The sequence below is a fragment of the Vibrio sp. ES.051 genome, from assembly GCF_002563795.1.
In the GTDB taxonomy this organism is placed as follows: Bacteria; Pseudomonadota; Gammaproteobacteria; order Enterobacterales; family Vibrionaceae; genus Vibrio.
This window is the reverse complement of the sequence record NZ_PDJL01000004.1, coordinates 519043-634385: the sequence shown is the minus strand read 5'-3', so window position 1 is coordinate 634385 and position 115343 is coordinate 519043. Positions and strand designations below refer to the sequence as shown.

Annotated in this window: 103 protein-coding genes (2 of these 103 only partly in view); 47 read left to right on the top strand and 56 right to left on the bottom strand. The window is 45.0% G+C overall.

The window, feature by feature from the left end; translation table 11 throughout:
• On the bottom strand, positions 1-673 hold the 5' portion of the coding sequence (locus tag ATG66_RS09285) for an AbgT family transporter (protein ID WP_098415024.1). Its footprint begins 914 nt before the window's first position; the window shows 673 of its 1587 coding nt (coding positions 1-673); its start codon is at positions 671-673; the stop codon falls past the left edge of the window.
• A gap of 453 nt (positions 674-1126) precedes the next feature.
• On the opposite strand from ATG66_RS09285, the gene tsaA reads away from it, so the two are divergent.
• The 5 genes from tsaA (at position 1127) to ATG66_RS09260 (ending at position 5004) form a co-directional block, all read left to right on the top strand.
• The gene (gene tsaA, locus ATG66_RS09280) at positions 1127-1822 is read left to right on the top strand and encodes a tRNA (N6-threonylcarbamoyladenosine(37)-N6)-methyltransferase TrmO (protein ID WP_098415883.1); all 696 of its coding nucleotides are present in this window, start codon (positions 1127-1129) and stop codon (positions 1820-1822) included.
• A 111-nt stretch (positions 1823-1933) separates the two neighbouring features.
• On the top strand, positions 1934-3649 hold the full coding sequence (locus ATG66_RS09275; RefSeq protein ID WP_098415023.1) for a proline--tRNA ligase: 1716 nt from the start codon (positions 1934-1936) through the stop codon (positions 3647-3649).
• Between the two features lie 177 nt (positions 3650-3826).
• Entirely contained in the window at positions 3827-4495 is a 669-nt protein-coding gene (locus ATG66_RS09270; RefSeq protein ID WP_098415022.1) for a tellurite resistance TerB family protein, read from the top strand.
• 111 nt (positions 4496-4606) lie between these two features.
• Entirely contained in the window at positions 4607-4813 is a 207-nt protein-coding gene (locus ATG66_RS09265; protein ID WP_005391765.1) for a YaeP family protein, read from the top strand.
• Positions 4813-5004: a DUF4250 domain-containing protein gene (locus tag ATG66_RS09260; protein ID WP_098415021.1), complete on the top strand. Its 192-nt coding sequence runs from the start codon at positions 4813-4815 to the stop codon at positions 5002-5004. The genes ATG66_RS09265 and ATG66_RS09260 overlap by 1 nt, the downstream gene beginning before the upstream one ends.
• Before the next feature lie 104 nt (positions 5005-5108).
• Here the strand turns inward: ATG66_RS09260 and ATG66_RS09255 are convergent, their stop codons facing one another.
• A complete protein-coding gene (locus ATG66_RS09255) occupies positions 5109-6473 on the bottom strand; it encodes a sodium-dependent transporter (protein ID WP_098415020.1) in 1365 nt (454 codons plus the stop codon).
• A 376-nt stretch (positions 6474-6849) separates the two neighbouring features.
• On the opposite strand from ATG66_RS09255, the gene ATG66_RS09250 reads away from it, so the two are divergent.
• Positions 6850-9396, top strand: a complete 2547-nt coding sequence (locus ATG66_RS09250) for an Ig-like domain-containing protein (protein ID WP_098415019.1) — start codon at positions 6850-6852, stop codon at positions 9394-9396.
• Positions 9397-9522: 126 nt separating this feature from the next.
• Here the strand turns inward: ATG66_RS09250 and ATG66_RS09245 are convergent, their stop codons facing one another.
• Positions 9523-10266: a YggN family protein gene (locus ATG66_RS09245; RefSeq protein WP_005385316.1), complete on the bottom strand. Its 744-nt coding sequence runs from the start codon at positions 10264-10266 to the stop codon at positions 9523-9525.
• A gap of 61 nt (positions 10267-10327) precedes the next feature.
• Positions 10328-10807, bottom strand: a complete 480-nt coding sequence (locus tag ATG66_RS09240) for a GreA/GreB family elongation factor (RefSeq protein WP_098415882.1) — start codon at positions 10805-10807, stop codon at positions 10328-10330.
• A 76-nt stretch (positions 10808-10883) separates the two neighbouring features.
• Here ATG66_RS09240 and ATG66_RS09235 point away from each other — a divergent pair, with 76 nt between their 5' ends.
• Positions 10884-12809 (top strand): RecQ family ATP-dependent DNA helicase, encoded by a 1926-nt coding sequence (locus ATG66_RS09235; RefSeq protein ID WP_179885677.1) that lies wholly within the window; start codon positions 10884-10886, stop codon positions 12807-12809.
• On the opposite strand, the gene dinB (ATG66_RS09230) is transcribed toward ATG66_RS09235, so the two are convergent.
• Together dinB (ATG66_RS09230) and dinB (ATG66_RS09225) are read right to left on the bottom strand one after the other, a co-directional pair.
• Positions 12806-13828, bottom strand: coding sequence for a DNA polymerase IV (gene dinB, locus ATG66_RS09230; protein ID WP_098415017.1), 1023 nt, complete (start codon positions 13826-13828; stop codon positions 12806-12808). The genes ATG66_RS09235 and dinB (ATG66_RS09230) overlap by 4 nt on opposite strands.
• A gap of 159 nt (positions 13829-13987) precedes the next feature.
• Complete coding sequence (dinB, locus tag ATG66_RS09225) at positions 13988-15037, bottom strand: DNA polymerase IV (protein ID WP_098415016.1); 1050 nt, start codon at positions 15035-15037, stop codon at positions 13988-13990.
• Positions 15038-15652: 615 nt separating this feature from the next.
• On the opposite strand from dinB (ATG66_RS09225), the gene ATG66_RS09220 reads away from it, so the two are divergent.
• Positions 15653-16198 (top strand): hypothetical protein, encoded by a 546-nt coding sequence (locus ATG66_RS09220; protein WP_098415015.1) that lies wholly within the window; start codon positions 15653-15655, stop codon positions 16196-16198.
• A gap of 663 nt (positions 16199-16861) precedes the next feature.
• On the opposite strand, the gene ATG66_RS09215 is transcribed toward ATG66_RS09220, so the two are convergent.
• The 3 genes from ATG66_RS09215 to istA form a co-directional block, all read right to left on the bottom strand.
• Positions 16862-17113 carry a hypothetical protein gene (locus ATG66_RS09215; protein ID WP_054390489.1) on the bottom strand — a complete coding sequence of 84 codons (252 nt, stop codon included), beginning with the start codon at positions 17111-17113 and terminating at the stop codon, positions 16862-16864.
• 926 nt (positions 17114-18039) lie between these two features.
• Positions 18040-18795, bottom strand: coding sequence for an IS21-like element helper ATPase IstB (istB, locus tag ATG66_RS09210; protein ID WP_098413846.1), 756 nt, complete (start codon positions 18793-18795; stop codon positions 18040-18042).
• On the bottom strand, positions 18785-20299 hold the full coding sequence (istA, locus tag ATG66_RS09205) for an IS21 family transposase (RefSeq protein WP_143699666.1): 1515 nt from the start codon (positions 20297-20299) through the stop codon (positions 18785-18787). The genes istB and istA overlap by 11 nt, the downstream gene beginning before the upstream one ends.
• A 79-nt stretch (positions 20300-20378) precedes the next feature.
• Between istA and ATG66_RS09200 the strand changes: the two genes are divergently transcribed.
• The 5 genes from ATG66_RS09200 (at position 20379) to ATG66_RS21190 (ending at position 25492) form a co-directional block, all read left to right on the top strand.
• Positions 20379-21143, top strand: a complete 765-nt coding sequence (locus ATG66_RS09200) for a nuclease domain-containing protein (protein ID WP_179885629.1) — start codon at positions 20379-20381, stop codon at positions 21141-21143.
• Between the two features lie 662 nt (positions 21144-21805).
• Positions 21806-24259, top strand: a complete 2454-nt coding sequence (locus ATG66_RS09195; protein WP_179885676.1) for an S-type pyocin domain-containing protein — start codon at positions 21806-21808, stop codon at positions 24257-24259.
• Entirely contained in the window at positions 24259-24504 is a 246-nt protein-coding gene (locus ATG66_RS09190) for a DUF7683 domain-containing protein (protein ID WP_098415012.1), read from the top strand. Before ATG66_RS09195 ends, ATG66_RS09190 begins: the two co-directional genes overlap by 1 nt.
• A gap of 343 nt (positions 24505-24847) precedes the next feature.
• Entirely contained in the window at positions 24848-25132 is a 285-nt protein-coding gene (locus ATG66_RS09180; protein ID WP_098415010.1) for a bacteriocin immunity protein, read from the top strand.
• Between the two features lie 237 nt (positions 25133-25369).
• Positions 25370-25492 carry a hypothetical protein gene (locus tag ATG66_RS21190; protein ID WP_373560829.1) on the top strand — a complete coding sequence of 41 codons (123 nt, stop codon included), beginning with the start codon at positions 25370-25372 and terminating at the stop codon, positions 25490-25492.
• Between the two features lie 142 nt (positions 25493-25634).
• Here ATG66_RS21190 and ATG66_RS09175 read toward each other — a convergent pair whose 3' ends face one another.
• From ATG66_RS09175 to ATG66_RS21040, 3 genes are all read right to left on the bottom strand, one after another.
• Positions 25635-25886: a hypothetical protein gene (locus tag ATG66_RS09175; protein ID WP_098415009.1), complete on the bottom strand. Its 252-nt coding sequence runs from the start codon at positions 25884-25886 to the stop codon at positions 25635-25637.
• 299 nt (positions 25887-26185) lie between these two features.
• Positions 26186-27271, bottom strand: a complete 1086-nt coding sequence (locus tag ATG66_RS21045; RefSeq protein WP_257145749.1) for an ATP-dependent DNA helicase — start codon at positions 27269-27271, stop codon at positions 26186-26188.
• A complete protein-coding gene (locus tag ATG66_RS21040) occupies positions 27154-27828 on the bottom strand; it encodes a helix-hairpin-helix domain-containing protein (protein WP_257145730.1) in 675 nt (224 codons plus the stop codon). Before ATG66_RS21040 ends, ATG66_RS21045 begins: the two co-directional genes overlap by 118 nt.
• A gap of 103 nt (positions 27829-27931) precedes the next feature.
• On the opposite strand from ATG66_RS21040, the gene ATG66_RS21035 reads away from it, so the two are divergent.
• On the top strand, positions 27932-28090 hold the full coding sequence (locus ATG66_RS21035) for a hypothetical protein (RefSeq protein ID WP_257145729.1): 159 nt from the start codon (positions 27932-27934) through the stop codon (positions 28088-28090).
• Positions 28091-28118: 28 nt separating this feature from the next.
• Here the strand turns inward: ATG66_RS21035 and ATG66_RS21030 are convergent, their stop codons facing one another.
• From ATG66_RS21030 to bolA, 19 genes are all read right to left on the bottom strand, one after another.
• Entirely contained in the window at positions 28119-28346 is a 228-nt protein-coding gene (locus ATG66_RS21030) for a hypothetical protein (RefSeq protein ID WP_257145728.1), read from the bottom strand.
• A 12-nt stretch (positions 28347-28358) separates the two neighbouring features.
• Positions 28359-28796 (bottom strand): VPA1267 family protein, encoded by a 438-nt coding sequence (locus ATG66_RS09165; protein WP_098415008.1) that lies wholly within the window; start codon positions 28794-28796, stop codon positions 28359-28361.
• Between the two features lie 12 nt (positions 28797-28808).
• A complete protein-coding gene (locus ATG66_RS09160; protein WP_098415007.1) occupies positions 28809-29366 on the bottom strand; it encodes a recombinase family protein in 558 nt (185 codons plus the stop codon).
• A 151-nt stretch (positions 29367-29517) separates the two neighbouring features.
• Positions 29518-30069, bottom strand: a complete 552-nt coding sequence (locus tag ATG66_RS09155; RefSeq protein WP_098415006.1) for a hypothetical protein — start codon at positions 30067-30069, stop codon at positions 29518-29520.
• Positions 30062-32839: a hypothetical protein gene (locus ATG66_RS09150; protein WP_098415005.1), complete on the bottom strand. Its 2778-nt coding sequence runs from the start codon at positions 32837-32839 to the stop codon at positions 30062-30064. The genes ATG66_RS09155 and ATG66_RS09150 overlap by 8 nt, the downstream gene beginning before the upstream one ends.
• A 9-nt stretch (positions 32840-32848) precedes the next feature.
• Positions 32849-35113, bottom strand: coding sequence for a hypothetical protein (locus ATG66_RS09145; protein ID WP_098415004.1), 2265 nt, complete (start codon positions 35111-35113; stop codon positions 32849-32851).
• A complete protein-coding gene (locus ATG66_RS09140; RefSeq protein ID WP_098415003.1) occupies positions 35106-36338 on the bottom strand; it encodes a site-specific integrase in 1233 nt (410 codons plus the stop codon). The genes ATG66_RS09145 and ATG66_RS09140 overlap by 8 nt, the downstream gene beginning before the upstream one ends.
• Before the next feature lie 519 nt (positions 36339-36857).
• Positions 36858-38177 carry a purine-cytosine permease family protein gene (locus ATG66_RS09135; RefSeq protein WP_098415002.1) on the bottom strand — a complete coding sequence of 440 codons (1320 nt, stop codon included), beginning with the start codon at positions 38175-38177 and terminating at the stop codon, positions 36858-36860.
• Between the two features lie 291 nt (positions 38178-38468).
• The gene (locus ATG66_RS09130; RefSeq protein ID WP_098415001.1) at positions 38469-39386 is read right to left on the bottom strand and encodes a succinylglutamate desuccinylase/aspartoacylase family protein; all 918 of its coding nucleotides are present in this window, start codon (positions 39384-39386) and stop codon (positions 38469-38471) included.
• A gap of 1060 nt (positions 39387-40446) precedes the next feature.
• Entirely contained in the window at positions 40447-40680 is a 234-nt protein-coding gene (locus ATG66_RS09125) for a DUF2789 domain-containing protein (protein ID WP_098415000.1), read from the bottom strand.
• A 164-nt stretch (positions 40681-40844) separates the two neighbouring features.
• Positions 40845-41078: a (Na+)-NQR maturation NqrM gene (nqrM, locus tag ATG66_RS09120; protein ID WP_005436655.1), complete on the bottom strand. Its 234-nt coding sequence runs from the start codon at positions 41076-41078 to the stop codon at positions 40845-40847.
• 22 nt (positions 41079-41100) lie between these two features.
• Positions 41101-42105: an FAD:protein FMN transferase gene (locus ATG66_RS09115; protein WP_098414999.1), complete on the bottom strand. Its 1005-nt coding sequence runs from the start codon at positions 42103-42105 to the stop codon at positions 41101-41103.
• A gap of 155 nt (positions 42106-42260) precedes the next feature.
• Positions 42261-43484 carry an NADH:ubiquinone reductase (Na(+)-transporting) subunit F gene (gene nqrF, locus ATG66_RS09110; protein WP_098414998.1) on the bottom strand — a complete coding sequence of 408 codons (1224 nt, stop codon included), beginning with the start codon at positions 43482-43484 and terminating at the stop codon, positions 42261-42263.
• A gap of 33 nt (positions 43485-43517) precedes the next feature.
• A complete protein-coding gene (nqrE, locus tag ATG66_RS09105; RefSeq protein ID WP_098414997.1) occupies positions 43518-44114 on the bottom strand; it encodes an NADH:ubiquinone reductase (Na(+)-transporting) subunit E in 597 nt (198 codons plus the stop codon).
• Between the two features lie 7 nt (positions 44115-44121).
• Positions 44122-44754 (bottom strand): NADH:ubiquinone reductase (Na(+)-transporting) subunit D, encoded by a 633-nt coding sequence (locus ATG66_RS09100; RefSeq protein WP_098414996.1) that lies wholly within the window; start codon positions 44752-44754, stop codon positions 44122-44124.
• The gene (locus ATG66_RS09095; RefSeq protein ID WP_098414995.1) at positions 44754-45539 is read right to left on the bottom strand and encodes a Na(+)-translocating NADH-quinone reductase subunit C; all 786 of its coding nucleotides are present in this window, start codon (positions 45537-45539) and stop codon (positions 44754-44756) included. Before ATG66_RS09095 ends, ATG66_RS09100 begins: the two co-directional genes overlap by 1 nt.
• The gene (locus ATG66_RS09090) at positions 45529-46770 is read right to left on the bottom strand and encodes an NADH:ubiquinone reductase (Na(+)-transporting) subunit B (protein ID WP_098414994.1); all 1242 of its coding nucleotides are present in this window, start codon (positions 46768-46770) and stop codon (positions 45529-45531) included. Before ATG66_RS09090 ends, ATG66_RS09095 begins: the two co-directional genes overlap by 11 nt.
• A gap of 3 nt (positions 46771-46773) precedes the next feature.
• Positions 46774-48114, bottom strand: coding sequence for a Na(+)-translocating NADH-quinone reductase subunit A (locus ATG66_RS09085; protein ID WP_098414993.1), 1341 nt, complete (start codon positions 48112-48114; stop codon positions 46774-46776).
• A gap of 487 nt (positions 48115-48601) precedes the next feature.
• Positions 48602-48910, bottom strand: coding sequence for a transcriptional regulator BolA (gene bolA / locus ATG66_RS09080; protein WP_098414992.1), 309 nt, complete (start codon positions 48908-48910; stop codon positions 48602-48604).
• Between the two features lie 194 nt (positions 48911-49104).
• On the opposite strand from bolA, the gene ATG66_RS09075 reads away from it, so the two are divergent.
• From ATG66_RS09075 to ATG66_RS09060, 4 genes are all read left to right on the top strand, one after another.
• Positions 49105-50259, top strand: coding sequence for a methyltransferase (locus tag ATG66_RS09075; RefSeq protein ID WP_098414991.1), 1155 nt, complete (start codon positions 49105-49107; stop codon positions 50257-50259).
• Positions 50260-50293: 34 nt separating this feature from the next.
• Complete coding sequence (locus ATG66_RS09070) at positions 50294-50863, top strand: YajG family lipoprotein (protein WP_098414990.1); 570 nt, start codon at positions 50294-50296, stop codon at positions 50861-50863.
• Entirely contained in the window at positions 50863-51408 is a 546-nt protein-coding gene (locus tag ATG66_RS09065) for a peptidylprolyl isomerase (protein WP_098414989.1), read from the top strand. The genes ATG66_RS09070 and ATG66_RS09065 overlap by 1 nt, the downstream gene beginning before the upstream one ends.
• Positions 51409-51484: 76 nt before the next feature.
• Positions 51485-52837, top strand: coding sequence for an AmpG family muropeptide MFS transporter (locus ATG66_RS09060; RefSeq protein WP_098414988.1), 1353 nt, complete (start codon positions 51485-51487; stop codon positions 52835-52837).
• A 75-nt stretch (positions 52838-52912) separates the two neighbouring features.
• Here ATG66_RS09060 and ATG66_RS09055 read toward each other — a convergent pair whose 3' ends face one another.
• The 4 genes from ATG66_RS09055 to ATG66_RS09040 are packed head-to-tail and all read right to left on the bottom strand — an operon-like array spanning position 52913 to position 56152.
• On the bottom strand, positions 52913-53572 hold the full coding sequence (locus tag ATG66_RS09055; RefSeq protein WP_098414987.1) for a ChrR family anti-sigma-E factor: 660 nt from the start codon (positions 53570-53572) through the stop codon (positions 52913-52915).
• Positions 53569-54153: an RNA polymerase sigma factor gene (locus ATG66_RS09050; RefSeq protein WP_098414986.1), complete on the bottom strand. Its 585-nt coding sequence runs from the start codon at positions 54151-54153 to the stop codon at positions 53569-53571. Before ATG66_RS09050 ends, ATG66_RS09055 begins: the two co-directional genes overlap by 4 nt.
• Before the next feature lie 44 nt (positions 54154-54197).
• Positions 54198-55556, bottom strand: coding sequence for a DUF4397 domain-containing protein (locus tag ATG66_RS09045; RefSeq protein ID WP_098414985.1), 1359 nt, complete (start codon positions 55554-55556; stop codon positions 54198-54200).
• Positions 55553-56152: an LON peptidase substrate-binding domain-containing protein gene (locus ATG66_RS09040; RefSeq protein ID WP_098414984.1), complete on the bottom strand. Its 600-nt coding sequence runs from the start codon at positions 56150-56152 to the stop codon at positions 55553-55555. Before ATG66_RS09040 ends, ATG66_RS09045 begins: the two co-directional genes overlap by 4 nt.
• 323 nt (positions 56153-56475) lie before the next feature.
• Here ATG66_RS09040 and ATG66_RS09030 point away from each other — a divergent pair, with 323 nt between their 5' ends.
• The 4 genes from ATG66_RS09030 (at position 56476) to csdA (ending at position 60097) form a co-directional block, all read left to right on the top strand.
• Positions 56476-57291 (top strand): nucleoside-specific channel-forming Tsx family protein, encoded by an 816-nt coding sequence (locus tag ATG66_RS09030; protein WP_098414982.1) that lies wholly within the window; start codon positions 56476-56478, stop codon positions 57289-57291.
• A 108-nt stretch (positions 57292-57399) separates the two neighbouring features.
• Positions 57400-58290, top strand: a complete 891-nt coding sequence (gene panE, locus ATG66_RS09025) for a 2-dehydropantoate 2-reductase (protein WP_098414981.1) — start codon at positions 57400-57402, stop codon at positions 58288-58290.
• A complete protein-coding gene (locus ATG66_RS09020) occupies positions 58287-58886 on the top strand; it encodes a DJ-1 family glyoxalase III (protein WP_098414980.1) in 600 nt (199 codons plus the stop codon). Before panE ends, ATG66_RS09020 begins: the two co-directional genes overlap by 4 nt.
• Positions 58886-60097 (top strand): cysteine desulfurase CsdA, encoded by a 1212-nt coding sequence (gene csdA / locus ATG66_RS09015; protein WP_098414979.1) that lies wholly within the window; start codon positions 58886-58888, stop codon positions 60095-60097. Before ATG66_RS09020 ends, csdA begins: the two co-directional genes overlap by 1 nt.
• Positions 60098-60179: 82 nt before the next feature.
• Here csdA and csdE read toward each other — a convergent pair whose 3' ends face one another.
• The 4 genes from csdE to ATG66_RS08995 form a co-directional block, all read right to left on the bottom strand.
• The gene (csdE, locus tag ATG66_RS09010; protein ID WP_098414978.1) at positions 60180-60608 is read right to left on the bottom strand and encodes a cysteine desulfurase sulfur acceptor subunit CsdE; all 429 of its coding nucleotides are present in this window, start codon (positions 60606-60608) and stop codon (positions 60180-60182) included.
• A 33-nt stretch (positions 60609-60641) separates the two neighbouring features.
• On the bottom strand, positions 60642-61451 hold the full coding sequence (gene tcdA / locus ATG66_RS09005) for a tRNA cyclic N6-threonylcarbamoyladenosine(37) synthase TcdA (protein WP_098414977.1): 810 nt from the start codon (positions 61449-61451) through the stop codon (positions 60642-60644).
• 107 nt (positions 61452-61558) lie between these two features.
• A complete protein-coding gene (gene mltA / locus ATG66_RS09000) occupies positions 61559-62659 on the bottom strand; it encodes a murein transglycosylase A (protein ID WP_098414976.1) in 1101 nt (366 codons plus the stop codon).
• 237 nt (positions 62660-62896) lie between these two features.
• The gene (locus ATG66_RS08995) at positions 62897-63352 is read right to left on the bottom strand and encodes a DUF2850 domain-containing protein (protein WP_098414975.1); all 456 of its coding nucleotides are present in this window, start codon (positions 63350-63352) and stop codon (positions 62897-62899) included.
• A gap of 162 nt (positions 63353-63514) precedes the next feature.
• Between ATG66_RS08995 and argA the strand changes: the two genes are divergently transcribed.
• Together argA and ATG66_RS08985 are read left to right on the top strand one after the other, a co-directional pair.
• Positions 63515-64852 (top strand): amino-acid N-acetyltransferase, encoded by a 1338-nt coding sequence (gene argA, locus ATG66_RS08990; protein ID WP_098415881.1) that lies wholly within the window; start codon positions 63515-63517, stop codon positions 64850-64852.
• Between the two features lie 329 nt (positions 64853-65181).
• Positions 65182-65409, top strand: coding sequence for a hypothetical protein (locus ATG66_RS08985; protein WP_098414974.1), 228 nt, complete (start codon positions 65182-65184; stop codon positions 65407-65409).
• Between the two features lie 160 nt (positions 65410-65569).
• Here the strand turns inward: ATG66_RS08985 and recD are convergent, their stop codons facing one another.
• The 4 genes from recD to ATG66_RS08965 form a co-directional block, all read right to left on the bottom strand.
• Positions 65570-67711: an exodeoxyribonuclease V subunit alpha gene (gene recD, locus ATG66_RS08980; protein ID WP_098414973.1), complete on the bottom strand. Its 2142-nt coding sequence runs from the start codon at positions 67709-67711 to the stop codon at positions 65570-65572.
• Positions 67712-67713: 2 nt separating this feature from the next.
• Positions 67714-71382, bottom strand: coding sequence for an exodeoxyribonuclease V subunit beta (gene recB, locus ATG66_RS08975; protein WP_098414972.1), 3669 nt, complete (start codon positions 71380-71382; stop codon positions 67714-67716).
• A gap of 299 nt (positions 71383-71681) precedes the next feature.
• Positions 71682-75173: an exodeoxyribonuclease V subunit gamma gene (recC, locus tag ATG66_RS08970; protein ID WP_098414971.1), complete on the bottom strand. Its 3492-nt coding sequence runs from the start codon at positions 75171-75173 to the stop codon at positions 71682-71684.
• A gap of 336 nt (positions 75174-75509) precedes the next feature.
• Complete coding sequence (locus ATG66_RS08965) at positions 75510-76484, bottom strand: TDT family transporter (protein WP_098415880.1); 975 nt, start codon at positions 76482-76484, stop codon at positions 75510-75512.
• A 109-nt stretch (positions 76485-76593) separates the two neighbouring features.
• On the opposite strand from ATG66_RS08965, the gene ATG66_RS08960 reads away from it, so the two are divergent.
• Both ATG66_RS08960 and ATG66_RS08955 read left to right on the top strand, forming a co-directional pair.
• Complete coding sequence (locus tag ATG66_RS08960; RefSeq protein ID WP_098414970.1) at positions 76594-77481, top strand: LysR family transcriptional regulator; 888 nt, start codon at positions 76594-76596, stop codon at positions 77479-77481.
• Positions 77482-77646: 165 nt separating this feature from the next.
• Positions 77647-77943: a YebG family protein gene (locus tag ATG66_RS08955; protein ID WP_098414969.1), complete on the top strand. Its 297-nt coding sequence runs from the start codon at positions 77647-77649 to the stop codon at positions 77941-77943.
• A 149-nt stretch (positions 77944-78092) separates the two neighbouring features.
• Here ATG66_RS08955 and ATG66_RS08950 read toward each other — a convergent pair whose 3' ends face one another.
• Entirely contained in the window at positions 78093-78563 is a 471-nt protein-coding gene (locus ATG66_RS08950; protein ID WP_098414968.1) for a zinc ribbon-containing protein, read from the bottom strand.
• 154 nt (positions 78564-78717) lie between these two features.
• Between ATG66_RS08950 and leuS the strand changes: the two genes are divergently transcribed.
• The 12 genes from leuS to lipA all read left to right on the top strand — a co-directional run bounded on the left by leuS (position 78718) and on the right by lipA (position 91259).
• Complete coding sequence (gene leuS, locus ATG66_RS08945) at positions 78718-81291, top strand: leucine--tRNA ligase (protein ID WP_098414967.1); 2574 nt, start codon at positions 78718-78720, stop codon at positions 81289-81291.
• A 152-nt stretch (positions 81292-81443) separates the two neighbouring features.
• Entirely contained in the window at positions 81444-81983 is a 540-nt protein-coding gene (locus ATG66_RS08940) for an LPS-assembly lipoprotein LptE (RefSeq protein ID WP_098414966.1), read from the top strand.
• 5 nt (positions 81984-81988) lie between these two features.
• On the top strand, positions 81989-83008 hold the full coding sequence (gene holA, locus ATG66_RS08935; protein ID WP_098414965.1) for a DNA polymerase III subunit delta: 1020 nt from the start codon (positions 81989-81991) through the stop codon (positions 83006-83008).
• An 88-nt stretch (positions 83009-83096) separates the two neighbouring features.
• Positions 83097-83414, top strand: a complete 318-nt coding sequence (rsfS, locus tag ATG66_RS08930) for a ribosome silencing factor (RefSeq protein ID WP_098414964.1) — start codon at positions 83097-83099, stop codon at positions 83412-83414.
• A gap of 4 nt (positions 83415-83418) precedes the next feature.
• Positions 83419-83889, top strand: a complete 471-nt coding sequence (rlmH, locus tag ATG66_RS08925) for a 23S rRNA (pseudouridine(1915)-N(3))-methyltransferase RlmH (RefSeq protein ID WP_098414963.1) — start codon at positions 83419-83421, stop codon at positions 83887-83889.
• A gap of 29 nt (positions 83890-83918) precedes the next feature.
• On the top strand, positions 83919-85838 hold the full coding sequence (gene mrdA, locus ATG66_RS08920) for a penicillin-binding protein 2 (RefSeq protein WP_098414962.1): 1920 nt from the start codon (positions 83919-83921) through the stop codon (positions 85836-85838).
• Positions 85838-86959 (top strand): rod shape-determining protein RodA, encoded by a 1122-nt coding sequence (rodA, locus tag ATG66_RS08915; RefSeq protein ID WP_098414961.1) that lies wholly within the window; start codon positions 85838-85840, stop codon positions 86957-86959. The genes mrdA and rodA overlap by 1 nt, the downstream gene beginning before the upstream one ends.
• 2 nt (positions 86960-86961) lie before the next feature.
• Complete coding sequence (locus ATG66_RS08910; protein WP_098414960.1) at positions 86962-87765, top strand: septal ring lytic transglycosylase RlpA family protein; 804 nt, start codon at positions 86962-86964, stop codon at positions 87763-87765.
• A gap of 91 nt (positions 87766-87856) precedes the next feature.
• Positions 87857-89038, top strand: coding sequence for a serine hydrolase (locus tag ATG66_RS08905; protein WP_098414959.1), 1182 nt, complete (start codon positions 87857-87859; stop codon positions 89036-89038).
• Positions 89039-89177: 139 nt separating this feature from the next.
• Complete coding sequence (gene ybeD / locus ATG66_RS08900; RefSeq protein ID WP_098414958.1) at positions 89178-89456, top strand: DUF493 family protein YbeD; 279 nt, start codon at positions 89178-89180, stop codon at positions 89454-89456.
• Positions 89457-89634: 178 nt separating this feature from the next.
• Positions 89635-90297 carry a lipoyl(octanoyl) transferase LipB gene (gene lipB / locus ATG66_RS08895; RefSeq protein ID WP_098414957.1) on the top strand — a complete coding sequence of 221 codons (663 nt, stop codon included), beginning with the start codon at positions 89635-89637 and terminating at the stop codon, positions 90295-90297.
• Positions 90294-91259: a lipoyl synthase gene (lipA, locus tag ATG66_RS08890; protein WP_098414956.1), complete on the top strand. Its 966-nt coding sequence runs from the start codon at positions 90294-90296 to the stop codon at positions 91257-91259. Before lipB ends, lipA begins: the two co-directional genes overlap by 4 nt.
• 374 nt (positions 91260-91633) lie before the next feature.
• Here the strand turns inward: lipA and glyA are convergent, their stop codons facing one another.
• The gene (gene glyA / locus ATG66_RS08885) at positions 91634-92884 is read right to left on the bottom strand and encodes a serine hydroxymethyltransferase (RefSeq protein WP_098414955.1); all 1251 of its coding nucleotides are present in this window, start codon (positions 92882-92884) and stop codon (positions 91634-91636) included.
• 346 nt (positions 92885-93230) lie between these two features.
• On the opposite strand from glyA, the gene ATG66_RS08880 reads away from it, so the two are divergent.
• Entirely contained in the window at positions 93231-93833 is a 603-nt protein-coding gene (locus tag ATG66_RS08880; RefSeq protein ID WP_098414954.1) for a YitT family protein, read from the top strand.
• A 72-nt stretch (positions 93834-93905) separates the two neighbouring features.
• Here the strand turns inward: ATG66_RS08880 and treC are convergent, their stop codons facing one another.
• The 4 genes from treC to gmhB all read right to left on the bottom strand — a co-directional run bounded on the left by treC (position 93906) and on the right by gmhB (position 98887).
• Positions 93906-95591, bottom strand: coding sequence for an alpha,alpha-phosphotrehalase (gene treC, locus ATG66_RS08875; RefSeq protein ID WP_098414953.1), 1686 nt, complete (start codon positions 95589-95591; stop codon positions 93906-93908).
• Positions 95592-95682: 91 nt separating this feature from the next.
• Entirely contained in the window at positions 95683-97107 is a 1425-nt protein-coding gene (gene treB, locus ATG66_RS08870) for a PTS trehalose transporter subunit IIBC (RefSeq protein WP_098414952.1), read from the bottom strand.
• 179 nt (positions 97108-97286) lie between these two features.
• The gene (gene treR, locus ATG66_RS08865; RefSeq protein ID WP_098414951.1) at positions 97287-98231 is read right to left on the bottom strand and encodes a trehalose operon repressor TreR; all 945 of its coding nucleotides are present in this window, start codon (positions 98229-98231) and stop codon (positions 97287-97289) included.
• A gap of 104 nt (positions 98232-98335) precedes the next feature.
• On the bottom strand, positions 98336-98887 hold the full coding sequence (gene gmhB, locus ATG66_RS08860; RefSeq protein ID WP_098414950.1) for a D-glycero-beta-D-manno-heptose 1,7-bisphosphate 7-phosphatase: 552 nt from the start codon (positions 98885-98887) through the stop codon (positions 98336-98338).
• Between the two features lie 340 nt (positions 98888-99227).
• Between gmhB and metN the strand changes: the two genes are divergently transcribed.
• The 3 genes from metN to ATG66_RS08845 are packed head-to-tail and all read left to right on the top strand — an operon-like array spanning position 99228 to position 101771.
• The gene (metN, locus tag ATG66_RS08855; protein ID WP_098414949.1) at positions 99228-100262 is read left to right on the top strand and encodes a methionine ABC transporter ATP-binding protein MetN; all 1035 of its coding nucleotides are present in this window, start codon (positions 99228-99230) and stop codon (positions 100260-100262) included.
• Complete coding sequence (locus ATG66_RS08850; RefSeq protein WP_098414948.1) at positions 100252-100929, top strand: methionine ABC transporter permease; 678 nt, start codon at positions 100252-100254, stop codon at positions 100927-100929. Before metN ends, ATG66_RS08850 begins: the two co-directional genes overlap by 11 nt.
• 32 nt (positions 100930-100961) lie before the next feature.
• A complete protein-coding gene (locus ATG66_RS08845; protein WP_098414947.1) occupies positions 100962-101771 on the top strand; it encodes a MetQ/NlpA family lipoprotein in 810 nt (269 codons plus the stop codon).
• A 123-nt stretch (positions 101772-101894) separates the two neighbouring features.
• Here ATG66_RS08845 and ATG66_RS08840 read toward each other — a convergent pair whose 3' ends face one another.
• Both ATG66_RS08840 and syd read right to left on the bottom strand, forming a co-directional pair.
• Positions 101895-102671, bottom strand: coding sequence for a Zn-ribbon-containing protein (locus ATG66_RS08840; protein WP_098414946.1), 777 nt, complete (start codon positions 102669-102671; stop codon positions 101895-101897).
• Positions 102672-102673: 2 nt separating this feature from the next.
• Positions 102674-103219, bottom strand: coding sequence for a SecY-interacting protein (gene syd, locus ATG66_RS08835; RefSeq protein ID WP_098414945.1), 546 nt, complete (start codon positions 103217-103219; stop codon positions 102674-102676).
• 108 nt (positions 103220-103327) lie between these two features.
• Between syd and queF the strand changes: the two genes are divergently transcribed.
• The 5 genes from queF (at position 103328) to xni (ending at position 110837) form a co-directional block, all read left to right on the top strand.
• Positions 103328-104173 carry an NADPH-dependent 7-cyano-7-deazaguanine reductase QueF gene (gene queF / locus ATG66_RS08830; RefSeq protein ID WP_098414944.1) on the top strand — a complete coding sequence of 282 codons (846 nt, stop codon included), beginning with the start codon at positions 103328-103330 and terminating at the stop codon, positions 104171-104173.
• Positions 104174-104393: 220 nt separating this feature from the next.
• Positions 104394-106676, top strand: a complete 2283-nt coding sequence (locus tag ATG66_RS08825; protein WP_098414943.1) for a tetratricopeptide repeat protein — start codon at positions 104394-104396, stop codon at positions 106674-106676.
• Between the two features lie 98 nt (positions 106677-106774).
• A complete protein-coding gene (locus ATG66_RS08820) occupies positions 106775-108340 on the top strand; it encodes a GGDEF domain-containing protein (protein WP_098414942.1) in 1566 nt (521 codons plus the stop codon).
• Positions 108341-108619: 279 nt separating this feature from the next.
• Positions 108620-109996 carry a nucleotide 5'-monophosphate nucleosidase PpnN gene (gene ppnN / locus ATG66_RS08815; RefSeq protein ID WP_098414941.1) on the top strand — a complete coding sequence of 459 codons (1377 nt, stop codon included), beginning with the start codon at positions 108620-108622 and terminating at the stop codon, positions 109994-109996.
• A 58-nt stretch (positions 109997-110054) separates the two neighbouring features.
• The gene (xni, locus tag ATG66_RS08810; RefSeq protein WP_098414940.1) at positions 110055-110837 is read left to right on the top strand and encodes a flap endonuclease Xni; all 783 of its coding nucleotides are present in this window, start codon (positions 110055-110057) and stop codon (positions 110835-110837) included.
• A gap of 91 nt (positions 110838-110928) precedes the next feature.
• Here the strand turns inward: xni and rlmM are convergent, their stop codons facing one another.
• The 5 genes from rlmM to thiI all read right to left on the bottom strand — a co-directional run.
• Positions 110929-112020: a 23S rRNA (cytidine(2498)-2'-O)-methyltransferase RlmM gene (rlmM, locus tag ATG66_RS08805; RefSeq protein ID WP_098414939.1), complete on the bottom strand. Its 1092-nt coding sequence runs from the start codon at positions 112018-112020 to the stop codon at positions 110929-110931.
• The gene (locus ATG66_RS08800) at positions 112017-112415 is read right to left on the bottom strand and encodes a DUF423 domain-containing protein (protein WP_098414938.1); all 399 of its coding nucleotides are present in this window, start codon (positions 112413-112415) and stop codon (positions 112017-112019) included. The genes rlmM and ATG66_RS08800 overlap by 4 nt, the downstream gene beginning before the upstream one ends.
• Positions 112405-113028 carry an alpha/beta fold hydrolase gene (locus tag ATG66_RS08795; RefSeq protein WP_098414937.1) on the bottom strand — a complete coding sequence of 208 codons (624 nt, stop codon included), beginning with the start codon at positions 113026-113028 and terminating at the stop codon, positions 112405-112407. The genes ATG66_RS08800 and ATG66_RS08795 overlap by 11 nt, the downstream gene beginning before the upstream one ends.
• Positions 113009-113929: a transcriptional regulator GcvA gene (locus ATG66_RS08790; RefSeq protein WP_098414936.1), complete on the bottom strand. Its 921-nt coding sequence runs from the start codon at positions 113927-113929 to the stop codon at positions 113009-113011. Before ATG66_RS08790 ends, ATG66_RS08795 begins: the two co-directional genes overlap by 20 nt.
• Positions 113930-114437: 508 nt before the next feature.
• Positions 114438-115343, bottom strand: partial view of a tRNA uracil 4-sulfurtransferase ThiI gene (thiI, locus tag ATG66_RS08785; RefSeq protein ID WP_098414935.1) — the 3' portion only. The gene runs 543 nt beyond the window's last position; only the last 906 of its 1449 coding nucleotides appear in the window; its start codon lies beyond the right edge, outside the window; the stop codon is at positions 114438-114440.

Below are 115343 nucleotides of genomic sequence, written 5' to 3'. Positions count from 1 at the left end.
CCTCTGGGCCAACCGTGTAAGTAGGGTCAATCATTTGCGCTGCTGTTTCAGTAATGCCTGAAAGGAGCGGATCAACCGTGCCGATAAGTAGGTTCGCAGAGTAACCACCGGATACACCAGCAAACGCCGCAGCAAGACCTGCAAGTGGGTGACGACCTAGAGAATGGAACAACATCGCAGCCAGTGGAATAAGTACCACATAGCCAAGCTCTGATGCTGTATTTGAAATGATACCGGCGAAAACGACCGTTACGGTCACCATCCGCTGAGAAGCCCCCATAACTAAGCCGCGCATTGCCGCAGATAAAAGACCCGAATGTTCAGCAATAGCTACCCCTAACATCGCAACCAGTACCGTGCCTAGCGGAGCGAAGCCGACAAAGTTTTTCACTAGATTGGTAACGATCAATTCGAGTCCATCAGCATTAAATAAGCTGACAACATGAATCATACCATCTGCGGCACGACCTTTTGCACCCTCAGGACGAGGGTCGACAACCGAAACGTCGAAGTATCCTGCAATGCCCGACATCACCAAAATGGCTAAACAGAAAATGGCAAATAGAGTGATCGGGTGGGGCAATAAGTTCCCCAAATATTCGACAGTATCCAAAAAGCGCGTAAACAACGGCTTCTTAGGCGAGTTTTGTTTAATTGAATCAGATGAACTCATCTGTTCCCTCCTTGTTTTTATTCCTGTGCAAATGTGACAAAAATGTCAAAAGCGAACGAAGGGTACTCGAGCAAGGGGGTGAAATAAAAGCCTTAAATGTTACAAACCGTAACCAAAGAAGCAATTAAACCTACTTTTTAGACAAGCATGCAGACACTTAATCCGTAAAATGCAAACCAAGCGACATTATCAATCACTAGAAGATGCAGGCACACTCTTTTTTCGACGGTTTTAAATCTTCAAATAACGTATAACCACTCTTTTCGTTTACCAAATGGCAATCAGAGTGGTAATTTTTCGCTAGTAAACGGACCAAAACAGGAGGTGACATTCACAATACGCCCTTCAATCTGAGCCACTAACTATGACGTTGTAAAATTCATGACCAAAAAGAAAAACCAGACAAATGTATGATACTTTGCCACGTAAAATGAATTCTTGAAGATGTTCACTATGTATTCTGTTGAGCCAATTGGCATCATTGAAACCCCTTACCAAGAGAAATTCGCTGTTCCGCGCCAGCCCCGCCTAGTACCTGCCGCAAAAGCAAGAGTAAAACTGTTAGGCGAAGCAAATAGCCCAGAGGCTATTCGAGGGATAGAGCAATTCTCTCACGTATGGTTACTGTTTTTGTTTGACCAAAATTTAGCTGCGGGATGGAAACCAACCGTCCGCCCGCCTCGGCTAGGCGGAAACGAACGTATTGGTGTCTTTGCCTCGCGCTCAACTTTCCGACCAAACGGCATCGGAATGTCAGCGGTTGAAGTCAAAGGGGTGACTAAACAAGGCGATCAAGTCTACCTGGATCTAGGCAGTGTCGATTTAGTTCATGGCACCCCCATTGTAGATATCAAACCTTATATCCCCTACTCGGATGCCATCCCTGACGCACAAGGTGGATACGCGGCTCAAGAGCCAGAAAAGTCACACGTCAACTTTTCTCCTAATGCATTGGCGACGATAGAAAAGCGATCCGATACTGATTATGTACAATCGGTGATTGAACAAGTTCTGGCACAAGATCCTCGCCCTGCATACAAAAAAGGCAAACCGGACAATAAAGAATATGCGGTAAGTTTGTTCGACTTGAATGTAAAGTTCACGGTAATGGGTAACTTAATAACGGTTACCGCGATTGAAAGCTTTTGACAAAAGCAATTGGCTGATATTATAAACGGCTAACAAATTTCCCTTTAGGGGAATCCCTTACTCCCGCCTAACTAGGCTTGAGTATCAAACTTAAATAAACGGATAAATTTAATGCGTACCAGTAATTATCTTCTTTCTACTCTGAAGGAGACTCCAAACGACGCAGAAGTAGTGAGCCACCAACTCATGCTACGTGCAGGTATGATCCGTAAGCTGGCTTCAGGTTTATACACCTGGCTACCTACTGGTCTACGTGTACTGCGTAAAGTCGAAAACATCGTTCGTCAAGAAATCGACAATGCAGGTGCAGTCGAAACTTTGATGCCCGTTGTTCAGCCGTTTGAACTATGGGAAGAGACAGGCCGCAGCGAAAAGATGGGTCCTGAGCTACTTCGCTTTACTGACCGTCATGTTCGTCCGTTTGTACTTAGCCCAACCGCTGAAGAAGTGATCACTAGCCTTGTTCGCAATGAAGTGAGCTCTTACAAACAGCTTCCGCTAAACCTGTACCAAATCCAAACCAAATTCCGTGACGAACGTCGTCCACGCTTCGGTGTAATGCGTTCACGTGAATTCTCAATGATGGATGCGTACAGCTTTGACATTGATAAAGACGGTCTACAAAAGTCATACGACGCAATGCACGATGCTTACTGCAAAGCATTCGATCGCATGGGTCTGGATTACCGTCCTGTACTAGCAGATAGCGGTGCTATCGGTGGTAGCGGCTCTCAAGAGTTCCACGTACTGGCTGAAAGTGGCGAAGACATCATCGCATTCTCTACCGAGTCAGATTACGCGGCAAACATCGAAAAAGCAGAAGCGCTAGCTCCAGCCTCTGAAGCCGCTGCACCAACGCAAGAAATGACGTTGGTAGATACGCCAAACGCAAAAACAATCGCTGAATTGGTTGAACAGTTCGAGCTGCCAATTGAAAAAACAGTGAAAACGTTGTTTGTGAAAGCGTCTGACGAAGTTGATGCACCAATCATCGCGCTTATCATTCGTGGCGATCATGAACTGAACGAAGTGAAAGCAGAGAACCTTCCTCAAGTTGCAGCTCCACTAGAGATGGCATCTGAAGAAGAGATTCGTGAGCTGATCGGTGCTGGCCCTGGTTCTCTAGGCCCTGTTGGTCTTAAACTGCCGTTCATCGTTGACCGCAGCGTAGCGGTAATGAGTGATTTCGGTGCGGGTGCGAACATCGATGGCAAACACTACTTCGGCATTAACTGGGGTCGTGACGCAGAGCTTGGTCAAGTTGAAGACCTACGCAACGTGGTTGAAGGCGATCCAAGCCCATGTGGTAAAGGCACTATCCAGCTTAAACGTGGTATCGAAGTTGGCCATATCTTCCAACTTGGCAACGCTTACTCGGCAGCGATGAACTGTGGTGTACTTGGTCCTGATGGTAAGAACGTCATCCTAGAAATGGGCTGTTACGGCATCGGTATCACTCGCGTCGTAGCGGCTGCTATTGAGCAAAACCATGACAAATACGGCATCATCTGGCCAGATGCAATCGCACCATTCCAGGTTGCGATCGTTCCAATGAACATGCACAAGTCAGAAGAAGTAAAAGAAGCGGCTGAGAAACTGTACGCAGAGCTAACGGCAATGGGTATCGAAGTGCTGTTTGATGACCGTAAAGAACGCCCAGGCGTCATGTTCTCTGACATGGAGCTTATTGGTGTACCGCATACAATTATTATCGGTGACCGCTCAATGAAAGAAGGCAACTTCGAATACAAGAACCGTGCTACTGGTGAGAAAACGCCAATCGCGATGGCTGATATCGTTGAGCACGTAAAGGCTCAACTAAAGTAAGCGCTCGACGGTTCTCACTTGAGGTAATGTCAAAATAATTAGAAAGGGTTGGCTTCGGTCAGCCCTTTTTTATTACTGGGCAATCTTACTACTCCCTTTTTAGATCTATTCACTTTGTTAATCTTTGGTTCAGCTTCTTGCTATTAAACTGATTTTATCATCTAAAGGAGGTCAGTTATGGATTTAAAAACTCTGCTAAACCAAGCACTCAAATCAGACTTACTCAAGCAAGGGGCTGATGCGTTAGGTAAACAAACTAACAATATCAAATCCTCATCAAACTCAAGTAGCCTGAAAACGCTAGGAGCAGGTGCCGTTGGCGGAGGCCTTATCGGCATGCTGATGGGCTCGAAGAAAAGTAAAAAAATGACCAAGAAAATAGGCTCGGGCGCATTAAAAGTCGGTGGAGCGGCGGCGCTTGGAGCATTAGCGTATAAGGTTTATAACGACTGGCAAGCCAAGCAGGACGGCCAAGACATTCACGAGACTTTCGACCCCGATGACAGCAAACACAGCGTATTAATTTTAAAAGCAATGATTGGTGCCGCAAAAGCCGATGGCCATGTCGATGAAGAGGAAATGACCCGCATCGAACAGGCCCTGACGGATATGAGCGCAGATGAGCACGTTCGTCAGCTCGTTCAGCAAGAACTAAACAAACCGCTTGATCCTGCTGAAATTGCTAATCAGGCGACCTCTCCTCAACAAGCGTCAGAAATTTATCTCGCGTCTTTGATTGTTGCTGATGAGCAAAACTTCATGGAAAAAGCATACTTACAAGAACTGGCAAAACAGCTACAGCTTTCACCTGAAGTCACTCAACAGTTAGAAGCACAAATGCAGTGATTAAATCTCGCTCAAGCGACTCCTCAACTTGAGCCAAAACAACTCTGTGCTTTGAGTTTCAAATCCGCTGTGTGTATATTGAGATAAATTATCATTTAGTGGAAAGAAAACATGCAAGTATATGGCTGTTGTGAATTGGTTCGTGAGCTTTATGCTCAAATTGGTAGTGGCGATCAAGCTTACATTCCTCAAGCAATTTCATGTGCAGTAAAAGCGCTGAACGATGTTGCGGCGGATGAGTCTCTGCCTAAAGAAGTGCGTGAAAAAGCGGCATTTGCTGCAGCAAACCTACTGATTTCAGATTTTGAGGACAAGTAATGAATCTAGCGAACTTTGAATCCATGGAGCCTGTCATGCTCATGAGCATTGTAAATATGAAGCTACGCGACGACTTCGGTGGTGACTTAGATAAACTGGTGGCTTTCTTCGATATCGATCGCACGGCACTAGAAGCAAAACTGGCGTCTGCTGGTTTTGACTTTCTTCCAGAAGCAGGACAATTCCGTTAACCCGCAGCAATCACCGCGGGTAACTGAAACGGGAATAACCAACATGAAAAAGGGCTTGATGATCACTCATCAAGCCCTTTTCTTTTGTCCAATAGACGTTTCGATTAGCCGAATGAAGCCCATATGACCGTAGCCACAAGAATTGGACATACAAACTTCACATACGCAGGCCATAACTTACCAAACCAACCTTGCGTAAACTCCGGGCAACCTTGCTCAAGCTCTTTGATTTTTGAGTTGCGATTCCATACCCAACCACCAAATAAGCAGAATAAGAGCGCAGCGGTTGGTTGTAGATACTGAGTAGCAACCGTCGCGACCATACCAAACAGAGCGCCAAAGTTATAAACAATCACCACACTGAGCAAGGCGATGAGACCACCTAAAACCCAGCTCGTTGCGCTACGCTTAGTGTTGAAACGCTCACTCACTAACGCCACTGGACACTCTAACATTGAAATTGAAGACGTTAGCGCCGCAATCGTCAGCAATAAAAAGAACACAATAGAGAACAATTGACCAAGCAAACCTAAGCTATCAAACATCAACGGCAATACGGTAAATACCAACGTATCAGAGCTTAATAGAGAGCCATCTTCAGCATAGATTTGAACGCCTTTTTGCATCGCAACAAACATCGCTGGCATCACCACTAACCCTGCAATGAAAGCAACGGCAGTATCTACCATGGTCACGTTCATCGCCATCTTTGGTAGGTTCTCTTTCTTACTCAAGTAAGAGCCATAAATCAGCATTGAACAGCCACCGATCGTAAGCGAGAAGAAGCCCTGCCCCATTGCAGCAAGAATCAACTTGCGGTCCCATACCTTTTCGAAATCCGGTACCAAGTAATGCTTTAGCCCTTCCATCGCACCGTTTTGCGTCATGATGTAAGCAAACAGCAGGGCAAACAGAACAAACAATGCTGGCATCAAGCGTGTTGACCACTTCTCAATACCTTGTTTTACGCCACCTTGTACGATAAGAATTGTTAGCACATAAAAAGTAATAGTTCCGAACAAGTTACGTTCAACGCTAAAGCCCTTTAGCCATTGAGTTGCAGCTTCTAACCCCATTAGATCTGTGATTGCACCCAGTAAAAAGCAGATCAACCAACCACCGACAATAGAGTAAAACGCTAAAACAGCGCTTGGTACGCTTAAACCAATCCAGCCCACAATACCGCCGAGCTTTTTACCTACCGGATGATTGGTAAGCGAGCGCATACTATCCACCGGGTTGGCTTGACCATGACGACCAATCGCCATTTCAACCACCAGCATAGGAAATGCGACGATAAGAATCATCACCAAATAAACCAACAGGAAAGCACCGCCGCCATTACTGGCAGCTTGGGTTGGAAAGCCCCAAATATTGCCAAGGCCAACTGCGGCACCTGCGGCTGCTAAGATGAATCCGAGACGAGAGCCAAAATGCTCACGAGGCTGAGAAGAGGTTTGCTGTGTCATACTACTCACACAAAATATCATTGAACTAGCTAACTAGTACACTATAGCAATATTCACTATTCAACAAGAGCACTCCGGTTAAATACTCGACAGTTGAAACAATTCACAGTCATTCAGCTTGTAAATTCTAACGTACACCTCACATTCATCATTCTAAGACCTGGCGACTTTTGTCTTTTTCACACGCCTAGAATTTGTGATTCTCCCATCGTGAAGTGAGCCGAAAAATAATGAGCTTTGGTGTAAGGAACGAATAGTTCCTCGTGATACTGTGTCGAAAAGCAGAATATTGTGCTTCGCTTTTTCCCCCTTATGTCTATTTATCAGCTAGTTATTACTCTGTTCTCATTTATATCCATGACTCAAGGAGAGGAAAATGAAGGTCACTCTACTTCACGGAGCGATGGTTGCAGCACTCAGCGTCAGCTACCAAGCTCAAGCCTATAACTGCCAAAGCCTACCCGACTGGGACAGCACTGCGACTTATACATCGGGCACTTTAGTAAAAACGCAAGGAGCCGCTTACGAGGCCGCGTATTGGACGCAAGGCAATGACCCTGTTACCAATTCAGGGGCTTGGGAGGCATGGAAAGCGTTAGGGCAATGTGATGGTGGAAGCAACAACCTAGAGCCAACAGTGTCATTCTCCTCTCCAACAAACAACGCACAAATTCCCGAAGGCAGTGCGATCACCTTGCTAGCCAACGCAGCCGACGAAGATGGCCAAATCACACAAGTTGAGTTTGTTGCAGGCAACCAAACGGTTGCTGTGGTAACTCAAGCACCATTCGAAGCATCTTGGACCGCTATTGAAGGTGTCTCGCAATTGACCGCAATTGCGACCGATAATGAGGGAGCCGTTACCACCACGACGATTTCTATCCAAGTTCAACCACAAGTCGAATTACCGCCACCAAGCATTTCATTGACAAGCCCAGTAGGCACAGAAGTGCTTAATGTAGGCGATAACCTAACCGTAGCCGCTCAAGCTGATGATATTGATGGTGTGGTCACACAAGTTGAGTTCTTCGTGAACAATCAATCCGTTGCGATTGATACCAGCGTACCTTACGAATATCAATGGACTGCGAATGCTGGTACACATTCGTTTAAAGCACAAGCGACTGATGACACATACCTCGCAACCATGAGCCAAGAAGTAACGCTTGTTGTTAGTAATTCAGAAACAGGGACGGGCGGATGTTCAGATGCAATGCCTTACGCGGCAGGAACGAGTTATCAAGTTGGCGACCTAGTTTCTCACTTCAACCAAAAATATCGTTGTGATGTTGCTGGTTGGTGTTCCTCGGATGCGACATGGGCTTACGAGCCTGGTGAAGGGCTATATTGGCGAGATGCTTGGAGTGGTCTAGGTGCTTGTTCGACGCCACCGCAAGTTACCATTACGGCACCAACGGATGGACAAGTCGTGCTCGCTGGCAGCAATAACGAAATCACGGCTAACGCAAGCGATGCTGATGGCACAGTCACGCAAGTTGAGTTTTTTGCGAACAACACCAGCTTAGGGGTCATCACTCAAGCACCATATTCCGTTACTTGGAACGCCACACTTATTGGCGCTAACCAGCTTAAAGCCGTCGCAACCGATAATGATAACAACACGTCAGAGTCCTTGGTTGGTGTGGAAGTCAGCGATAAAGATTTGGTCGTCTCACTGACTTCACCAAGTAGCGGTCAAACCGTCGGCTTAGGCAAAAACCTCGCATTAAGTGCCGATGCAACGTCTTTAACCTCAGGCATTAAACAAGTTGATTTCATGGTCAATGGTTCAGTTGTCGCCACAGATACGACTGCGCCTTATTCTGCGAACTGGACACCACCCGCAATCGGACAGTTTACCGTAAGCGCTCAAGCCATTGATCTTGCTGGAAGCGCGACGTTATCTGACGCAGCAGCAATAACGGTGGTTGAGCAAGCAGAGAAACGTCATAAACTCATCGGTTACTGGCACAATTTTGTAAATGGGGCTGGCTGTCCAATTCGCCTAGCGGATATGGCTGATGCGTGGGATGTGATTGATATTGCCTTTGCCGAAAATGACCGCAACAGTGATGGTACCGTGCACTTTAATCTATATTCAGGCGATATTTACAGCGATTGTCCAGCGCTCGACCCAGCACAGTTCAAACAAGACATGGCAGCGCTTCAAGCTAAAGGTAAGAAGTTTGTTCTCTCTCTTGGCGGCGCAGAAGGCACGATTACGCTGAATACCGATCAAGACGAAGCCAACTTTGTCTCTAGCCTAACAGGTCTTATCGCTGAGTGGGGCTTTGATGGTCTTGATGTGGATTTAGAGAGTGGTTCTAACTTGGTTCATGGCTCGCAAATTCAAGCTCGCCTTGGTCGTGCTTTGCTTCAAATAGAGCAAAACATGGGTGGCGATATGTACCTAACCATGGCACCTGAGCATCCTTATGTTCAAGGCGGCTATGTGGCTTACAGCGGTATTTGGGGAGCTTACCTTCCTGTGATTAATGAGACACGCAGCACGCTCGACCTGCTTCACGTCCAGCTATATAACAACGGTGGTTTGCCAAACCCATATCTGCCAGGCAGTGCACCAGAAGGCTCTGTGGATATGATGGTAGCGCAATCTAAAATGCTGATCGAAGGCTTTGAATTGGCCGACGGCACTCAGTTTGCACCACTACGTGATGATCAAGTCGCAATCGGCTTACCTTCAGGTCCTAGCTCGGCAAATTCAGGTCAGGCTCCGACACAGAATATTATCAGCGCACTAGATTGTTTAACCAAAGGCACTTCATGTGGCACCGTTAAGCCAGCGTTCAATTACCCGAATTATGCAGGGGTAATGACGTGGTCTATCAACTGGGATCAGCATGATGGTTTTAATTTCTCAAAACCTGTCGGCGATAAACTCACTCAGATGAACTCGCAGTAAGTTGTTAATGAGCAAACGAATAACATCGTCTTGCTTTCATTACTTGTTCAAGTATGTAAAAACGAAAAGAGAGCACAATTGTGCTCTCTTTCTTTATACCATTGAGTTCTACTTTTTGAAGGGTAATTAAATCGTAAATACTCGGTAATCTTTTAGCTCAGGGATTTTCTTCAACAAATCGTCTTCTTGCCCTGCCATGTCATCCAACGAGTCACACAAGTCTTCTGCTTGTTGCTCTACCTCTTTCGAATGCTCAGCTAAACGCTCTTCTACTTTCGCGCTGAGTTCAGCCATACTCTCCGATAATGCAGTGAGGTTTATTCCCCCCTCTTCCTTCATTTTTTTCGATAAAGCATCCAACGAACTCGCTAAAAACTCTTTATTGAAGATCTCTTGTGCTTTTGCAAAGTCTTCAGTCCACCCTTGTGTCATGGACTCAAAACTTTCCGCTGGTAGAATGAAATCGCCATCTTTGTAGTAACGTGATTCAACATCAGCGAAAAAGTCCTGTACTGCGACTTTGACGTTATCAAACGCGCCAGGTGCGTCTAGGCTTTCCGCAACATCATCGATGATGTCATTTGCAAGCGCTAAACCATCACTCGCCAACTGCTTTGCTTGTGGAATATACGCGTTCATTTTTTCGCGATAGTCTTCAATTGCCGCTTTTTGGTCGGCATTGAGTTCAATTAGCTCACCTTTGATGAATAGGTTGTTATCCTCATCCACGACAGCTTTATCACCTGTCGTTTGGCGAATTTCCAAGCTTTGCCCATCCATACGGACTTCATTATTGATGTCCACACGACACTGCGCTGCATAACCAGTAGCACTGACCATCAGCAATGAGAGTGTAAAAAGCTTTTTCATGTCATTCTCTTTTATTTAACATTACTCGTGTTAAACATAACACTGAGTGATACATGAGATGTCAGCAAATCGTCACGACTTCGTAACAAGTTGTTTTTTCTCCTATTTTCACATCAATCTCATCGCCTTCTTCTTTCCCGAATAACGCTCGACCAAGAGGAGATTTTGCTGTTAAGACAAAGACTTCCTGAGCCTGATATTTAACAGTCAGACCACCAGAACAAGGGCCTACAAAGAAGTGCTTTTCAAGCAAATTCTCATCTGCGAGAACGACGTAAGCACCTACACCAACAGGTGCGCCTTTAAAGTCGCGAGTCACTAGAGCGCGATATTGACGCAGCTCGTCTTCACTCTCTTGGATTCGCATGGCTTGTCCATGAGCAAGATACGCGGCTTCAAGTGCTAACGTATCGTACTTATGCTCGGGAACAGTTTCTTCATCTGTCGCGGCATCAATGGCTCGCTGAGCAGATGCATGGGCCACTTGAAGTTTTTCTTCCAGATGTTGGATGATAATTTGGACTAAGTCAGCTTTGTTCATACTTTTAGGACGCGCGTTTGGCACTCAGGGTGTGTTAATGTACCTAAGTTTACCATCAAAGAAAGGTTTCCCTATTATGCAAAGTGACTCGCTGCATCAAACACTTCAATCCGTATTTGGTTTTGACTCATTACGCCAAGGTCAACAACCTGTTATTGAAGCGGTTATGAATGGTTACTCTGCTGCGGCCATCTTTCCTACGGGTTCGGGTAAGTCTCTCTGTTACCAATTGCCAGCAACCGTATTGCCCAATCTTACGTTGGTGATCTCGCCGTTGTTGGCGCTAATGAAAGATCAGCTGAACTTTTTGCAAAGTAAAGGGATCCCAGCCGCTTCTATCGATAGCAGTCAAAGCAAAGAAGAGTCACAACGCGTCATGGCAGGGGTAAAAAATGGACAGATCAAAATATTGATGATTTCTGTTGAGCGCCTAAAAAACGAGCGTTTTCGTGAGTTCATTCGCCAAGTACCGATCTCTTTGATGGTGGTTGATGAAGCGCACTGTATTTCCGAATGGGGACATAACTTCCGCCCTGATTATCTCAAGCTACCGCAATATCAACGTGAGCTGAACATTCCACAATCTTTGCTTCTCACTGCAACAGCAACGCCCGCAGTCATTGAAGACATGCAACAAAAGTTCGATATTGCCAGTAAGCATATTACCGTTACAGGATTCTACCGCCCCAATCTGGATATCTCGGTGCTCCCGTGCGAGGAAGCAACGAAACAAGAAAAGCTAAGTGAGATCATCGCCTCTTCTCCTAAGCTTCCGACTATCGTGTACGTGACACAACAGCAGACAGCAGAGCAAGTAGCAAAGTCACTAATCCATATTGGCATTAATGCTCACGCGTACCATGCTGGTATGAAAAGCGACATCCGTGAACAAATCCAACAGCAGTTCATGGATAGCCAAATTGACTGTATTGTTGCAACGATTGCATTTGGTATGGGGGTCGATAAATCTGATATTCGCCGCGTCATTCACTTCGACTTACCCAAATCAATCGAGAACTACGCACAAGAGATTGGACGTGCCGGAAGGGATGGACAACGTTCTGAGTGCATTCTGCTAGGCAATACGTCCGGCTTAACGGTGTTGGAAAACTTTGTCTATGGTGACACACCTGAACTAACTTCGATTAACTATGTAGTCGAGCAAGCGAAAGAACATGCTCCACAATGGGAGGTAGTGCCACTGCGTTTATCACGTGAAAGTAATATCCGCCAATTACCACTCAAAACCTTGTTGGTTTATTTGGAGCTACATAAACTCATTGAAGCAAAATACAGTTACTTTGCGGAATATCGCTTTAAGTTTTTGCACGATCAGCAATTTATTGTGAATCAATTTCAAGGCGAGCGACGTCAATTCGTGGAGGCTATTTTCTCCTGCTCGCAAAAAGCCAAAGTGTGGTGCCAAGTTGACCTAGAAGCGTTATGGATGAACTATCAATCGGAACGCAGCCGAGTTGTCGCAGCCCTCGACTATTTTCACCAGAATGGTTGGATAGAGCTAGAGAGCAAACAACTGACCGACGTGTACTCTGTTTTGCCAACCACACAGAGTTCTGATGTTTTAATCCAACAACTGTATGAACTGTTCCAATCCAAAGAAAGCAAAGATATCGAAAGAATTCACACCATGCTACGCTTGTTCCAGTCAGAGCACTGTTTGAGCTCACAATTGGCGAACTACTTTGCTGATCACAATGCACCAGAGCAATGTGGTCACTGCTCCGTGTGTCGTGGTCAAGTAGCTTCGTTCCCAACACCACAAGGTGAGGATATTGAGCCACCTCAAGTAGCAATGTGGGTGCAGGAATTTATTCAGCTTTCCCCTTCAGCTATCAGCAATGATGCTGTCGCCCGCTTCTTGTGTGGAATTAGTACCCCTTTAATTAGCCAGCTAAAAGCTTCAAAACTGGCGGGTTATGGTGCGATGGCCAATACAAGCTTTGAACAAGTATTAGCTCAGGTAGAAGCAGTAAGAGCCTAGAAAAAGCTCAATTGACGCGCTTGGTTCTCGGGCTTGAGCATCACGTTCAAGCCTAAAAGGCGTATTTCCCGTCCGTTTTGGCGCTTAAGAATATCTCTTAGCAAGATCTTGAAGTCCTCAAGCTCTAATTGCGGATGGATATGCTCAATTGTTGTCAGTTGAAAGTCGGCAAATTTGACTTTAATACCTTGTTTAATAATCGATTTATCTGGGCTTGCACGCTCTAAGCGTTTCTCGAGTTCAGGATAAAGTTTATCCTCGATCACTTGCCAACATTCATCATAGCTCGAGATATTCTGGCTGAATGTCCGTTCCACACCGACGGATTTTCTCTCTCGCTCAACGACGACCTCTCGATTATCAATTCCATGGCTACGCTGCCATAAAGATGCTCCCTGACGACCAAACTGTCTCAGCAATTCACGATAGTCGCTGTTTTTAATATCCTCACATCGATAAAAGCCCGCTTGATGTAGCTTCTCAAGACTCACCTTCCCAACACCAGGAATGTTTTCCAGCGGAAGTGTATCGATAACTTCCTGGACCTTATCTGGTGGAATAACACACTGACCGTTGGGTTTATTCATATCAGAGGCCACTTTGGCGAGGAATTTAATTGGCGCAATACCAGCCGATGCGGTCAGTCCAAGCTCGTTCCAAATATCTCGTCGAATAGACTCAGCAATAAGCGTTGCAGAACCACGACAAACTGTCGCCTCGGTCACGTCGAGATAAGCTTCGTCCAACGAAAGAGGTTCAATGAGCGACGTGTAGCGCTCAAAAATAGCTCGGATCTGCTGCGAGACTTGTTTGTACACATGCATTCTGCCAGGTACAACGCATAAATTGGGGCAGAGTTGTAATGCGCGAGCCGTCGACATCGCACTACGAACACCATATTTACGCGCCTCGTAATTACAGGTGCTGATCACCCCACGCTGCTTTTCATGGCCACCAACGGCAAGTGCCATGTCGCGATAGTTAGGGTTATCTCTCATCTCAACGGCAGCGTGACTCAACTCGCGGGTAAAATTTGTAAGTGGAAGTGAGTGAGTGAGTGGAAATGCTTTTATATAAGGGTGTTAGGATAAAAAAGTTACTTACAAAACCCCTTACAAAAAAAATCCGAGAAATTCATGCAAAAAATGGACATTTCGTTAAAAATTCACTTACAAAAATCACAAAGGGAGTTGTAATTGATCGGTTGATTTCTTGGGTTCAATACCAACACTTAATCCGACTAAACGTATACTACGTCCATGACTTCTAGCAACGGCTTCTTCACATAACTTGATAAAAAACTGCATATCCATCTCATCATACTTATGTTCAACCGTTGTTTGTTGAAAATCGTTGAACTTTAACTTTACACCGAGTTTCGTAATCACTTTATCTACAAGCGCTTTTTCTAACCTTTGCTCTAATTCGACATACAAAGTCTTTATTGCAAGTATGCATTCATCCAAACTATGGATATCATTTAAATATGTCCGTTCAACCCCTACTGACTTTCTTACCCTCTCAACAACAACAGGTCTATCATCTATTCCGTGACACCTATCCCATAGAGTGTTACCGAATTTACCAAATTGACTAATCAGGATATTCCTATCGGCTTCTTTGACGTCTCGACCTTTAAACAAACCAAGCTTATTAAGTTTTTCTAAAGTAACTTTGCCCACACCATTGATCTTACCTAAGTCCAAATTATCAATAAATGATTGAATTTCATCAGGCGTAACAACGCAGATACCATTTGGTTTATTCACATCCGATGCAACTTTTGAAACGAACTTTAACGGAGAAACACCTGCCGAAGCAGTAAGATGTAACTCAGTTTCAATGGACTTCCTAATATCTTGAGCTATTAAAGTTGCAGAACCTTTAAATAACGGGGAATCAGTCACATCCAGGTAAGCTTCATCTAAAGATAGTAGCTCTATTATGTCGGTATAGCGACTAAAAATCTCATGAATTTGTTTGGAAACTGAGCGATATTTTTCCATATTTCCAGAGACAACCGTTAGCTGAGGGCAAAGCTGCAAGGCTTTTGCGGTAGACATGGCGGAACGAACACCAAAAGCTCTCGCTTCATAACTACACGTTGAAATCACCCCACGTCCATTTGTCCCCCCAACAGCAAGAGGTATTCCTCGCAATTCAGGATTGTCTCTGACTTCAACAGAAGCATAGTAACTGTCAAGATCTATATGGATTATCTTTTTCATTAACGAAAGTTCACTATATCCCTGAAATGCTTAGTAAGGCGATGTCATCACTGCGTGAAAACATCACCTCACTACAAGGGTATTTAAAAGAACGATGGTCAAGAATAATAATAAAGCCACTCGTTACGCTCGCACCGCTCACTACTCACTAGGCATTTATGATTTTTCTTGACCATCACTGACAGATTTAGTTGCTCAAAAAGCCACTGCCGGACATGTGTATTCATACAGTATACTATCATAGCTTACCCATCACAAAGGGGGATTTGTATGCAAGAAAAATTGTTCTAGCTAATCAATGCGAAGGCCTAACCAATCTCTCTAGGAAGCTTTTGGACAGAAATGTGCCAGTCCCTTGTCTAAATTAGCAGTCCATGCATAACTTCATATAAGGCAACCTTGTACTGAGAAGTCCCCTAATGATATTGATAAAGATCATTAGGAGATTCCTCAGCACATAACTACCGTAAACGATTTCCTAAGAGTAGCTCTTTGGCTACCTCTGTTACTTTCTTCGGGCTATGAACTGTTCACATAATGAGCATGACGCGTAGCAAAAAATTATGGGGCGAGGTAAAGTGAGATTGAACCGCTTAATTGCAAAGGAGTGTAATAATGAATGTAAAACCAAGGTCTCCATTAAGGCATGAATATCTCTGGTATCAATCGCTTTATGAGCAAGGATATTCCGTCGAGAAAATCTTAGAAACAGCGATAAATCGAGTAAGTCAACGATCAGGAGGAGAGATTCAGCCTCCTGTAGTTGATGAAGATGAAAAGAAAGTCTGGAGGCTATTTATAGAACACTCGTTAGGCATGGTTAACGATGAACAAATTAGATCTCATTGTCCCCCTGCTATCCCTCAAAGAATCGAATATATAAAACAGGTTAATGAGGGCTATCTAGCTAGGGCCGTTGATGCTCAATCTAATGATTTTCTTGTGCTATTTAATACTCAAAACCTTAGTGCTGACACTGGCCCAAGTGAAGATGTGATTAAAAACTTGATATCTACCCACAATGAACAGTTAAGTCTCTTAGCTTATAAGAATGCACATGAAGGTAACCCTTACGGCTACTCTGGTGACAAAAAGGGAGCGGTGGCTCAGTCAGGGATATCTTTCAATGAGATAAGGGATTTATTACCAAGCAATCTGTAGTATTAATTAATAACGATAATATTAGATCTATGCATCATAAATGAAGGTCCGCCAGTGACAGACCTTCTTCGATGCTCTTCCGAGAAATCAACATTAGAAAAAATATAGTTAATCATCATTAACAGACTGTAAATGAGCTTAAGCACTAACCCGCAATGGGGCAAAGAAGATTTACGAAAGACGATGCATGTATCCTACTGCATCAACAACTTTCACGCTGAATTAGCAAAAAATCCAATTGCCGAACCTAAACTTAAGTGATGTAGATGAGTTTTGACAAAAAATGGTATGTCACGGACTTTAAACTAATGGAGACGCTTCCTATTGAACCTGTTTAGATGAGTGTAGACACGTAACAATGTCAAAGCTATATTTACTTATCATCTTCACCGGATGAAATCCGCGGCTCGCCATCTCTAAGATATATGACATGACACAAGAAACTAAAAGAATTCACCTTTCCGACCAACAGCGTCGTGAAGCAGTTACTCGCTTGATGAGTGGAGTTATTGTTAGTGAGCATCGAGCCCACAAGATCAAGAAAGTCCGCCGTAATGTTATACAACAGATGTGCGTAGCATTTACTAAGGCAGTTCACGCTGAGTAGCAACCACTAGTAATTCTTTCACAGCCTTCAAAGGTGTTTTGTTATCTAGCCAAAAGCTAGCGCTGTTGTTGCGTTAGCTTCCTCTCTAGAAATTGAATGAAAATGTCATCTTCTATGTAAAACAGATCATAACCAACATGCTGAATACCCTCTTGCGAGATTTCCGTGATTTGCCCTTTACCATCGTTCTCGAGTGAAAACTCTCGTTGAAGGTTATACATCAACTGATTGAACCGAAGGTCAGTATTGTTGCTCCAAAGTTCCTTCAAAAGTGAAAGCGTAGTTTCTATTCTGTTAGGGTCACGCATTGATGTGCTCCTTGTGGTCTAACGTCAAATTACATATTTGAATTAATTTTTATGGTGTTAATTATCAGCGCCAAGGGGCAACACGTCTAGCGGACATACATCTTAATTGAGGTGTTCCCCAACGTATTACTGTTTAAAACCAATACCAAAATTTAACTCTAGTTTTGGTATTTCACACTTTTCTGGTCGTGTATTTGAGCGCAAATACCAAAAGTAACGTTGAATTTAGTATATATACCAAAAATATGCATAAATTTGGGTATCGCATGTAGAAAATGCAGGATGCAATATCCCTTCAACCAATTTGTATCCATTTTGTGCAGGACCTGTTAACACCTAAAGCGTTGGAGGCGCCTTAGTCTAGAGGACGCACCTCATAGAGAAAAAGACAATATAAACCTGATTGATTGGAACGATATCTTTACTTAGTTATTACTTGGTCTTTTCCCCAAATAAAAGCAAACTCATCACGCAAGTTGCGTCACGCAACCTGCGCGATACGTTTTTTAGCTCGTAGAAGGAATCAAGAAAGGTTTGCCATTAATGCACAGCACACTCTTGGACAGAAGTTTGTTGGTAACTTTTCTAATTTAGCAAATTACGGATAACTACAGGTATGGAAAGTCGCTTAGCTTTGTTCCGGTCATTGTAGTGCCGATAACAAACTTTTTGACCACCTCGTTTTAACTACACTCCAAAGCTCTTTGTGAAACTCACGATAAACACGCGAATTGAGGCTCGCAAAAATTTGAGCGGGCGAACATCACTTTGATCTCAGGATTTCCGCTAGCAATAATAATTACTTTCTACTCAGCATCTTAAATACGTCTAGGGTGTTAATTTGCACTTAAATCTGATCCACCATTTGCACTGAAAAGTGATCCACCTAAGTAAGTCTATTCTAGACTACATTTTTACGTTAGTTTCTATTTGGTTTTCTCCTTCGACTTCTTTTTTGATTCCTTAAAACGATAGCTGTCGTTACCCGTTTCAATGATGTGACAATGATGAGTCAGCCTATCCAGCAATGCCGTTGTCATCTTTGCATCACCAAACACTTTCGACCATTCCGTGAAGTTGAGATTGGTGGTAATGACGATACTCGTACGCTCGTAGAGTTTACTGAGTAAATGGAACAGCAATGTCCCACCCGCTTGGCTAAAAGGGACATACCCAAGTTCATCTAGTATGACTAAGTCGCAGCTCACTAATCGATTAGCGAGGCGGCCCACATGACCCGCTTGCTTCTCCTGCTCTAGCGTATTGACGAGTTCTATGGTCGATAGGAACCTGACCCGCATTTGATGGTGTTGTATGGCTTGTACGCCCAACGCCGTCGCTAAGTGCGTTTTCCCTGTGCCTGGACCACCAACAAGCACGATGTTTTGGCTGTCTTTGATAAACTCACAGCGATGCAGACCTCGTATTAGATACTCATCGACTGTACTCTCGCTAAAGTCAAAACCGTATAGGTCTCGATAGACTGGGAACTTTGCCGCTTTCATTTGGTAAGCGATACTGCGCACTTCACGGTCTGCTATCTCTGCTTTTAACAAGGTTTCAAGGATGGGTTGAGCTTGTTGATAAGCAGGAGAGTTTTGAGAGGCAAGTTCAACAATACTGCTAACCATGCCGTGAAGCTTGAGTGCCTTTAATGTGCTTAATAACGCTTCATTGTGCATGACGTTTTCCTCTTAATTCGTCATATCGCGACGTATCACTGGTTGGCTCGGTAACCAGTCGCAACCCTTGAGAGACGGGGACGGGTACAACTGGAGAAGGATTGAGTAAGCGGCTTAAACAGTTTATGACGTGTTGTTTTGATGGTGTGCCTGCTTCCAGTGCCATATTAATGGCTTGCTCTACCAGCTTTTCATCGTGATGAATAACCAATGACAAGATTTCGACCATTTCCTTATCGCCGCCAAGACGCTGTAATAATATTGATTGCAGGTGCTTAAAGCTCTCAGGGAGCAAGTGAAACGGTGCGCCATTACGCAGAGAGCCTGGTTTACGTTGCGCAACCAACAGGTAATGTCGCCAGTTATAAACAATGTGTGGCGGCTCATGTTTAGGATTAAAGACTCTTTGGTGCTCTGCTATGGGCTGACCTTCTGCCACCAAAACAATACTATCGGGGTAGGCGTGCAGACTCACTCGTCGGTTTGCGTAACTTGCAGGCACGGAGTATTTATTTCTGTCGAAGTTCACCAAACAGGTAGAGGAGACTCGCTTGCTTTGCTCGATAAAACCATCAAACGGCGCTGTGACTTTCATTAATTGGGAGCGCTCACTTAGCCACGTTTGCTCTATGGTCATATCACGATATTGAGGGTGTCTACGTGACTGCCAGTCCCGTAAACATTGGGCTTCAAGCCATTGATTAAGCTCTTCTAAGGTTTTCACCTTAGGAGCGCGCTGCCAGATGATAGAACGCACATCCCGCACGTTCTTCTCGATCTGCCCCTTTTCCCAACCTGCGGCTGGGTTGCAGAAGTCGGCTTCAAACAAGTAGTGACTAACCATTGTTAAAAAGCGACGATTCACTACTCGATCTTTGCCATTTTTGACCGCATCAACCGCAGTTTTCATATTATCGTAGATCCCCCGTTCTGGAACGCCTTGGAACACGCGAAAGGCATGGTTATGGGCATCAAATAACATTTCATGACTTTGAGAATAATAGGCTCGAAGGAGGAATGCGCGGCTATGACTGAGTTTGAAGTGAGCGACCTGTAGCTTGGTTTTATGGCCATTGATATAGGCCCAATTTTCGCCCCAATCAAACTGAAAGGCTTCACCAGGGGCAAACTCTAGCGGCATATACGTTCGTTTAGACGCATCGAGTTTTTGTTCTTCGCGCCATTTACGTGCAAATGAAGCGACTCTGTCATACGAGCCGCTATAGCCTAGCGGAACGAGGTCTTGAAAAAGGTTTTTGACCGTTTTGCGCTGCTTTCTCGGTCGCTTCATTTCTCGTTTTAGCCAAGAAGTCAGTAATTCTTTAAACTCGTCTAGTTTACTCAATGAATGCCGCTTTGGATAAACAGGTTCGATAGTTTGATCTTTCAAATAACGTTTAACGGTATTTCGGGATAGTCCAGTACGTCTGGCTATTTCTCTTTGCGACATTCCTTCGCGGAAATGCCAACGACGAATAACACTTAATAATGACACGTCAATCACTCCATATTCTCCTGCTAAGACTCAGCAGGATTTAGGTTAGATGATGTGGATCAGTTTTCGGTGCAAATCAGGGGGTGAAGTGGATCAGTTCTGGATGCAATTTAACACTCCTGCACCGACATTTGAAGGCGCTAGTTTACTATTGGGACTAAGAAACCTGTCGATAGTATACGAAACAGCTTCTCTTCTGATTGTCCATGAAACCATCAAAACCTGTTTTGATGTTCAGCTCAGTAATCAATGCTACAAAGAGCATGGTGAGCAGCACCCCTTCGGAGGTATAGAACGCCAAAGGCCCCAAGGAGCAACCAATAATCACTTTAGCTATGAGAGTGAAACCTTTGATATTGAACTTTTATATGAACCAAAGATATATCCGTTCTCATCAAGTAGCACTCCTGGAGATCTGGTTGATACAAGTCTATCAAGACGGAATGAGTATGGGGCTCACCACTACTGCCCTGACTTTGTGTTAAAGATCGAATCAAAACACTGGCAAAAACCTGTTACCATTGTTCTAGATTCTAAATACAAAGATGCTGCGACTATTAGACGCTTTGATATTGACTGCTTAACACGAAAGTACTTACTAAACATACATCAAGTAACTAATCAGGGCAGGTTAGGTGTATCTCCTGTCAATTTATTACTGCTAATGTTTCCTCATGACAAGAGTGGGACAATAGTTCGAACAGTGTCTCCACAGCATTGTTTGAACGGCAAATACCCAGTGCTTCCGCAAGCTACGGCTATATTAGTGAAGCCAACAGAGCACACACTCTTAAAAGAGCACCTGCTATCAATATTAGAGATTATGAACTCTGAAAGGAGGCTAATTAGTTGATCGAAAGAGCATATTAACTCTGCGTTTCCTATAAACCACCCCCACTTCCCCACTTTATTTTGACAAAGAAGTGGGGGAATTTACTGGACTTCAGTTAGCTCACAGAAGTCGGAAATAGATTGTGCATAACCTGATTTCTTAACAGATAACAATAGAACAAGCGCAGGAACTTGGAGTATTGACGGAGACTTGAATCGGATAACTTTTTATAGGTAAAAGCACTAGGGCGAACTGGGAAAGAACTTATGCTCTGAACTATTTTGGGGCAAAGCCTTCTTAGAACTATTACATCCACAACGTGCCCACTACGAATGTATTCACGGGTAAAAACACCATATGTATCGCTTCAGCTAAACAGCTAAACAGCTAAACAGCTAAACAGCTAAACAGCTAAACAGCTAAACAGCTAAACAGCTAAACAGCTAAACAGCTAAACAGCTACCGTACACAAAGACCACAGCCAACACCAACCAACTTTTTGGATTTATACCCAACTTTTTGGCTCGATAAACAAAAAATTGTATCGGCATACACTACTATCATCCTACCTAGCTGATTTTGCAGAAGAAAGTTAATGGCATGCTTACTGCTTATTGCCGTGATAACTAGCATTCACTTTAGGTATTTGTGTGTCCTATAAAGTTCTTCCACTGTCGGAAGTAATGTCTCATGAATTTGGATTGATAGAGGGCAACTTCCATAATATTTCGGAAGCGGATATCGCCTCTGCTATTCCTTCACATCTTACTTTTGAACAGCTAAAGCAGCATCTCTACGAAGGCAATCTCGTGCTCGTGAGTGATACGCCTCAAATTCCCGCTCTACTTAGTTACAACGACCCAATAGGTCCTAAAACTTGGCGGCTGAATTCTGAGGTTATCTCTGAACTTTCGGATGATGCGGCTAATAATTTGTTAGCAATAACGAAAACCACCAGAGCAACGGGAGGTTACCGCTCTTGTATCGGGGAAACCTCGACGCCCGAACGAGTTTACACGCCGCCGCCAATCGCAACCGCAAGTGAAGAGGAACTAATCAAGGAGTTTGAGTACAGCTTCGAAGTCGGATGCTCGGATACCACCATAAAGAAAATGGTGCACAGTGACTTTGCTTTAGCGAAAACTGAAAAAGAGAACGCGGTGACCCGTTGGGAGCAAGCCAATACCGAGCAAGGCACCCGCTACACAGCGTTATGTGTGTTTGATGAGCCAAAGCGTTTAAATATCCACATCGCTGATGACAATCTCGGACTGACACCATTGGAAGCCGTCACATTACAAAAAGCCGGCAGCCATAAAGCTGAGGAAGGTTTTATACCTGTTGTCCCTGCAGTGCGATTGGGTGAACGTTTAGGTTTGCCTACAGAAGGCTATTACTACCACTTTAATGATGGCGAACTTGTCCAAGAATACAAAATTCTTGGGGAAGAAAAATGGGCGTTTTACGCTACGCAATCGACACAAGACAAGCTCAATGACGAGCGTGGTTTTACTAAAGACCAAAGCGCTATTTTGGTGTATTGGAAATTAGCCGATCAAATCATCGAAAATCAATACATCATTTATCTTGAGCGACAAATCACGCGTGAAGAGCTCGATAATCTCAGTGAAGATTGGCTGTGTGAAAACGGGATAAAGTTGGATATCCCCGCATTGTTTGATACGGTCAAACAGCTGGAAGAAGCGCGCTCAGAAGTTAACAACGATGAGACGCAAGCGGAACAAACCGCAGCGACGCACACCGTAACAGCAGGGGAAGACTGGCAAAGCATCGCTGAACTATATGGTATGGGAGCTAAAGCCTTGCTCTTGCTTAACCCAGTGTTTGAGGCCGACCCTCTGTCACTCGCGGTCGGTGATGAAATTACTGTTGCTGAGAAACAGCAACAACAAGCACCGGACAAAAAGAATACCTTTCCGCCGCTGCGCCCACAAACTTACAACAACATCCGCAACAGTCATTATCAGCACAGTGATCCATTGCTCGGGTTGACCAAATATAGAGCCATTAACACTGCCGATTGCATAGAAGGCGATGTGGTAATCCTCAATTTAAAAGACGCCACGAGCTTGCTCGTGTTCGCTAAATCCTGCACCAGACCAGAGGGATGTATTGAAATTGGCGACCAACAAGAGTCAATAAGTAACTTTGGTCCTTGGTCATTCTTCTTTGCACAAGCCAATGCAAACCCAGCTGCTGTCATACCCGCCATTCAAGCGACACAAGCACAAATGGCTATGGGCAGTTCCGCAGCTGTCGCCGGTTCCCCAGAGCAAATGCAGCAAACCCAAACCGCAGCGATGCAGTTAGATAAACTGGCCGGCACATTGAAAGACAAAATCGTCGAGGGCTACCGCTGGCAGGTCGAGGGCATTGGCGCTTTGTTTGCCATGCAGCAAAGCTTGTTTGGCGATAACACCCAATACACAGACCAAGATTTACGCCAAGTGACCACGGCACAAAGCCGCGTTCGTGTCCACATTACCGAGCCCCAAGATGGCGAGTTTTATCCGCACGTACAGGGGTATCATGTAGACGACACACGAATCCCCATCAAATATGTGAAACAGGGGAACAATGGTCAGTTGTCCGCTGCGATTGAAGAGAACGGACCAACCATCTATTGGACGCCAGAAGAAAACGGTGAAGCAAGTTGGCAAACTACCCCCGATCATAGTGATGGGTTTGAAAAAGACGATATACTGGTCACGCCAATCCACTCGGGTAGCGATGCGAACGTCACCGTTACGCCTGCTCCAGAAGAGAAAGACTGGCGTGATGCGATCTTGGTATTCCCTGAAAGCTCAGGCATTGCTCCGCTCTATGTGGTTTACAACAAACCGAATAGCGATATTAAGTACGTTCCAGCCCCTAAGGGGAGCCCACCATTACCCGCTTTCCCTGATGCAATTAAAGCAAAGAAAAAAACGTCAGTACAAGGTGGAGGGAAACTAAGAGAACGGTGGAAAGATAAAAAAGGACGAATCTACGAGTGGGATTCTCAGCATGGAAAAGTCGAAATTTATACGAAAAATGGTAAACATATCGGCGAGTTTGATCACATATCGGGAGAGCAAACAAAAGAAGCAGACCCGGCTAGAAAGGTAGAGAAATAATGAAAATTGTTATTGAAAAGTTCGACAAACAGACTGAGTTACTCGTTTCAGAGTTAGCCATTGAACAAGAACACCTCGATGGAATAGCTCAAGTATTAGGGTTAAAAGAAGATGATATTCAGTTCCTAACAAGTGGGGCTGGCGGATTTGATATTAGTGACGCGCAAGCTTTAGACATAGAGAAGTTGATTGATAAATACTTCTATGATCCAGAGTATGATTATCAGTTAGGTACTGCCGACTAAATATGAGAAAACCTCGGCTCCGATGAATCTATCACAAGTAGTACAAAACAATAGGCATTTACATTTAGATCCTGACTTAACTATTTACATTGACAGTACATGGAATCCTGAATCCCATATTTTACTTTGCACAGAGCCAGAGGATGGAGGCTTATCGAAGGGGTATGACTACTTCTTAGAGGTATTTATACTGCAAGAATTACTTGAAGGTGTCCCTGAAATCACCGTCGAGCGAATCCTCAAATATGCTCAAGTTAATGCTTATTATCAGCTCAAAACTCTCTTGTGACACTTTCAAAGCGGACATTTACTACTGTTGCTGAGATACATAAGGTTCAATAATATGAAACTTGTAATTAAAGATGCCTTACAAGACTACACCGAGGCGGAATTGTATCGCTTCTTAGAAGAATTTTTCGAAGATACCGACACTAACGATTTAGATGATGCAGCTTATGACTTGCATATATCAAATCTATCCGCTCATTTTTCAGAGTTAGTATCTCACCCTGATGGTAATGCTTTGATCTTCCACCCTTCCCCAGGTAGAGATGACTCTCCTGACGGTGTTATTTTAGAAATAAAAGAGTGGTATGCTAATCAAGGAGAACCTTGCTTCAAAGAGTAAAAAGCAAAAGGTGTCACGATGACGCCTTTTCTTATTCACACGATTCAATCTGTTCTAAAAACAGTTCAAAGTCCTCTTGTGTCAGAACCTTATGGCTGTTCTCGGTGAACATAACATTTTGTCCATTGCGATTAAAAATAACGGACCAACCATCAATGGACGCCAGAAGAAAACGGTGAAGCAAGTTAGCAAACTACTCCCGATTCAAGTCAATTTATACCTGAGAACCTTAAAAAGATGATGGATGGCAAAGCTCCTCAAGCAAGGTTTAAGGGTGCCGTTGGGGGAAGACGTTCTTTCGAAATGCACCATTTGAATAAATACAACATGGCGGTTCTGTATACGATGTTGACAACTTAAGAGTCCCCCGTAATACAACACGAGGATTAACAACGAACAGTATTAGAAGAATGGATTACTTTTAGTAAGGCAAAACCCAATTAACAGGATATGAATGAGTATTTGCACTAAGTGGAAAAGGGGCAAAAATGCGTTGCAGTTATTAAATGGGGAAGTGTTTTTCCTCGTATTCTTCAACCAATGCAGCGAGCCTTTCAAGCTCGTCTCCTTCAGGAGTGCCGGGTTCGGCTACATCAAGCAGTGATTCAATTCGCTTCAACGCGGCCATGTAATCACTTTCAGAAATTTCAAGGCCCAACTCATCCAATATTACTTCAGCTAGTTCATCACTATGCGCAGTGTGGGGCTTCATCCCCTTGACCAGTTCTTTTTCAGATAAGCGTTTTTTGCTCACAACTCGTCTTCCATTCAAGATAAGATTAGATAATTTATAGCATACTGAGTTATTAACTACAGGGTAAGGTTTGTCCTGAAACACGGGATGGGGCAGAAGTGCTTCATAGTGATTTTTGCAACAGGCTGTTGCAAAATTGGGGTTGGAGTTTGTCCAACAGCCTGTTGGACATTCGATGAAGCAGGCAATTTCCTAATTATGCAGCAGCTTGCTGCACAAATAAATCTCATGTTGGTTTTATGCGCTCTAAACACGTCTTGGGGCATTTTCGTGTTAGGAATAACTATCGTAACAAATAACTACCGTAACAGCTCTCTCAAGTAGCGATTCCGCTCATGAGAGTGACTAGGTGCCTCGGTGATCTGTTTCATTTCATCACTACTACCAACGATATGGATTTCACTTTCCGCTCTCGTGATTGCCGTATAGAGCCATGCTCTATCTACTATTCTTCCGTTTTGCATAGCGATGATGATGCGTGGAAATCGTGACCCTTGAGCTTTATGTAGGGTGGTTGCGTAACCCAACTCCATGCAGTCGAGAACGAATTGTGTTATTTCGACCTTTTCACCTGTGTCTAACGTCACTTCACCGTAACTATCCCCAGAAGATTTGTCGCTGGTTAATATACCAAGAGAACCGTTCTGAATGCCTTTGTCGTAATGATTCTGCATAAATAACACCGCATCATTAAGGCAAAGTGGCAGAAAGAACTTATCACCATTGATTTCGAACTCAAGTCTGTCACTGTCTGGGTTAACGGCTTTTTGAATGAGATTATTGATTTCTGATACAAGCGCCTTGGTTGGAGCCATGACGCGACTGTTTTCAGGATACTGTTGGTAAAGCTCACAACAGACCTTGGCCATGTCTGTTTTACTGGTTTCGTGAAAGTGTATTGCTCCCGTACTTAATTGATCAGGCATCACACCTTGATTAATGAGCTTTGAGTATTCGGGGATACCCGTTGAACCTTCCTGTCTCTGGACGATATCTAGCATCGTATTAGCCACCGTTTTTGCTTCAACGATGTCTGCCAACACCTTGCCACAACCGATGGGTGGAAGTTGGTCGGGGTCTCCAGTGAATATCAATCGCACAGAGGGGTGAATGTGATTCACAAGACGATACATGGTTGGCAAGTCAATCATGCTCGCTTCATCGATGACCAGTAGGTGATTTGGCTGCTCGAGGCTAGGCTCAATCGGTTCTTCACGCAACAATTTAGCAATGGTTGAAGTGACAAAACCAATCGATTCATGCAGCCTCATTGCAGCACGACCGCTGAGCGCAACGGCGTGTATTTCAAATCCAAGTTGATGATATGCCCTGAGAGCCGTTCTGAGTACCGTTGTCTTGCCTGTTCCTGCACCGCCTGTATACAGCTTACCGAATTATCCAGACACGTGGTGACAGCTTCGATTTGTTTAGGGGTTAAGTCGTAGGGAAGTTCTGCAACCGCAGAGCAATACGCCGCATTCGCGTTTTCATCATACAAGTCATTTCGCTTAATCAGTGTATTTAGCCGCTTGGCCACGACACTTTCCATCAGAAGTTGCGCCGTTGGATGGTAGGATCCTGTGTCGGGATTTAAAATATACTGAGCTTTATCATGACCTGATTGGAACGCCTGCGTGACCAGTACTTTGTCTTTCAGTAACTTATCGAGATAAGGGCGCACATTGGCATGAGTGGTATAGGTGTGACCTTTTTCAATCTCCTTGCGAATCGCCATTTCCAGAGCAGCACTGAGCCTTCTTGGGTCATCCTTAGCAACATCGCTCTTAAAATCCGTTACCTTGATAATATCTTCAATGGCACTGAACGAAAGGCCGAAGCCCATCAAAGCATAAGGATTATCCTGGATGACCTCTATGGAGGTTTCACCGTGATGCTTGAGCAGCCGTTGCTGTGCACTGGCGGGGATGTTGTGCTCGCTCATCCAGTTGCAATGTGCCAGATTTTTGTATTTGGCGTACCCTTTAAAGAGTGCGTCTACTGATTCTTCACTCAGAATCGATGTCAGACGCTTTCTGGACTGCGGGGTGTCATCCTCTCAGTGTGGCATGGAAGTCTTTACCCAAGCGCTGCCAGAGCGCTCTGGCTTTGCTTTCGCCAATGCCCTTGAAGTCACTTTCTCTGGCGATAAAGCGTATCAGTTGCTCTCCAGTTTCGGGCAAAGTGCATGCAACATGCTTGGGTGATTCATACGTGTGCTGCTGCATCACGTAATCACCTATCTCCATATTTTCTATCTAGCGAGTGCCTTTCACTGACCAATGCTGACCAATGCTGACCCAGTGTGGGTTGTACAGGGATGCTATCGGGGTCGGCTTTGATGGTGACGTAATACTTGCCACTATGAGTTTTATAAGAGTCTTTCGCCAGCGGCACACCGCTGAATATCACCATCTTGGTTGAGCGATAAGGGACACTGGTGACAACGCATTTGATCTTCATGTAAAGCGCTATTCATCGTGGCATCAACCCCATTTCAGATAAGGTTTCAGATAGCTCACCAAAGCGTTCAAGTCGCTTTTCAAGCTCCTTTACCTTGGCTTTCAATTCAATATTCTCAGCTTCTAATGATGACACCCGCTTTGAATCGAGAAGCTTTCGATTTGCTGCGTTGTCGTAGGCTTGAGGTTTGCCCTCATTCTTCTTGGCAGCGTCGGTCAACGGTGGCAGGACACCTTTACCGCGCAACTCATCTTCTAAGGCTTTGAGTGCTTTCTTGAGGGCAGGGTTTTGGTTTAACGCCGATTTCCCACAACCAATACCCTTTGCCACTTCGATGCGATTAAGCTGGCCTCGGAATACGATTTGTTTAAAGTCATCGTCCGTCTGTGTGACTTTCCAGACCTCAAATGCCTCAAGGTTTTGTTGCGCTTTCTGCTGCCCACTTGCCATGAGTTTTAGCTCCTATTGGCTTTGCAATACACGGTATACGGTTTGTCGTGATACATTGCAATCCTTGGCTATCTGCGCCTTACCAACGCCCTCCAGGGCTTTCTGGCGTATTTTTGACTCAGTCTGACTTGATATAGAAGGGCGACCGATGTGTTTCCCTTTGGCTTTCGCTGCTGCCATCCCTTCACGCTGCCGGGTATTAATGAGCTTGCGCTCAAACTCTGCAAACGCCCCAAGCATTTGTAACGTTAACTCTGCAAAGGGATCGTCTTTTTTGGAGAACTCCAAACCTTCTGTAACAAAATGAACACTTGCACCTTTGTCATTCACTTCATTAATTATCTGTTGAAGGTCTAACAGGTTTCTCGCCAATCGGTCTATAGCGTGGACATAAAGCTGATCGCCTTCTCGAAGGTAGTCCAAGCATTGCTGTAAGATAGGTCGCTGTGTCTTACTGCGCCCAGACATTCTCTCAGTAAAGATCTTATCAAGCTCTAGATCAGCCAGTTGTCTATCTGTATTTTGATCTGCGCTTGAAACTCGTATGTATCCGACTTTTTGGTGATTCATTATTCACGTTCAATACCACTAAATGTAAGAAAAATAGTAGACCTTTTGTTACCTTTCGTCAAATAATTAAAAGCGACCTTTTGTTACATAGAAAAACAGCACCGCTAAGGGTGCTGTCAGTGTGTAACAAAAGTATAACTTTTTGGACGTTTTATATAAGCCCTAGCTTTCTCTTTAAGTCGATAGGTAGGCCAGCTGCGGCTAAATCCAGTGTTTCTTTCGTGCTGCGACGTTTGAGTTCATTGTACTTCTTTTCTAAAGACTGGTGACTTTGAACAATGACTTCTTTTTTCTTAACTCTGATCCCCGTTTTCTTTCTATTTAACTGCTTCTTTTGTTCAAGCTCATGCATCTCTAAGAGTTCTTGGTTAACATCATCAAAGAAGGCTTCAATGTCTTTACTGAATGAGGACGCATTAAAAATACTTTGTGCTGACCGACCCACAACTTTGGCTACGTTAGACTTTTTAATTTGGTAGAACTTCCTGGTCTTATTTGTTGCTACCTGACCAAAGCTTGAAATCGCTTCTTCAGCTTTCTTCTTCAAATCAAGAATGGCATTGTACGCTTTATGGGTTGTATGCTCTGGATCATCAATAACCCAGGCTGGTTGTTCATTCTGAACTGGGTCAGTAGAGGCATCATCGATCGAGTCCATAAACTCATCCGACATAAGTTCATCTAAATCAACATCATTATGCATAGAGTGCTTCCTCTTCCTTAACCTTACTTTCTATCGCATTCATTGCTTTGCTAATTGCAGCTAAAATCTTGTCAACACTGTCAGCATTCTTTTCATTTCTAAGCTCTCTAATGCGCTTCCAACTTGATTTGAGTGTTGGTAGGTGAGCCTCTAACAAGAAACCCAAAACGTGCTCCTGGAACGCCTCTTTCACCATTGGTTGAATCACTTGCCATATCCCTTTGATGTTGCCCTCAGTGATGAGTGCATTGGTACAGTTCAAGCAAAACTCAGGCTTGGCATCTTGTGGGTTTAACGACCCCATTTTCCAACATTTTGCTCTACAGTCCGCACCATCACGAGGAATGCAAGTCGCGAAAGGATTCACCTGAACATCAATGATACGACCACTTACCGCCTCTCTTAGCGCAAGCATTCCATTATCATCTGTCACTTGCGTTAATGATGTCGCTTTTTTCACGAACTGTGCCAGGCCGCCTACGTATTTTTCACCAACCTGCTCTGACTCTATAATCAGCAACTCGACCAATGAGTTTAGGTAACGTTGCTTCGCTGATTGCATTATCCCTCTAGCATCTTTATCCCTTAGATACGCCATGAAGAACGAATTATCTAGGTGAGCAAACTGGTGGCGTATGACCGCCCCCACATCACCCTGATAGCGTGTGAGAACTGACTCAGCCCATATATGACGAAAAGCGTGAGGAGAAGGATAGCGCACACCGTCTAATAACTCAGAGCTAATATCCAACATGGTTTTCGTATCATTTAAATCCACGGTGCCACTGGTTAGCAGTGCTTTCGTTTCATCGGAAAGATAAGTTTCGATGACTTCTTGATGCTTTATATTTTCAAGAGCCTCACCGTTAGAAAATAAAATAAGAGAGGCTTTCAGTGCATAATTGGAGTTAAACGTTGTGCAGGACAGTCGCAACCAATCTTTTTTCACCTTTTGAGCGCAAGAAAGCAAGTTCTTATAACGAGCACTGCCAATACTGCATTTGGCTGACAGCAATTCTAATTCTTTTTGCTCATCAATCGTCAATTGCGTAGTGTGCTTACTATTTAAGGCATCGAGCTTAATCACATCATTAAAAGGCTGGTACGCTCTGACAAAGCCTTCCCAGTTCGCTTTCACTCTATGCTGAATGTATTTTCCAGATTGATTGATATTTTCTTTTTTAGTGGCATTTCCTTCGTAAGGATACAGGCACGGCTCACCCCCTTCATGCCCAAACACCGCATTTAATTGCGCAGCAACTTGATAGCACTGAGAGGTGATTTCTCGATTAATTTTGGTCGAGCCGCCCGTTTTAGGGACAAACCAATTAAGCTTGAAGCGAAATGGAACGTGAGCATTGTCGAGAATATCCAAATTCGGCTCAGACTGTATCGCACTCAATGGAAAACCAAATTCAGATTGTCGGTAGCCTGTCCAGGCCACAATAAGGTTAGTCATCGCATAAAGCGGAGTATCTAAAGCTCCCTTAAAGTTTCGATACGTTTTAACCTCGTGATTAGACAGTTGTTTATTTGCCCAAGCGCCAATATCAGCAAGAAACGACGCTCTCCCCAGTCTTTGTTTAGAGACAATGGTTAGCATTTTTTCGTACACATCATCTGCGGATAATTGGCTTAACGATTCCGCCTCTAAAAAGGTTTTGTCTAAGGAAAGCAAGTAGCCTTGCCATACCTCATGCGATGTCTTATGCCCCTCCAAACCTAAGTACTTTTGCAGCATCAATACTCGGATTAATTCCACTGCATCACTTCGAGCGGATAAGCCTAACTCAATGACTAACGCTTCAATGGATTGGTCTTTTAAAGACGTTACCAACTCAAATCGCTTCGAGTATTCCTCAAAAAGCGCACCTTTCACTTCCACTGCAAGCGCATTAAAATTAATCCCCTTCCTGTGGGCAGCAGGCTTGTACTCTACATTCTCCAATATTGCTGTAAGCATGACTTCTCGAAGGGGATTAGCTGAACCACTACCTAAACTCTTCATCCCATATTTCGTGTCGATACTCTCAAATACCAATCGACATACGGAGGCATACAGAAAGTCGCTTTGATAAACCTGATTAAGATAGTCAACGTAATACTGCCCCAACTCAAGCCCAAGAAAGTTAAAGCTACCGCCTTTTTTAAACTCAGCAAGTGTGGTGCTGTATTGTGATTGGCAGACGTCATCTAAACTCTTTTCAATTTTCTTTTTTGTTAGAGAGGGGTCAATAACACCAACCACACCAAGCGCTTTGAGGTTGTTTCTTATTGTATGAAACCGAACTGACTCAATTGCCCCTCCGTAAGCAGGCGTTGATATACGGTTTACAAATCCATACTGGTTAACCGTTCTTCCCATGAACGAGGTCCAAAAAGACTCCAATAACGATACAGCAAGACTTGCGGCACTGCTTTCTTTAAAGAAAGCAAAAAGGTGCAACATCATTTGATAAGCAAAAAGAGCGTTTACAACACTCGTAGGGCTGATAACACTCAGACAAACTACCTTTGCATATTCCTTCGCATTTAAAGGGAAGTCATACCCATCCTTTAAGTAAGTCGCTATGGCTTCATGGTTAAACACAGGCAAATCAAACCATGAAAAATCCAATGGTCTGACGCTGCCATCTCTTTTATCTCTAAAGCGCCAAATATCAGAATAAACATCACCTTGCTCACTAATGAAATAGGGGTTAGCGGTCAGCTTTAAATTCTGCTCATGCCAAAAACTATCAATTGGACTTTTTAATACGGTTAGCGCCATGGCTCCCCCTTACATTGAATGAAAGACGCTCATTACCACGCCATTTTTTATCATTAAGTCAAACTGCTCCCGACCTTTACGTTGTGACGCTTTGCTCAACTTAGGTAGGGTATCTTCTAGCCATTCCACTGTCGGTATCACGGTTTTAAACAAGTGTTCAGGATTATGAGAAAGGAGCTTCTTATAATTCTTTTTGAATTCATGGAGGTAATTGTGCATTTTTAAAACCGTGATAGGGCTATCTGAAACATAGATTGGCGATAACGCTTCATTTTCTTTTTGGTTACTCAACGCCATCACGCCCACCTCATTAACACGTCCCTTTTCTTGCCCTGTGACGACTCTAAGCCTCGCATTCATTTCCTCATGTTTGTAGGCAATCGAATCTGTGACTGCCATGAATTCACTGTTAAATGCGGCGACTTGTTCTTCATTGTCTTGTTCTTTATTGTCTTGGTCAAAATTCAAGTTAAAAACATTCTGAATTAAATCCAGCATCACCTCACGAGTGATTCGACCAGAGCTATTCATCCACTCTTCATTCTCTTCGGTTAAGTAGCTGACTTTCTCGGTTTGGTTTGAGTGAGAGTTTCGATTGATCAGGTAATGCAATGTGTATGGGTCACTAAATGCATGAACCGCACTATTTTTAATAGCCTGAAGACCAAAAATGTATCTCTGACAAGGCGATGGCGATTGAGCGACTAATTTACGCCTCTCTTCTGTCGCTATTCTTTTAGGGTACTTAACCACATTTTCAGGATGGATACCGTGAGAAATCAGGGCGCACATTGCTTGAGGCATTAAATTGGGTAGCTGCTGTTTTTCGTGTGCAACTTTAATTTTTTCAGACAAATCGCTTGTTTGAAGTAGCGCATTAAAAGCACCAAAAAATGAGCGAATTTGGTTACTCATCACCAACTCTTGCTTGGTAAAGAAAGGCAAGCCTTCATCTTGCTGCTCTAGTAGTATTAAAAGCGCCTTACCTTCTGGTGTTCGAGCGGATAAAGAGCGGGTTGTATGAAACACTTTGGCCCGACCTTTAAAATACTCACACTCAATATTGGTGACTCTCCCGCCAACTTTCATCAATCTAAAATCAGAGTGTCTTAGTTTAGGTATGTCAGTTGGTTGTACTGTTAAGCTTGCCATTAACCAAGCAAACATTAGCCCTTCGACATCAGTCAGTGCTTTTGATGAATCACCCTTTAACACACCCTTAATCCACTCGATAGAGAAAAGAGTACCATTTAATAATGTGGTACAATGGTAGTGAGTGAACACCACATTAACTTTCGTTTTGTCACGCTCTTTGTTCAGAAAAAGGCTATCGCACTCATCCTGACTCTTTAATGCAGAAGAAATGATGCTGTAGGCAGCTAAACTCCTTGAATTAGAAAGAATCAACGCCTCTAGCGCTGCTTTAAGGGTATTCGATGGATTATCTTGCTTATGGTAAGCAGACAACATCAAATAAATGAGATTACCGACTGCTTTACACTTCTCATTCCTAATGCCCTTTGACTCAATAACTAACCAAGGACTTAGCTGAGGCTCCATACTCTTAATCAGCGTATGCAGTTCATCTTTATAGGTTTTCAATTCAAGAATAATAGTGGCTGCGGTTAGGCTTAATGAATTCACCGCCAGCTTTGGGGAAGCGAGAGCAGAGTAAAGCTCACTTCCAATACCAATATCGTCTCTTCTCAACCAATCTACCGCACCGAAATAACTGGCTATGGATTTTTGGGTTTTATTCAGGTAAGGGGTGGGTTTTGTTTCACGCAGTTCAATAAGATACGCATACTCATCACTACTTAACTCTTTCCCTAATGATTCAGACTCAATGGCATAACCCAACACAGGCTTTAATCTGTTTAATGGACTATCCCCACCATGATTCTCTAACTCATCCATACGGTCGGTTTCGTAAAGCTTTAGTATTTCGTAGCGATTTTCAATTTTGTGGGCATTAAGCCATGAAATGAATGGTTTGGCTGCCGACGAAAATAGATTTTTTGCAGAAAGCGCAGCGCTTTTATCAAAAAAGGTGTAGTTATAAGCCGCAATCATTGCCTTGTAGATGATTGTCTTATCGGAGTCCTTGGTGTCGGTCATGGATAGAGTGTAAGCAGCATTCTGTACAGTCCTAGGGATAGATATAGACCGAACAGAGAAAGGCAACGCGAGTGATGCAATGGGCTGCTTTTTCTTAAATTCACTGGATAGCGCCTTTTCTATCTCAGCGCTTGAAAATTCCTCGTAATCACCCATGAACCACCGCCTTTAGTAACTGCTCTCTCTGGCCACAAGCATGAATGTACACTTTGGTGGTTTGGTTTGAATACTTGCTATCTACCTTGTGTCCTAAGCGTCTTGCGGTTTCAATATACACCGCAGACTCCGTGGTAATCGATTCGTATGATTTCTTTGCCTTTTGACAACCATCATAAAAAACATCTGTGCCAAATGAGTGTCTTAAGTGGTGGTAACTCAGCGCTTCATCCAACTCTTGGTAGCCTGAGTAAGCCTCTGGATTCTCTTGCATTAATTTGCGAACTTTCTTTAATACATTGGCAAAAACATCACTTCCAAATCGCTTAGATACAACGTTGCCTCGACTACTATTACTTGAATTTGATACCAAAAGCTGATTACACTCCGTTTTTGGTCGCTCCAAATCATAATATCGCTTCATTAATGCAAGGTGATTGCGCTTAATATAAAGCTTTCTCTTTGAGCCATATTTTGCATGGAAAGAAGCCAGATGATACTCGAATTCCTCTTTATCAGGGTTATCCGCCATATCTTTAAAAAGGCTCAATAAACCTTTTTGAGTAGAACCATCCGCCTTAAAGCTCTCCAAGTAAAATCCTTGGTTTTCACGCGTTCGACAGCCAAGTTCCCCACCATTTCGGAGTGTAATCTCACTTAACAAGGTGCTGCAATTTCTATAAAGCAGTTCTCTTGTCGCTGGAAGGAGGTACTTTACAATGCTTTTCGACTTGTTATTTGAACGAACAATTTCTTTGTTTTCTGAATAAATAAAGATTTTCTTATATGGTGCATCAAAAAAGTAAGAGAGCCAGTTGTAATAACTACGTAGTGACTTCACCGCTCGATTAACGACATTTTCACTAGCTCCCATCGTATGAATTAGATGGTCATTAATGAACGTATTCATATATTCAGCAGGAAGAGCAGTATGGTTATCGAGTTTAAGTAGGGGGTGGGCTGATCCTTTGGCGTAATCTTCTAACCACTCAAGGAAAACGCCTAATTTCTCACCCCTGACATATTGATCATCTTTACCAATTTCTTTCTCCTTGAATTTGAACTCATATAGTTCGGTCTCAGGGTTCTTTTCGTTCTCATGGACAACATAACGCCCATTCAAGGTGGTGTAACGATTATAAAGGCAAGGCAACAGAAGCGGCACATCGTTATCATCAAGATAAATCCAGTGCTTGTTATGAGTTTTATCGTTTATTCTTTGCATACATTTTTTCTGTTACTTTGTCATCTGTAAGAAAAAGGTAGCAAAGAATAAAACGGCTTACAAATTTTCTCTTAAATTAACACGCTCAAGTTTAAAAACAATCCATATCGACATGAATGATTTTTCTGATTCGGTCTGACATAGCCATTAAAGAACTGTTTAAAAAAACAGTATAGATGAAAAGTGACCTGAAGAAAATGAACCAAGTGACTCAGCCTAGCAGAGCATGGAGACATGCTGCGTTGCCCTTCGGTCTCAGCAAAGAATAACGATAACGGCTGGAATCGAGATTATTACGGTGAAAGGGAATTGGCGGGATATGGTATCCTGCGGTTCTTAGCAACCTGTTCAAGAATAGTTTGCTGGATAATGAAGACCAGATAGCGATTGAAACAGTAAGTCAATCCTGAAAAGCGGAACGCCCTCGATTTAAAATAACCGCGAGTCGCTCCACTATTTTCAGAATATTACAGCGGTTTTAAGAAATACGCCTCTATGATTAATGTAAAAACACCCTCATCACTCGGCACCCTGCTCAACAGTCGATGGCTCAAACCTGAATAAAGTTCTTGCAATCAGGTAGAAAACTGCAGCAGAAACAATACCGCAGATTACTACAGAATATTGAGGTGCATTGTAATTGACAAGCAAGGCGACACAAGAGGCCAAGCCCCATGAAATAAATGCACGCGGCTCCCAATTCAGCAGATGAGCATTATTGTGTAATTTTCTATGCAGAATCACCTGGTCCACAATAATAATCGTTGCAATCGGGGGGACAATCAGACCAAGCAGATTCAACCAGTCCTGAAAAGCATTCCAAATACCTGTCATCGCAACCAGAACTCCTATCCCTCCCAGAACCACCGTCAGCGTTCTCATACTTTTTCCAGTCATATGAGAGAAACCGACAGCCGCGTTATAAAGACAATGAGTGCATCCGACTCCCAAGTTGATAAAAATAAATACGATTGCCAAGATGGTCAGTAGAGGACCGTGGCCTGACAAGACCAACATAAAGTTTCCGCCATCGACTTCAGGATTAGCAATAACTCCAGTTGCCACAATGATCGCCCCGATTATCTCTGCCAAAAACTTTCCGACTGGAAAAGCGGTAAATGCGGCTAAAAACCCCTCTCGCCCATTTTTTGCCCATCGTGTAAAATCTGCCGTCATCGTGCCTGAATCTGCAAAGGTAGCAAAAATCAAAGTGACTGCCGCCCCAAAAGAGAATGCTGACGCCATGTCACTTGGTTGGTAGTTGATAATCTCCGACCAGCTGACATTGCCCGAGTCCATGGCAAAAGCAACGCCAAGAAAGCCCAGAACAAGATACAGCGGTGCCGCAATCCACCCGAGTGCAGTTAGCGCCTTAACACCAATGAACGTCGCAGCAACATACAGAATACCGCCCAACAAAGTCATTCCCAGTAAACTTGCACCAAAAGATTTAAACATGGTGTCGCCGGTCAAGCCGACCATCAACGCAAACCAGCCCACAACAACGATAGAAAGCATACCGGAAACAATCCAATAACCTTTCTTTCCAAACGTTTTTTGTGCCGTCATCGCAAAGCTCATCCCCGTAGATCCTGCTAGCCAACTCAAAGTCCCAACGATCAGGCAAAGAAGTAGATTTCCAGCAAGAATCGACACGACGCCTAGTTTGAATCCAAGCATAGATGTGATCACGCCACCAATTACACAACTTGTCAGTACCATCGGAAATCCAAACCAAACCGCGGCGACTGACGGCAAAGGTTTTCTTTTATCTACTGGTACCGGAACAAGTTCATATTCCGGCTCTAAAAAAGTATTATCATCTTTTTCGCTTGTCATATAATTCACCTTAAAAATAATTTATAAATGGGTATTATTTATCGAAACGTTTTATTACTATTCTCCGTCATAAAGTTGACTGGAATTTAAGTTAATAGGAACGATAGTGCTCCCCCATCATGTTCGTCTTATTTAATTCATCGTGAGAAATTAGATGTATATTTATTCTATTTACACCTCGAAAATCCACATGAAACGGTTTATTCCTAAACGACTGTGAGATATTTCATTAATAAGTGAAAGTGCCATTAATTGGCATCATTAACGACACGCTTCACAAACTATTCCCTTTTATTTTTTGGCTGCAACATCTTTTACGATAACTGAACCACCACCTTCGTTATCCGAAAGTGCTTTGCTTTGTTCAAAATACGCTATGGCCCCCAGTTGTGTGCCGGCTTCTGCCATTGGCGTTTGCACGACTTGGAGGACAAGACCATCGACCGGGCTCTTGTACTCTTTTACGATCTCACCAAATGCGCCATATTGGATGAACATGAGGTCGCCCTCTTTTACATGATCAAGCACCCTTACTTTCGGCACGACAAAGCCACCTCGCTCTGCAGTCACTTCAGACCACACATTGGTGTCGGTAATATCGCTATACTGCTTAATATCACCCTCGATGATATCTGCATATACCAGCGTATTGAGCGAGCCTGCCAATGCCTTTTCAACTAGCTCAGGCTCATACGTTTCACGAGAACCAATCTCAAGCGTAAATGCTGGAACTCCTGCATTATTGTATGCGCCCGCCACAGAGGTTGCGCTCGAGCTATTAATGGTTGCGTTTAACGGAAACAACCGAGTCATTTCTTTGACTTCAGGAATACTCAAGTCTGAATAGGCAGCCAAAGGGAATGTGGTGGGGTTAGCAGTATGCATATCGATTGCATAGTCTGCATTGCCTTTCAGCAAGTTATTCCAAAGTGAATAGGAGTATCGTTGACTACTGCTTTTTTTTGATATGAGCCCAACTTGGCGGTTGAGGTTGCTGTTCACTTTGACTGGACCTGATGGTACATATTCGCGAACATTAGCAATAAGACCGGGAATATTATATTGATGTACTATCGTTACTGTCCCCTCCATTTCCTTGGTATCGAGGCGGGTTTTCAGCATATTTACCGTTAAATAAGAGTTCATTTCATTGGCATGAACTCCAGCGACAAACATTAAACGTTTACCGTCTTTTTGCCCTTTAATCACTGTGACTGGTACGTAATAAAATTGGCCGGTATTAATTTCGTCACCAGCTCGAAAAAAAGCTCATTAACACTATTTCTTTCAAAGTCAGCTATATCAAGTTGGGTAATCACTTTTTTTCCCCTGAATAACATCCCCATTATATATGGTCTCTCCCATGACATGCCCGGAAAATACCGAAAGTATTGAAATGATTGCGGCAAGCTTTTTCATAATAATGTCCTATCTCTCTTTATTTCTTAAAGTAAGGTATATCAAATTACTTGCTATGAAATTAGCAGATTGATCTTACTTCGCTAAATTATTAATTTAGATAGGCACTATTCATAATAAGAATCAAACCATTAAATAAAACACAAGGCAAACAACATAAAACAAACACAAAACACAAAATCAACACAGGTACAACATGCTAACTACAAACCGTAAGTTTTAGATGGTCATTCTTCTCAAAAATGAAGGGCAATTAAATTGGTTTTTATTATGGTTATTCATGAATTGGATCACAATCGTCGTATTCTGTCATCTAAGCCCAAACTCTAATTTAGCTGTTCTTAATAATTGCTCTTCAATGAAGACCGTGTTGATCCTCTAATGTTCTTCAAAGCTCAAAGTATGCATCACTTATGGATGGTCATCGCATTCCTTGTTGCTCCGTACTGAGCGGAAAAATGAGAGCGGTAGAGGTGTCTAAACTAAGAGGTAATTTGCTGAGTAAGTAGAAATACTAGAGATGGTAAATACTCCATCCACTTTATGAAGAATTTAAAAGATATGACTACAGACTCATACTAGAATATTGGTTATATTACCGTATCTTGCGGATGAGCAAGGTGTTTGCATATCGTAAAGTAAGATTTGATTGGATAGGAGGGGTTGTGGGAACACGCCTCTCAGCTCCTAGACAAAAGGAAAAAAGAGGCGTTCAAGCACTATTTCAATTTTCTTTGTACAGCAGTAGCATTGTATAACAACTCATTATCGAAACATTTCTCTTCGCTCTCTAGCGTTTTCCCGTACTGTCTCTGATTATTTATTTAACTAACTGCTTTTAAAAGATAATTTAATCTCGTAACATCACATCAAGCTGATCGACCAACTCTGCCCAGTCAGCGTCTTCTTCAATGGCTTGTTTGAGGAATGTGGCCTGCGAACTTGTCCAAAAGCTGGCTTCATGCAGAGGGGCTGAATCTCTTTTGTGTCGGTGTTCGTTAATAAAGTCCTTCATCTCTTGAGGTGAACTTCCAAGGCCCAATTGTTGAAACAGCTCTGCCATACCGTGTTGGTGCATTTCCATGTTTCCTCCTAATTGTTGAGCGTTTAATTTGAGTATACACGTTGAATTACAACATGCAGCCCCAAACTATATTGTCAAAAAAACTTAGAAACGTGAGAGTGGAAACATAAAAAAATAACCCAGCCGGAGCTGGGTTATTTAATTAAAAAGTTAATATCACCAGTTTAAGCGATTCGATCTTTTTCCCATGCGGCCAGCTTTTCTGCACGTGCCGCTTCACGCGCCTCACGCTTTTTACGTGCATCACATGGCTCTGGACAGTTACATACTTTTTCGATACCAACTGCGCCAAGACCACCACAGCTACCCTTTACGACTTTCTTCTGGAAGATATAGCCAACCGCCATTGCCGCTATTACCGCGACAAACACTGCAAACGTAATTAGAAATGTACTCATAAGAATATGCTCACTTGTGCTGTTATTTCTTCATGAACGACTTGTATGCTTCCGAAGCCAGCTCTTTAAAACCATTTTCCGTTTTCACTATCATAAAAACAGGAATATTCCTTTCGTTCGCGATTGCCATGCCTTTCTCTTCACCTAGCACCATAAGACCAGTTGCAAGACCATCAGCAGTCATCGACGATTTATCTAATACCGTTACAGACACCACTTTATGATGAATGGGTTTGCCTGTGCGTGGATTAATGATATGAGAGTATCTCACACCATTACTCTCAAAGTAATTACGATAGTCACCACTTGTTGCAATTGCCATATCGCCAGGTTCGATAATCTCCTGCACTGAGCGCTCATCTACTGTCGGCTTTTCAATCGCAATACGCCACGGCACACCTTCGCGGTTAACACCTTTGAGACGCATTTCACCGCCAACTTCTACCATGAAGTTATGAACCCCTTCAGATTGAAGGTAGTCAGCAACCACGTCAACCCCCCAACCTTTCGCAATGGTTGATAAGTCAACATACAAGTTAGGAATATCTTTGGACAATTTATTGCCATCAATAGATAGATGATGAATGCCAGTATTGGCTTTGCGAGTCGCAAGCTCCTCATCGGTAGGAACCACATCAGGACGAGCTTCTGGGCCAAATCCCCACAGGTTAACTAAAGGACCGACTGTCACATCCAATGCTCCTAGAGTAAGACCGTTCAGACGAATCGCTTCCTTCACAACCGTTGCTGTTTGCGAAGAGACAACAAAAGGCTCACTCGTTTGATGTAGGTTGAAACGACTCAACTCAGAGTCATTTCGATACGTCGACATTTGGTCGTTCACTTCTTCCAACAAACGATCAATTTCTGTCTGTATGGCTTTTGGCGTAGGAATGCCATCTTGCTCAATATATTTGATGTTATAAGAAGTCCCCATTGTCGGACCACTTAAATGAATTTGATCTGCTGGTTGTTCACAACCGGCCAAAACCAATAAAGAAGCGAATGCAACAAGCCACTTTTTCACTTGTTTACTCCCAATGTTGTTGAATTGATATGGGGAATGGGAACAATTGCTTCAATCCAATTACCTATATCAACTGTTGAATATTATTTTTACTTCTACAAAAAATAATGGCTAGCTCTTAGAGAGCTAGCCATAGATTCAATCACTTGGAGGGATTAACCACCGAAGTCATCAAGTAGGATGTTTTCATCCTCTACACCTAGATCTTTTAGCATGCCGATAACAGCCGCATTCATCATAGGTGGACCACACATGTAGTATTCACAGTCTTCTGGTGCTTCGTGATCACGTAGGTAGTTCTCGTAAAGAACGTTGTGAATGAAGCCAGTGTAGCCATCCCAGTTATCTTCTGGAAGTGGATCAGACAGTGCACAGTGCCATACGAAGTTATCATTCTCAGCTTGTAGCATATCGAAATCTTCTACGTAGAACATTTCACGCTTAGAACGTGCACCGTACCAGAATGAAATCTTACGCTTCGAGTTCAGACGTTTCAGCTGGTCGAAAATATGAGAACGCATTGGAGCCATACCTGCACCACCACCAACGAAGACCATTTCTGCGTCAGTGTCTTTCGCAAAGAACTCACCAAATGGACCTGAAATAGTACACTTATCGCCTTCTTTTAGTGACCAAATGTACGATGACATGATGCCAGGTGGTACGTCTGGGTTGTTTGGCGGCGGCGTTGCGATACGAACGTTCAGCATGATCATGCCGTGCTCTTCAGGGTAGTTCGCCATTGAATACGCACGAATTGTCTCTTCATCGACTTTAGATTCGTAACGGAATAGGTTGAACTTCTCCCAGTCTCCACGGTATTCCTCTGGAACATCGTAATCTGCGTATTTTACGTGGTGGGCTGGCGCTTCAATCTGGATGTAACCACCAGCACGGAAAGGTACTGATTCGCCATCTGGTATTTGCAGCCTAAGCTCCTTGATGAATGTTGCTTTGTTATCATTTGAGATAACGGTACATTCCCACTTTTTAACGCCGAAGATTTCTTCAGGAAGTTCGATGTCCATGTCAGTTTTCATTGCAACCTGACATGCTAGACGCTCACCTTCACGCGCTTCACCTTTAGTAATGTGGTCAAGCTCGGTTGGTAGAATGTCACCACCGCCTGATTTAACTTTTACGCGACACTGACCACATGAGCCACCGCCACCACAAGCAGAAGATACGAATACACCAGCACCTGCTAGAGCATTCAGTAGCTTGCCACCTGGTTGTGTAACGATCGCCAATTCAGGGTTATCGTTCACAGAAATTGTAATGTCACCTGTTGGTACAAGCTTAGACTTAGCGAAAAGAATCACTAGTACTAGTGCAAGTACGATCAGAGTAAACATCACTACACCAAGAATAATGTCCATTGACTATTCCTTAATTGTTGCGGTTTACCCGACTTACAGTTGAACACCAGAGAAAGACATAAAGCCTAACGCCATAAGACCTACCGTGATAAATGTGATACCAAGACCACGTAGACCAGGAGGAACGTCAGAGTACTTCATCTTCTCACGGATACCTGCAAGAGCAACGATTGCTAACATCCAGCCTACACCAGAGCCGAAACCATAAACGATGGATTCCGTAAAGGTGTAGTCACGTTGTACCATGAAAGATACACCACCAAAGATCGCACAGTTTACTGTGATCAACGGTAGGAAGATGCCCAGCGCGTTGTACAACGGTGGGAAGAAACGGTCTAGAACCATCTCTAGGATTTGTACAAGTGCTGCAATTACACCGATAAAGGTGATGAAGTTTAGGAAGCTAAGGTCTACCCCCTCAACTAACGCGTTCTCTCTCAAAATTAGGTTGTAAACTAGATTGTTCACAGGAACTGCGATAGTCAATACTACGACAACTGCAACACCTAGACCGAAAGAGGTCTTAACCTTCTTAGATACGGCAAGGAAAGTACACATACCTAGGAAGAAAGACAGAGCCATATTTTCGATGAAAATCGATTTAACTAGCAGACTAATGTAATGTTCCATGACGCCCTTACTCCTTCGCTTCTACTTGTTCTGGTTTCAGAATACGGATTACCCAGATTAGGAAGCCGATTAGGAAGAATGCTGATGGCGCTAGTAACATTAGACCATTAGGCTGATACCAACCACCATCGTTCACTAGAGGGAGAACTTCTAGGCCAAATAGCTTGCCTGAGCCAAATAACTCACGGAAGAAACCTACAGTGATAAGAACGAAACCGTAACCAAGGCCGTTGCCGATACCATCGATAAGAGACGGAATTGGCGCAGACTTCATTGCGAATGCTTCAGCACGGCCCATTACGATACAGTTGGTGATAATCAGACCAACGAATACAGATAACTGTTTAGAGATATCGTATAGGTAAGCTTTTAGCACCTGGTCTACCACGATTACTAACGATGCGATGATTGCCATCTGAACGATGATACGCACACTATTAGGAATGTGGTTACGGATCAAAGAAACAGAGAAGTTAGACAATGCAGTTACAAAAATTACTGCTAGTGTCATTACGAAAGCTGTTTCTAGTTTAGTTGTTACTGCAAGAGCAGAACAAACACCAAGCACTTGTAGCGCGATTGGGTTGTTATCCAACACTGGCGCTAGAATGCTCTTTTTAACATTTTGTGCACTAGACATTAGTTAAGTTCTCCGTCACGAACTTTTGCTAGGAAAGGACCAAAGCCCATCTCACCTAACCAGAAGTCAAATGTGTGTTGAACACCATTACTAGTGAGCGTTGCCCCTGACAGACCATCAACACCGTGCTCCGAACCTTGCGGTGCACCGCCTTTTACGACCTTAATCGCTGGCTGGTAGTTGTCGTCGTACAGTTTTTTGCCAACGAACTGGTTACGCCATGAAGGGTTCTCTACTTCACCACCAAGTCCAGGAGTTTCACCCTGCTCGTAATAAGTAATACCAGACACAGTGTTACCATCAGTTTCAACGGCTACAAAGGCATACATCATTGACCATAGTCCTTTACCATGCATAGGCAAGATAATTTTTTGGACTTCGCCTTGGCTTTTGACTAAGTACACCACTGCGGTTTTCGCGCGACGACGAATATCAGCTACGTCTTCTTCTTTTGTCAACGAGATTGAACGTTCTGCATCTTTGGATGCTTCGCGCTGATCAAACTCAGTGGCAGTAGCGCCATTTTCAGCCGTTTCTACAAAGTTACCTGTTTCTAGATCGACAAGTCGAGGTTCGATGTACTCAGCAAATAACTCTGGTACTTTCTTACCATTCGCCTCAATGCTTGCAACTTCAACGATCTTTGATTGCTTATCTAGGACAGCGTTAGCTTTTTGCTTATCACGCAGACCCACAGCTGCTGTTGATACGATGATTGAACAAACAAGGCTCAACCCGATAACAACACCCAGCGTCTTTTTAATGCTGTCGTTATTATTTGCCATAGCGTGCTAGTCTCCGCTTGATGTTCTTCTCAATCACTACATGGTCGAACAGAGGTGCAAATAGGTTCGCAAATAGAATCGCCAGCATCATACCTTCTGGGTACGCTGGGTTAACTACACGAATCAATACACACATTGCGCCGATTAGCGCGCCGTACCACCATTTACCTTTATTAGTAAATGAAGCAGATACAGGATCCGTTGCCATGAAGAACATACCGAATGCAAAACCACCTAAAACTAGGTGCCAGTGCCATGGCATGTTGAACATTGGGTTAGACTCAGAGCCGATGACGTTTAATAACGTCGATACGGCAATCATACCGACCATTACACCAGCAATGATGCGCCATGATGCGATTCGCATGTAAACGATCATCGCAGCACCGATCAGCAGAGCCAGAGTCGAGACTTCACCAATCGAACCTGGGATGTTACCAATGAAAGCATCCATCCAAGTGATAGGAGCGCCAGTTACTGTGTTAACTAGGTCACCGTTACCACCTTTAGCCCATTGACTAAGAGCAGTCGCACCAGAGAAACCATCTGCAGCTGTCCATACAACGTCACCTGAGATCTGAGCTGGGTAAGCGAAGAATAGGAAAGCACGGCCTGCAAGCGCAGGGTTTAGGAAGTTACGACCCGTACCACCAAAAATCTCTTTCGCAACCACAACACCAAAGGTAATACCTAGTGCCGCTTGCCATAGAGGAAGTGTTGGCGGAACAATCAGCGCGAATAAGATAGAAGTCACGAAGAAGCCTTCGTTTACTTCATGCTTGCGCACCATACAGAAAAGTACTTCCCAGAAACCACCAACAATAAAGACCGTTGCGTAGATTGGTAAGAAATAAGTCGCACCTAGGAGCATTTTACTGCCAACGCCTGCATCAGCAGAAATAACTCCGCCGAACATTTCGGTTAACCAGTAATGCCAGTTACCTGCGATAACTGTCGCTAATTGCTCACCAGCGTACATGTGGTTAAGCGCTGCGATAGCTTGGCCACCAGCGTTGTACATACCCCAGAACATTGCTGGGAATACCGCAAACCAAACCATGATCATGATACGTTTTAAGTCAACGCTATCACGAACGTGGGAGCTTTTATTTGTCACTAAACCTGGCGTGTAAAAAAGTGTTGCTGCTGCTTCGTAAAGCGCAAACCACTTTTCATGTTTACCACCTGGTTCAAAATGATGCTCGATATCCTCAAGGAATTTTTTAAGCATGGATTACCCTTCCTTCACAATGGTATCTAGGCATTCACGAAGTAATTCACCGTATTCGTATTTGCCAGGACATACAAAGGTACACAATGCTACATCTTCTTCATCTAGCTCGAGCGCACCCAACGCTTGCGCGCTGTCAGTATCACCTGCGCACAAATCGCGAAGTAACAATGTCGGTTCCATATCTAGAGGCATTACGCGTTCGTAGTTGCCAATTGGAACCATTGAACGATCACTACCATTAGTCGTCGTTGTCATATTGAACAACTGACCTTTGAATACGTGACCAAGGAAAGATTTTGTCACTGAGAATTTGTTCTTACCAGGCACAGCCCAACCGAACAGTTCTTTCTCACGACCTTCTCGTAATACTGATACTTGCTGATGATAACGACCAAGGTAAGCATGTGGACCAGTGGCATGTGTACCCGTTAGTACCGAGCCAGAGATCACACGAACTTCGCCAGGCATTAGCTCATTATCCGTCAACTGGTCAAGACTTGCGCCAAGAACAGTGCGAACTAAACGTGGGTTATTCACGACAGGACCAGCTAAAGACACAACACGATCAGTATGTAGCTCGCCCGTTAGGAATAGCTGACCGAACGCGATAACGTCTTGGTAGTTGATACTCCATGCCACGTTCTCTGCATTTACTGGGTATAGGAAATGCATGTGGGTGCCAGCAAGACCTGCTGGATGAGGGCCATCGAAGACGTGTTCTTCTACGTTAGACTGTGAAGAGCGTGGTAAGCTAGTACCAGATTTACATACGTAAACCTTGCCTTCTGTCAGGGCTGAAAGAATGTCTAGACCAGCAATGAATGCTTCTTGTTGTTCATTGATGATCAACTCAGGCTTCGCTGCGAGTGGATTAGTATCCATTGCAGTAACGAAAATAGCCTTAGTAGCAGACTCGATTGCAGGAACCTTGCTAAACGGACGAGTACGTAAAGCGGTCCAAAGACCAGAGTCAACTAACTGAGTCTTGATCACTTCACGATCTAGACCAGAAAGTTGAGCGGCTTCGAACTTATCAAATGTCACCTGCTCTTCACCTGCCACTTCAATCACTACAGATTGAAGGACACGTTTAGCGCCACGGTTAACTTCGATCACTTTACCGGCTGCTGGTGCAGTAAATTTAACGCCAGGGTTCTTTTTGTCTTCAAAAAGAACTTGCGCTTTTTTCACTTCATCACCAACGCGGACATGCATGGTAGGACGCATGCCAACGTACTCTTCGCCAAGCAAGGCGACTTTTTTGATGGTCTTACCATCATTAATCACCTGGGATGGAGTTCCTGCGATAGGAAGATCCAAGCCCTTCTTTATTGTAATCATACGCACTTGCACTACTTTTATCGGGAAAAAGATTCTTTTGATTGCGTAACTTTTAGACACGACATCAGTGTCCGGTTTTGATGTTTTTAAAACATCAAAATCGCAACATCCTATTAAAAATCTCGTCACGAGGAATACGCGAGATTTATCAGGTGCGGTAGTCTAGCATTTTTTAGGAACTCGATGCCATGGTCAATCATTAGAATAGAGAGGTTATTTAAGTTGAACCGGGTCTAAAAGGTCAAAGAATAGTCATAACTTTGACCGATCGCACAAATGCTATATTCCATAAATATCTTATGGAAAAGCCATATTCACCACCTGAAATACCCTGTCATTTTTTATTCATAAACTGAAATACCATTAACAGTTTTTTAACTCTCTTTTATGCCGTATTTTACTCCCTGTTCATTTCTCTCAAAAGAATGTCAAAACGAAGAAAGGTGGCCTTGGCCACCTTTCTTGTACACTCTTACATTTTTGGCGGTTAGTGTCCCCCACCCATACACATAGGGCTGTCTGGAGCACCACTTTGCTCATGCTTCCATTCTTCATCAGTGTAGGTGTGTATTGCTAATGCATGAATGTGGTGATCCAACTCATTCGCAAGGACTTGATGGACTTGACGATGACGCCCAATTAAACGTTGACCCACAAATGAATCGCTCACGACAATCACTTTAAAGTGACTTTCAGAGCCTGGTGGTACGTTGTGCATGTAGCTCTCATTAACCACTTTGAGATAACTTGGCTGCAGCTCACTATGCAGTTTTTTCTCTATGATTTCTTGGATCATATTCGTTCCTCATCGATTCGAATGTCATAAGTATATACTCAAGTTAGACAGAGGTGCAGCCCTAGCGCACTTATCGTGTTATCAATTCTATCGTCAAAAAGATGATAACAAGAAAATTTGACAGCTTTTTGTATCTCGGCACGCCATCATTTGCGACAATAACGACTAATTTCTGAATCAACTTACACTTAGCTATGAAAACCGAACTGAATCTTCACGACCGAAGCTTGATACTCTATCGTTTCCCAAAGCGCAATAATGAAACTTTACAAGCGTGGGATGCCGGGGATGAGTATCTTATTAATCATGTTGAAGAGCTTGCTTTGCCAGACAATCAAAACATCCTCGTGATTAATGACAGCTTTGGTGCCCTCTCCTGCTGGTTTTCAGAAAAGCACCATGTGACGCTAATGAGTGATTCTTTTATTTCTCATAAAGGCGCGCAATACAACCTAGAACAAAATCAATCGAATCAAGTGGTATTTTTGACCACGATGGATGATGTGCCCGCCAACACAGACCTTGTGTTATTGCAGTTGCCCAAAAGTAACCGCCACCTCGTGTGGATACTTCATCAGCTAAGAAAGTCACTACCAGCCTCCTGCCCTGTTATTGCGGTCAATAAAGCAAAAGAGATCCATACTTCAACACTAAAGTTGTTTGAAAAATACTTGGGCGAGACCAAAACGTCTTTAGCTTGGAAAAAGCATCGATTGGTGTTTTCTCAAGCGAGCGCAGAACCAGTGATAGAAGTCGACCCTTTTATCACTTGGAGCGTTGATGGGGAAAGTATCGAACTCAAAAATTTGCCGAACGTCTACTCAGGAGAAAGTTTGGATTTAGGCGCACGCTTTATGTTGCAGCACCTACCTCAAGACCCATTGATAGATAATGTTATCGATCTCGGTTGCGGTAATGGTGTTCTGTCTGTGAAGTTTGGTCAGCTGAATCCGAATGCTCGATTAACCTGTGTTGATGAAAGCTTTATGGCGCTTGAGTCCGCGAAGCAGAACCTGCTAGATAACCTTGGTGAAAATAGAGACATACAGTGTGTTGCAAACAATTGTTTGGACGGTTTTAAACACAACAGCTGCTCCATGATTATGTGTAACCCACCCTTTCACCAACAGCAGGCCATCACCGATCATATTGCTTGGCAAATGTTCTGTGATGCAAAGCAAGTATTGAGTGAAGGTGGTAAGTTACTGGTCATCGGTAATCGCCATCTTAGCTACGATGCAAAACTAAAACGCTTGTTCGGCGATAACAATGTCAAACTTATCGCTTCCAACAATAAGTTCGTGATTTTACAGGCCACAAAAAAACTTGCTAAATTAGACGTAAAATAAGACGTTAAGCAACATATTTAAAAGGAATAATAAAATGAAAAAATTGGTCCTTGCAGCTTCGGTTGCATTGCTTGCTGCATGTTCAGCACCTCAACAAGCACAGCTGAATTTAATGCCTGAAAGCACGCTAAGCACAAACCCAATTGTTCAAGGCAAATCTTACAGCTTGACCAGCAAAGATGTACGTGCAGCACAATACATTGCATTAGTTGATAACGGTCGTTCGAATATTCTCCCTCTTCATGCTAAGCAGAATTTACGTATTACTTTAGAAGAAGCTTTAGAACAGCAATTCTCTTCTCAAGGTTTCCAGACTGATTTAAACAGTAATAATGCGATTCAACTTAACGTTCAAGAAGCGTTGGTAAACGTGAAGCACTCGGTCATGGAAAACGAGATGGATGCCAAAGTGATTCTTGACATCATCGCAGAAACTCCGCAGGGAAAACTGGTTAAAACCTACACAGGCACTGCAACACGCTCTGGTACATTAAGTGCGTCTGATGCCGATATTGAACAAATACTCAATGATGTGGTGACTTTAACGTTAAAAGAAATTGCGAATGACCCTGAACTTCGTCAATACATGCAGGAGCGATTCTAATGCTACGCAAAGCGATTCTTTCTCTCGCACTATTAAGTTGCAGTGTTTGGGCAGGGCCTAAGGTGGCATTTGAAACAACGTTAGGCTCATTTACTGTTGAATTAAATGAAGACAAAGCCCCGATTACCGTAGCGAACTTCCTTAAGTATGTTGAGGATGGCAGTTATGAAGGCACCGTTTTCCACCGCATAATCCCTGGTTTTATGGCTCAAGGTGGTGGCTTTAACCAAGACATGAAAATGGTGAAAACTTACGCGCCAATTAAAAACGAAGGCAACAACGGTTTAAGTAATAATCGCGCGACTATCTCGATGGCTCGTACCAACGCGCCAGATTCTGCTACTCGTCAATTCTTTATTAATTTGGTCGACAATGACTTTCTTAATTACGACGCCCGCCCACCAGGCTATGCGGTTTTTGGTCAGGTGACAACAGGCTTTGACGTAATCCAAAACATGGCCAAACAACCTACCAGCTCGTTCGGTCGAATGCGCGATGTTCCAGAGACACAAATCGTCATCACTAAAGCAATGCTACTTGACTAACTCCATCTAAAAGCCCTTTGAATGAACGAAGGGCTTTCTCTTTCAACATAATAGCGTCATTGAATTGGATTAATCTATGTCTTCATTACCTTCCATCACTTGGTTGGAAACGGTAAAAAGTTACCTCGATAAGCGTTTGTTGTGGGTCTTCATGCTCGGTTGCTCTAGCGGCTTTCCGTGGGTACTGATTGGCTCAAATATGTCTGGCTGGCTCAAGGATGCAGGTTTAACTCTCTCTGCTATCGGCTATTTTGGTAGTGTATTCGCGGTTTATGCGATTAACTTTCTTTGGGCTCCACTGGTCGACCGCGTAAAGTTGCCTCTGCTCTATCGCTTATTGGGGCAACGACGTAGCTGGATTTTCTTCTGCCAAACCATTGTGTTGATCGCGACGGTTTTTATTGCTGGCGTCGATCCTACGAAGAACTTACTCTTTGCCTCTCTACTCGCCCTTTGCATAGCAACGGCATCCGCAACACAAGATATTGCGATAGACGCCTTTCGTATCGATACTTTCCCAAAATCGGAAGAGTCTAAACTGCCACAAGCCTCTGCTATGGCTGTGATCGGATGGTGGACAGGTTATTCTCTCCCTGGTTACTTAGCTTTTATTAATGCGGATAGCGTTGGTTGGAATGGCGTTTATTACGGCATGGCGGTCATCGTTGGTCTTCTCATGATTTTCACACTTTTAGTGGGTGAGCCAAAAACACAACGAGAACAATTGCAATCTGAAGCCGAGCAACGTCACAAAGAAGTGGTTGGCTCTAAAGTCGTCGCTTGGTTTACAGTAACGGTTGTGGAGCCGTTTCTTGACTTCTTTAATCGTAACGGCGTCCGAGTGGCCATCACACTATTGCTGTTTGTTTTTCTTTTTAAAATTGGCGAAGCGTTTCTAGGCCGCATGTCAATCGCGTTCTACAAAGATATCGGCTTCAGCAATGAACAAATTGGGCACTACTCGAAACTGATTGGCTGGGGCGCAACCATCTTTTTTACCTTCCTCGGAAGTATGTTCAACGTCAGATTTGGTATTGTGCGTGGGCTAATGGTTGGCGGTATTGCCATGTCTGCCAGTAACTTGATGTTTGCTTGGATTGCATCTGTAGGTCCCAATGAGCATTTGTATTTGGCGACAATCATCGTTGACAATTTTACCACGGCTTTTTCTACCGTCGCTTTTGTTTCTTTCTTGACGATCCTAACCGGCCAAGCGTTTTCCGCAACGCAATATGCCTTGCTCGCCTCGTTAGGGAACTTCGGTCGAACAACCCTTGCCTCATTTAGTGGCGAGTTGGTTGATTATCTCAATGACTGGAGCACGTTCTTCGTGCTGACTGCTGTGATGGTCATACCGAGCTTAATTATGTTGTATTCGCTACGCCATTACTTCGATGATTTACTGGAAAAGGCACGTTATAAACACTAACAGAACACCGCCAGTAAAATGAAAAAACCACCGACGTTCGGTGGTTTTTCTTGAATCAAAATAAGGTTAGTACGTTTATGGATAAAGCCCTTTACCAAACATATTAAATATGCGCGCGACGCCTTGGGTAAAAATCATTGGCTCCGTCAGTACCGTTAAACACAAGCAATCTTCACCAACTTTAGTATATGGGCTGTGTTTTACGGAGGCATCTCGAATCATCAAATCCCCTTCTTCGTACTGACCATCTTCATCACTAAAGCCGCCATGCAAAATTAATGTTGACTCCAATCCTTTATGAGTATGCTGAGGAATTTGCATCTCTTCCCCTATGTACATCAAACTCACTCGCGCCTCTTCGCCTAAGTCAATTTGAGCACTAAATACCTTACCACCGTAGCTTCTCCACGAGCCTACTAGATCAGAAAAGCGCACTAACGTTTTAGGAAGATCAAAGCTTTTACCCGCTACATTGACCTGGGCTGACTCTTGAATCTCAATATGGTCAGTAATAGGCTCAGCGTTAATGATGTTATGAAACATATCATCAAATTCAGGCACATAATCTGAAGGGATATCGTTCACCAGATTTGCCTGACTCGCTTCAACTTGGTTAACATAAGCGCGGCAATTTGCGCACGTTTCTAAATGGGTTGCGACCACAAGACCAGAAACTGCATCAATGCTGCCCGAAGCGTATGCTTCTAACAAGTTGTTATCTGGGTGTTTGTTCATAGTTGCTCCGTATGCATTGAATGCCTCAGCTTTTCTACAGCAAGCCTTAGCCGGGATTTCACGGTACCGAGTGGTATATCAAACAGTTCTGCCACTTGCTGGTGCGGCAACTCTTGAAGATAGACCGCTTTTAGAACATCTCTTTGATTTTTCGGTAATATATCTAAAAATTTAACCACCTGCTCTTTCAGCATATCTTGCTCTGGGGAGTAGTGGTCAACCAAATCAGGCGGATAATACTCTGAAGGCCAAATGTCATCAGAATGAATGTGCAGTTCTTTACCCTTTTGTTTTCTCAACATGTCAAAACACAGGTTACGTATTATGGTGTATATCCAAGTTGATAACGCACTCTTTTCACCATCATAAAGGTGGGCTTTCTGCCAAACCGTTGCCATCGTTTCTTGTACCATTTCCATCGCAACTTGTTCATTGCCAACATGCTTATAGGCGAACTGCTTCAGTTTGGGGGCATAAAAACGGAACACAAAAGCGAACGCATCCTGATCACGAGCCTTCACTTTGGTCATGCAATCATTCCAATCACTGCGTCCCAACTTTTTTGGACTATCACTCATCATAATCGGCCTTAATTAAAGGGAGGAGAACTATCCTCCCATTCGTCCTAATCGGTGATGTCATCAACCAACAGGTTGAAGCCACCGTTATTACTATCATCGATAGCAACTACTTGATATACAACACCGTCCGATAATGTGACTGGTGCCGAATCAACAGCAACCGTACTTGGATCGCCAGCCACTGTCACGGTTACATAATAGGTGCCTGCAGCAACGTATATTCCTTGTAAGCTCTCTTTGTACGCAAAGTTAGTAAAGGTTGGATCACTGCCGTCAATACCAGTGCTTGTTGTAAGGTAAATATCGACCATGCTTGCTATCGGATTAGCTGCTGCGTGTGTCACGTTTAGTGTTGCACTAGTGGCGACTGCTCGTCTCATATCTTCGACAACTAACGCTTCAATATCAATCGCAGGGTTTACAACGCCCACCGCATAAACACTATAGTCCATACCGCCGGATACCATTAAGCCATCTACATCGATAATTGGGTCAGTCGTCGTGCCGTCAACAAATACGTCTATATCGTACGCACCTGGTTCAAGATCTAGATAACCTCGAACGTCTTTGAATGCTAAGTCAGCTAGCGGTGCAAATGGTGCTCCATCAACATTAATATCAACCACAGGAGCACCATCAACAAGGTGTCCTACTCGCGCTTCCGCTTGGCTCCCTTTATCTTCGATTATAGAAGAGTCCGAGCCATCCAGAACCAATAACTTAACTGGCGAAGTACTGGTAGAATCTGCCGTATTGATCGCCGCTATCGTCAAGTCTGCATTTGCTGGTAGTGGTACGGTGCCAGAATCAAAGGCGACGGTGTTACCAACGGCGAGTCGAACCTGATAATCTCCCGCAGGCAGATTGAGCACCCCTGTTGATGCTTTGTATGCAAGATTGGCAACTGGCGTTGAACTTGCTAAGTCAATACCAGGCTTGGTGACATAAAGATCAACGGCTGGAACGCCTGACGCCGCATGAACCACCTGAACATCGAAACTATTCGCATCTGCCATTGAATCTTCATTTCGCGTCACTACAAGTGGTTCCACTGGGTTTGGAGTGCCATCTGCATCGCCGACAACGAACACGCTGTAGTAGAGGTCAGAGTCGAGGTCCAACTCCGTATTAGGTATCACAGTTACCGTTTCACTCCCCGGTAGCTGAACATCAACCCGTATCGAGTTCATCCCTTCACGCAACTGTAAATAGCCAGACCCCACACCATAGTCTACATCAGTCAATGATGGTTGATTGTTAATCCACACATTTGCAAGCGGCGCATCAGCAGACGCATGCACTGCTTGCAAATTGGAATATTCGATAGAGTCACTGTCAGAGCCACACGCTGCCAATCCTAACGCTGCTACCACTGTTAATGCAGCTTTGCTAAATCCTTTCATATCCTTGCCTCTTTGTTGTTGGTCGGGGCTTCTATGGCTTCCGAGAGAAATTGCAAAGCGGGCAGACAATCTTCTGCCCCCACTAGCTTTTCAAACAGATGACAATCCAATGGCAATAACTCAATCCAACGTTGAGTAACCCATGCCAGATCATCGTAAAATCGGTGTTGGTAGAGATTCCCAAGCTGTGGAAACTCTTCGTAAACATGCGCTAGCTGCTGACTTAGAAAAATAAAGTCAGGAGAGTTAACTGGCTGTTGCCAATTTTCTAACCATTCAACTTCAGCATGGCGTAACCCGTCCGAGTCAGCACGCACACGTTTGACGATAAACCGTTTTTCACCCGTTACGGTGATACCAAGAAGCCCATCACTGAGTAATTCAAAATCAACGATTCTGACCAAAGTTCCGATAGATGAAACATTTCCCACGTCTTTTGGATCACCCTCACCGCCAACAAGACAAACACCAAAACCAAGATTTTGCAGGCTACATTCCTTAACCATACGTTTGTATCTTGGTTCAAAAACTCGCAAATTCATTTTGCCTTCAGGAAGTACAACTGAAGTGAGTGGGAATAGCATGACTTCTTTCATTCAAACGTCCTCTTTGATTCACCGATACATACGACTCCCTTATTATTCCGATCACTAACGATTTATGTTGGTTAATCGACTGGCTTAAAAAGTCACAAAATCGCCCAACAAACAGACGCGAATCACAAACTCACTGCAAACCAATGCAACGCTCAAAAAGTTCCGTAAATAAAGATAATTCCGTGACAAACCTCACCAAAAACGTTCAATTTTGCACCCTTTATCACTTTCATTTGCGATTTTTATCGCTATTATTCCAGCCAATTGGAAAGCGCAGCACAGATTGCGTGTTCTGAATCATAACAAACATAGAGAGTCCCCTTATGCGTAAATCACTATTAGCTCTTGGCCTTTTAGCGGCTACTTCAGCGCCAGTTATGGCGGCAGATTACTCTGACGGCGATATCCACAAAAACGATTACAAGTGGATGCAATTCAACCTAATGGGTGCAATAAATGAAAAAGGCCCGTACGAGTCGACTCACGATTATCTAGAAATGGAATTCGGCGGTCGCTCTGGCATCTTCGATCTCTACGGTTACGTTGACGTATTCAATCTAACTTCCGACAGCAACAGTGATAAAGCTGATAAAGATGGCAAAATCTTTATGAAGTTCGCGCCTCGTGTTTCTCTAGATGCGGTAACTGGTAAAGACCTATCTTTCGGGCCTGTTCAAGAACTATATCTATCAACCCTTTTCGAATGGGACGGTAATAACGGTGGTGTTAACACGCAAAAAGTGGGTCTAGGCTCTGACGTAATGGTACCTTGGTTCGGTAAAATGGGCCTAAACCTATACGGAACATACGACTCAGGTGTTAAAGACTGGAACGGCTTCCAAATCTCGACTAACTGGTTCAAACCTTTCTACTTCTTTGAGAACGGTTCATTCATCTCTTATCAAGGTTACATCGATTATCAATTTGGTATGAAAGACGAGTACTCTCAAGTTAGTAACGGCGGCGCAATGTTTAACGGTATTTACTGGCATTCTGACCGTTTTGCAATCGGTTATGGCCTAAAACTATACCATGACGTATACGGTTTCGAAGACGGCACTGGCCTTCCATGGGATCCTTCGACAAAATCTAAGTCATCAGGCCCTGGTCACTACGTTGCTGTCACTTACAAGTTCTAATAGAACCGATAAGTTCCCTCAAAAATGGCGCCTTTTGGCGCCATTTTTATTTGCTTTCCTTTTTTCCCTCATTATCCTTGCAGCAAACCTTTTTAATGAGAGCGTTTGGTGAACATTCTTATTCTCGGCCCCGGAGCAATCGGCTCACTCTGGGCGACAAAACTCCAACGTGCTGGGCACAATGTTTCCTTGTGGGGAAGACGTTCAGAGAGCCAACAAACGCTTCAACTGGATGACTCGCCTGCAACGACCTTTTGTAATCAAGCTATCTCTGCGGTAAACCATGCAGATCTCATCTTGGTCACCGTCAAAGCTTGGCAAGTGGAGGAGGCTATTCGACCTCTCATGTCACATATCAACCCAGACACGGTTATCATGCTGATGCACAACGGCATGGGTACGACTGCCACGGTGAATAGCCTGTTTCCAGAGAACCCGATTGTGATAGCCACTACCACACACGGCGCATACAAGCCAAGTCGCGAACAAGTGCGACATACTGGCCTCGGACACACACAAATAGGTGGCTTCAATGCCAAAGGTACGCAGTGTGTTTTTCTGCAAGACGTCATGGATCACGCATTGCCAGAAGTCTCTTGGAGTCCCAACATTCATACTGCGTTATGGACAAAACTCGCCATCAATTGTGCTATCAACCCACTTACCGCCATTCATCAGTGTAACAATGGCGCTCTTGCGGCTTCAGCGTTTAAAGTTTCTCTTGAAAATATCACTAAAGAATTGGTTAAGGTGATGAACAAAGAAGGCATTGCCATCGAGTTTTGCTCTCTTTTCGATATGATTATGCAAGTGGTAAAGGCGACGGCCGAGAACTACTCTTCAATGAAACAAGATGTATTTCACCAACGCCGAACGGAAATCGACTTTATTACGGGTTACTTACTCCAAGCTGCAAAAAAACATCACATCGAAGTGCCTGAAAATATGAAACTTTACCAAAAAATCAAACAGATAGAGCAAAGCTGGACACAACAATGAATCAAAAAATCTTAGTACCTATCGCGCCAGGAACCGAAGAAATGGAAGCCGTGACCATTATCGATATGATGGTTCGTGCAGGATACGACGTCACGGTAGCGAGTGCTGCTTTTGATGGTGCATTGACGATGAAAGCCTCTCGCGGCGTAACGTTAACCGCGGATTGTAAGCTGGTAGATATCGCCGATAGTGAGTTCGACGTTATTACTCTGCCAGGCGGCGTAGGCGGAGCAGAGGTTTTTCGCGATAGCACAGTAATGATAGAAATCCTTAAACAACATATTTACGAGGGCAAACTGGTTGCGGCTATCTGTGCCGCCCCTGCATTGGTGTTGCAACATCATGATCTTTTTCCGCAAGCCCTAATGACCTGTCACCCTAGCTTTCAGTCTCATATCCCAGAAGAGAAATGGCGTAGTAAACGCGTGACTTTTGATATCAACCATAACCTGATCACCAGTCAGGGACCTGGAACCGCATTAGAGTTTGCGATGGAAGTGATCATTCAACTTTCAGGTAAACAGCATGCATGGTCGGTGGCTGAGCCTATGATCCCGCTTCCGACTCTGCACTATCACAAGCTTGGTGAAGAATAATGTTTGACGTAAACGCTGTACGCAAGCAGTTTCCCGTTTTTAATCAAGCTATTAATGATTCATCGCTGGTGTATCTTGATAGTGCGGCGACAACGCAAAAGCCGCAATGTGTTATTGATGTCATTAGTCACTATTACAGTGCTCAAAATGCCAATGTTCATCGTGGTAGCCATCGCTTAACGGCCAATGCCACCAGCCAGTTTGAGGCGGCGCGAGAAGTGGTTGCCGATTTTATCGGTGCGGCAAGCAGTAAAGAAGTTATCTGGACGCGAGGGGCGACAGAAGCCCTTAACCTGATCGCTCAAACCTATGCTCGTTGTACGTTAAAATCGGGTGATGAAATCTTGATCAGCGAAATGGAACATCACGCGAATATCGTTCCATGGCAAATTGTGGCAGAGCAAACGGGCGCTAAAATCATTAAGGTGCCTATGACTCCAGACTGTCAGTTTGATATGCAAGCCTTTACTACCCTGCTTTCTGAACGGTGTAAGATCGTCGCTTGCGCGCAAATCACCAACGTGACCGGTTCTCGTCAACCGATAGAGAAAATTACGTCTTTAGCACACGATGTAGGCGCAGTCGTGGTTGTCGACGGCGCGCAAGGTGTTGTTCATGAACCACTGAACCTTGCCGATCTCGACATCGACTTTTACGTGTTCTCTGGTCACAAACTTTATGCTCCGACAGGCATTGGCGTGCTGTATGGCAAGCTTGAATTGCTAGAAGCGATGCCACCTTGGCACGGCGGCGGTAAAATGGTGGAAAAAGTGTCGTTTGAAAAAACAACCTTTTCTGCGCTGCCAGGAAAGTTCGAAGCTGGTACACCAAACGTCGCAGGTGCCATCGCACTAGCAAAAGCCATTGAATGGTATCAAGAGTTTAACCATCAACAAGTGGAAAGCCACCTTCATGCACTTCAAGATAAAACCTACCAAGCGCTAAATCGAATGGAGGATATCCATATTCTAGGGTATCAGCCAAATGCATCAGGACTGACTTTCGTCATGGACGGCGTTCACCATCAAGATATAGCCACACTTCTGGATCAACAAGGCATCGCCGTTCGCGCAGGGCATCATTGTGCTCACCCGCTAATGGACGCACTGAATGTCAAAGGGACGGTCCGTGTTTCATTTGGTATTTACAACACGTTAGAAGATGTTGATAAGCTTATTACTGCCGTCGAGAAAGCCGTCGATATGCTGTAAACTCACTGTCTATCGATGTAAAAAAGGGTTGAAGCCATTTGGTTTCAACCCTTTTATCTCTTCTTGTCTGTATGTTAAGCCGTTATTGGGCTTGCGCTTTGATTTGCTCAACAATCGCTTTTAAACCATTGCCACGAGATGGACTCAAATGAGCAATTAATCCCAGTTGTTCGAAGTAAGCATCAATATCAAAAGCTTGAATTTGCTCAGCACTTTTATCGTCGTAAGCCGCCATCACTAACGCAATCAAGCCACGGACAATACGTGCATCAGAGTCAGCACAGAAAGACCAAACACCATCTTGCTCTTGGCTTACCAACCATACCATGCTTTCGCAACCGGACACCGTCACTTGCTCTGATTTAAGTCCTTCCGGCATTTTGGGCAGTTTTTTACCCCATTGAATGACCTGACGGTAGCGATCTTCCCAACCTTTAAACTGCTGCATAGTGGTGACAATATCATCGCTCGTGATGTCACGGCCAAATGGAGACACTGGAAAATCAGTCATGATGTACTCTTCTCTCTGATACTTTGGGGCTAGTTATATTTTGTACTTTTGAATCAGCTTTTCAACGATGCGCGATACCGCCACAAAACCGAACGTGGCAGTCACGACCGTTGCCGCACCAAAACCACTGGCACAATCCATTCGCTTTGGGCCTTCCGCGGTCGATTTGATCCCACATACCGAGCCATCCGCTTGCGGATACTTCAGTTGCTCCGTTGAGAACACACAATCAATACCGAACTTACGTGCAGGATTTTTAGGGAAATTATGATGGCGTCGCAAGGTATCTTTGATCTTCTTCGCCAGTGGGTCTTGAATCGTCTTCGTCAAATCAGCCACCATAATCTGCGTCGGATCAGTTTGACCACCAGCGCCACCCGTTGTGATCACTTTGATCTTATTGCTACGGCAGTAAGCCAGTAAAGAAGCTTTTGCTTTCACACTGTCGATCGCATCCAACACGTAGTCGAACGCTTTACTTAAGTACTCATGTTGGTTATCTGGCGTGATGAAATCGTCTATCAGATTGACTTTACATTCTGGATTGATCAGCTTCACGCGTTCGGCCATCACTTCAATCTTGCTTTGACCCACGGTGCCAGACATAGCATGAATTTGACGGTTGATATTGGTTACACACACGTCGTCCATGTCGATCAGCGTTAGCTCACCAATACCAGTACGTGCTAGTGCTTCAACTGCCCATGAACCCACGCCACCAATACCAATCACACAAATGTGGGCTGCGCGAAGGATCTCTACTTCACTGTTACCATAAAGACGGCGTGTGCCGCCAAAACGTTGATTGTAGCTGTCAGAGGCCGGAGTATCGAGTTCACGCATATTGAAGTCCAGATGAGCGATAGAAAAACAAAGAGTGCGTTTTATACGCACTCTTTTGAGAAATGTCTAGATGAGCAAGAGGGAGCCCTCTTTACATCAAACGGCTATTATAACTTTTCTGGCGATAAAGCCCAAGGCGCTTGAGTGGGCGTATTTTCTAACCCTAACTTCCACACTCGACCAAAATGCTTGTAGTGCCCCGCTTCTGTTCCTGCTCTCGCACCAATACCATGATAAAGATCCAAATGATTCTGTTTTACCGCACCGCCGGTATCGAGAACGATTAAAATTCGAAGTTGATGCGCGCCGCTCCAAGTTCCATCAGCATTCAATAAGGGCACTTCTGCTAGAATCGGCGTCCCCATAGGAAAGATTGAACGGTCACCCGCCACCGATGCCATCGGCAGCAAGGGAATCCCCGCCGACCCCGTGACTGGCGCTTCTGCTTTCGGCGCAAAGAACACATACGATGGATTTTGCTCTAACAACTCACGGACCGTTGCTTCATCATTTGCCAACACCCACTCTTTGATAGCCTTGAGTGACATTTTTTCACGCGGCACTTCACCACGTTCAATCAAAATTCGGCCAATACTGACGTAAGCTTTATTGTTCTTTCCCGCGTACGCAAAGTATTCCAACGTGTCGTCATCCTCAAAGTGCACGTAGCCACTGCCCTGCACTTCCATCATAAATGGATCGATACGATTCGGCGCATAACCTAATACCAGCCCTTTTCCTTCTAGCTCGCCATTATAGATCTCAGCACGTGTTGGACAATCAGATGTACAATTTGGCTTGCCGTAAACGGGGTATTTAAATACGTCATTGGGTTGATGACGCAATTCCATTACCGGAGAATAGTAACCCGTAAATAAGACATTTCCTTTTTTATCGCCGCCGCCTAACTGCGCCGCTTGAATACCATACGCACTCAAGGCGTTGGTTTCGCCGCTTTGTTGCGCCCATTCACTCAATCGTTGGTATAGCGGTAGATACATCAGCGCCATCGACGGTGAGTTAATCACCACCTGCTCGGCTTGCTTATTAAATTCAGTAAAATCGCGTGGTTTGTTGGACTCAACGACCTCCACTTTGTTCAAGACCTGAGAGAACTCATCATCAAGGTATTGCTGAGCGCGATCATTTTGCTGAGCACAACCAAAAAGTAGGCTCAAAGTAACGATTGGAAGGAGTTTTTTTAACACGTGACTTTTCCGTAATAGAAGGTAGCAAAAGGATGACAAACAAAAGCCAATGACGCAATTGAAAAGCGACGACAAAATGTTTCAACACTAAGCCTCTCCATTTACCTGTTGTCACTTCATCCATTTAGAGATGCGCACATGATATCAGTAGAGGAATGACAGAATTGTCCAGACAATGTCTGAAAATGATGTTGCTACTTTCAAAAGGAGAGTCTTTACACCTTCACGTGAAAACCGCTAGCGCACCACCAAATCAGCGTGTTCTTCTAAGCGAAATACCGGAAGATAATGCGCATTGGCATCCAACTTCATTTCGGCTGGTTGTTTACTGACAAAATCAAAGTGGCGCTCGTTCGAGCCAACTTTATATGAAAAAGTATCACCATCAAAATCAAAGCTGGTGGCAAGCGTTGAACCATTGACAGTAACACCACGCTCACTCAGCACAAACTCTTCACGCGCATAGGGGGCCACATCTTGTTCGACCCAACGACCGTAAATCGTCGATTTTTGAATCGGGGGGTTAATATATCGCGTGATTAAATCACCATATAGCATACACACAATAACGGTTCCAACGACGGCTAAAAGGATCAGAGAACCTTCTAGGCATTGACGAAACATTGATTTCTTCGGTGGTTTTGACAGATTTGAAGCAGTGATCGCAGCATTCTTATTGACAGCTGAAGGCATGAAGTTCACGAGTTTAGAAAAGACTCCGGCATTGTAACTTTCCGCTATAACAGGACCAAGAACCCTACTCCATATGTTTGTGCTTTGTTCCAAAATTTCACCTTGCCACAAACTGAATAAAAAGGCATTATTTTAACATAACTAAACAAGGGAATGGCAGTAGTGAAAATTCGTAGTACCGCTCTCGTAAAAGGATTCCGTCAATCAACACCCTATGTTAATGCACACCGTGGCAAAATCATGGTGATCATGCTCGGGGGAGAAGCGGTTGCACACAAAAACTTTGGCAACATCATTAATGATATCGCTCTAATGCACAGCCTTGGCATTAAAGTCGTTGTGGTATATGGCGCGCGCCCTCAAATTAATCAATTACTAGAACAACAAGATTTGACGACGCCATACCACAAAAACATTCGTATCACCGATGAGTCCGCTTTATCCGTTGTTATGCAGGCCGCTGGACAACTACAACTGACGATCACAGCTCGCCTTTCTATGAGTCTCAACAATACTCCAATGGCGGGGACCCAACTAAACGTCGTCAGCGGAAACTATATTATTGCTCAACCACTAGGGATTGATGAGGGGATCGATTATTGCCACAGCGGACGCATTCGCCGAATTGATACCGACGCTATAAACCGAACACTGGATCAAGGCTCTATTACTCTTTTAGGTCCAATCGCAAGCTCGGTCACTGGTGAATGCTTTAATCTCTTGTCGGAAGAGGTTGCGACACAACTTGCGATAAAACTCGGTGCAGATAAGTTGATTGGTTTCTGCTCTGAACAAGGTGTGATCGATAACAATGGCAATGCGGTCGCAGAATTACTTCCGACGGAAGCTGAACATGTCATCAAAACCCTCTCAGAAAACACCTCGCCTAACTCAGATTACAATACCAGTACTTTGCGCTTTCTTAAGGGATCCATCGCGGCTTGTCGTGCAGGCGTCCCTCGCGGCCATTTGATCAGCTATAAAGTCGATGGTGCATTAATTCAGGAGCTGTTCTCTTTCGATGGAATTGGCACCCAAGTGGTGATGGCCAGTGCGGAGCAAGTTCGCCAAGCGAATATCGACGATATCGGTGGTATCTTAGATCTTATTCGTCCGCTCGAAGAGCAAGGCGTACTCGTCAGACGCTCCAGAGAACAATTGGAGCAAGAGATTGGAAAGTTCACCATCATCGAGAAAGACGGTTTGATTATCGGGTGCGCAGCGCTATACCCATACCTCGAAGAACGTAAGGCAGAAATGGCGTGCGTGGCTATCCACCCTGACTACCGAGACGGTAACCGCGGCTTGCTATTGCTGAACTACATGAAGCACCGCTCTAAATCCGAAGGGATTGACCACGTTTTTGTCCTCACGACTCACAGCTTACATTGGTTTCGAGAACAAGGTTTTTACGAAGTCAGTGTGGATTATTTGCCCGGCGCTAAACAGGGCTTATACAATTTCCAACGCAAATCGAAAATCTTAGCACTCGATTTATAGAACGCGATTAGACATGCTTGCGCGCTCTGACAAGCTGTATTGTGCGGTTATAATATAATCCACTGTAATTGTTCACCTAAAATACAGTCACATAAAATATGCAAAGCATTACATTAAATTTGGTTTAAAACTAGGCTTTTCAATACTCACATGGTTGGCTATACTCCGCGCGCTAGTGATTGGTTTTCAACCAATCCAAATGGATCTAGGTGATGGTATATACCCCCTTCACCCTAAAATGCCGGACAATTAAAAAACTAGTTAGCCCGGTATTGCACACCAAGGACAGTTGTTAATCTGACTTTTAATAAGCCGAGACCAGCACTGTTATGAAAACCGTCATTTGTAATTCGCTTCAAAGCTTCTGGGATATGGCTGACAATCAGTTTTTAGAAGGGCTAGACGTTCACTGCGTATTTCCGGTGAATGATGCAATTCGTGACTTTATCCTCGCTTACCAACAGCAGTATAAAATTCGCAGCGTGTCGTTTACCAACGCGTTTTCCAAGCACGAAAATACCAGCCGTAGTCACCAACAGGTCGTTCTAGCGGGTTAAAATACTCGATAACGGTGTTACAATTTTTGATTTTAGAATAACCACTTATCGAAAAAAACGCCTAGTTATTCCGTACTTTCCCTCCGTTTATCCTGATCATTGACTTGTGACTATCATTGGCACAAAAAAAGACCGAGCCTATCGCTCGGTCTTTTCGTTTTTAGTTCGCGAGTCGCTGCACCAGACCACTAGCACGCGTTGTTTGGACCTTAATCCCTCGCTTCAACACATTCAATTCAGCGTAGAGGGCTAAGCGTTTCTTCGCTCGGGTGATCCCCGTGTATATTAGTTCACGAGTTAATATCGGGCTAAAGTCTGGTGGCAGAATCATCAAAGTGTAGTCAAACTCACTGCCTTGTGATTTATGAATCGTCATCGTATAAGCCGTTTCATGCTCTGGCACTCGGCTTGGCAATATCGATTTCACACTACCGTCTGGTAACTCGAAAAAGACTTTTAAGCGTGGCTCTTCTTCACTGTCGTCACGCATGCAAATACCAATATCACCGTTATACAACCCCAAACCATGATCATTGCGCATCACCATGACGGGCCTGCCGTGATACCAAAGCTCATCTTGCACCTGAATCAACTTGCGCGCTGAGAGTGCTTTCTCAATACGCTGGTTTAACCCCGCCACACCAAAATCGCCTTCACGGATCGCACACAGCAATCGGCATTGGTTAAATGTGTCTAACACCGCTTTCGCTTTTCGGCTTAAAGACTCGGGCTCTCCTGTGTTTGGGTCAAGTTCGTGCAGCCCAAGGCGCTTGAGATAGCGACCGTACTCCTGTACTAACGTCTGAATCATTTGGTTATAGTGTTGGCTACTCAGGACAAAGTGCTCAATATCTGAAAAATCACGCGCCCAGACACTATCAAGATGAGCAGCGGATCCAGAGTTAACGGCTTTTGCCAGCTGGCCAACCCCCGAGCGAGCATCGAATCGGTAGCTCTTTTGCAGCATACACAAGCTATCTGCGATGCTGGAAGTACTGTTCGTACTGTGCGCTAAGGTGTCAAAACCGGTCAGCCTCGCCACAGCCGAAGCTTGCTCTTTGCCGTAACCCAAAGCATAAAAAGAACAGATATCCCCTAAAACGGCTCCGGCTTCAACCGAGGCAAGCTGATCTTTATCGCCAAGGAGGATCAGACGTGCATGTTTAGGCAAGGCATCCACCACTTTGTATATCATGGGCAAGTCGACCATTGAAGCTTCATCAATCACTAAGATATCCAAATGCAGTGGGTTGTGTTTGTTATGACGAAACTCAGCACTATTCGGTATCGCGCCCAATAAGCGATGTAATGTGCTCGATTCGGTCGGAATGTTTGCTTTTAAATCCGGCGAAACCGGTAGCTCTTGCACCGCTTTGCCTATCGACTCGGTTAATCGCGCCGCCGCTTTCCCCGTCGGGGCCACCAATTTGATGGTGAGATTTTTCTCTTGCGTCGCCTGTTCAATCAAAGCGGCAAGCAATTTGGTTACCGTGGTCGTTTTTCCCGTTCCCGGTCCACCAGAAATCACAGCAAACCGACGGGTTAGCGCGACCGCCGCCGCGACTTTTTGCCAGTTTACACAAGCAGAAAGTGGCACAAGTTTATCCAGTGATTGTAGTTCCTGAACCTTGTTAGCCTGACGTAAAACAGTGTCAATCGCTGACCAGTCCAACGCATCGCTTGCGACCACATCAAGATGGTCACACACCAGTTGCTGACGCAAGACTTGGTTGCTGTTCCCGACTTCATTCGCTTTGGCGATTGCGTTAAAAAGAAAATGATATTGACGCGCAAACAAATGGTTAAGCAATTCAGACAAACGCGCAAACTCTTGCGGCTGCAAATTCACCGCCGCGCCCAATTGATTGAGCTTCTCCGCTAATGTCACTTCATAGTGCCAATAGCGATGCAAGTATAAACGTTGACCATCAAACATTAATGGTAAGGCCTCACCTTGCGCGCCGACCAAGGTGGCGTTTTGTAAGAGTTGAATCCAGTCAACACTTTGCAGCTGAGTGTTGAGCGCTAATGCGGATTCACCGAACAACCCCAACTTACTGGCAACGTCGGTAGGCTGACCTTGCGCATCAAACAGAGCCAAACAGATATGACCTTTGCCAAGCTCGCTACTGACAACACCCGCGATAAATGCCAGTGCCTGACCCTCAGCTTGCTGCTTGCACTGAGCATAAATAAAACGTGCGAATTGATAATCGAGCTGACGAATCGCTCCTTTGTGTGCTAAACGCTCTAATATCGTCATCAGACTGTCTTGGTCAGATTGAAGATTATGATTTGTCATTACTACAGTAGCTCCATCTGCCCAGCTTGCGTCGAGCGCGTTTCTAGCGTTTGACCATCAATCAAACGGTCCATTTCTTGTAAAAACGCGAGGGTTGGTTTAGCGGCAAAAATACCGTGATCGCTTTGCCCATCCATACCGCGTAAGAACAAGTAATACACGCCACCAAAGTGTTGCTCATATTGATAATTGGCCAGTCGGCTACGTAAGAAGCGGTGCAGTGCTAAGGCGTAGATCTGGTATTGTAAATCGTAGCGGTGATCCGCCATCGCCGATTTAAGCGCCTCACCGTGGTAATGCGCCACCTCATCGCCAAGATGATTCGACTTCCAATCCAGAACATAGTACTTACCTTGATGTTCAAATACCAAGTCAATAAAACCTTTCAGCATCCCTTGCACCGTTTGAAAGCCTAAATCCCCAGCTTTAGCAGACAACGGATCATGCCGTTGAATAACGCGGTTTAGCGCGGGGGCAGACAACACTTCGATTGGGAGCAAAAACTCCATTTCCACCAGTCGTTGTGATGGTATCTTTTGATTGAGTAGCAAAGACTTACCATCCAACGGCGTGGCAAGTACGCTATCAATCAACTGCTGTAAAATTGGTAACCACTCTTCATCCAGCTGCTCACTTTCCATCAATCTGAGGATAATCTGGGTATTCTCTTCGGTCGTCGCAAGTTGGGTAAACTCAACCTCTTCAAACAAACTATGCAGAAACGTCCCCGGACGAGCACCACGCGGGAAATTAAAAATAGAACGCTCTGGTTCCATCAAATCCGCTTCGTCCTGCTCTTCAGAAGAATCAATATCGAAACCAGTGATTTCAATGGTCGCGTCGTGCTCAACATGATGAGAGCCCTGCTTCACCAACCCAGAATAACTGGTGATACGCCAGTTTCTATCGATAGGATTTTGCAGCTCTTTCGCGCTAAGATCGTGTATTTCTTCTTGTGGCGCTACGTACTTCTCTTCGAGTTGCTGCGGCGGTTCTGTCACAACGACACAATCAAGCTCGTCTTGTTGCTTTGCTAAACCTTGGTGCAAATCGTTGATACCACCTTCTTGGCCGTTTTGTACCAAATACCCAATCGCGCTGTGGTGTACTCCGGTCGGCTCTTTGGTTGATCGGCCATTCCGCAAAGGTGAGGCACCGATAAAGCAGGCATACACGGCCCGTGTTAGTGCCACGTAAATCAGACGCAAATCCTCTGCGAGACGCTCTTTGTCGGCTTGCTTCATTGATGCATCATTGCCCGTGATATCCAGTACCGTACGGTCATTAACAGCATCGTAATATTTCGCTTCGCTGGCTTGTCGATAACTAAAAGCAAACGGTAAGAAGACTAAGTCATATTCCAAACCTTTTGATTTGTGAATCGTTACGATCTGCACCAAATTACGTTCGGACTCCAAGCGTTGAATTTGGTCATCACTGCCACCTAAGCCACTTTCTGCATCACTAATAGATTGAGCTAACCAGCGCAGCAGGCCATGATCGCTGTCCAGTTCATTACTGGCTTGCTGCAGCAGCTCCCCCATGTGCATTAAATCAGTCAGTACTCGCTCACCATTTTCACCCTGTGAGCTCGCACCTTCTTCTAACAGTCGTTCAGCAATATGGCGCTTGCTGATCACCGCTCTTAGCATCGGCAGCACACCACGCTGCACCCAAAGTTTGCGATACTCTTTAAACTCATTGACCGCGTTTTCCCAAACGGTTTCATCGTTATTCAGCGCATCCAAACTGGCTGCATCCAGGGCAAATAGCTCAGAGGCTAAGCTTGCACGCAGCGCACGGTCATTTTCTGGAGTCAGCACCGCTTGCAGCAGGCGCTGTAAATCTTGAGCCACCGAGCTAGTAAACACGCTGTCTCGGTTGGACAGGTACACGCTGGCAATGGCTTGATCCGCCAGCGCTTGTTTGATCATTCGTCCTTCACTCCCCGTTCGAACCAGTACCGCAATATCGCCAGCTTGGACGCTTTTTTGCTTTTCGCCGTTCACCAGACACGCTTGCCCTTCTTTTGCATAAGTCAAAATAGTCTGGATCTGGCTTGCGGTTGCCTCAGCCATTCGAGTCAAATACTCGCCTTTAGGGAGTGGTTTGTCGTCCGCCTCTTGCAACCAGTAAGTCAATGCCGGTTGCTTTTGACCACCCATGACCCAAATGCGTTTTTCGGCATTAGGACTGTAATTAACGGGTAAGAACGGAATGTCCGAATCATAGATAAACGGACTATCTGGCAAGGCGAATACTTGGTTCACCGCCTGTACCATATCCGCACTTGAACGCCAGTTAGTACCTAGTGTGTAGTGGGCACTGACTTGGTTACGCGCTTTGATATAAGTGAAAATATCGGCACCACGGAAGCCATAAATCGCCTGCTTTGGGTCACCGATCATAAATAAGCCACATTCTGGATTGTTCAGATAAATACGGCTGAAAATACTGTATTGCAGCGGATCAGTATCTTGGAATTCATCAATCATTGCGACGGGATACAACGTACGAATTCGCTCGGCCAGTAACTCACTTTCGTCGCTATCGATAGAGGCTGAAAGCTGGGTCAACAAATCATCAAATGAGAGCCATTGTTTCTGGTTTTTCGCGCTTGCCAACATCACCCGACACTGTTCAATCGCATGAGCAAGTAATGGGGCTTTTAAGCTAGTTGGGTTAGCAAGAAATGTTTCAATGGCTTCAAATACCGCGTGCTGCGGCGCACTGCCTTTCGGTGTTTTTTCCAACAAGACGTTTTGCGCGAATTTCTCCAGCTTGTCTGGATAATCGTAACCAGTAGTTTCCGTTGCCGCCCACGCATTCACCGCCTCTAACCAAGTCGGCAGAGACTTTTTAGTGTAGCTGCGTTTGTTGATATCAGAGCCCGATATAAGCGCTAAAAAATCATCTTGGCTTTCTCGCCACTGCATTTTTAATTCATCAATTTTTTTCAGGTTTTCGGTATGCAGCTCGGCCAAACTACCCTGCATCGCCGGCACTGACAAACTTAGAGGCGCTCCCGTTAAATAATTGCTGATGTCAGATAACAACGCTGCGGGTGAGCCCCATAACTGACGGATCTCGCCAGCTAAAGTGAACGGTAATGGATAGAAATTCCTGCGCCAATAGTCAGCCACCACCTGAGCTTTAAGGTGACTTTCATCTGTGACAAATTCGTTATTAAATCGGCTGCCAGATTCAAAAGCATTTTGGGTTAGCATCCGTTGGCAGAAGCCATGAATGGTGTAAACCGCCGCCTCGTCCATTTGACGCTCGGCTTGCAACAAAATTTCAGCGGCTTGTTTGTGGTCTTCCACTTCTTCAAGCAAAGGAAGGATAATGGGATCCGAGCTTTGCCCACGCGCAAACGCAATTCGCGCATTATGGATTCTTGCCCTAATGCGGTCGCGCAGCTCCGCGGTGGCGGCTTCGGTAAAGGTTACGACCAGAATTTGGTCGACCGTTAGCGGGACGCGATGCTTGGTTTCAATACGGCCGTGCCCAAGCAGAAGGCGCAGATATAGCCCCCCAATGGTGAACGTTTTGCCTGTGCCTGCCGATGCTTCTATGAGTCTCGCCCCATGCAAAGGGAACCTCATTGGTTCTAGTGGCGTTGATTGCGGTGGCCTAGTATTCATTAACTCTGCACCTGACATTTGATCCATAATGCTGAATCTCTCCGGATTATCGACTGGGGCGTTTCGCCTAATAACTGTGATCTATCGTTAAACTTCTATTAATATGCTTAACAAGTTGGAAAATTTAGAGTTTTGTGGGATCTTTCTCACGGTTATCCATCATTTGTACCGTTAGTATGCGCCACACGAGACAAGCCTTTCAGGCGGCAACACTCAAAAGTATCATGGTCCCTCTGACCTTGTGGCCGTACAGCGAACGCCCTACAAAAAGAATGATTTTCTGGCGGCCACCCTACACTCTCTTGTTGTTAACCAATGACCCCACACTACGCTTTGCCCTCTTCTGCGTCTTGCGCAGCCAAGCGAGCACCTTGCAACACTAAAGCTGTTAATAAGCGCACTTCCGCCGCTAACTCTTCATTCCAAACGGGCCAAATTCGAGAAATATACGCGTTGTTGCCTTCGCCTTTACTCATGAAACCATCATTGAATGCATCAGTCATTTTCTTCACAGACTTCGCTTCGTCATCAACCCACTGTCCACGGCTAAACCCTGCTTCCACGCACGCTAACGCGGTTCTTGGGAAGTAAGGCAGTGGCTTGGTCATGCCTTCAAAAAATAAACGCACCAACTCAGTGAGCAATTGTTTCGCATGCTGCGTATCGGCAATTTCTGTGTAAACTAAATGCATCGCGCCTTCTTTACGATCGTAACCAATGATGTGGGTTTTCTTCGCATAACCCGATGCCGACATGGCGAGATGATCTATCCATGCCGCAAGGTAATCTTGCGCTCGGATTTTACCGCTTCGGTAACGAATTAAACCGGATTGATAACACTGAGTCAGCCAGCCAGTCAGGCGCACTTTTTTCTCTTCGCCTTCATTGCTCTCAAATAAAGAATCAAACGTCAGATCGATTTCTAAATCGTCTTGAGGGGCACCCGATAGAAACGCCAGTTTGTCTACCAACTCCTCAGCTTGCACTCGGTTAGTTTCAAACTCGAGATCACCAAACGCCCCGACAGGCAACTTACCTTGTGCGCGCTGTTGACTCATAAAGTACTTCAGCACCTCCGCTTTTCTCTCTGGCTGCGTTAGTGTCGTTTCGAGCAAAGCTTCTAATAGTGCATCACGCATCTGATAGCTTTCAAGGCCACCTAAAACAAATGGCTCATCATCTTCCATGACTGGCAGTGGTGGCTCAAAGGTCACTTTCAGACGGCGATTGAAAAAGTACTGTACCGGTAAACGCCAAAAACGTTGTAGCTCCACTAAATCGAGTTCAAACGGAAATGTAGCGCCCAGCAAGTAATCATCCAATTCACGATTAAAATCACGACGAACCTGACCTTGAGATAGACGGTTCTGGGTCAATGCCGCCGGGATCCACTCTTTGGCATAGCTGGTGTCCGCCCCTTGGAAAGCTTGAGGACTAAATGGCACCATGGCGTGGGTATTCACTAACGCGTTTAATAAATTGTCGCCAGACTCATCCACGGGCAAACCTGCATCACCGCTTAAACAGTAGTTTTGATGGCAATATTCCATCAGCTCTGATACCAACACCGAAGGGACCCGTTCGGTGTTGTCTTGAATCGAACGGCCAACGTAACTGATATACAGCGCTTGCTGAGCGGATAGCATTGCTTCGAGGAATAGGTAACGGTCATCGTCTCGGCGCGAACGGTCGCCCGGTTTGGTTCTTCCCGTCATCAAGTCAAAGCCTTCCGGCGGCATGGAACGCGGGTACACGCCGTCATTCATTCCAAGCAAACAAACCGTTCTAAATGGGATCGAGCGCATTGGCATCAAGGTACAAAAGTTCACTTGCCCAGCCAGAAAGCGCTGGCTAACGCGTGTTCCAGACAGTTTATTTTGTAGATATTGGCTGATGATCGCTGGGGAAAGCGGTTCATCAAAGGCCGCCTCGACCAACTGTTCTTTGAGTTGACTGAGCGTGTCCCGAATGGATTTCAGCGCCATTTCGCCTTCTAATTCAACCGAGAAAAAGTCATCCAGCAGAGAAATCAATGTCTCACGCCAGCCATCAATGGTTTGAATCTGAGAAAGCTTGCTTCGGTATGTACTGATTTGTTGAATAAAGTGGGCCAATTTGCCAGCCAGTTCTGCGCCCATACCTTGCACTTCATTATAGGGAGACAAACTGCCTTGCTCGGTTTCAAATAAGCCCACCGAATCTGGCATCGCATAACCGAGCAACATCCGCTGAATACCAAACTGCCACGTATTTTGGCGAGTTTCCGGCAGTTCAAATTCACGTCCGGTATTGGCATCCAATCCCCAACGAATACCCGACTCTTCCACCCACTGTTTGGCTTGCAAAAAATCGTCTTCACTGAGCTCAAAACGCTTTAAAATCGCTGGCGTCTCTAGCAGCTCAAGTAATTCAGAAGCCAGACAGCGTGTATTGGGTATGTTCACCAACTTCATGAATGCCGCAAGAATTGGACTTTCTTGATCCGCGGCTCGGTCTGAAATCGAATACGGAATAAAACGCTCACCCGGTGCGTTACCAAAGACCGCCTGAATTGCAGGACTGTAGGCGTTGATATCCGCAACCATAACAATGATATCGCGCGGCTTTAAGGTTGGGTCTGCATCAAACATCGCAAGCAATTGATCATGCAGCACCTCCACTTCACGCATTGGGCTATGGCATGCGTGCAGACTCAGCGACCGATCGCCCAAGCTAACTATCTGTTTATGTTGACTATTTTCGATCTTCTGGTCGTCTTGGTGCTCTTCCAAGTTTAGAATATCGGCTTGCAATTGATGGAGCAAACTGCCGCGCTCCACATCTACAAACGCCTCAATCTCATGGGATTCCAGCTGAGATAACAGATACATGTTATCTCGTCCGAGTTTCCCCATCGAAGCCAGAAGACTGTTGCCGACTACATCGGTGTGCAGTTCATCAATCACATTCTCTTCCAATGACCCTTTTAACTGCTCAGTTTCACCTTGTACTTCGGAATGATCCTCTTGCCACACAACATGTTGACGATGTTTGGCAGCCAAACGAGCCAGATATTTGCGATCACGAACTTCCCCCCAGTAATAACGACAAGGGTTGGTGAACATTAAATGTACGTCGATATGCTCACCAATCGCTTTAAGCGCATCCATATAGCGTGGCGGCAAAGAGGAGATACCAAACACAAACAATCGCTTTGGCAGATGGTCGAAATGGCCGTTAAAGTTTTCTAACGTGTCAATAAAGTGTTCATAAAGATTGGCACGATGATAAGGAGACTGACCTAGTGATTCCGTGTGTTCATACAACGCTTGCCATAAAATAGGCTGCCATGGATGGTCTTCTTCCAGTTCAGCAACCGTTTGCCCAGCTTCCCAACTGGCAATCCACTCAGGACGGTACACTAAGTAACCATCAAAAATATCAGCGATTTTTTCTGCCAACTGGTACAACTTGGAGTGGTCACTGTCGTCTTTGAGGTATTGCGCTAACGGCGCGAATGCTTCTTGATTTAAAAGCCCCGGCAGCAGATGCATCAGCTTCCATGTCATTGACTCTTTATTGAAAGCACTGCGTGTTGGTACATCAGGCAACACTTGCGTGAACATTTCCCAAATAAAGGTGGCTGGTAATGGGAAGTTGAGGTTTGCTGCCACACCAAACTCTTTCGCTAACTCCATTTTTAACCATTGGGACATGCCTGGGCTTTGCACCAATATTTGTTCTTTTTCGAACGGATTTTCCAATGGACGCAGTCGAATCAGTTCAACAAGAAGTGATTTAAGAACGTCAACTTGGTTGGAGTGGTAAATAGTAAACAAAATGGAAACACCGCGTGCCGATTGAAACTGTTCGCTAGCTTAGCATAGCCCTATTTATTCCCGCAGTGATCTCGTGTTCGTAAACAGCAAAAGGTTACATATCCCCCACATCGTGATACCTCATTATGCAGACGCTAATGTACGGAAGACAGAACGAGCAATCATTCTGGACGAACAGAGCAATTCCCACAAAGAGATATTCGGGTGACTTCTATTAAAGACAGCGACGAACTTCAGGATAAACGTTAAATGCAGCATAGTCCTCATCCACCCCATAGAAAAAGCCTCTTAAGTTAACTCAAGAGGCTTCTTTTCTAAGTTTGGTTTAACGCTTGTCTAGGTCAGTTTTATCGACTTCAAATTCGGTTTAATCAACAAGTTTTTGATGTATTGTAATGCCACATAAGAGACCACAATTGTTGCAATAATGAGCTCAATACCGGCTAAATCACGCACTTGTTGTACATACTCCGAGGCTAACCCTTGCAATTCCATCCAATTTGCCATTTTAAACAATGCTGTAGCCCCAATCACCATTGGGAAAGTGAACGCGGCATAGCCTGGACTGAATGGCAGTCTGAGTAGTTTAAAAAACGCTAAGTAGATAATAGCCGTCATTAACACCGCAATACCGAATAACATGGCAATAATCACTGGTGATGGGGTTGCTGTCACAGTCAAGTATCCGGCTAAGGATAGACTCGCCGGTGCCGCCATAATCGCCATGGTTGGTTTTGCCACATCCGGAACTTCGTGAGTAAACATAAAACGGTAAATCATCACCGGTAACATAACCGCGTACGCCACCATACCAAACATCAAGGCACCTTGCGCCACTGGCACTAAAACCGGATTGCCAGAGAAAGACACATCCGCCACGATAATACCGACGGGAGGCACAAACCAGCTCGGAACCATGTGGTGTAATTCAAAGTCTTTGGCGCGATGGTAAACAAAACTCACCAAAAAGACGACGTGCAGAACCACTGCAATCAGCCAAAGCACATCACCAGCCATTGGGTAAAAATGGCCAAGAGAGTTCGATACCACCATCGTCCCCATCGCAAATGTCGGCACCACGCTACCCACAACCGGATGAGCAAGATCTTCTCTTAATAGGTGGCGATGGAGCAAAAACTTGATTGCCAGTACCACCAACAACATGCTTGCAATACTCGCGCTAATCCACTGTCCGTAACCATGCAATTCGGCGAAGTTTTCCCAACTCCAGCCTAAGCTTGCAATACCAAGAGCCAACCCAGCCATCGGAGTTGGCGCTCCCATTACTTTTGCTTTTGTTTTCTGAATCATGATCACCTCAACCAGACTCACTTTCGATAACACATATAATACGCTTGCACTTCGTTCCGATATATCTAATTATTTAAAACAAACGTTCAAAATTACTAAACGGTGAACCATGGCAAGTCACATTTCGCTTAAACAACTCAAAGTGTTCACGACGATCACCCAACATAAGACCCTGACTGCGGCATCAGAGAGCCTATTTCTCTCTAAAGCAGCGGTGAGCATGGCGCTGTCAGAGTTAGAAAAACAAATTGGTCATCACCTCTTTGATCGCGTGAATAACCGTTTAATCCTCAACCAAGAAGGACAAAAACTGCTGCCTTTAGCAGATGAACTGCTCAATCGTGCTAAGGACATAGAAGGCATTTTTAATGGCGATCAAGCGCTTTCTGGTCAACTTCGCATTGGCGCGAGTGACACCATCGGCAATCAAGTCGCACCCTACTTGCTCAGCGAATTTCGCCAACAAACGAATCACCGCTCGCAAAGCCTGTTCATTTCCAACTCAACACAAATTTGCGACATGCTGACCGACTACGAGCTGGATATCGCACTTATTGAAGGAAAAACGCTCCACCCAGAGTTGCAATCGACACAGTTTAGCGACGATGAAATGTGTGTCATCTGCACACCAAATTACCCAGTCGCGTGCGAAGGCGTGGTGAACTTAGCGGAACTTGAAAACAGCGAGTGGATATTGCGAGAGGCAGGTTCAGGATCGCGTGAGTTTTTCATGCGAGTCGTCGCGCCGCGCTTGGAGCATTGGCAAGAAGCATTTCAACTCAACACAACAGAAGCGCTGATTAATTCCGTCTCTGCTGGATTGGGATTAGGCTGTTTATCACGCCTGTCGGCAGAGCCCGCTATTCGTGACGGGCGTGTAAGGGTTCTCGATATGCCTTTAGACATGAAACGCCGATTTTGGTTACTCGTGCACAAAGAGAAATACCAAAACCCGCTCCTCAAAACTTTTATCGAATTTTGCCAAGATTGGCAGTAACCAAAAATTGTCTTGCAAACATCAATAACCAAAGTGAAAGTAAAATAGTTTAAATGCTGGCCAGTTAGTTGTACCTGCCTCTCATTCTTAGGCTTGTCGCTAGACTTAATTGGTCAAAAACTGTATAAAAAGCCAGTATCAATACACCAAGTTAGGGGACCAACCATGGCTGTAATCGTCAAGTACGTGGTAGAACGCAATGGAGAAGAGAAAATGACTTTTACCTCTAAAGCGGAAGCTGACGCATATGACAAAATGCTAGATATGGCAGACGAGCTATTCACTCTGCTAAACAAAAGTGAACTTCTAGAAGACGAAGGCAAGCAAGAGGATCTTGCTATGTACCTTGCGCAAAACAAAGAAGAAGTACTTTACGCATTAGGTGCAAAACGTAAACCTGCACCAAAGAAAGCAAAAAAGCTTGAATCTGTAGAAGAAGGCAAGCAAGAAGACGCAGCATAAGTCTCCCATGAGTTTGGAAACGCTGCCTTATATTCATATATAAGTATTGAACAGCACGAATTCACAACTGCTCTACGCTTTCTATAAGGCCTAATCACATCGCGATTAGGCCTTTTTCATTCATACCGATAAGTTATGATTTGTCTCGTTCATGGTTTTAATGACTGACGAGTAAAGCCTTTATGACCGCATTTGATGCACGGGATAATGATAGTCGGATGATTGTAAGTGGTCTTACTGCCGCACTCATCACAAACCAAGGTACCTAAGCCTATCACCTCTCCTGCTTCATAGAGTCCTTGATGCTCCAAATCATCAAACAACTCAACCCATTCAACTTTGGTGCGATCCGTGATTTCTAGTAATCCTTGCCATATTGAGTCGGCAACCGTTAAGTAAAACGGCCCACTTTTGCTCTCCTCATAACTCTCAGAAAACTCTTTTAAGTCTGCTTTGAGATACGCTTTAATTAACGCCAATTCATCTTTGGTCAAGTCATTCGCGGCATCCATTACTTTGCCCGACGTCTCAATCGCTTTGTTAACTTCTTCCGGACTTTGCTTCAAGGTTTCAATCACATCCTCGAGCATTTCCTCATAACCTGTTTTACGTTTAGGCATAACTGACCTCCGTCTTTCTCCTACCTGCGTCACTTAAGGGCGCATGGGTACAGATTGGCTATTGTTGTGATCCCTAGCTTTAGGTATTCTATGATGATCTATTTAAGTCTGTTCTAACCGAACTCACAAATTCCAAGATAACCGGATATCATCGATGCAAGAACAATACAATCCACAAGACATTGAACAAAAAGTTCAAAAGCACTGGGATGACAACAAAACCTTTGTTGTAAGTGAAGACCCAAATAAAGAAAAATTCTACTGTCTCTCTATGTTCCCGTACCCAAGCGGTCGACTGCACATGGGTCACGTGCGTAACTACACCATCGGTGACGTAGTATCTCGTTTTCAACGCCTACAAGGCAAAAACGTGATGCAACCAATTGGTTGGGATGCGTTCGGTCTCCCTGCAGAAAACGCAGCGGTCAAAAACAAAACAGCACCTGCGCCATGGACTTATGAAAACATTGAGTACATGAAGAATCAACTTAAGCTGCTAGGTTTTGGCTACGACTGGAGCCGTGAGTTCGCAACCTGTACGCCAGAATATTACCGCTGGGAACAAGCATTTTTCACCAAACTGTATGAGAAAGGTCTCGTTTACAAAAAGACATCGTCTGTGAACTGGTGTCCAAACGATCAAACCGTTCTTGCCAACGAGCAGGTTGAAGACGGCTGCTGTTGGCGTTGTGACACGCCTGTAGAGCAGAAAGAAATTCCACAGTGGTTCATCAAGATCACTGAATACGCGCAAGAGCTACTAGACGATCTAGACAAGCTAGAAGATTGGCCTGAAATGGTTAAAACCATGCAACGCAACTGGATTGGTCGTTCTGAAGGGGTTGAACTTAAGTTTGAGGTGAAAAACCAACAAGATCTAGAAGTTTACACCACGCGTCCAGATACGCTTATGGGTGTCACTTATGTCGGTATCGCAGCAGGTCACCCTCTTGCCGCACAGGCAGCAGAGAACAATCCTGATCTTGCAGCGTTTATCGACGAATGTAAGAACAACAAAGTTGCAGAAGCTGAGCTAGCGACAATGGAGAAGAAAGGCATGGCTACTGGCCTGACTGCTATTCATCCATTGAACGGCCGCGAAGTACCAATATACGTAGCAAACTTCGTTCTGATGGACTACGGCACAGGCGCGGTAATGGCAGTACCGGCACATGACCAACGTGACTACGAGTTCGCGACGAAGTACGGTCTAGACATCGTGCCAGTTATCAAACCGGCTGACGGTAGCGAGCTAGACATCTCTGAAGCGGCATACACCGAAAAAGGGGTTCTGTTTGATTCAGGTGAGTTCGACGGTCTAGAATTCCAAGCGGCATTCGATGCCATCGCAGCCAAGCTAGAAGCAGAAGGTAAAGGTAAGAAGACCGTTAACTTCCGTCTACGTGACTGGGGCGTTTCTCGTCAGCGTTACTGGGGCGCGCCAATCCCAATGGTAACCACTGAAGACGGTGAAGTTCATCCTGTGCCCGCTGACCAACTGCCCGTCATTCTTCCAGAAGACGTGGTCATGGACGGCGTCACCAGCCCAATAAAAGCAGACAAAGAGTGGGCGAAGACAACCTTCAACGGCGAACCTGCTCTACGTGAGACAGACACGTTCGATACGTTCATGGAGTCTTCTTGGTACTACGCACGTTACTGCTCACCACAAGCGGATGACATTCTCGACCCTGAAAAAGCCAACTATTGGCTGCCAGTAGACCAGTACATCGGTGGTATCGAGCACGCTTGTATGCACCTGTTGTACTCTCGCTTCTTCCACAAATTGCTACGTGATGCTGGCTACGTTACATCTGACGAACCGTTCAAGCAGCTACTGTGTCAAGGCATGGTACTGGCCGATGCGTTCTACCACACAAATGAAAAAGGCACCAAAGAGTGGGTTGCGCCTACTGATGTAACCATCGAACGCGATGGTAAAGGCCGTATCACTTCAGCAATAGACGATCAAGGCCGTAACGTTGAGCACTCAGGCATGATCAAAATGTCTAAGTCTAAGAACAACGGTATCGACCCACAAGAGATGGTCGACAAGTATGGTGCTGATACTGTACGCCTATTCATGATGTTCGCATCTCCAGCAGACATGACGCTTGAGTGGCAAGAATCTGGCGTAGAAGGTGCGAACCGCTTCCTGAAACGTGTTTGGAAACTAGTTAAAGAGCACACAGCGAAAGGCGCAGCAGAAGCAGTCGATGCAGCAGCGCTTTCTGGTGATCAAAAAGCACTGCGTCGTGACGTTCACAAAACTATTGCGAAAGTGACGGATGATATCGCTCGTCGTCAAACGTTTAACACGGCTATCGCAGCGATCATGGAACTGATGAACAAGCTAGCCAAAGCGCCTCAAGAATCGGCGCAAGATCGTGCAATTCTTGACGAAGCGCTAAAAGCGATTGTTGTCATGCTTTACCCTATCACTCCGCACATTTCATACGAACTGTGGACGGCGTTAGGTGAGTCAGATATCGACAACGCAGCATGGCCAACGTTTGATGAAAAAGCACTGGTTGAAGATGAAAAAACGATCGTTGTGCAAGTAAACGGCAAGCTACGTGCGAAACTGACGGTTGCTGCTGACGCAAGCAAAGAGCAAGTTGAAGCACTTGGTCTAAACGACGAAAACGTAATTAAGTTCACCGATGGCCTAACCGTCCGTAAAGTCATCTACGTTCCAGGTAAATTGCTGAACATCGTCGCAAACTAATCACAGCTTGCAATTTGTCTCTGTTTAGCGAACTTATTTGTTAACCAAGAGCCATTAAACAGGGTAGTTCGCTACCCTGTTTATTTACCTCAACCCATTCACACGAGTGGTTTAAGGTAAATAACCCCTTCAATTTAGGATGAATACAATCAATGCGCTTTTTCTCTTTGATTAAACTACCAGTGGTATTGGTATTAGCGGGGCTTCTTTCTGCCTGTGGTTTTCACCTTCGCGGCGAGTATTCCGTACCGGAAGAGCTGCACACTATGTCTTTCTCCAGCTACGATGAATACAGCCCGTTAACACGCTATGTTCGTTCTCAACTCGAACTCAACAAAGTTGAACTTGTTCAGCCAACATCTAGCGTACCGAACCTGCACCTAATTAAAACAACTATCGATGAGCGCACGCTATCGCTTTACCAAAATAGCCGTGCAGCAGAAAAAGAACTGACATACGTCGTAAAATACCGCATCACCATTCCTGGCTACGGTTCGAAGAATTTTACTACCACCGTCAACCGTAACTACCTTGACAACCCGCTAACCGCTCTTGCAAAGTCGGTCGAGCGTGACCTCATTGAAGATGAAATGCGCCTGCAAGCTGCCAAGCAGATGATGCGCCAGCTAGGACGTATCCGTGCAGAGTATGAAGCGGGACAAGTGAACGAACCAACTAAGACGAACTCTTAATTACTATGCGAATTTATGCCGATAAGTTGGTGGATCATTTAACCAAACACGTCAAACAGGTTTATCTGATCTTTGGTAATGAGCCACTCCTGATTCAAGAAAGTCGCCAAGCTATCCAAAAAACAGCGTTTCATCATGGGTTTGAGGAAAAACACCGTTTTGTTGTGGATGCGAGTCTAGATTGGAACCAAGTATACGATTGCTGCCAAGCACTGAGCTTATTCTCAAGCCGCCAGTTGATTGAACTGGAAATACCAGAAAGTGGTGTCACGACAGCGGTAAGTAAAGAACTACAAATGCTGTGTGACATGCTGCATGAAGATATCATGCTAGTACTTGTGGGCAGCAAGCTGACGAAGGCGCAAGAAAACGCCAAATGGTTTAAAGCACTCAGTGCTAAAGGTGATTGGGTCAGCTGTTTAACCCCTGATCTGCAACGCCTACCTATGTTTATTCAAACGCGCTGTCGTGCTCTTGGCTTAAAGCCAGATCAACAATCACTGCAAATGTTGGCACAGTGGCATGAAGGAAACCTATTTGCTTTATCACAAAGCCTAGAAAAACTTACCTTGCTCTACCCTGATGGTGGGCTCACCATTATCCGTTTAGAAGAAGCACTGAGCCGTCATAACCATTTCACCACTTTTAACTGGATTGATGCGTTATTAGCGGGGAAAGCGAATCGTGCTCAACGTATTCTGCGCCAACTAGAAGCTGAAAGTATAGAAACGGTAATTCTTATTCGCAGTGTACAGAAAGAGTTAAGCCAACTTTTAAACATGCATCGAGATTTGACGCAGATGGACATGAGTCAGGTATTTGAAAAATATCGAGTCTGGCAAAACAAACGTCCTTTGTATAACGCAGCATTGACTCGCTTATCAGCCAGTCGAATTTGCGCTTTACTCTCGCTATTAGCTCAGGCAGAGATCAAGGCGAAAACCCAATATAACGAATCCGTATGGCCAACTATCCATCAGTTGAGTTTAGAAACCTGCTCTCCTGATATTAAGCTGGCAATTTAAAAATCAAAGCGTGATATAGTGCGCGACCTGTTTTGCAGCCAATAGAGCAAAACGCACCAGAGATACGAGACAAACCGAGGAAAACCGAGTGCTTCGCGAAGAACTGAAAGACTTTTTAGCAAACAAAGCCGACGATATGAAAGCGGAAAACATCATCATCTTGAATGTGGAAGACAAATCGAGCATAACAGATTACATGGTCATCTGTACTGGCACTTCTAAGCGCCACGTTGCCTCCATTGCTGACCATGTTGCGACTGAAGTGAAGAAAGCCGGTCTTGAACCATTAGGGATGGAAGGTGAAATGGAAGGTGAATGGGTGGTCCTCGATATGGGCGATGCCATGCTACACGTGATGCAAGAAGAACACCGCTCTCTATACCAGCTAGATAAACTCTGGGGTTAATCTTTTGAAAATTCAACTCATTGCCGTTGGAACCAAAATGCCAAAGTGGGTCGAAGAAGGCTTTCAGGAGTACCGTCGTCGTTTCCCACACGATATGCCGCTGGAATTGATTGAAGTTCCTGCTGGCAAGCGCGGTAAAAACGCTGACATTGCTCGCATCTTGCAAAAAGAAGGGGAAGCGATGCTGGCAGCGGTGCCAAAAGGCAATCGCATAGTGACGTTGGATATCCCAGGTAAGAAGTGGGACACCTCACAGCTAGCAGTGCAATTAGAAGCTTGGAAATTAGATGGTCGTGATGTTTCAATCTTAATTGGTGGTCCTGAAGGGCTAGCGCCTGCCTGTAAAGCCGCCGCAGACCAAAGCTGGTCACTGTCAGCCTTAACGCTACCGCACCCACTTGTGCGCATTGTCATGGCTGAAAGCTTATACCGAGCGTGGAGCATCACTGCTAACCACCCTTACCACCGCGAATAATCGCTGTTTAAATTCAGAGACAAGCGTTCATGATTCGTAGACGCCGCAGTCAAATCCGAGATTTTCAAGCCGAAGCGCGCCTGTTTGCCAGCCGCGCTATTGTTGCTTTTATCGGCATCATCATTCTAATGGGCTTACTGGTCGCCAATATGTACAATATTCAGGTGAACCAGTTCCAAGATTACCAAACTCGCTCCAACGACAACCGTATCAAAGTCGTACCGATTGCGCCAAATCGAGGGCTTATCTACGATCGTAACGGTGTCTTATTAGCCGAAAATCGACCTGTCTTTAACTTAGAGCTCACGCCGGAAAAAATTAAAGATATCGATAAAACCATCACAGAACTGCAAACCATTCTGGATGTTCCCCAAGAAAAAATTGAACGCTTCCATCATGAGCGCAAACGCACCCGTCGGTTTAAGTCAGTTCCACTGCTTACTCAACTCAACGAAAAGCAGGTCGCCGTCTTTTCCGTGAATCAATACCGTTTTCCTGGTGTTGAAATCAGCGCGACACTGAAACGCTACTACCCGTTTAGCGAAGTCCTGACGCACGTGATTGGTTACGTTTCTCGTATTAATGATCGCGACATACAGCGCCTTGTTCGTGAGGAAAAAGACGCAAACTATCAAGCCACTCGTGATATCGGAAAGTTAGGTATCGAAAAATACTACGAGGACTTATTACACGGCACGGCCGGGTATCAAGAAGTCGAAGTGAACAATCGTGGCCGCGTTATCCGCACTTTAAAATACGTCCCACCTATTCCCGGTAAAGACATTGTCTTAAACCTCGATATCAACCTACAGCTTTACGTACACCAACTACTTGATGGTCGACGAGGCGGTGCTGTAGTGATTAACCCAAGAGACAACGGCGTACTGGCGATGGTATCAAGCCCAAGTTATGACCCTAATGCGTTTGTCCACGGGATCTCAAGTAAAGAGTATCGTGGCTTATTAACCAATAAAGACCGTCCTTTGGTTAATCGGACCACCCTTGGCATCTATCCGCCCGCCTCTACTATTAAACCATTTATGGCAGTAGCAGCTCTACAAGAAGGCGTGGTTACACCCAATACGATCCGTAACGACCCAGGGTATTGGCGCATTCCCAACTCCAACACTCGTCCATTCCGTGACTGGTTACGTTGGGGCCATGGAAACGTTGATATCATCAAATCAATCGAAGAGTCTGTCGACACGTTTTACTATCAAATCGCATACGACATGGGGATTGACCGTATTTCGAACTGGATGATGATGTTCGGCTTTGGTGACTACACTGGCATCGATATTTACGAAGAAAGTAAAGCCAATATGCCAACTCGCGACTGGAAACGATCGCGTCATAACACCCCTTGGTACAAAGGCGATACTATCCCTGTCGGTATCGGGCAAGGCTACTGGACCTCTACCCCCATGCAAATTGCAAAAGCAACGTCGGTATTGGTCAACGACGGTGTCGTCGCCGCGCCTCATCTACTAAAAGCAACGATAGATAATGGCGGTGAATTTGAACAGCAACAAGCTGCGGAATACGTTACCTACCCACCGATCAAGAACGTGCCACAGAAATACTGGAACATGGCAAAAGAAGGCATGCGCCGTGTAAACCATGGTAAACGTGGCACCGCTCGCCGTTCATTCTATAAAATGAGTTATCAAACCGCAGGAAAATCCGGTACAGCGCAGGTCTTCGGTTTGGGTGAAAACGAAGAGTACAACGCGGATGAAATTGCAGAACACTTACGTGACCATGCCTTGTTCACTGGTTTTGCCCCATTTGACAACCCAAAAGCCGTGGTCACGGTCGTACTAGAAAACGCCGGTGGTGGTTCCAGCAACGGCGCGCCAGTCGTTAGGAAGATTTTCGATCGAGTCGTACTTGGCCCGGAAAAAATAAAATCTGATAAAAGCAATACGAAGAAAGAGGTAACACAGTAATGAAAATGGACCCCTCTACAGGTAAAAACCGCGCCCTGTTTGAGCGCTTCCATATCGACTTACCTCTTCTGCTTGGCATATTGGCACTCATGGCTTTTGGTTTGGTGGTCATGTATAGCGCCAGCGGACAAAGCTTGCTTATGATGGATCGTCAAGCCATGCGCATGGTGTTGTCCATGGTGGTCATGATCATTCTGGCTCAACTCTCCCCTCGAACTTATGAAAATTTGGCTCCGTTGATGTTTGTGGGCGGAATCATACTTCTGTTTGGGGTGCTATTTTTTGGTGAAGCATCCAAAGGCGCACAACGTTGGTTGAACTTAGGTTTTGTTCGATTCCAACCATCAGAACTGCTTAAACTCGCGGTGCCACTGATGGTCGCGCGCTATATAGGCAAACAACCTCTCCCCCCGACGTTAAAGACATTGCTCGTTGCCCTTATCATGGTTTGTTTACCAACCATACTCATTGCGAAACAGCCTGACTTGGGCACCTCGATTCTGATCGCCGCTTCCGGTATTTTTGTCATCTTCTTAGCAGGCATCAGCTGGAAAATCATTGCTGGCGCCGCGATTGCGCTAGGTGGTTTTATTCCAGTTTTGTGGTTTTTCTTGATGCGCGAGTATCAGAAAGTCCGCGTACGTACGCTGTTTAATCCAGAATCCGACCCTCTCGGCGCGGGTTACCACATCATTCAAAGTAAAATAGCGATTGGTTCCGGTGGCATCTCCGGCAAAGGTTGGTTACAAGGCACACAGTCACAACTGGAGTTCCTTCCTGAACGACATACTGACTTTATCTTTGCAGTCATTGCTGAAGAATGGGGTATGATTGGCTTTCTTTGCTTATTAGCCATCTATCTTTTTATCATTGGGCGAGGGTTATATCTCGCCAGTCAAGCGCAGACCGCGTTCGGACGAATGATGGCAGGCAGTGTTGTACTCAGCTTCTTCGTGTATATTTTTGTAAACATCGGCATGGTAAGTGGCATCCTACCAGTAGTAGGGGTACCGTTACCGTTAATTAGTTATGGCGGTACTTCAATGGTGACCTTGATGGCGGGTTTTGGCATTTTGATGTCGATCCATACACACCGAAAAGCATTCTCTAAGGCGACCTAGACATGCAAACACGCGCTTTATATTCCTTCGTTTTTTCTGCTCTTATTTTGGCGGGCTGTTCATCTACCAGTCAAAAGAAACAGGAAGGGCGTTACGAACTTGAATCTGATGTCGCACCTGAAACGCCACTTTCAGTCGAACACATCGAGGATGCGCACCCAAAATACGAACCCTATAGCTTAGGTGGTAACAGCGATTATCACTTACGCGGTAAAGACTACACGATCGTTCGCAACGCAAAAGGCTTTACTGAAAAAGGCCGAGCCTCTTGGTACGGTAATAAATTTCAGGGACATTTAACGTCCAACGGCGAAATCTACGACATGTACTCAATGACCGCCGCCCACAAAACACTGCCGTTACCAAGTTACGTTAAGGTCACAAATAACGACAACGGTAAATCCACCGTTGTACGAGTAAATGACCGTGGGCCATTTCACGACGGCCGAATCATCGATTTAAGTTATGCGGCCGCACATAAGCTAGATGTAATAAAAACAGGGACCGCCAATGTTGAAATTGAAGTCATCAGCGTCGCTCAGCCAACAGACACACAGTCTTTAAAGGCACATCCGAAATACGTTATTCAGGTCGTTTCATCAAAAAATCCAGATCGAGCGCGAACTTTAGGCGCGGAGCTTGGTCAAAAGCTGGATACAGATACTTTTCTTGAGAACGCGAAAGAATCTTATCGCTTGCTGCTAGGGCCATTTACTGACTATTCCCTGACGCAAGCCACACTAGATAAAGTAAAGTTACTCGGCTATTCGTCCGCCTTTATTAAAAAACACAACACTGCCAAATGATCTTGGTTCATGAATTTCTCCTTGAATCCTCTCTTACATCACTGGGGATTCTGATAAGATATCCGCAGTTAACCTAAAAATTTGAATTACCATGAATAAAAATAAGTTTGTGAAATCTATTCTCGTTTCTTCGGTTGCCCTTTCTGCAACCTTTGCTCAATCTGCTCTTGCATCACCTGTCGTTGTTCCCGATGCTCCGCAAATCGCGGCGAAAGGCTACGTATTGATGGACTACCATTCAGGGAAAGTATTGGCAGAAAAAGAGATGAACACAAAATTGTCTCCTGCTAGCCTGACTAAGATGATGACCAGCTACGTAATTGGCCAAGAGCTAGAGCGTGGTAATATTACAGAAGATGATGACGTAACCATCAGCCAAAATGCATGGGCAAAAAACTTCCCAGAATCTTCAAAGATGTTCATTGAAGTTGGCACCACGGTAAAAGTACGTGACTTAAACCGAGGTATCATCATCCAGTCTGGTAACGATGCGTGCGTGGCAATGGCTGAGCACATTGCGGGCTCAGAAGACGCTTTTGTTGACTTAATGAATGCGTGGACAAAGACGCTAGGCATGACTAACTCGCACTTTGCCAACGTTCATGGTTTAGATAACGCAGAGTTGTACTCAACACCATACGACATGGCGCTGCTTGGTCAGGCTTTAATCCGTGACGTGCCAAACGAATACCGCGTTTACGCTGAGAAAAAGTTCACTTATAACGGCATTACTCAATACAACCGTAACGGTCTGCTTTGGGACAAGAGCATGAACGTTGACGGCATCAAAACAGGCCATACAAGCAACGCAGGTTACAGCCTCGTCAGCTCAGCAACTGAAGGCAAAATGCGTCTGATCGCCGTTGTTATGGGCACAAAAAGTGCGAACGCACGTAAATCAGAAAGCAAAAAACTCCTGAGCTACGGCTTCCGCTTCTTCGAAACGGTGGCACCACACAAAGCAGGTGAAACGTTTGTAGAAGAAAAAGTATGGATGGGTAACAAAGATACAGTGGCACTTGGCCTTGACCAAGACACGTACGTTACACTGCCTCGGGGTGAAGCAAAAAATCTTAAAGCCAGCTTCGTGCTTGAAAAAGAGCTAGAAGCCCCAATTAATAAAGGTGATGTCGTTGGTAAGCTCTACTATCAAACAGATGATGGTAAAGATATTGCCGAATACCCTCTGATGGCACTAGAAACCGTAGAACAAGGTAGCCTATTCAGCCGCATGTGGGATTACATCGTATTGTTATTCAAGAGTTTCTTCTAAATAGAACCCTAGAGTCGCAAACATACTCGCTAAGCCGCCTCCCATGGCGGCTTTTTAAGTCTGTGATCCTCATCTTGAGTTCCCCTTTATTTGACTGTACTATTTCGCACCGCAACGAATACCAACTGGAGTTACCGATATGCTAACCATCAACTCTGATGCAAAATTAAAAGACCTGCTTGAGTTCCCTTGTTCTTTTACTTACAAGGTAATGGGGCATGCAAAGCCTGAACTTCCAGAACTTGTCCTTGAAGTCATTCAGCGCCATGCTCCAGGTGACTACAGCCCAAAAGTAAAACCAAGTGCTAAGGGCAACTACCACTCGGTGTCAATCAATATCACGGCAACCTCTATCGAGCAGGTTGAAACCCTATACAAAGAGTTAGGTGACATTGATATTGTGCGCATGGTTCTATAGTTTTTTTGATGGATTAAATTTTTTTTGAAAGCAGCTTTCGGCTGCTTTCTTTTTATTTATCAACCAGATACTGTGACCGTTTATTTCTTTTAGCTAAAAATCCGTGACTCAACGGTAGAGCATCTGGTGTATCCAGTTTATAATCCAAAAACTTTATATATTAGCGACAGGAATTCCCATGCCACACCAACTTGTTGTAAAACGACTTGGACGCCAAGACTATGAGCCGGTATGGAAGGCAATGCATGAGTTCACCGATCAACGCTCGGATGAAACCCCTGATGAAGTTTGGCTGGTAGAACATAACCCAGTATTCACTCAAGGTCAGGCTGGCAAAGCTGAGCACCTGATTAACACGGGTGATATTCCTGTTGTACAAAGCGACCGCGGTGGTCAAGTCACTTATCATGGTCCGGGTCAACTTGTGGCTTACTTCTTGATCAACTTACGTCGTAAAAAATTGGGCGTACGAGATCTCGTGACACACATCGAGAACCTCGTGATCAACACATTAAAAGCATACAATATCGACGCAGCCGCACGCCCTGACGCTCCAGGCGTTTATGTCAACGGTAAGAAAATATGCTCTCTCGGTTTACGCATTCGTAAAGGATGCTCGTTCCATGGCTTAGCCCTGAACGTCAATATGGACTTAACACCATTTCTACGTATTAACCCTTGTGGTTATGAAGGCATGGAAATGGTTCAGGTTAACCAGTTTGGCGGCCCAGACGACGTAGAAACCGTAGAAAAACAATTAATAGAAGAACTCGTTACTTTGCTCGATTACGAGCGAGTAGAATTCAGCACAGAAGCACCTTCTCAAGGTAATAAAGCATGAGCAAACCAATCCAGATGGAAAAAGGCGTTAAATATCGTGACGCCGATAAAATGGCATTGATTCCCGTAAAGAATATGCCTTCAGAGCAGAAAGAAGTGTTACGTAAGCCTGATTGGATGAAAATCAAGCTGCCAGCCGATAGCCAACGAATTCAAGACATCAAAGCGGCAATGCGCAAGAACAAACTTCACTCAGTATGTGAAGAAGCCTCTTGTCCTAATCTGGCGGAATGTTTTAACCACGGTACAGCGACCTTTATGATCCTAGGTGCGATCTGTACCCGTCGTTGTCCTTTCTGTGATGTTGCTCATGGTCGCCCACTGACTCCTGAAGCAGAAGAGCCTCAAAAACTGGCGAAAACCATCGCCGACATGAAGCTGAAATACGTCGTCATCACTTCTGTAGACCGTGACGACCTGCGTGATGGTGGCGCACAGCACTTTGCCGACTGTAACCGCGAGATCCGTGCGTTGAACCCCCACATTAAGATTGAAACACTAGTTCCTGACTTCCGTGGTCGTATGGATGTGGCACTTGATCTAATGAAAGACAACCCGCCAGATGTCTTCAACCACAACCTAGAAACGGCACCGCGTCTTTACCGTAAAGCTCGCCCAGGCGCGAACTACAAATGGTCTCTACAATTACTGAAAAAATTCAAAGAGCAGCACCCAGACATTCCGACTAAATCAGGGTTAATGATGGGACTTGGTGAGACAAAAGAAGAAATTGTTGAAGTACTCAAGGACCTGCGTGAACATGGCGTCACCATGTTGACTCTCGGTCAATACTTAGCGCCAAGCCGTCACCATCTGCCAGTAGAGCGTTACGTTCCGCCATCAGAGTTTGACGAGCTCAAAGAAATCGCACTGGATCTAGGCTTCACTCACGCTGCCTGTGGCCCATTCGTTCGTTCTTCTTACCACGCCGATATGCAAGCGCAAGGTCTTGAGATCAAATAAGCGACTTGCTTTTAATAACAAAAAGGTTGGTCTTTCGCCAACCTTTTTGTATCTAAACACAAAAGCCTCCCTACCCCTTCTTATTCGGTGCATGTCATTCCGACCAGCCTAAGTGGAATCAGGAATCTTGTTTCACACACTCTGGTACTCTAAGCCTTTCCCCTAAGCAGACAGCACTCTGAAAACAGATTCTGAATCACGTTCGTTCCTCAATAGTTCAAAATAACAGAACAGGTCACCCCTCCCGCTTATAGGGAGTATACTGAGGACTTACCCAAACGTTAGAAAACAAAAAGGCCCTCAATTGAGGACCTTAGAATTTCGCGATTTTTCGAAATCGACTCAGCCTATGAGGCTAACGTTTACAAAGAAAATTACGCGTAAACGGGTAAACGCTTACAGATCGCTAGTACTTTCTGTTTTGTCGCTGCGATAACTTCCTCATTGCCGATGTTATCCAAAACGTCACACATCCAGTTCGCTAACTCTTTTGCATCTTCTTCAGTGAAGCCACGGCGAGTGATTGCTGGCGTACCCACTCGGATACCAGACGTCACGAACGGGCTACGTGGATCATTTGGTACTGAGTTTTTGTTTACAGTAATGTTTGCCGCACCTAGTGCTGCGTCCGCATCTTTACCAGTGATATTTTTGTCGATTAAGTCGACGAGGAATAAGTGGTTCTCTGTACTGTTAGATACAATTTTGTAACCGCGCTCTTGGAACTGATCAACCATTGCCTTAGCGTTTTTTACGACGCGAGCTTGGTATTGTTTAAACTCTGGCTCCATCGCTTCTTTAAATGCGACAGCTTTACCAGCGATAACGTGCATTAGAGGGCCACCTTGACCACCAGGGAACACCGCTGAGTTGAGCTTCTTGTACATGTCTTCACCTGCATTAGACAGGATCAGACCGCCACGTGGGCCAGCTAGCGTTTTGTGCGTGGTGGTTGTCACAACATGTGCGTGTGGTACTGGTGTTGGGTATTCACCCGCTGCGATAAGGCCAGCTACGTGTGCCATATCTACGAATAGGTACGCGTCCACTTTGTCTGCGATTTCACGCATGCGTTTCCAATCCACGATTTGCGAGTAAGCCGAAAAACCACCGATGATCATCTTAGGATTGTGCTCAAGCGCGAGCTGTTCCATCTCGTCGTAGTTGATTTGACCCGCTTCATCGATACCGTAAGGGATAACATTGTAGTGTTTACCAGAGAAATTTACCGGAGAGCCGTGAGTTAGATGACCGCCGTGCGCTAGACTCATGCCTAGCACCGTGTCGCCTGGGTTGAGCAGCGCCATGTATACGGCGCTGTTTGCTTGAGAACCTGAGTGAGGCTGTACGTTCGCGTATTCACACCCAAAAAGCTCACATGCACGATCGATAGCAAGCTGTTCTGCTTTATCAACGTACTCACAACCGCCGTAGTAACGCTTGCCTGGGTAGCCTTCAGCGTATTTGTTCGTTAGCTGAGAACCTTGCGCTTCCATTACACGTGGGCTTGTGTAGTTTTCAGAGGCGATGAGTTCAATGTGTTCTTCCTGACGAAGAGTTTCTTCTTGGATAGCTGCGAACAGTTCCGCATCGTAATCTGCGATGTTCATATCACGCTTAAGCATCTGTATCTCCTGACTCAGATTGGTACTGAAAGTTACAAAAAAACTGTTGAATGACCCTACGCAAACGTTTTCGTCACTCTAATGGCGCGCATTCTACATAATTCGATCTGGGTCATAAAGAGAAATTTACACTTTTTCTCATGCAGTTTTTTCATGATGACAAGCAATAAATATCATGGCGATGCTGCAAACCTCTACCATGACTTATCGACTGTCAATTTTCGGCTTTACACTCTGTAAAATAGCAATTACATAGGTTTACCGTAAATTTTACCCTTTAACTACCGAAAAGATCATCTTTTTACTACTATGCTCGCCTTGTTTATCACCAATGACTGCAAACTTGATGGAAAAACACTCACTAAAAGAAGACTGGATAGCAATTCTCACCGGGACCTTTTTGGTCGCTCAAGGGGTTTTCTTTCTCCAATCCGCAAACCTTCTTACTGGAGGGACAACCGGATTGGCTCTGCTTATCAGCCAATTTACACCTTTTACGTTTGGTACGCTTTATTTTTTGGCTAACAGTCCTTTTTACTTACTCGCATGGCAACGCTTCGGCCGTCATTTCGCCATTAACAGTGCAATTTCTGGTGCTTTAGTCTCTATCTTTGCCGATCATCTTTATTTGCTGATTTCGCTGGAATCAGTAAACGAAGTTTATTGTGCGCTCATCGGTGGCCTATTAATGGGCTTGGGTATGCTGATCTTATTCAGACATCGTTCTAGCCTTGGTGGCTTCAACGTGCTTTGTTTGTTCATTCAGGATAAATTCGGTGTTTCAGTCGGTAAAAGCCAAATGGCTATTGATGCGTGTATTCTGTTCGCCTCGTTCTTTTTTGTCTCGCTTGAGGTGGTTGCTCTATCAATTTTCGGTGCATTGGCACTGAATGTCGTACTGGCAATGAACCATAAACCCCACCGTTATTCCGTCTCCTATGGCTCTTAAAGACGCAAAAAAGGCTTTGGAGAACACCCCAAAGCCTTTTGATTAAGATTGAAATCCTAGAAGGTCAATCACCTAGCCTTCTATCAACAAAATTCGTGTTTCGTACGGTCGTAATATTTGATGATGAGAGGCCACCGCGCTGGCTGAATTTTGATAATTAGAAAGCAAGTTCTTGGCTTTGTTCATATCAACATATTCCGGCAAAACACACTCGACCTCTTCGCCATAATAGTTATTGATACACAGCAGCGTTTGGCGCTCATTTTGACGAACATAAGCAAAAATACGTTGATGCTCTGGTAGCAAGTCTTCATAACTGCCGTCTGTGATCACTGGTACTTGTTTACGTAGCTCAATCAAACGCTTGTAGAAATAGAAGACGGAATTCAAATCCGCAATCGCGTGTTCTGCGTTAATGTCTGGATAATTGCTTGCCACTTCAAGCCATGGTGTCCCTTGAGTAAAACCCGCATGTTTTTGGCTATTCCACTGCATTGGCGTACGCGAATTATCACGTGATTTCTGCGCCAGAATCGCCATCATGTCGTGGTGTGACACGCCATCGCGATGCACCATGAGATCGTACATATTGATGCTTTCTACATCGTGATACTGATTGATCTCACTATAGCCTGGATTGGTCATACCAATCTCTTCACCTTGATAAATGTACGGCGTACCTTGCATCATGTGCACTGACGCGGCGAGCATCTTGGCCGATTCCACTCGGTATTGTTTATCGTCGCCCAAACGGCTAACAACACGGGGTTGGTCGTGGTTACACCAAAACAGCGCCCCCCAACCTTGTCCATTCAAACCCGTTTGCCAATGGTTGAAAATTTGTTTTAGCTGAATGAAGTCAAACGGTGCTTTGGTCCATTTTTCACCATTGGGATAATCGACCTTCAGATGGTGGAAGTTGAACACCATCGACAGCTCTTTACCATCTAACGAAGAGTACTGCTGGCAATGTTCTAGCGTGGTTGACGACATCTCACCGACGGTCACGCTACCGTATTTCTGGAATACCGCGGCACTGATTTCTTGTAGAAACTCATGCACACGTGGCCCATCAGTGTAAAAACGGCGGCCATCACCAATATCATCACTCGGGAAATCTTGCTGTTTAGAAATTAGGTTAATGACGTCGAGGCGGAAACCATCCACGCCTTTCTCTGCCCAAAAACGGATCACCTTTTTGACTTCTTCACGCACTACTGGATTTTCCCAGTTCAAATCCGCCTGCTCTTTAGCGAAAAGGTGTAAGTAGTATTGGCCAGTGGCTTCATCCAGCTCCCACGCATTACCACCAAACTTCGATTGCCAATTGTTTGGCTCTGCGCCATCTACCGGATCTTTCCAAATGTAATAATCACGATATGGGCTGTTTTTATTTCCTAACGCCGATTGAAACCACTGATGCTCAGTCGACGTATGGTTGACGACGATGTCCATGATGATACGAATGCCCAGCAGGTGCGCCTCTGCCAGCAAGTTCTCGAAATCTTGCATCGTGCCAAACTCTGGGTTGATCGCGTAGTAATCGGAAATGTCATACCCGTTGTCGATCATTGGCGACTGATACACCGGCGTCAGCCAAATCGCATCGACACCTAGGTGCTTGAGATAATCCAGTTTAGAAATGATCCCTTTAATATCGCCCGTGCCTTTACTTCCACTGTCACAAAAGCTTTTTGGGTAAATTTGGTAGATGGTTGCGGTTTTCCACCAGCTCTCATTATGCTTGGTCATTGTCATTTCTAACACTCACTTACCAGTCATCGGAAACTTAAAAAATTTGAAAATAGAAAAATAAGAAGAGGCAACGACACCGCTACCTCTGATTGAATTACGCGCTTGCAGTCTCAAGCTCTCCTTTGATTTTGGCTCGCTTATAGAGAACCAAAGTCAATGTCGCAGGAACCACCGTCGCCACTAACATCGCCACCGCAAACACACCCCAGAACTGTGGTTGAATCGATAAAATACCTGGTAAGCCACCCACACCAATACCATTAGCCATTACGCCAGCACTGCCACAAATGGCGGCAGCACACGCACTACCGATCATCGCGCTTAACATGGGGAATTTATACTTTAGGTTAATACCGTACATCGCGGGCTCAGTAACACCTAAGTACGCTGAGATGGCCGCTGGAACAGAGATATCACGTTCGCCATGTTTTTTGCTGATAATAATGATGCCAACCACTGCAGACGCTTGAGCGATGTTTGAAAGTGCAATCAGAGGCCAAATTGGTGTGCCGCCTAACTCTTGCATCAACTGCAGGTCTACTGCGTTGGTAGTGTGATGAATACCGGTAATCACCAGTGGCGCATACAGAAAGCCAAAAATGGTCGAGCCAATCATTGCAAAGTCACCCGTCATGGCGGCTTTCGCTGCGAATGCCACGCCGTCGCCTAACAGGCGGCCAAATGGACCAATGATAGAGTGCGCAAGAATCACAGAAATGATGATAGAAACAAACGGCACCACCACTAAGTACAGGTAAGAGGGAATGATGCGTTTTAGATTCGTTTCAATAAACGCCAATGCGATCCCCGCCAACATTGCAGGGATCACTTGCGCTTGATAACCGACTTTTTCGATGACGAACAACCCAAAGTCCCACACTTCTGGGGCTTGTTTACCGATCAGGTAGGCGTTCATTAATTGAGGAGAAACCAGCGTCACACCCAGCGTGATACCAAGAATGGGTGTCCCGCCGAGCTTTTTCACGGTAGACCAGCACACACCAACAGGTAGGAAGAAGAAAATCGCTTCACCAATCAACCACAGAAATGAGTGGACCGTTGCCCAGAATTGGCTGATTTCTGTCAAGGTTTGGCCATCAAACATCTTGATGTCGCCAATGACATTACGGAAACCAAGAATGAGACCGCCGGTAATGATTGCCGGCAATAAAGGAACAAAGATTTCAGCAAGGTGTGAGATACCGCGTTCAATAATGTTCATATTTTGGCGAGCGGAATTTTTTGCTTCGTCTTTGCTCGCTTCACTTTTGCCGCTTAGCTCGATCAGTACTTTGTAAACCTCATCGACTTCAGTACCAATCACCACTTGGAACTGGCCTGCGTTGGTAAAACAGCCCTTCACCATCGGTAGTGCTTCTAACTGTTTCGTGTCTGCTTTGTCCGTATCATTGAGAACAAAACGCAAGCGAGTTAAACAATGGCTTACACTGGCAATATTGTCCGGTCCCCCGACCAGCTCAATAAGACGCTCCACGTCTTTACGCGCAATCTTACTCATAACTTTGTCCACCCTGTATTGGATACATTCGATTCATCATTTTATTTTTATAAATGGGAACATTCCCATTTCTTAATTTTAATATTGCCACCCAAAGACAAAAAACAAAATGGGAACAATCCCATTAATTGAGAGTGATCACAGTATAATTTTAAAGCAGAATTTCTTAGGAAGGATGCTCAGCAGACTGGCTGTTGAGTAAAGTGAACGACTGAGTCGTCGCCACTTAATTGATTAATCAGCATCTCAGCAGCTTTTTCACCAGCATAGGCATAGCCGGGGTCAACGCTGAATATTTTAGGAAAAAGGAAAGAAAGCAGCTCATTTCCACCTACGCCTGTTACCACTACATCTTCTCGATCTAGCTCTTGTAGACGCTTTATCACACCCAGCGCAATGGTATCACTTGCGCAAACAATCGCTTGCGTATCGGTTTGCAGCACTTGATCGACGAGCTGGTACGCACTCTCATGGTTGAGTTTCCCTGTCTGGAAACAAGGGACAATGTGTTTGCGCTCACACCACGCTCTATAGGCATTCAAACGAGCTAAGCCTGTCGTTCGATCTTCTGGGTCAACGCCAATGTAGGCAACACGAGAAAGTGACCGCTGGGTTATGTATGCCAATGCCTTTTCAATCACGCCTTGGTTATCGTAATTGATAGACGACACTTCATCGGTATCCATCGCGATAACAACAATACGGCTCCCCCACTCCGCCAACGCTCGCTCATCACACCCTGTAAAACCAAATACGATGATACCATCCACATTACGACGCTTAAGCACCTCCAAATGTTCGTTGGTCTTATCACGGTCAAACTGACTCTCCATAATCACCACATCATAACCTGCCGAGTACAACCGATTAAGCATGGTACTGACAGCGCGGTTTTCGGACGGAGAGTCGAGACGGGAGATAATCACTCCAATGACTTTTTGACTGCCTCCACGCATCGACTGCGCAGATTTCGACGGCACGTAACCAGACTCACGAATGATTTGCTCAACTTTCTTACGCGTTTGTGGTTTCACTTTTGGGTCGTTGGTTAACACTCGGCTTACCGTCGACTTGCCGACACCAGCCAGTTTCGCGATATCAAGAATGGTGAGTTTTTTGCTCATAAATGACTAAATCAGGATAGGTGAATAGTTAGGTGTTTGAACTTTAACAGCAATAGAATAAAAGGGAAGCAAACGCCTCCCTTAAACACACCACTTTTTGGGGATTACTTCTGTAGATATCCAGGTACGTCAGCCACGCTATCAAGCACCACCTTCGCCAGCGCTTCACCTTGTGAAGTGATCGGTTTGCCAGTGCGAACCAAAATCTTAGTGCCGACACCCGCCGCTTCAGCCGCCATCATATCTTCCGCTTTATCACCAATCATGACCGATTTCGCCATATCGATGTTCAAAAAATCGCGAGCAGAAATGAACATGCCTGGCTTTGGCTTGCGGCAATCACAATCTTGCTTGTAATCGCCGATACCTTGTTCAGGATGGTGCGGGCAGTAATAGATACCATCAAATTCCACACCGTGCTCGACAAAATTCCAATCCATCCATTGGGTCAGTGACAAGAAACGATCCTCACTGAATTTACCGCGCGCGATGCCAGATTGGTTGGTCACAAGCACCAGTAGATAGCCTTGTTGTTTCAGCGCTTTCGTCGCTTCAAACACACCTTCAATGTACTCAAAATCATGTTCATCATGAACGTAGCCGTGATCAACGTTAATCACGCCATCACGATCGATAAAAACAGCAGGTTTTGCCAAAACGTCTTTCTCTATTAATTCGGTTTCGTCAGATTATACATCCCTTATCACCCTCAACACTACCTCATTGGCAGGAAGCGCTGTTAAAACCGTTGATTTGTTGAACAAGAGTCGGTCACTCTACAGCGACCCTTCTCTCCCTTCCACTCACAGCTTACACCGCGTTATTTATGAAATAAAACATCCATACCTTTAGACGTCTAGACGTAAAAATATCTATTGACTTCATTCTACTTAACCCATAGCATCAACTGAGAATTGAGCTAGAGCTCAACATTAAGTTCTGTCAAAGGCGGTTTTTGACAGCGAAGTTCCCCCGTATCTTTGGGCAGGTTGAAACATGATAGAAATTAAAAACGTCAATAAAGTGTTCTACCAAGGCAGTAAGGAAATTCTTGCCCTGAAAGACATTAACCTACACATCGCCAAGGGCACCATCTTCGGTGTGATCGGTTCATCTGGTGCTGGTAAAAGCACCCTGATCCGCTGTGTAAACATGCTTGAAGCGCCGAGCTCTGGCGCGATCATCGTCGATAATGTTGATCTCACAACACTGAGCAAAAAACAGTTGGTCGAAACCCGCCGCAACATTGGTATGATTTTCCAGCACTTTAACCTACTGTCGTCTCGCACTGTTTTCGATAACATCGCCTTGCCTTTAGAGCTGGCCGGTAAAAACAAATCGCAAATCCAAACTAAAGTCACGGAGCTGCTCAAGCTGGTTGGTTTGCAAGACAAACATGAAAGCTATCCCGCGAACCTCAGCGGCGGTCAAAAGCAACGTGTAGCGATTGCTCGCGCATTGGCATCCGATCCTAGCGTGCTGCTTTGTGACGAAGCCACCAGCGCGTTAGACCCGGCAACCACTCAGTCCATTCTTGAATTACTAAAAGAAATCAATCGCAAGCTAAACATCACTATTTTGCTTATCACCCATGAGATGGAAGTGGTGAAAAGTATCTGCCACGAAGTGGCGATCATTGGTGGCGGTGAACTGGTTGAAAAAGGTACCGTCGGCAATATTTTCGCACACCCTAAAACCGAACTGGCGCACCAATTTATTCGCTCAACGTTAGATCTTTCTATCCCAGAGGATTACCAAGCTCGGCTACAACCAACCCGTGTTGAAGGCAGCTACCCTCTGGTGCGTTTGGAGTTTACAGGCACCACAGTAGATGCACCTCTGATGTCGCAGATTTCTCGAAAATACAACATTGATGTGAGCATTTTAAGTTCTGACCTTGATTATGCTGGTGGCGTAAAATTCGGCATGATGGTCGCTGAGCTGTTTGGTAATGAAAAAGATGATAACGCAGCTCTTGATTTCCTGCGTGAGCACAACGTGAAAGTAGAGGTACTTGGTTATGTCCTTTGATACGATTTCTGAATGGCTGAGTTTAAACAGCAAGCTACTTTTGGGGGCAACATGGGAAACCTTATACATGGTTGCGGTCGCTGGCCTGGTCGGTTTCGCGGTAGGTATCCCTTTGGGTGTCATTCTGCACATTACTAAAAAAGGCGGCTTATTAGAAAACACCCGTCTTAATAGTATGTTAGGCGCCATTGTTAACATTGGACGCTCCGTGCCTTTTCTAGTGTTAATGGTTGCGATTATTCCAGTGACAAAAATGTTAGTTGGCACTTTTATTGGCACAACGGCAGCAATCGTACCGCTTACCATTGGTGCAATCCCATTCGTCGCGCGTCTGATTGAAGGTGCTCTGTTAGAAGTTCCTACTGGGCTGGTTGAAGCCGCACAATCTATGGGGGCCGCGCCAACACAAATCATCACAAAAGTGCTGCTACCGGAAGCCATGCCGACGATTATTAACTCAGTCACCATCACACTCGTCACGCTAGTAAGCTACTCTGCCATGGCTGGCACCGTGGGCGGCGGCGGCTTAGGTGATGTCGCTATACGTTACGGTTTCCACCGCTACGATGCGACGATCATGGCCGTCACAGTCGTGATGTTGATTGTTCTCGTGCAAATTATTCAGTCTCTCGGTGACGCAGTGGTGCGTCGTGTAGACCACAGATAAACATTGAAAATATAAATTATAAGGAGATAAAAATGAAATTTAGCCTCAAAAGCCTTTTGACTGTTGTAACTGCCGCTTCTGCACTGACTCTGGTGGGTTGTGGCGAAACAGAAACAGACCTAAACAAGGTCAAAGTGGGCGTTATTGCTGGCTCTGAAGCACAAGTTGCTGAAGTGGCAGCGAAAGTGGCCAAAGAAAAGTACAATTTGGATGTGGAGTTGGTGACTTTTACTGACTACGTGACACCAAACGCAGCGTTAGACGATGGTTCTGTTGATGCTAACGCATTCCAACACAAACCATACCTAGACCAACAAGTGAAAGATCGTGGTTACAAACTGGCTATCGCAGGTAACTCTTTCGTTTACCCCATCGCTGGTTACTCAAAACAAGTAAAATCGGTTGAAGACATCCAAGACGGCGCACGCATCGCCGTCCCTAACGATCCGACTAATCTAGGTCGTTCACTGCTACTTCTTGAGCAACAAGGTTTGATTGAGCTACGCGACGGGGTTGGCCTGCAAGCCACCGTTCGTGACATCGTAGGTAACCCTAAGAACGTCGAAATCATCGAGCTAGAAGCGCCTCAACTGCCACGCTCTTTGGATGACGTAACGCTCTCTATCATCAACACCACTTACGCAAGCTCTATTGACCTATCTCCAGAGCGTGACGGGGTGTTCGTCGAAGATAAAGAGTCACCATACGTGAACTTAATCGTGGCGCGTGAAGAAAATGTCAATGCTCAAAACGTCCAAAACTTCGTCAAGGCGTACCAAACTGAAGAAGTGTACGAAGCGGCGAAAGAGCTATTCAAAGGCGGCGTTGTGAAAGGTTGGTAATTCACCATCACTAACTTGAACACAAAAGGGCTGATGTTTGCACATCAGCCCTTTTGTTATTTGCTGCTTCAAGCCTACTACCGAGCTTCAAAGCCAGTGGCAACCATACATAGCGTCCAACAACTACTTGATATGATCCCAAGAGATATTGGATACAATTCGGCAGTCATCACATTTAAAATAGAAGATGTCGTGTAATGGCTCGTCCAGTAACCACTCTCCGCCACATTTTGGACACGGTCGTGCTTTTTCGCTGTCGAGAGACTGACCGCCTACGCGATACTGGTAATAATACGTTGGAACCTGAGTGATGTATTCAATACGGCCACGTAAGTCCCAACCACGTCGAAACAACACGCTGTCCACATCGCAAATCTCATGTAAGGTCGCATGCTCTGCGCGGCAGCCACCCGCCATCTGAATTTCATCACACGCTTGCCACTCGGTCTGCCATTTGATCACGGCTTTATGGTCGCCATTTAACGTGGGAGTATTGCGGTAAAGAGGAATCGGCAACAAGGTGTCGCCGCTGCGCAGTGGTGAACAAGTGTGCACATAGGTCGTGTAAAGCACTTGCCAACTTGGGGCCTCTGACTCTGCGGCCTCTTCTGAGTTTAAATCTCGTCCAAGCATGCGCATTTTCGGCGCGAGTAATGAGGCTTGCGATAAGCGATTCATGCATACTTTGACAAAGTCGGAATGGTAACGCGGGTGTAAACTGTCTTGCTCAGGACAAACCACACGGACCAAAAACTCACCATCGCCCATCACGATTGGAAACTCTCGTCCTAACACTTGGCCGTTATAGCGCAGTGCATCCATCAAACCATTAATGGCTTTATCTACCGCACTGACTGTGGTGTTATCAAAACACTCAAACTGCAACTCTATAACGTACATACTTATACTGCGGCCTCTAGCTTAAGTAGAAACTCGGTTAGGTTGTCAGCGAGCACATCACGCTGAGAAGTCCCTAAACGCTCAAGAATCACATTTCCCGTTAGATTACAGATAGAAATCACATCCAACTCAGCGTCTGTTGTCGCAATGAACACCGTGGGCTTAAGCTTAAGACGGCGTTGGGTAACCAAGTGACCCAAGATGTTCTCTTGCAGTCGCGTGAAATCATCATCACTCCACACTTGCAGCAATGTCAGCGTATTACCTTGCCAAGTTGCCTCCATATCTGCGCTGTATTGAAATCCATAAAAGGCTTTAATGTCTTCTTGCAGTGATAACTCAATCGCATTCTCTACATTAGTGAAATCCGCGGTTGCTTCACGCGGTACTGCTTTCCACAATACTGCCCCACCGCGTTTCTCTTCAACACATGGAGAAACAAGATCGGCGAGCTCTTCACTGCGTGGCAACTCACTGTGTTTCGTTTGCCAAGCTTGTTGATAGCGCAAGCTGAAGTCTTGTAACGCCTGAGTAACGGTTTGGGTCATGAAGGTCTCCTCATTCCTTATTTATCAGATAGCCGTGTTTGCCAGATAGCAATTGACCAGCGGATTCAGTAAAATTCTCGCTATTCTAATCGAAAACGACCACAAAGTATGAGTAAATATTCAGACGCTAAAGAGCTTGCTGGCCTAACACTAGGTAAAAAGACCGAGTATGCAAACCAATACGACGCGGACTTGCTGCAACCCGTACCTCGTAGCCTAAACCGAGATGACCTTCAGTTAGGCGACAGCCTTCCTTTTATGGGCCACGACATTTGGACGCTGTACGAACTGTCTTGGTTAAATAGTAAAGGCTTACCACAAGTGGCCGTTGGCGAGGTATGCATCCCAGTAACCAGCGCAAACCTGATTGAGTCTAAATCATTCAAACTCTACTTAAATAGCTACAATCAAACACGATTTTCGAGCTGGAAAGAGGTCGCAGAACGTTTGACGCAAGATCTGTCAGAGTGCGCAGGTGAGCCAGTATTGGTGCACGTCAACCCTGTCACACATTACACCAACCAACCTATCGTCACCATGAAAGGCGAATGTATTGATGATCAGGACATTGAAATTACCAGTTACGATTTTGATGCTGATCTGCTTGAAGGCGCGGCAGGTCACGAACAAGTTGAAGAAGTTCTACATAGCCACCTACTGAAATCAAACTGCTTGATCACCAACCAACCTGATTGGGGCAGCGTAGAGATCCGTTACCAAGGCACGAAAATTGATCGTGAAAAGCTGCTGCGTTACTTGGTGTCATTCCGTGAACATAACGAGTTCCACGAACAATGCGTAGAGCGTATTTTTACCGACCTAATGAAATACTGCCAACCAAGTAAACTGACCGTATTGGCACGATATACCCGCCGTGGTGGCTTGGATATCAACCCATACCGCTCTACGGACCAAGACAAGCCAGCTCATAACCACCGCATGGCTCGTCAATAATCATCTTAATGACAGAAATAAGTTCGGCAATCTAAAGGATTGCCGAACGTTTTTATTGCTAGCCATGTTATTATCAATGCCACTAAATCTACTCCCATGCTATTTCGTCAACGTCCAGAAACTGTAGAAATGAAAAGCTTGAGTACTCAGCAAGCATTTCGCGACGCAGTGATGGGTAATGAATGAGTAGGATGGAAAAACAGTTCGAGGGAACGAAAGGATGCTTTGGGACCGTTCGCGTCTATTCAGATTGATTGGCTTTCTTTGCTTGCTATGTGCACTGCCACTTCACGCGACCATTTTATCGTCGGCTTTGCTTAATGAAGCCCAGAAACTGGCTGAGATCGAACCGTTGCGAGCCAAACAAGCCGCGGCCAACTACTTATCGCAACGTGAACTCACCGAACACAAAGAAAGTGGCAACCCTTCATCGATGTCTCGTGAAGAGACCGATCGCAACATCCGTACACCTGGCAGCACTATCGAAGCCCATAAAATCATCGCCCAAGCTGACTATGCCATGGGCAATGTTCGCTCCGCTGTTGAACATCTCGATGAAGCACAACGCCTTGCGCAAGAATACCAGCTGCCTTACATGGACTTGGATGTGCAATTGATTCGCAACCAAATGATTTGGATGGTCGATAAAAATTACCCTGCGGCAGAAGCAACCCTAAAGCAAATCGAACAACAATTAGATAAGGCGAGTGCCGTTTTACAACGTACTGACAGCGTGCACTATCGATTAACCATGCAACGAGCCCTCCTTGCTTCCCACCGTGGCGATACTATCAATGCGGAGCGTTTGTATGCTCAAGCAAAAGTCATGCTGGAGGACAGCCGTTCGGCTCTCACTCTGATCGACTATTATACGGCGGTCGGAGCGTTCTACCTCAACAGTAAAAAATACAACCTTGCCCTATCGGAGTTGCTATATGGTTATTGGCAATCCATCGAAAGTGATAGCGGAGCAAGGTTGGCAAAGGTCAACCGTCTGCTGGCAAGGCTGTTCCAAGAACGCCGTGTTTACGATAAAGCGGTCGAACACTTATCTCAAGCTGCCGATTTCTACGACTCCTACCCTAGCTCGCCAATCCTTGCAGATGTGCTAGAACAGATGGGTGATATTTACTTTTATCAAGACAAATTCAACCTCGCCTTAGTACACTACTTTAACGTGCTCGATCACGAGAGTACCAGCAAGAACATTAACCAAATCATTAAAATTCGTCTAAGCTTGGCGGCTACGTATTTACAACTCTACAACTACGCCCTCGCCGAGCAATACTTGGAACACTCAAAAGAGTTGTTGGAATACTCCAACATTCCCAAACTCGAAGCTAGAGCAGCGCTGCTTCAATCAGGCTTGGCGTATCATCAAAACGACAGTAAACAAGTGATTGAAAACGCGAAAAAAGCCCTGTCTTTTGCAGAGAAGTCACCTGAAAACAATAATTTCATTAAACAACAATCCTATCGTTTACTGGGGCTTGGTTACGAGCAAGCCGGTGAGTATCAACTTTCTCTCCAAGCCTATAAGCAATACACCAGCTCAGTGCTGTTGGAACAAAAACAACTCAACCAAATCAGTGAAGATGCCTTCCGTCAACAAAAAGAGTTCGCCGAGCAAACCATTCACTATATCGGACAATCGGAGCGTCTTGAACAAGTCGAAATAGAGCACCGTAAGTTTCAGAAAATCTCATTTGCCCTCTTTATTACGGTGTTAGTGATGTTCTTATTCATCATGCGCCGTAGCGTGACCATGCAGCGTCAAGCCAGTGAAATAGACAAGCTGCGTAATGACCTGTTTACACATTCACGATCTCGTTTACGTAATTTACGCATGTTGAACGTCAAACTGTCTCGATCATTGAAAAAATCCAGCGATACATTCGAACAGTGGCAAATGGGCGAGTTGATTCACGAACCGCTCAATGACCGTCTACGTTTTGTGATGATCGATTTACCATTCCTACGTAGTATGTATGTCCAAAACGGCTACAAAGCCGGCCTTGAGCTAGAACAGGCTTTTGGTGAATACCTTGCGTCAAAAGTTGATAAACCGTCTCGCTTGTACCATTTCTCTGATGCCAATCTGCTCTATATCGTACCGAATGCCGATCGTGATGCCTCAGCCGAAGAGATGTTCAATAAATTCCAAACCTGGATCGATGAATTTGCCAACCAGCATAACGTGAATCGAATTATTCGCATGGGCATCAGTGACTATCCATTCCTACCACGCGCCTACACCGCCATCAATGATGAAGAGCTGCTTGACCTACTGCTTCTTGCTACACACATTGCTCGCGAGGTCAGCTTAAAAGACAAACAAAGTCACTGGGTGTTCCTGAAGGCCATCGATAATGCACCTGCAGCCAGCTTTGCAACTGGTAACATAAGAACAGCCTGTCAACACGCGATTAACCAAGGCCTGATCAAGATCCACTCCTCATATAAGAATGAGGACGACATCAAGAAAATATTAAAAAATGCATAATTAAACGCCGGTTAGGCGTAATAACTAATGACGCTATAAGGTTTTTTGTTATTATCAGAAAATTATTAGTCGTACATAGGTTTAACCGTAGCCACTTCATGGGAATTCTGGAATCCGATATTCAGTCACAACTTCACCAGTTGAGGTGTCAACTTGACCAACTCAGGCTGACACATCGTGATACTTCACTCAAATTCAAACGTGAACAACAAATTCTCAAACGCGTTGTGGCATCACTGTCTTCTGCTTACCAAGGTTCAAACGCTCAAGTTTCCGAGTACCTGTTTGAAATTCAACAAGAACTACAACATCAAAAAGATGTCAGCACTCTTATTCCGCGCTTAGCCGTACTGGAACGAATGCTCCAACAACAGTCTAAAACGGCGGAAAAACAGAACAGTCACCTCGACAAACAAATCAAACACAGCGGTGAAACGCTTCAACGCATCACGGGCTTACCTGCGCAATTAAACCGTGAATTGCGAAACCTAATGAGTGTCTCGCAAGCCCAAACAGGTAAGAAAGTCGACCAAGCCACCAAGCTGCTAAGCATTTACGAACGGGCGCTGAAAATCATCACATCTCACTCGCACTTACACTTAAGTGATCTTGAGAATCCCTCCGATAAGTCTCAGCTTGAGTGCCTTGCTAGTGAATTACAACACACGATTACCGAACTCGACTTTGAGGGAGGATCTGGCGATAAATTGCTCGACATTCGCGCCAAATTGCTTTTAGGCGTTACTGCCGAGTCCCTCATAGAACTGACGCTTTCAACGCTCAAACTGGTTGTTGATGCAACGACGTTCGAACGCAAAGCCTCGAGCCAATTTCTCGACCAACTTAATTCTTCACTTGCAAGTAACTTAAAAACCGTCCATCAGAACGTTGACCAGCACCATACCTACTTTGAGCACCGCCAAGAGCTGAATGCTGAAATGAATGCTCTGATTAAATCAAGTCAACAATCACTCGATCAAGCGCAAGACTTAGCGGCTCTTAAACAAGAGATGGCACCACTGTTTGCGAACATGACCTCTGTCGCCGAGCGCCTAAAGATGGCGGAAGAGCGCGAACAAGCCCTGCAAGAACGTTTGCACTACAGCAAGAACCAACTCGAAGCGGTGTTTGAAACCACACAAGATTATCATCGACGCTTGGATGACCAAGCCCAGCGAATGCTGCGAGACCCACTCACTAAAGTGTATAACCGCACAGCATTTAATGACCGTCTTGAGTTAGAGTACCGCCGCTGGATCCGCTCGCAGAAAAACCTTCGAGTGGTTCTGTTTGACGTCGATAACTTTAAGGCCATCAACGACAGTTATGGCTATACCGCTGGCGACAAGGCGTTAAAAATCATTGCCCGGACAATTAATAAGCGCGTCTCGGAAACGGAAACCGTTGCACGCTTTGGTGGTGAAGAGTTTATGCTACTTTTGCCAGAGCACTCCGAAGAGTACACGCTGGATCTCATCAAACACATTCAGCGTGATGTCAGCCAGCTGCCGTTCAGGTTCCGCGAACAAAACCTCACCATCACACTGACTGCCGTTTCAACGTCTTTTAAAGACGCTGATGCACCTGAACATGTATTAGAACGCCTCAGAAAAATGCTCAGTGATGCCAAAAAACGCGGTACAACTCAGCTTAACTGGAACTAAGTCTCGGTCAAAAAAACAGCAGCCGAAGCTATTTAAACTCAACTTCCCTGTATAATCGCCGATTTTCAACGAGTTATCACACTTATCCTTTTTCAGTCTGCTAAGCTGTAACAATCCAAGTCACTTCAAGATGATGTATCTATTGGTATCGCATCTTGAGGTTGCTTGGGAGTCATTATTTTAAACCAAATCGACCAACCGACTTTATCGAACCATACGTATAAAACTACTAGGTCAGTTGGTACGTTCCCTCAAATGAATACAACACAAGGAGGCATTATGATTACTCATATAAGCCCCAAAGGTAGCATGGATTTGCTCTCTCAACTGGAGGTGGAGCGTTTAAAAAACACCGCCTCGAGTGATCTTTATCAGCTTTACCGTAACTGCACTTTGGCGGTATTGAACTCTGGCAGTCATACCGATAACTCAAAAGAGCTGTTAGATAAACACCAATCGTTTGAGGTCAACGTGGTGCGCCGCGAGCGAGGCATTAAGCTCGAACTCACCAACCCACCAGAACATGCTTTTGTCGACGGTGAAATCATCAAGGGAATTCAAGAGCATCTGTTTTCTGTATTGCGTGACATTGTATACGTAAACATGCACTTAGCAGATAGTCAGCGCCTAAACCTCGTCAACCCCATACACATCACTAACCTAGTATTTGGTATTTTACGCAACGCCAAAGCGCTGACACCCGGTATCGCACCAAACTTGGTGGTTTGCTGGGGGGGACATTCAATTAATTTAGCTGAGTATCAATACACCCGCGAAGTTGGAAGCGAACTAGGGCTGCGTGAACTCAATATCTGCACCGGTTGTGGGCCAGGCGCAATGGAAGGCCCAATGAAAGGCGCGGCTATCGGCCATGCAAAGCAGCGTTACAACGAGCGACGCTATCTTGGTTTAACCGAGCCGTCCATCATTGCCGCTGAGCCACCTAACCCAATCGTCAATGAGCTGATCATCATGCCTGACATCGAAAAGCGCTTGGAAGCGTTTGTACGCATGGCGCACGGTGTGGTGATATTCCCGGGCGGCCCCGGAACAGCAGAAGAACTGCTGTATCTTCTTGGCATCATGATGCACCCAGACAATGCCGATCAGCCCATGCCTATCGTACTAACCGGACCCAAAGAGAGCGAAGAGTACTTCCGCTCTATCGATGAGTTTATCCGCGACACACTCGGGGAAGAGGGGCAAAAGCATTATCAAATCGTCATTGATGACCCGGCAGAAGTCGCGCGCATCATGAAACGTTCGATGGATAAAGTGCGTGAACACCGTAAAAAGCGAGACGATGCGTACAGTTTCAACTGGTCATTAAAAATCGAACCTAACTTCCAGCTGCCATTCGAGCCGACTCATGAGTCGATGCAACAATTGGATCTGAGCTTGAATCAAGCGCCTCAAGCACTGGCGGCAAACTTGCGTCAAGCCTTCTCCGGTATCGTGGCAGGTAACGTAAAAGCGGAAGGTATTCGAGAAATCGAACGTCGAGGACCTTTTACTATTCATGGTGATCCGGTATTGATGAAAAAACTCGATAAGTTATTAAAAGACTTCGTCGAACAACATCGAATGAAACTGCCAAGTGGTTCAAGTTATGAGCCTTGTTACCACATTGCCCATTCCGAAATTGATGGTCGATAGTCAGGCTAGCATTCGTTACACTAGGGGCATTACGCCCCTTTTTTATTGCTAAGTCATTATGTCTATTCATCTTGTTATTATTGATGCCCTTAACCTGATCCGCCGCGTGCACTCCGCGCAGCCGGACCCGACCGATATAGCAAGAACGATCACAACCACACAAAGAACGCTGACGCGAATTCTGTCAGAAGCCAACCCGACACACATCATCGCGGTTTTTGATCATCATGAGCAAGATAGAGGCTGGCGAGCAGACATCCTTCCGGACTATAAGCAAAACCGGAAACCAATGCCAGAGCCGTTAATGCAAGGCTTAGATGCGATTCAACAAGCGTGGTGGGAGCAAGGTATCGACTCTCTACTTTCTGATGGCGATGAGGCGGATGACTTAGTCGCCACACTAGCAACCAAAGTCGCGAGCCATGGCGAAAAAGTCACGATTGTTTCCACCGACAAAGGCTACTGTCAGTTGCTCTCCCCCACGCTACAGATCCGCGATTACTTTCAGCATCGTTGGCTGGATGCACCATTTATCGACAAAGAATTTGGTGTAAAACCGAATCAACTTGCTGACTACTGGGGATTAACCGGCATTAGCTCGAGCCAAGTGCCAGGTGTACCGGGGATTGGCCCGAAAGCGGCAAAAGAAATCCTGACTCACTTTGCAGACATTGAAACGGCCTACGCCAGCAATGAGCTCGCGCCTAAATACCGTAAAAAACTGGATGAGCACATAGAGTCTGCTCGATTATGTAAACGCGTCGCGGCTTTGAAGTGTGATATTGAGCTGGGTTTTAACTTGCAAGATATTCGTTTTGATGGGGCAACCCCGTCGGAATAGCCTACGTTCTCAACACACGTCACGGTTGGACACGGCCCATAAAAAAAGCCCCTGAAGTAGGGGCTTTTTTGCATTGCTCAATCCGATCACATTAATGCGGAGAGATGTTGGATAAGCACTGAATATGAATCGTGATTTCTTCACGGTCATGATACAAATGTTTGGCTTGGAGTCTAAATTTTACCTTGTTCTCAATCAGGAACAGTTTTAGGTTTTCAAGATCTTGCAGCACTTCATCATAACGGCCTTTCATCGGCAGCTTAAGATTAAAGAGCGCTTCTTTCGCCCAACCTTTTAATAACCACTGTCCCATAAGGTGCGCAACGCGTGCTGGTTTTTCCACCATGTCACAAACAATCCAAGTTACGTTCTTGCGGTCTGGCTCGAACTTAAAGCCATCCACCATATGGTGCTTGATTTGGCCCGTTTCCATCAGGCTATCTGCCATCATGCCGTTATCAACACAGTGAACGAACATGGAACGCTTCACCAATTGGTACGTCCAACCACCCGGACATGCACCTAAATCGACGCCCCACATGCCAGGAGCCAAACGCTCGTCCCATTCTTCACGTGGGATAAAGACGTGGAATGCTTCTTCCAGTTTCAGCGTTGAACGACTTGGCGCGTCCGCAGGGAACTTCAGGCGAGGGATCCCCATGAAGAACTGTGAGTTATTGTCTGTGTACGAGTAACCTACATAACAGTGACCAGGCTCAACAAAGCAAATGTGCAGTACTGGCTTTTTCGCGTTGTCTTTACTCAGCATTAAACCTTTACCGCGCAACGCTTGACGCATTGGAACAGTAAACTTACGGCAAAACTTCAATAGCTCTTTTGCTTCATTCGTATCTGGGGTTTCAATTCTCAAATCTCCGCAACGAGGAAACGCCTCGATGTCCGCCAACTGATTCAAAATTGGGCTAATACGATCATCACTTGGCAGCGATTGAAACTCAGCGACAACCGCAAACATTTGACGAGCAAAAATCAGCGACTTAAAGTCCAAACCTCTCGCCAGTTTGTCTGCATCTCCATCTTGATAACATTCGAAGACAACATAACCGGAGTTTTTTTTCACACGCGGGAAGCCATACACTTCCAACTGTGTCGCTCTGTCCTGAATTTCACCAGCACACTCTTTCTCAAAGCCAGAACGGCAATAGAGCATTAGTTGTTTCACTTGGAGACCTCTTTGATATTGAACGCAGCAAAAAAGAACAGACACCAACCGAGCATGAACATCAATCCTCCCATTGGAGTGACCGGCCCAAACCATTTAATGCCCGTCAGCGCCAGCGCGTAGAGACTGCCGCTAAAACAAAGGATGCCGATGATAAAACAAATCGCTGCAATGAAAAAATACTTTTGTGCTTTTTGTCCCAAATTCAATAACAATAAAACGGCGCAAAACACAATCGCCAACGTGTGAATGAATTGATATAACACTCCAGTCTCAAACACACCAAGTAAATAAGGCGCCAGTGTCGCTTTTAACCCATGCGCTGCAAAGGCACCGAGCGCAACAGAGACTAGACCTGAAAAGCCAGAAAACGAGAGTAGCCACTTACTTCTCACGGTATACCTCTTTAATAAACGCCGCTAATTGCTGCACTGCAAGCGCAATGTTCCCTGCTTCTGTATAGCCAGACCTTTTACGCGGTTTAAAGCCATGATCCCCATCAGGTAAAAAGCTCACTTTTATTTGCTCAGCAAGCACAAAGTCATCAAATTCTTCACGCTTACCAAAAGTGTCTCGCTCACCTTGGAGAATCAGCGTGGGTTTCTCGATATTGGCTAAATGATCGCCTTTGAATTTTTCTGGTTTTCCTGGCGGATGAAATGGAAAACCTAGACACGCTACGCCTGCCACCAGCTCATTTTCAGCCAATAAACTCGACATACGACCGCCCATGGATTTACCACCAATCACAATAGGTTGAGAGGCAAAGTGAGCAATCACTTCGCTATAAGCTTCAAGCAACTTAGGAGCGCGGTCGGGTGGACGCTTTTTCCCGTCTTCTGCACGTTTGACCATGTAAGGGAAGTTAAATCGCACCACGCGAATTCCTTGCTCAACTAACCCTTTCGCAACCGACGTCATGAAATCGTGATCCATCCCCGCCCCTGCGCCATGGGCAAAAATAAACAGAGGTCCGTTTTCAGGTCCCTCAACTATCCATTGGCTCATCTAATACTTCCTCTTGCTCTTTTCTCGCGGTTGCTAACATCCAATCTCTAAACGTCGCGATTCGTCCCATATCAGCTTGCTGCTCATGACATACCACATAGAATGCATTCTTAGAAATCAATACCTCATCAAATGGCGCGATGAGTCGGCCAGCTTCCATTTCTGGTTTGGCTAATACGTTGTTACCGAGGGCGACCCCTTGGCCATGCACCGCGGCCTGTAGCACCATCGTCGAATGACTAAAGATAGGACCATGGTTCACATTAATACCTTCGATATTGTAATGACGCGCAAACTGCTTCCAGTCTTTACGTGAAGTATCATGTAACAAAGTATGCAGCTTAAGATCACTTAGAGATTCTAATGGCCTGTTGCCCAAAAGTAACGAAGGTGAACAAAGTGGGATCAGAAACTCTTGATACAATTTATCCGCGCGCAAACCCGGCCAATTCCCACGGCCATAGTAGATCGCCACATCCACATCATCAGTCAGTGAACCTTCGTCCATATCCACAGCTTTAATACGCACATCGATGTCCGGTTCTTGTGCATTAAAATCCGCCAAACGAGGCACTAACCACTGGATAGCAAAACTTGGCGGTAAACTAATGGTCAATGCCCCTTTCTCACTGCGTTCCAATACCTTATCGGTCGCCTCTGCAATGGAAGTAAAGATATCTTTAATATCTAAAAAGTAACTTTGCCCTTCTTCGGTAAGTAACAAAGAGCGGTTACGACGACGAAAAAGCTTGAGGGATAGAAACTCTTCTAGCGCTTTTATTTGGTGACTCACTGCGGCTTGAGTTACAAACAACTCCTCTGCAGCGCGAGTAAAACTGAGATGACGAGCGGCCGCTTCGAAGACTCGAAGCGAGTTTAATGGAGGCAATCTGCGAGACATGTGGGACCTCAAATAGGATTAGTTTTTTTAATCTGAAACATTATAAAATGTCCGTTGTCGAACAGCCAGATAAATTCTATATTTCACCCCGCAACACGAGCCTGAACGGCTTGATTTCTTTAGAAATCAATTGGCTTCGTTGTTGCGATGTTGTGTTTGCAAACTCGTATTTCGAGTTAGGTAGGTTTCTACCATAATGTATTGTCTACATTCCCTGTGGCAAAACATATACTTCCTGTATTTATTTTGACCTGTCTGTCAAATTTGTTACACCGCCTTAATAGGCGGTGTTTTTTTATCTATCGAAAATCTCATCTTCATATCTGGCACTAATATCACTTTTTGTCCACGTTTCGGATTAATTATCGTTATATCAACACGGACGATATGCCTTGTCGATGCGACTCAATATGATGCCGAGTAAAAACTTCGATTTCACTCTCCAAAACAAAAAAGGCGCAAATTGAACATTCAATTTGCGCCTTTAAACGTATTTTTTACCACGCTACTATGGGCGATAAACTTTTACATTTTTGAAACCTTGCTCTTGTAGGTAAAGCGCTTGTAGACGACTCATTACCCCACGGTCACAATACAGTAGATATGTCTTAGATTGGTCTAAGTCACCGAACTGCGTTCCCAGCTTGAAGAATGGGATGTGTTTAACCTCAACGCCATCAATTTCTAGAGGGTTGTCGTCTTCCTCTTCAGGGCTGCGGATATCGAGTACAATCGCGTGATCTTCAACAGCTTGAACTTGCTCTACTTCTGGTGCCGCCTGCTGAGACTCTTTGGCGATATCACGAATGTCCATTACACGTGCATCTCGAATCACTTGCTCAAGGATACCGAAGTCAAACTTCTCTTCTTCCGCTTCTAACTTAGCTTTCACTGCTTTCACTGTTGGCTTCTTAGAAATTACACCACAGTACTCTGGCATCGTTTTAGCGAAGTCTTCAGTGCCAATTTCACGCGCTAAATTGATGATATTTTCTTTGTCCCAGTTGATAAGCGGACGCAAAATCAGGGTGTCGGTTACGTTATCGATATGACGAAGGTTTGTCAGCGTCTGACTCGATACCTGACCAAGTGCCTCACCAGTGACCAGCGCTTCAATCTTGAACTTCTGCGCGATCATGCCTGCGGCACGCATAAACATACGCTTTAGAACCACCCCCATTTGGCCGTCATCGACTTTTTCTAGAATTTCAGCAACCACTGGTTCAAAATCCACCGAGATGAAGCGTACTTTTGCAGAAGATCCGTACTTATTCCATAGGTAATGAGAAACCTGTTTAACACCAATTTCGTGGGCAGGGCCACCGAGATTAAAGAAACAGTAATGTACTTTTGAACCGCGTTTGATGTGTAGGTAGCTAGAAACACCAGAGTCAAAACCACCCGAGATCAAGCT

What these genes read in the sequence shown, in the direction of transcription:
- treR (WP_098414951.1), bottom strand. Translation starts at nt 98,231, where the DNA reads ATGAGCAAAAAACTCACCATTCTTGATATCGCGAAACTGGCTGGTGTC.
- ATG66_RS09240 (WP_098415882.1), bottom strand. Translation starts at nt 10,807, where the DNA reads ATGAACAAAGCTGACTTAGTCCAAATTATCATCCAACATCTGGAAGAA.
- ATG66_RS09235 (WP_179885677.1), top strand. Translation starts at nt 10,884, where the DNA reads ATGCAAAGTGACTCGCTGCATCAAACACTTCAATCCGTATTTGGTTTT.
- ppnN (WP_098414941.1), top strand. Translation starts at nt 108,620, where the DNA reads ATGATTACTCATATAAGCCCCAAAGGTAGCATGGATTTGCTCTCTCAA.
- syd (WP_098414945.1), bottom strand. Translation starts at nt 103,219, where the DNA reads ATGACCCAAACCGTTACTCAGGCGTTACAAGACTTCAGCTTGCGCTAT.
- treC (WP_098414953.1), bottom strand. Translation starts at nt 95,591, where the DNA reads ATGACAATGACCAAGCATAATGAGAGCTGGTGGAAAACCGCAACCATC.
- ATG66_RS09275 (WP_098415023.1), top strand. Translation starts at nt 1,934, where the DNA reads ATGCGTACCAGTAATTATCTTCTTTCTACTCTGAAGGAGACTCCAAAC.
- ATG66_RS09125 (WP_098415000.1), bottom strand. Translation starts at nt 40,680, where the DNA reads ATGGAAATGCACCAACACGGTATGGCAGAGCTGTTTCAACAATTGGGC.
- istB (WP_098413846.1), bottom strand. Translation starts at nt 18,795, where the DNA reads ATGCACAATGAAGCGTTATTAAGCACATTAAAGGCACTCAAGCTTCAC.
- ATG66_RS09220 (WP_098415015.1), top strand. Translation starts at nt 15,653, where the DNA reads ATGAATGTAAAACCAAGGTCTCCATTAAGGCATGAATATCTCTGGTAT.
- ATG66_RS09190 (WP_098415012.1), top strand. Translation starts at nt 24,259, where the DNA reads ATGAAAATTGTTATTGAAAAGTTCGACAAACAGACTGAGTTACTCGTT.
- ATG66_RS21040 (WP_257145730.1), bottom strand. Translation starts at nt 27,828, where the DNA reads ATGAGCGAGCACAACATCCCCGCCAGTGCACAGCAACGGCTGCTCAAG.
- tcdA (WP_098414977.1), bottom strand. Translation starts at nt 61,451, where the DNA reads ATGCGTGAACTCGATACTCCGGCCTCTGACAGCTACAATCAACGTTTT.
- ATG66_RS09075 (WP_098414991.1), top strand. Translation starts at nt 49,105, where the DNA reads ATGAAAACCGAACTGAATCTTCACGACCGAAGCTTGATACTCTATCGT.
- ATG66_RS08825 (WP_098414943.1), top strand. Translation starts at nt 104,394, where the DNA reads ATGCTTTGGGACCGTTCGCGTCTATTCAGATTGATTGGCTTTCTTTGC.
- ATG66_RS08820 (WP_098414942.1), top strand. Translation starts at nt 106,775, where the DNA reads ATGGGAATTCTGGAATCCGATATTCAGTCACAACTTCACCAGTTGAGG.
- ATG66_RS09140 (WP_098415003.1), bottom strand. Translation starts at nt 36,338, where the DNA reads ATGCAAAGAATAAACGATAAAACTCATAACAAGCACTGGATTTATCTT.
- ATG66_RS08950 (WP_098414968.1), bottom strand. Translation starts at nt 78,563, where the DNA reads ATGCCTAAACGTAAAACAGGTTATGAGGAAATGCTCGAGGATGTGATT.
- ATG66_RS09065 (WP_098414989.1), top strand. Translation starts at nt 50,863, where the DNA reads ATGCTACGCAAAGCGATTCTTTCTCTCGCACTATTAAGTTGCAGTGTT.
- holA (WP_098414965.1), top strand. Translation starts at nt 81,989, where the DNA reads ATGCGAATTTATGCCGATAAGTTGGTGGATCATTTAACCAAACACGTC.
- tsaA (WP_098415883.1), top strand. Translation starts at nt 1,127, where the DNA reads ATGTATTCTGTTGAGCCAATTGGCATCATTGAAACCCCTTACCAAGAG.
- lipA (WP_098414956.1), top strand. Translation starts at nt 90,294, where the DNA reads ATGAGCAAACCAATCCAGATGGAAAAAGGCGTTAAATATCGTGACGCC.
- ATG66_RS08845 (WP_098414947.1), top strand. Translation starts at nt 100,962, where the DNA reads ATGAAATTTAGCCTCAAAAGCCTTTTGACTGTTGTAACTGCCGCTTCT.
- ATG66_RS09090 (WP_098414994.1), bottom strand. Translation starts at nt 46,770, where the DNA reads ATGCTTAAAAAATTCCTTGAGGATATCGAGCATCATTTTGAACCAGGT.
- ATG66_RS09040 (WP_098414984.1), bottom strand. Translation starts at nt 56,152, where the DNA reads ATGAAAGAAGTCATGCTATTCCCACTCACTTCAGTTGTACTTCCTGAA.
- ATG66_RS08995 (WP_098414975.1), bottom strand. Translation starts at nt 63,352, where the DNA reads ATGCCTTCAGCTGTCAATAAGAATGCTGCGATCACTGCTTCAAATCTG.
- ATG66_RS09095 (WP_098414995.1), bottom strand. Translation starts at nt 45,539, where the DNA reads ATGGCAAATAATAACGACAGCATTAAAAAGACGCTGGGTGTTGTTATC.
- xni (WP_098414940.1), top strand. Translation starts at nt 110,055, where the DNA reads ATGTCTATTCATCTTGTTATTATTGATGCCCTTAACCTGATCCGCCGC.
- ATG66_RS09245 (WP_005385316.1), bottom strand. Translation starts at nt 10,266, where the DNA reads ATGAAAAAGCTTTTTACACTCTCATTGCTGATGGTCAGTGCTACTGGT.
- glyA (WP_098414955.1), bottom strand. Translation starts at nt 92,884, where the DNA reads ATGCTTAAGCGTGATATGAACATCGCAGATTACGATGCGGAACTGTTC.
- lipB (WP_098414957.1), top strand. Translation starts at nt 89,635, where the DNA reads ATGCCACACCAACTTGTTGTAAAACGACTTGGACGCCAAGACTATGAG.
- ATG66_RS09150 (WP_098415005.1), bottom strand. Translation starts at nt 32,839, where the DNA reads ATGGCGCTAACCGTATTAAAAAGTCCAATTGATAGTTTTTGGCATGAG.
- recD (WP_098414973.1), bottom strand. Translation starts at nt 67,711, where the DNA reads ATGACAAATCATAATCTTCAATCTGACCAAGACAGTCTGATGACGATA.
- ATG66_RS09165 (WP_098415008.1), bottom strand. Translation starts at nt 28,796, where the DNA reads ATGGCAAGTGGGCAGCAGAAAGCGCAACAAAACCTTGAGGCATTTGAG.
- ybeD (WP_098414958.1), top strand. Translation starts at nt 89,178, where the DNA reads ATGCTAACCATCAACTCTGATGCAAAATTAAAAGACCTGCTTGAGTTC.
- nqrE (WP_098414997.1), bottom strand. Translation starts at nt 44,114, where the DNA reads ATGGAACATTACATTAGTCTGCTAGTTAAATCGATTTTCATCGAAAAT.
- ATG66_RS09155 (WP_098415006.1), bottom strand. Translation starts at nt 30,069, where the DNA reads ATGCATAATGATGTTGATTTAGATGAACTTATGTCGGATGAGTTTATG.
- ATG66_RS09045 (WP_098414985.1), bottom strand. Translation starts at nt 55,556, where the DNA reads ATGAAAGGATTTAGCAAAGCTGCATTAACAGTGGTAGCAGCGTTAGGA.
- ATG66_RS09270 (WP_098415022.1), top strand. Translation starts at nt 3,827, where the DNA reads ATGGATTTAAAAACTCTGCTAAACCAAGCACTCAAATCAGACTTACTC.
- nqrF (WP_098414998.1), bottom strand. Translation starts at nt 43,484, where the DNA reads ATGGACATTATTCTTGGTGTAGTGATGTTTACTCTGATCGTACTTGCA.
- ATG66_RS09265 (WP_005391765.1), top strand. Translation starts at nt 4,607, where the DNA reads ATGCAAGTATATGGCTGTTGTGAATTGGTTCGTGAGCTTTATGCTCAA.
- ATG66_RS09050 (WP_098414986.1), bottom strand. Translation starts at nt 54,153, where the DNA reads ATGATGAGTGATAGTCCAAAAAAGTTGGGACGCAGTGATTGGAATGAT.
- ATG66_RS09180 (WP_098415010.1), top strand. Translation starts at nt 24,848, where the DNA reads ATGAAACTTGTAATTAAAGATGCCTTACAAGACTACACCGAGGCGGAA.
- ATG66_RS09215 (WP_054390489.1), bottom strand. Translation starts at nt 17,113, where the DNA reads ATGCGTGACCCTAACAGAATAGAAACTACGCTTTCACTTTTGAAGGAA.
- ATG66_RS08790 (WP_098414936.1), bottom strand. Translation starts at nt 113,929, where the DNA reads ATGTCTCGCAGATTGCCTCCATTAAACTCGCTTCGAGTCTTCGAAGCG.
- ATG66_RS21030 (WP_257145728.1), bottom strand. Translation starts at nt 28,346, where the DNA reads ATGAAGATCAAATGCGTTGTCACCAGTGTCCCTTATCGCTCAACCAAG.
- ATG66_RS09135 (WP_098415002.1), bottom strand. Translation starts at nt 38,177, where the DNA reads ATGACAAGCGAAAAAGATGATAATACTTTTTTAGAGCCGGAATATGAA.
- ATG66_RS08985 (WP_098414974.1), top strand. Translation starts at nt 65,182, where the DNA reads ATGAAAACCGTCATTTGTAATTCGCTTCAAAGCTTCTGGGATATGGCT.
- ATG66_RS08955 (WP_098414969.1), top strand. Translation starts at nt 77,647, where the DNA reads ATGGCTGTAATCGTCAAGTACGTGGTAGAACGCAATGGAGAAGAGAAA.
- csdE (WP_098414978.1), bottom strand. Translation starts at nt 60,608, where the DNA reads ATGACTGATTTTCCAGTGTCTCCATTTGGCCGTGACATCACGAGCGAT.
- ATG66_RS08910 (WP_098414960.1), top strand. Translation starts at nt 86,962, where the DNA reads ATGCAAACACGCGCTTTATATTCCTTCGTTTTTTCTGCTCTTATTTTG.
- rodA (WP_098414961.1), top strand. Translation starts at nt 85,838, where the DNA reads ATGAAAATGGACCCCTCTACAGGTAAAAACCGCGCCCTGTTTGAGCGC.
- ATG66_RS08960 (WP_098414970.1), top strand. Translation starts at nt 76,594, where the DNA reads ATGGCAAGTCACATTTCGCTTAAACAACTCAAAGTGTTCACGACGATC.
- ATG66_RS08940 (WP_098414966.1), top strand. Translation starts at nt 81,444, where the DNA reads ATGCGCTTTTTCTCTTTGATTAAACTACCAGTGGTATTGGTATTAGCG.
- ATG66_RS09260 (WP_098415021.1), top strand. Translation starts at nt 4,813, where the DNA reads ATGAATCTAGCGAACTTTGAATCCATGGAGCCTGTCATGCTCATGAGC.
- bolA (WP_098414992.1), bottom strand. Translation starts at nt 48,910, where the DNA reads ATGATCCAAGAAATCATAGAGAAAAAACTGCATAGTGAGCTGCAGCCA.
- ATG66_RS08840 (WP_098414946.1), bottom strand. Translation starts at nt 102,671, where the DNA reads ATGTACGTTATAGAGTTGCAGTTTGAGTGTTTTGATAACACCACAGTC.
- ATG66_RS08850 (WP_098414948.1), top strand. Translation starts at nt 100,252, where the DNA reads ATGTCCTTTGATACGATTTCTGAATGGCTGAGTTTAAACAGCAAGCTA.
- ATG66_RS09085 (WP_098414993.1), bottom strand. Translation starts at nt 48,114, where the DNA reads ATGATTACAATAAAGAAGGGCTTGGATCTTCCTATCGCAGGAACTCCA.
- ATG66_RS09055 (WP_098414987.1), bottom strand. Translation starts at nt 53,572, where the DNA reads ATGAACAAACACCCAGATAACAACTTGTTAGAAGCATACGCTTCGGGC.
- ATG66_RS08880 (WP_098414954.1), top strand. Translation starts at nt 93,231, where the DNA reads ATGGAAAAACACTCACTAAAAGAAGACTGGATAGCAATTCTCACCGGG.
- ATG66_RS09250 (WP_098415019.1), top strand. Translation starts at nt 6,850, where the DNA reads ATGAAGGTCACTCTACTTCACGGAGCGATGGTTGCAGCACTCAGCGTC.
- ATG66_RS09070 (WP_098414990.1), top strand. Translation starts at nt 50,294, where the DNA reads ATGAAAAAATTGGTCCTTGCAGCTTCGGTTGCATTGCTTGCTGCATGT.
- ATG66_RS09255 (WP_098415020.1), bottom strand. Translation starts at nt 6,473, where the DNA reads ATGACACAGCAAACCTCTTCTCAGCCTCGTGAGCATTTTGGCTCTCGT.
- ATG66_RS21190 (WP_373560829.1), top strand. Translation starts at nt 25,370, where the DNA reads ATGATGGATGGCAAAGCTCCTCAAGCAAGGTTTAAGGGTGCCGTTGGG.
- nqrM (WP_005436655.1), bottom strand. Translation starts at nt 41,078, where the DNA reads ATGAGTACATTTCTAATTACGTTTGCAGTGTTTGTCGCGGTAATAGCG.
- ATG66_RS09145 (WP_098415004.1), bottom strand. Translation starts at nt 35,113, where the DNA reads ATGGGTGATTACGAGGAATTTTCAAGCGCTGAGATAGAAAAGGCGCTA.
- ATG66_RS09100 (WP_098414996.1), bottom strand. Translation starts at nt 44,754, where the DNA reads ATGTCTAGTGCACAAAATGTTAAAAAGAGCATTCTAGCGCCAGTGTTG.
- ATG66_RS08795 (WP_098414937.1), bottom strand. Translation starts at nt 113,028, where the DNA reads ATGAGCCAATGGATAGTTGAGGGACCTGAAAACGGACCTCTGTTTATT.
- recB (WP_098414972.1), bottom strand. Translation starts at nt 71,382, where the DNA reads ATGGATCAAATGTCAGGTGCAGAGTTAATGAATACTAGGCCACCGCAA.
- csdA (WP_098414979.1), top strand. Translation starts at nt 58,886, where the DNA reads ATGTTTGACGTAAACGCTGTACGCAAGCAGTTTCCCGTTTTTAATCAA.
- dinB (WP_098415016.1), bottom strand. Translation starts at nt 15,037, where the DNA reads ATGAAAAAGATAATCCATATAGATCTTGACAGTTACTATGCTTCTGTT.
- ATG66_RS09060 (WP_098414988.1), top strand. Translation starts at nt 51,485, where the DNA reads ATGTCTTCATTACCTTCCATCACTTGGTTGGAAACGGTAAAAAGTTAC.
- ATG66_RS09160 (WP_098415007.1), bottom strand. Translation starts at nt 29,366, where the DNA reads ATGAATCACCAAAAAGTCGGATACATACGAGTTTCAAGCGCAGATCAA.
- treB (WP_098414952.1), bottom strand. Translation starts at nt 97,107, where the DNA reads ATGAGTAAGATTGCGCGTAAAGACGTGGAGCGTCTTATTGAGCTGGTC.
- ATG66_RS08905 (WP_098414959.1), top strand. Translation starts at nt 87,857, where the DNA reads ATGAATAAAAATAAGTTTGTGAAATCTATTCTCGTTTCTTCGGTTGCC.
- ATG66_RS09030 (WP_098414982.1), top strand. Translation starts at nt 56,476, where the DNA reads ATGCGTAAATCACTATTAGCTCTTGGCCTTTTAGCGGCTACTTCAGCG.
- ATG66_RS09195 (WP_179885676.1), top strand. Translation starts at nt 21,806, where the DNA reads ATGTCTCATGAATTTGGATTGATAGAGGGCAACTTCCATAATATTTCG.
- mrdA (WP_098414962.1), top strand. Translation starts at nt 83,919, where the DNA reads ATGATTCGTAGACGCCGCAGTCAAATCCGAGATTTTCAAGCCGAAGCG.
- leuS (WP_098414967.1), top strand. Translation starts at nt 78,718, where the DNA reads ATGCAAGAACAATACAATCCACAAGACATTGAACAAAAAGTTCAAAAG.
- queF (WP_098414944.1), top strand. Translation starts at nt 103,328, where the DNA reads ATGAGTAAATATTCAGACGCTAAAGAGCTTGCTGGCCTAACACTAGGT.
- metN (WP_098414949.1), top strand. Translation starts at nt 99,228, where the DNA reads ATGATAGAAATTAAAAACGTCAATAAAGTGTTCTACCAAGGCAGTAAG.
- ATG66_RS09020 (WP_098414980.1), top strand. Translation starts at nt 58,287, where the DNA reads ATGAATCAAAAAATCTTAGTACCTATCGCGCCAGGAACCGAAGAAATG.
- ATG66_RS08965 (WP_098415880.1), bottom strand. Translation starts at nt 76,484, where the DNA reads ATGATTCAGAAAACAAAAGCAAAAGTAATGGGAGCGCCAACTCCGATG.